Raw genomic sequence first — 114,144 nt, 5'->3', positions numbered from 1 at the left:
ATCTGGCGCTCTTCCTCAGCAGTGACGTGGTCATAGCCCAACAGGTGCAGCACACCATGCACGGTGAGCAGCACCAGCTCGTGGCTCAGAGGGTGGCCTGCGCGCTCAGCCTGGCCCGCAGCGAACTCGGGGCACAACACGATGTCGCCAAGCATGGCAGGTCCTGGGCTGGCAGCATCGGGGCGACCAGAGCCGGGAGTGAGCTCATCCATCGGGAAGCTCATCACATCCGTCGGCCCCGGCAGGTCCAGCCAGCGCACATGGAGGTCTTCGATTGTCTTCAAGTCGACAATGTGAATGCTCAGCTCGGCTGCCGGATGCACGTCCAGGCGGCCCAGCGCATAACGGGCAACGTCGATAAGCGACTCTTCATTGACGCCCTGACCGGACTCGTTGAAAACTTCAATGCTCATGTAATTTCAGCGTCCTTTATCGTTTTGTGGCGGACTGTCGCTTTTGTGGGGACTCGGCGCCCTGTTCAATACCTTCGTTATAGGCATCGTAGTCATCGTAGGCCTCGACAATTGCGGTTACCAGCGGGTTGCGCACCACATCCGCAGCCGCCAGCGCCGGAAAAGCGATTCCCGGCACACCGCGCAGCACCTCACGGGCGACAGCTAGACCGGACTTCTGCCCTCGAGGCAGGTCGACCTGGCTGGCGTCACCGGTGATGACCATCTTCGAACCGAAGCCCAGGCGGGTGAGGAACATTTTCATCTGCTCCGGAGTAGTGTTCTGTGCTTCGTCGAGAATAATGAACGCATTGTTCAAGGTACGACCGCGCATGTACGCCAGCGGTGCGACCTCCACTACCCCAGTTTCCATCAGCTTTGGAATCAGCTCCGGCTCAAGCATTTCGCGCATCGCATCGTGCAATGGGCGCAGGTAGGGGTCAATCTTCTCATGCAGAGTACCCGGCAGGAAGCCCAGGTTTTCACCGGCCTCCACTGCGGGGCGAGTCAGAATAATGCGTTCGACCTGCTTATTCTTCAGCGCAGCAACAGCCTTGGCCATGGCCAGGAAGGTCTTGCCCGTACCGGCGGGGCCGATACCGAAAACAACGTTATAGCGGTCGATGGCATCGACGTAGTTCTTCTGCCCCTCGGTCTTGGGCCGCACGGTCTTGCCACGATGTGTCACGATGCCGCCACCGAGCACCTCGCTGGCGGACTTCTCCCCGCGATCCACAATGCCCACCGCGTGCCGCACCGACTCCGGGGAGAGCTCATGCCCACGACGGGCCATTGCCTCTAGCTCCTTGAAAGCGCGGACAGCCAACGAAACATCCGCCGGAGCACCCTTGATTGTCACAACTCCGCCGCGGACATGAATATCCGCTGCCAGCAGAGATTCCAGCAGACGTAGGTTCTGATCCGCATGACCGACCACAATCGGCGCGAGATTGTCATCGAGCTCGACGACGGCGGTGGTACGAGCAGTTACTGAATACTTTGTCATTATGCGTCTATCCTACTGACCACGCGTGGGTGCGCCGCCCCAGCGCTTTGTCAACGGGCCCAGTGCGCAAAGAGCAGCAGCTCCCGCGAGGGCGCTGCGGAGAACTGTCGGGCCGAGTACTACCGAGCTCGCACCTGCGGCACGGAAGGCCTCGAGTTCCCCAGGGCTCACTCCCCCTTCTGGGCCGACGATGAAAAGAACCTTGTCAGCGTTTGCTGCCTGCGCGGCGAAGTCCACGAACGGAGCTGTTTCCTCCTCGTGCAAAACTGCTGCCACACCACCTGCTGATGTGGTTTCCCGGATGAGTTGCTCAATATCGGCGGAGCTATGCAGGTCCGCGACCGGCGGAATCCATGCACGACGAGCCTGCTTGGCTGCCTCGCGCGCAGTCGACTGCCACTTGGTGCGGGCCTTAGTGACCTTCGCGGTACCCTGCCATCGGGCTACACAATTCACGGCCGCCCAGGGGATAATCTCATCGACCCCGGCCTCGGTCATCAAATCGACCGCAAGCTCAGCACGATCCGACTTCGGCAGCGCCTGCACCACAGTGACGTGCGGGCGCGGACGTGGACGTTCCTCTGCGGCGACCACGCGAACGTGGACCTCACGAGGGTCTACGTGCATGAGCTGTGCTCGCACCACCTTGTCCGCACCATTGGCAAGAAGAATCTCCGAGCCCTCCTTCAGCCTGCGAACGCTGATGTGCTTTGCCTCCGACCCGAGGATCCGAATGATTTCTTCCGGGCGCGGCAGCTCGGTGAACTCACCGAGGAATACGGGCAAACTCATGTGTGCTTCACACTCACTGGAGGGGCTTTGGGGGATGGCGTGTTCTAACGGCGGCGGAAACGGGAGAAGAAACCGTTGCGCTCACTCGAGTCTGACACCTTGGCATCATCATCGCGGTGCTCGCGTAGCTTCTCCAGCAGCTCGCGGGACTTGCGGTCCAGCTTCGTCGGCACCGTGACATCGACGTGTGCGACCACGTCGCCGTTGCCCTCGCCGCGCAGATGCGGCATGCCCTTACCCGACAGACGAATCTGCTCTGCCGGCTGGGTGCCCGAATCAACCTTGATGGTCATTGGCTCGCCGAGCAGGTCGTCGACCTCAAACTCGGTACCAAGTGCGGCATCAGCCATGGGCACCTGCACGTTAAAGTGCAAATCATCGCCCTCACGCTCGAATACCGGGTGCGGGTCCATGGCAACTTCCACGTAGAGGTCACCCGCCGGGCCGCCGCCCGGGCCGACCTCGCCCTGCCCTGCCATGCGAATACGCATGCCATCAGAGATACCTGCCGGAACGTTGACCGTCAGATCACGGCGAGCACGGACGCGGCCATCGCCACCGCAGTTGTTACACGGATCGGGGATAATTTCGCCGGTGCCCTCACAAGTCGGGCACGGCCGCGAGGTCATCACATTGCCCAGGAAGGAACGCTGGACCTGCTGAATCTCGCCAGTACCATCACAGCTGGTACACATCTTCGGCTTGGACTTGGACTTCGAGCCAGTTCCCTCGCACTGCTCACACAGCACCGCGGTGTCCACCGTGATGGGCTTGCGGACACCGGTGAATGCCTCATCGAGGCCCAGCGAAATACGCAGCAGCGCATCTGCACCTGGCTGCACACGCGAGCGGCGCTGGCGAGTACCGCCGGCACCGCCGAAGAATGCCTCGAAGATATCGCCGACTCCGCCGCCACCGAAACCGCCGAAGCCACCGCCTGGCATACCGCCCTGCGGATTGAGAGGATCTCCTCCCATATCCACAATCCGGCGCTTTTCAGGATCCAGCAGGACCTCGTTCGCCTCAGAGGCCTCACGGAACTTCTCCGCAGCTTCTTCATCACCCGGATTACGGTCTGGGTGGTACTTGAGCGCCAGCTTTCGGTACGCCTTCTTAATCTCAGCGTCCGTAGCGTCCTTCTCCACTCCGAGGATGCCGTAATAGTCGCGTGCCAACTTTAGCTACTTCCTTTCAATACCCGGCCAACGTACTGTGCAACAGCAGCAACCGAGGAAATTGTTCCCGGATAATCCATAAATGTGGGGCCAACTACGCCCATGCCACCCAAAATTTCGGTGCCGGTTCCATAGCCAGTTGAAACAACTGAGGTAGCGCGCAGCTCCTCGTCCTCGTTTTCCTCACCGATGGAAACGCGAACGTGGTGCAAATCCTGCGCGGCCGACAGCAGTTTCAGCACGACCACCTGTTCTTCGAGAGCTTCAAGAACCATGGGCAACGTAGAAGGTAAGCGACCGGCCATATTACCACGGGTCAAATTCGATGCCCCGGCCAGGATGAGTCTGTCATTCGGCTTCTCAATCAACGACTCCACCAGCACCGTCGAGCAGCGAATAAGCACATCCCGCAAATCACGCGGGGCGTTAGCCGCAAGATCGGAGATCGCAATCGACGCGTCGGCAAGCGTGTGCCCCGACATTGCGCGGTTGAAATGCTCACGCAAGAGCGGCACGAGATCGGGATCCATCGGTGCTGGCAGCTCAACATTGCGCTGCTCCACGCGCCCGGTGTCAGTGATGACTACCAGCAACAATCGCGCGTCGGCGAGCTGTACGACCTCGCAGTGCCGGACGCGGGAGACCTCCAGCGTCGGCACCTGCACCACTGCGACCTGACGAGTTAGCTGGGCCAGCAGCTGCACACTGCGGCGCAGCACGTCCTCCAGATCGACGCCGCCTTCGAGGAACTCGAGGATAGCTCGGCGCTCGGCCCGGGACAGCGGCTTAATCTGCGAAAGATTGTCCACAAAAAGGCGGTAGCCCTTCTCAGTCGGGATACGCCCGGACGATGCATGTTCCTGCTGGATATAACCTTCAGCCTCCAGCACCGCCATGTCATTTCTGATGGTCGCCGAGGACACACCCAGATTGTGGCGCTCCACCAGAGCCTTCGAGCCAACGGGCTCCTGGGAAGCTACGTAATCCGAGACAATTGCCCGAAGAACTTCCTGCCTGCGCTTATCCGTCTGAGATGACATGCGGATAGTTTAACTAAGGATGTCAACAATTATGGCGTCGGCCAGCAAACGACCGCGATTGGTCAGCTGAATCCGCTGGCCGCCATCGACGGAAACAAACTCCACCATGCCCGCTTCCGCTTGCCGACGTGCCTTGCCCAGCTCATCCTCACCGAGCAGATTGGCATCGATACCCTCGGCCAAGCGGAGGCCCAGCATAATCTTCTCAGTGTGCCGATCCTCGGCCGTTAGCCCTTCTGAATCCTTAATCGGCAATTCTCCGCCAGAAATGGTCGCCGCGTAGCGAGCCGGATGCTTGACGTTGTAAAACCTCGTGCCATCCAGGTGCGAATGTGCACCGGGGCCCGCACCCCACCAATTTCCATCGCGCCAGTAGAGCATATTGTGACGACATTGGCCGCCCGGTTTTGCCCAGTTGGACACCTCGTACCAGGAAAAACCGGCTTGACTCAGTGCGGCATCGATGCGCTCGTAGCGGTCGGCGAGATCGTCGTCGTCAGGCATCGGCAGCTCACCACGACGGACCTTACGCGCCATCGCGGTACCCGGCTCGACGATCAGTGAGTACGCCGAAACATGATCGACGTCCGTGGCCAGGACTGCCTCCAACGTCGTATCGAGGTTCGCCATCGACTCCCCTGGCGTGCCATAGATAACGTCGAGGTTGATGTGCTCAAAGCCGGCCGCGCGTGCCTCCGCCACTGCCGCCGCAGGACGCCCCGGCGTGTGCGTACGATCCAGAGTGGCCAGCACATGCGGCACAGCCGACTGCATGCCCAGACTCACCCGGGTAAACCCTGCCTCGGCCAAGCCTTCGAAAAACTCCGGGGAGGTCGACTCGGGATTCGACTCGGTGGTGACCTCGGCGTCGTCGGCAAGCCCAAAGCTGTTGCGCACACCGTCGAGCAGGCGACGAAGACCACTCGCCCCCAACATCGACGGCGTACCACCGCCGACGAATACGGTATCGGCGCCACGCGCTAGTTCGGGGTGCTTTACGACGGCCATCTCGAGCTCAGCCACGATGGCATCGAGGTAGTCTCCCTGCGTTGCGCCACTGCCCAGCTGACCTGGCGTGTACGTGTTGAAATCACAGTAGCCACAACGGGTGGCACAGAATGGGACGTGTAAGTAGACACCGAAGGAATCGGTGTGTGCGGAGGCTTCGCTCACGCATGCTCCTTGGCTCGACGTTGCTTGACGCGGCGGACAATTTCATCGATGCGGGCACGTTCCATCAGGAACTCCGGAGGCCTACGGCCGCGCAGCGCATTGGCAACTGCCGGATGAGTCTCGGGAACAGCAACACACCAAGCGGCGGCAGCGGACAGTGCACGGCGGCCAGACTGTGCGTAAAGCTGCGGAAGCACCACACTACCGAGCTTTTCCACGCCTCGGATGTTTTCGGCGGAAACCCAGTCGGCGAGTTCCTCCAGGTAAGAAGCCACGGCATCGGAGCGAGCAATCATTGCCTGCGTGACCGTAGGGACTGCAACCGGATGCTTCAAAGGAGCCGGAATGAGCGACAGTGACTGCACATCCGGCGACTTCGGTGCCGGATGTGGGTGTCGCCGCGGTGTCGAAGCGGAGGAAAGAGTACCGATGCGCCCCGAGCGAATGCCGGAGGTAAACGCTTGGCGTAGACCATCAAGCTCACCAATCAGAGGGCGGCAGTCCTCAACGGCCTCGTCGACGATGTCAGCGAGCTCGAGGACACATTCGTCCACCAGCTCACGATCTACATCAGCAACCGCCTGAGCAAGGTGCTCGATGTGTTCGGCAACTTCGTCACCAATGTCGTAGAGCTCTTGGGTCACTTCGCGCAGGCGTAGCCGAGCATCGAAGTGGTTAATCATTGCCCGCCCTCCCACGACATCTTCGGCGCCGGTGACATCATTGCAGTCTTCCGCTTTCGAATATCGACGAACATTGACGAATGCCGACTTTCGAAAACTGAAAACTCCTTAAAAATTTCTAGCGCCCCTCACCTTAATGGGGTGAGGGGCGCTAGCGCGGTAACAACACGCTGCCGTTTTCTATCGGCAGCGGGTAGACCGTGAATTAACGCTGGTAGAGAGCCTCAATGTCACGCGAGTAGTTGTCCATGACAATGTTGCGCTTGACCTTCATGGTCGGGGTCAGCTCGCCGCTTTCCTCGGTGAAGTCACTGTCCAGAATATGGAACTTCTTAATGGCCTCTGCGTGAGAAACCAGCTCGTTAGCGGAGTTGACGGCGTCCTGAATCTCGGCGCGCAAAACTGCGCTGGAGGCAGCGAGTTCACGGATCGAGGTGTGCTCGGGGACGGAGTGCTCAATCTTCCACTTCTCCAGTGCCTCCTCATCGAGAGTGACCAACACGGAGACGAACGGACGACCATCGCCGATGACGACTGCCTGGGACACCAGCGGGTGCGCACGCATGCGGTCTTCCATCGGGCCCGGCGCGACATTCTTACCACCAGCGGTGACAATGAGGTCCTTCTTGCGGCCGGTGATCTTCAGGTGGCCTTCTTCGGTCAGCTCACCGAGGTCACCAGTCTTAAACCATTCGCCGTCGATGAAGGCTTCCTTGGTTGCCTCTTCGTTCTTCCAGTAGCGGTCGAACACAACCGGACCACGGAGCAGAACTTCGCCGTCATCAGCGATAGCGGCGGAGCAACCACCGACCGGACGACCAACGGTACCAATAATCTGCTCGCTCGGGTTGTTCACGGTGACGGCAGCCGTGGACTCAGTCAGACCGTAGCCTTCGTAGACAGGCACACCGAGACCACGGAAGAAGTGCCCGAGGTCAGAGGACAGAGCCGAACCACCGGAAATGGTGTACTGCACGGCCTCACCCATAGCTGCGCGAATTTTCGAGAACAGCAGGCGATCGTAGAGCTGGCGACGCAGCTTCAAGACACGCGACGGACCTGCCGGAGTATCCAGTGCCTTGGAGTACTCGATGGCGGTGGCCTCAGCACGCTCGAACATGGCCAGGCCGAATGCGCCCTTCTCCTTAGCGGAGGCGTAGGCGGAGTCACGAACCTTCTCGAACACGCGCGGCACACCGAGAATCATGTGCGGACGGGAACGCTGGAACTCCAGGGTGACGGTCTTGGTATCAGCCCAGTGAGACTGGGTAGCACCGGAAATCATCGAAGCCAGGGACACTGCGTGAGCCAACACGTGCGCCAACGGCAGGAAGGTCAGAATGCGGTTCCCCGGACGGGCAATCAGGCCAATCTCGTTGGTGAGGATGGCGCGGGCCTCCGCCAGCCAGTTGCTGTGCAGGAGCACGCAGCCCTTCGGACGACCAGTGGTACCGGAGGTGTAAATCACGGTTGCCAGGTCGTCGGCCTTGGTGTCCTTGATGCGGCGCTCGACCTCGTCGCCGTCAATGTCACGGCCTTCGTAGCTAATGGTGTCAGTAGCGGAAGCGTTAATCTCCAGTACACGACGCAGCTGAGACTCGCCCTCCGGGTTCTCGGTGCCCTTTTCGACCAGCAGAGGCTTCATGCGGTCGGTGTGCTCACGCGACTCGGTAAATGCGAAAACAGCACCGGAGTTTTCAATAATCCAACGAATCTGGCCAGACGAAGAAGAGCCGTAAATCGGGACAACAGCAGCGCCTGCCATCCAGATAGCGGTATTGATCAGGTTCCACTCGTAGCGAGTCTCACTGAGCAGCGCTACGCGGTCGCCCGGCTGAACACCGTTGGCAATTAGCCCCTTAGCGACGCCCTTTGCCTCGTCATAGAACTCCTGAGCAGTGACATTTACCCACTCAAAGTTCTTGGGGCGAGTGAAAAGCACCAGCTTCGGGCGCTTCTGCACCAGCTCCTGCAGCGAGGTAATAATCGTTTCGTCCTCGCCGATGACGTATTTCGCCTCGGTAGTATATTCACGCATCGAGTTACAAACCCCTACTTTCGGTAGTTCTGTCCGTCGTTGGTTTCGTTAGGAATCAACTTAGAACATCAAACCCTGCGCCGTTGTGATTTCAGTAAATATTTCGATAACGAAGTGATTTACCTTACTACTGGCAAAGTTTTTCTAAACTGGCATGATGGAAAGGGTGACACAGGCAGCTTCCAATCCTCCCCTTTCCTCTCCACTCGCCGACCTCGCTAAAGATGTCGGAGTTGGGGTTTCCTACTACTCCACCGAGGGCCAACTCGTGCACGTCTCTCGTGAGACAGTGCTAAAAACTCTCGCTGCTCTCGACATCGATCTGGGCCCAGATCCCAGCGATGCCGACATCAACGACGCCCGTCGTGAGTGGGCAGACACGCAGTGGTCTCGCCTTCTCCCGCCCGTGGTAGTTACCCGCCAGGGCATCTTCCACCGAGTTCTGGTTCACGTACCGCACGGCAGCAATGTCAGCGTGACTGTGAAACTGGAGGACGGCGCAGAATGGCCCTGCGCTCAGGTGCACCACTTGGTACCGCCACGCCAGGTCGGCGATGTGTTGATGGGTGAAGCCGCCTTCGCAATTCCAGAGGATCTGCCACTTGGTTGGCATCGCTTGCGCGCAGTCAACGATGACAACGTCGCTGAGTGCGATGTGGCCGTAACCCCCAACCGTCTCGCCACTGCCGACAAGTACGTGCAGAATCCTGCGCATGGTGTCATGGCACAGCTGTACTCGGTACGCTCCAGCCGCAGCTGGGGTATTGGCGATTTCGCTACCCTCGGCGACTTGGCACAGGTCAGTGCAGAGCACGCGGGCTCTGATTTCGTCCTCATCAATCCGTTGCACGCCGCAGAGCCACTGCCTCCGGTAGAAGACTCGCCGTACCTGCCCACCACGCGCCGCTATGTCAATCCGCTGTACGCGCGCCCAGAGCTTATCGACGAGTTCGGGTACCTGGACAAGGACGAGGCCGATGAAGCCCGTGCGCTAGCGAACTCTTTCCACCAGCTCAATCACAGCCCTGATGAGATTGACCGCAACCCCATCTACGCTGCAAAGCTCAAGGTATTGCGGGCAATTCACAAGATCCCCCTGTCCAGCGCACGCCAGGCGGAATTTGACCGTTGGCTGGAGGCCGAGGGCCGTGGCATATACGACTACGCGTCGTGGTGCACCGAGCGCGAGCTCGCGGATCGCGCTGCTGCCCGCGATGCTGCACGCGCTGCCACTTCCGATTCTGGTGCCGTAACCGAGAACGATATCGAGTTGGTTCCACCGTTGGGTAACCACGCCAGTGTCGAATCTCTGCGGGAGGAAATCTTCCAGTTCCACCTCTGGGTGCAGTGGATTCTCGATCAGCAGCTCGGCCAGGCACAAGAGGCAGCCCTGGATGCGGGTATGCGCATCGGCATCATGGCCGACCTTGCCGTCGGCGTGCACCCTGGCGGCGCGGATGCCGAGAACCTTGCGGATTGGCTCGCTCCTGCTATCTCTGTTGGCGCACCGCCAGACGGTTTTAACCAGCGCGGCCAAGACTGGTCGCAGCCGCCGTGGAACCCGCACAAGCTAGCCGAGGCCGGCTACCGCCCCTGGCGCGACATGCTGCGCACAATCCTTCGCCACGCAGGTGGCATTCGTGTTGACCACGTGCTGGGTATGTTCCGCCTCTGGGTCATGCCGCGAATGGAGTCCCCCGTCAATGGCACCTACCTGTACTTCGACCACGAGGCCATGGTCGGCATTCTCGCACTTGAGGCCGAGCTCGCTGGGGCCCTCGTCGTAGGTGAAGACCTGGGCACTTTCGAGCCGTGGGTGCAGGACTACCTGGCCTCGCGGGGCATCATGGGCACCTCAATCGTGTGGTTTGAATCCGAGGGCGACCAGCCGAAACCACCGAGCGCTTACCGCAGCCTGTGCCTGTCCTCCGTCACCACGCACGATTTGCCGCCGACGGCAGGCTACCTCGCAGGCGAGCACATCAAGCTGCGGGAACGCCTGGGGCTATTGCTTTCCGACGTCGCGGAGGAAGACCGCCGGGACTTCGAGTGGATTCGAAAGGTTCTGGGCGCTGCCAAGGAAGCTGGCTGCTTTGGTGACACGGCTGCGGCGGACATGGATGTTCATTCCCTTACCCGCGATAATCTGCCACCAATTGACGCACTGGTCACGGGGCTGCACCGCTTCCTCGACCAGACACCATCCGCGCTGAAGTGTGAGGCCTTGGTGGACATGGTCGGCGATCGTCGTACCCAGAACCAGCCGGGCACGAGCCACGACCAATACCCGAACTGGTGCATTCCGCTAACCGATGCCGAGGGCAAGGCCGTGCTTGTCGAGGACCTGCCTCGCTTCCCCGGATTTAAGCGTTAATTGGTTCGAGAACGCTTAGTCCCTCATTTTTGCTGTTCACCGATCTTTCAAGTTATGTGCCCGGCACTAAAACCGAGGCTAAAACTGGAAATCGGTGACTGCACCAGCGATGAGGATGAGAAGAAGCAAAACGATTAGGGCAAGTAGGACCTTCGAGTGCCTCGACCGATGCATGCTAACTCAGCTCCCTACTGCGAAATATTTGCGAACTACCCAACTCTAGCCTGTTGGGCAAATTTCCTAATACTTTAAGACATACCTTAGGGCAGCGATAGCGACCCAACACTTAAAGGGGGCTTGTCCCAGCTCAATTCATCGGGACTCCCGGTGAGCTATCTACAGGCCACTACCTCATCGGCTACTAGCTCTCGCTGCCCGCTCCTCGACGCTCCTGCGAACGCTCCCGCCAGCGCACTGACCTCTGCCACAGGCGACCGCTGACAACATCGATTGCGCCAACGAGAACGAAAGCAACAAACCCTCCGACTACCAGCAGAACCACGCATAGCACGCTGACCTGCGCAAGCAGTGGCAATTGGATAAGCCACTGCCCTACTCTGTCGAATACTTCTGCCATGAGTGTCAACCTACCCTGCCGGTGACCGGAATAACCAGTGGGCGGCGGTCGCGGCGCTCGTCGTAAAGCGTGAAGCTAGGCATCAGTGCCCGACAGCCCGCGGCGTTCGAGGAGCGGCTGGATGTCCTTGTCGCGGCCTCGGAAAGCGCGGTAGGCGGCCATAAAATCGATGGCGCCACCACGGGAGAGAATCTCCTCGCGGAAGTGGCTGCCGCCGCTGATTGTGGCACCGCCGTTGTCGGTGAACCAACCGAAACCGTCCGCGTCGAGAACCTCTGCCCACAGGTAGGAGTAATAGCCCGCCGAGTAACCACCGGCGAAGATGTGGTTGAAGTAGCGGGAGCGGTAACGCGGAGCCAGGTGGGGAACGTCGAGGCCGAGTTCGGCAAGTGCTTCCGCTTCGAAGGCATCAACATCAGTGACCTGAGCTGCTTCCTCCTCGGTGAGGCTGTGCCAGGCCAGATCGATGGCGCACGCGGCGAGGTACTCAACCGTGGCGAATCCCTCACCAGCGGTGCGGGCCTTCTTCACCGACTCGACTAGCTCGGCCGGGATCGGCTCACCGGTACGAACGTGGACGGCGTAATTGGCCAGAATGGACGGTTCAAGCGCCCAGTTCTCGTTGATCTGGGAGGGGAATTCCACGAAGTCGCGCGGGACGTTAGTGCCCGAGAAGGTCGGGTATGTGACGTCGGAAAGCAGACCGTGGAGGGCGTGCCCGAACTCGTGGAAAGCAGTGGTGACCTCGTCGAGCGTCAGTAGCACCGGGGTGCCCGGTTCGGTTTCGGCGATGTTCATCACGTTGACCACGACTGGCAGGCGCCCCAGCAGACGGGACTGGTCCCTAAACGAGCTCATCCACGCACCACCGCGCTTGGTCGGACGCGAGAAGTAGTCCGTAATAATCAGGCCGATGGTCTCGCCTCCGCCCTGGCGTACCTCCCACACGGTCGTGCCCGGCGCGTATCCCTGCAGGTCCTCGCGCTTGACTACCTCGATGCCATAGAGCTTGCGGGCAGCGTAGAACACGCCGTCTTCGATAACACGGTGGAGCTCGAAGTAGTTCTTGAGTTCCTCCGTGTCGACTGCGAATTCTTCCGCTTTACGACGGCGCTCCCAATACGGCCAGTCAGCGCCCGTGACCGTCTCATCGCCAGCCAGATCAGCGACCCGCTTGTACTCGCCTTCAGCATTCGCAATGGCAGCTGGCGCCAGGTCTGCAATGAGCTTCCGAGCAGCTTCTGCGGTGGTTGCCGTCTCCTTGGCAATGACGTAATCCGCATGCGTGTCGTAGCCGAGCAGCTTGGCACGGCGGGCACGCAGGCGCGCCATTTCCAGCACAATGTCGGAGTTGTCGAACGTGCCGGAGGCAGCACCCGCACGCCCCAGTGAGGCTTCGTAGAGCTTGGCGCGAGTAGCCGGATTATCCAGGTCAGCCAGCTGTGCCGGAGTTGACGGTAGGTCCAGCGGAATCAGCCACGGCGCATCGGTGTCGGCCTTTTTCGCGTAGGCGGCGAAGGACGCAATGGCGTCGTCGGAAAGCCCGGCGAGCTCCTCGCGGTCGTAGATTTCCACGGCGCGCGCAACGGTGTCCTTCAGCAGGTTTTCGCCGAAAGCCGTGGAAAGCTCAGAGAGGCGGGAATTGATGCGGCTGAGCTCGGCTTTGTCCTCGTCGCTGAGGTCCGCACCGGCGCGCTGGAAGTCTTCGCGGACTTTCTTCAGCAGCAGCTTCGCCTCTTCCGGGGTGGCGGCATCGTCAACGCTGTCAATGGCATTGATGCGCTGCCACAGGTCACTGCGCATGCGAATCTGATCCAGGTGTGCTGTGAGCTGCGGGGCGATCTCGGCTTCAATTTCCATGCGGACGTCGGTGGCGTCCGTCCCGGCAACGTTGAAGAAATAAGCAGCGACGCGGTCCAGATCTTGGCCCGCCTTCTCCATTGCCTCGATGGTGTTAACGAAGGTCGGAGCCTCCGACGACGTGGCGATGGCGTCAATCTCGCGCGCATGGCTGCGCATTGCTTCGCTAAAAGCCTCGCGGACGTGGCTGTCATCGATTGCCGCAAAATCTGGCAATTCGCAGAACAATTCCGACGGTGTCAACAGTGGATTTCGTGCATCATTGGTCATAGTGAATTCAACTGTAGCGTGCTCGAAAAACCAGAGTGCGCCTACCGTCTGAAACAGACTCCCCGCCCTTCTGGCAGGACCAACCGTGACGAGGAGGCGTTTTCCGCCATGACAGAGACGACTATTTCCGCTCCCTGCGGGCAACTGACCGGCCGGATTCACGATGGCGCAATACAAGTTTTCAATATCGATTACGCAGATGCTGCTCCGTTTGCCGCGTCGGCACCGGTGGCCGACGGCCCACAGTCAGGCACTCGGCGCTGTGAGCCCGAGCGCGAGTTAGTTCTCACCGTCACCGCACCGGCTGGGCCCGCGGACGCTTCCTACCCCGTATTGCTGTGGATTCACGGTGGTAGCTACGAGTTTGGGCATCCCTCCGAACCCTGGACGGACGCGACGGCCTTCGCACAGGCGGGCATCGTCACCGTTTCGCTTGGATACCGCAAGGGCCTCGAGGGCTTCTGGCGTGACAGTGAAACAGAGACCTACCGGGCCATTGATGACCTGTATCTGGGGCTGCAGTGGGCTCGTCGTAACGCGCCTGCCTTCGGCGGCGATATCGACAACATCACTATCTCGGGGCAATCGGCGGGTGCGGCGCTGGCGCTCACTCTGGCTGCCGACGATCGCACGCGCGGCCAGATCCAACGCACCATTGCCATGTCGCCGGCCTTCTCGCTGCTGTCGGGCTCGCGCCTCCGCCGCACGTTGGCCGGCATCGGCGTGGGACGTGTGCCGTCCACCGACATCTTTTCGCGTGCCGACGAACGCAGGGTCGCTCGGGCCCAGAAATTGGTGTCGGCATCCTCGCCTTCGGATCCGGCAATTGGGCCTCGCTTCGACAGCTTTGCTCCCACACTGCCGACGATGGTGACCGCCACCAGCGAAGAGTTCTTCTCAGAACCGCCGGTTGTGGCGATGGACAAGTTGCCCATGCGAGAGTGGATGGCTCGGCGCTACGCCAAGGGGCATCGCGGCCACGGCGAATTTCCGGCCACCGCCTATGCCGAGCGTCCGATGGGGAATGTCATTTCTGACTCAGCGATTCGCTCATACGCTGTTAAAGTCGCCGAACGGTCCGTGGCGGCTGAGCTGGATGTGTGGGCGGCACAGTTCGAACCGGGAGAGGGGTTGGGCTATGCACCTGCTGGCCGCACCAGTGGCGCTCCGCACTGCATCGACATTGCACGCTTCTTCGGTATGAAAGAGCCCAACCATCCATTCCACCAAGTGGCGGTCGAGTTCATCCGCGAAGGCACCTCACACATGCCCAGCTACAACGACGACCGCAAGGTGACTACCTTTGCCGGCGCTGACGCCCAGGCAGTCGAGGGCATCGCCATCGATGCGTGGGCGGCTCCGCGCCAGCTCTTTGGCGCATAAGGCATAAGGCGGGTGAGGCTCGCCATTGGCCGCGCTGGTTAGCGCAGCAACTTAGGCCGGCAGAGTCTGCATGTACCGATAAATCTCTACGCAGACCAAAATGGTGATCAGCGTGATGAGTACTGCTATGAGTTTCCTGCGATCCATAGCCACCGTTCTTACCGAAGCACCAGGCCAGACGCAAGCTTTACCCTCTGTGTTTAACTGTCAACTATGGAGCCTCTTGATTTATTAGTCCCCGAGAATTCCGCGCTACAACCGGTCGACCCCGCGCTGGCTAAGGTGAAGCGAATCGCGCACGCCGCTCCCCTGCTAGTTATCACGATTGCAGCCGTCGTCGCCGCTGTGATGTGGACTCCGTGGATGTGGTTGGGCGTCCTCGCCTGCGTGCTCTACTTCGCATATATCTACTGGCTCATCGGTCGACGAGTTCGTGCCCACCGATACCTCGAAGAGGACAACGACTTCATTGTTGCGTCCGGACGCTGGTGGCGCTCGGTCACTGTCGTCCCTTACGGACGAATCCAGTTCATCGACATCGATGAAGGACCTCTCCTTCGACTATTCGGACTGGCAACGCTGAAGCTCAACACAGCATCGGCGAGCTCGGATGCAGCCGTCCACGGTTTGCCACGTGAAGAAGCGCTCGCCCTGCGCGCTCGTCTATCTCAGCGCGCCCACGACCGGATGGCGGGTCTCTAAATGAGGCATAGAGTTCATCCCCTATCTCCGCTGCTCAAAAGCTTTGCCACAATCGCTGCGGTGACTGCATTCGCAGTCGCGAATCAGTGGCAGTTGGCCGTTGCGGTCGTGACTCAGCTCTACGACTGGGCATGGCTCGGTCTCCTTGTCGGTACCGGTGCGGTCGCCATAATTATTGGTCTGATTGCATTTTTCTCGTGGCTGTCCTGGCGGTATACGTTCTACGAGCTCACCGACGATGAGGTTCGCTACGGCTCCGGATGGCTACTGCGTTCTCGACGCGCGGCACGGCTCGACCGCGTGCAGGCGGTGGATATCAACCAACCATTGTTGGCGCGCATTTTCGGGCTCGCCGAAATTGTCATTGAAACAGCCGGCGGCTCCGATTCACACTTCACAATCAAATACCTCACTCCCCCGCAGTGCGAACAGTTCCGCGCCGACGTGCTGGGTGAGGTAGAAAAGCTGGACACCGAACTGGCGCATTCGCTTTACGACGGTGACAGCTCCACCGCGCCCCTCGACTCCGGCGCTCACATGTCCTCTCGCATGCCCGAAGCGAAGACCATCTTTGGCCCGGTCGATGTCGGACGGCTGATTGCATCCGTGGCCATTGGACCCGGTCTTTTCGTCGGCATAGCTCTCATCCTCCTCGCCGTTGTCTCTGCGCTGTTTACCGACCTCATCGTAGAAATCCTCAGCGGAGTAACCATCACTACTCTGATTGTGATTGGCAGTTTCGCTGTCGGCCTTTTCGGGGTACTAAATCAGTCGTGGGATTTCACGCTGAAGGTATCGTCGGAAAGCAGGCGTCTGGCGATTACCGCCGGACTGTTGTCGACGCGCGCTCAGACCATTCCGATCGATCGCATTCATGGCTTTAAAGTGGTGCAACCGCTCTGGTGGCGTCCGTGGAGGTGGTCCCGTGCGGATGTCTCCGTGGCGGGCTATGGCCTGGACAGTGCACAGTCGAACAACACACTGGTGCCAGTGGCGCCGGCGGCGGAGACCGATACGATTGTCGATTACCTGATGACTGAGATTGCGGGACCGGCCTCTACCGATGACCTGCTGGGCTCCTGGCAGACTCCACGCACGGCATGGTGGCTCAGCCCAATTGACTGGAAATTTCAAAAGGTGCAGGCCACGAAGCGGGGGCTGTTAGTGACCAAGGGTCGGTTCTGGCATACGCGGTTCATGGTCTCCTGGCAGCGCATCCAGGGGCATACACTAACCATTTCTCCGCTGAAGAAAGCGGCGGGAGTGGCGAACGTGCGGATCGACATGGTGCCGGGAGCGGTCACTCCGGTGGCAACGGAGTTGAAGTTGGATGATGCGTACCAGCTCGCTGCGTTAATTCAGGAACACAAGGCTGTTTAGAATGCTGTTTAATGAGGTCTCCCAGGACGGCCATCTCGCGCGGTCTTGTGGGATCTCGCAGGAAAACTCTCTCTGCAGGCTAGTGGCATAGTCATTACGCTGGGATGCATGACTATCGCCAAGGAAGATTACGAGTGGTACCGCAGCGCGGTGTTCTATGAGGTGCTCGTCCGGGCCTTCTTCGACTCCGACAACAACGGCTCCGGCGACCTCAAAGGGCTGACGGAGAAGCTCGATTATCTGCAATGGCTGGGCGTTGACTGCCTCTGGCTGCCGCCTTTCTACGACTCCCCGCTGCGCGACGGCGGTTACGATATCCGCGACTTCCGCGCCGTGCTCGACGAGTTTGGCACGGTCGAGGATTTTAAGGTGCTTCTCGACGAGGCCCATGCGCGCGGTATCCGCGTTATTACTGACCTGGTGATGAACCACACCTCCGATAGCCATGAGTGGTTCCAGCAGTCGCGCACTGACCCCGATGGCCCCTACGGCGATTTTTATGTCTGGACTGACGACCCGGACACCTACTCGGGCGCACGCATTATCTTCGTCGATACCGAGGACTCCAACTGGACCTATGACCCGGTGCGTGGCCAGTACTACTGGCACCGCTTCTTCTCCCACCAGCCGGATTTGAACTATGACAATCCGGCGGTGCAGGAAGCGATGCTCGATGTGCTGCGCTTCTGGTCCGATCTCGGCATCGATGGCTTCCGCCTCGACGCTGTGCCCTACCTCTTCGAGCGCGAAGGCACTAACTGCGAGAACCTGCCCGAGACCCACGCTTTTCTGAAGCGCTGCCGCAAGGTCATGGATGAGGAATACCCGGGTCGCGTCCTGCTGGCGGAGGCCAACCAGTGGCCCTCCGATGTGGTGGAATACTTCGGCGACCCGGAGGTCGGCGGCGACGAATGCCACATGGCTTTCCACTTCCCGCTCATGCCACGCATTTTCATGGCGGTGCGAAAGCAGTCCCGCTTCCCCATCTCGGAGATCCTGGAGTCTACGCCAGAGATTCCGTCTTCGGCTCAGTGGGGAATCTTCCTGCGCAACCACGATGAGCTGACGCTGGAAATGGTCACCGATGCCGAGCGCGACTACATGTACGCCGAGTATGCGCACGATCCGCGAATGAAGGCCAACATCGGCATTCGCCGTCGTCTAGCGCCACTGCTGCAAAATGACCGCACACAGCTCGAGCTTTTCAATGCCCTGCTACTCTCCCTGCCGGGTTCGCCGGTGCTCTACTACGGGGACGAAATTGGTATGGGCGACAACATTTGGCTCGGCGACCGCGATGGCGTGCGCACACCGATGCAGTGGTCGCCCGACCGCAACGCCGGGTTCTCCAAGGCCGACCCCGGTCGGCTCTATCTGCCGACCATTCAGGATGCGACCTACGGTTACCAGGCGGTCAATGTCGAGAACCAAGCGAGCTACTCCAATTCGCTGTTGAATTGGGTGCGTCGACTGATTCAGGTCCGCAAGCGCTATGAGGCTTTTGGCCTCGGTGACTTCCGCGAGCTGAATAGCGACACCGCCTCTGTTCTGACCTATCTGCGCACATACGGCGACGAAGTGCTGCTGTGCGTCAACAACCTGTCCTCTTACCCCGCGGCCGTCTCGCTGGATCTGTCCGAGTTCGCCGGCGCCACCCCGGTAGAGCTCACGGGTTCGGTTCCCTTCCCCACAATTGGCACTGATCCCTACCAGATCACGCTTCCTGGTCACGGTTTCTACTGGTTCGAAATCCAGTTGCCGCCAGAGACAAACCTCGAATCGAGCGCCTCCATGTCGGCGCCGACAATCCCGGTTGCGCAGGCGATATCGGACGCGCCGGTGACGTCATCACGCGAGCACTCAGGCACCGCCGCCGATGCCGCAGCCGATGCCGTCACAAACGCCGATAATAAAGAGTGATCTTTTAAGTCCCGAAAGGCGAACGAACTGAAATGACTATTCCCACCGCCGATTTCATTGCCGAAGAGCTGGCAGACACACTGGTCAAGATGCGCTTTTTCGCTGACAAGGTCTCTGACATCGACCACGTCGAGATCCTCGCGCTTGACCCCGTACTGCGCGACAATCCCGACAGCCCCGATGTCGATATCGCATTGGTGAGGGTGCACACCGCGCATTCCGCACCGACCTATCAGCTGCCCATCGCTTGGGCGGAGGACGTCCCCGATGGCCACGAGCAGTCCCTGTTGGTTCGCGCCGAGGGCATCGTCGGCTACGACGCTCTGATTGATTCGGATGCCATCACAGCACTCGGACAGAAGCTTTCCGACGAAGGCAAGCTCGGCGGCATGGAACTTCGTCGTGTGCCGGGCTCTGAGCAGCTCCGACCGGAATCCGGCCGCCCCATGGGAGTCGAGCAGTCGAACACCTCGGTCATTTTCGACGACCGCGTGATGTGCAAGTTCTTCCGTCGCCTCTACCCCGGTACTAATGCCGATGTGGAGCTGCTGGCCGCACTGGCCCAGGCGGATTGCAAGTTCGTCCCCGAGCTCTACTCCTGGGTAGAGACCACCATTGGCGAAGACACCTACACCACCGCCATGCTGCAGGAATTCGCACCGAACTCGGTGGATGGCTGGGAGCTGGCTCTTGGCGCAGTCCGCGATGCCATCCGCGACAGTCAGACCCCGCTGGAAGATTTGGGCACCGACTTTACATCCGAAGCGCGTGCGCTCGGCGCAGCAGTGGCCTCGGTACACAGCAGCCTCGCTGCCGCTGTCGCGGTAAAGAAGCGTCTGACCGGTGCGGAGCTGGTAGCCCCACTGCGAGCTCGCCTGGACTTCGTCGCTGGTGTGGTGCCACAAATTGCTGAGGTCAAGGATAAAGCGCAGGCTATCTTCGATCGCGCGGAGGCTGCGGTTCCGGAAGGTGGCGCCGTCGTCCAGCGAATCCACGGTGATCTGCACTTGGGGCAGGTATTGCGCACGCCGAGCTCTTGGCGCTTGATTGACTTCGAAGGCGAGCCGTCGCGCCCGTGGGAGGAGCGCCGGCTGCCGGATCACCGCCTACGCGATATCGCCGGCATGATTCGCTCCTTCGATTACGCCGCTCACTACCCGCTGCTGACCGGACGTGAAGACACCGAGGCGGCTACCGAGCGTGTTGAGCAGTGGGCTCGCCGCAATATCGATGCCTTCCTGGAAGGCTATGGCGACGCCAGCGACCCGGCACTACTGGAGGCTTTTGTACTGGATAAGGCCATCTACGAGTGCCTTTACGAAGCGCAGAACCGCCCCAACTGGCTGCCGCTGCCGCTTGGTGCTGTGCGTTCGCTGTTAGGATAGGGCTTTTGTCGCAGTAATTTCATAGCGGGAGTGATCCTCCCGCAAGATAGAGGTCTTTCGTGCGTCTGCTCAGCAGAATCCTGTCCACTACACGAGTGCTCTGGCCTTTCTATATCGGGGTCATCATCTGTTCGCTGGCCACCGCCGCCGCGTCGTTGATTAGCCCCTTCCTCATCCGCGATGCCACCGACGCCATCGTCGGCGCGGTGTCCAGCGATGAAGGCTTGAGCCAGGCGGCGATGTCCGATACCACTCGCACGGTAATCTGGCTGGTCATCGGGCTGCTAATCGCAGATCTGACGCAAACCATCGTGCATAACATCGGTGGTTACCTGGGCGATGTGATGACTGCGCGCATGCGCGAGATTCTGTCGACCCGCTACTATGCAAAGCTGCTGTCGCTGCCGCAACGCTATTTCGACAGTCAGGTCACCGGCACAATTATCTCCCGCCTGGAACGCTCGATTACCAATATCACGCAGTTCCTCCAGGCGTTTTCCAACAACTTCTTCCCAATGCTGTTGACCGTCGGCGCGGTACTGGGCATCACCGCCTGGCACTACTGGCCACTGGCGGTGCTGTTGATTATCGTTTTCCCGGTCTACACCCTGCTGACCGCGCTGACCTCGAAGCGCTGGCAGAAGATTGAAGCGAAAAAGAACGAACAAATCGATATCGCCGGTGGCCGTTTTGCCGAGGTCATCGGCCAAGTCAAGGTTGTCCGCTCCTTCACTGCAGAGCTGCGCGAAATCGCTTTCTTTGGTTCCCGCTTCCGCCGCACCATCTCCCTGACCCGCGATCAGTCAACGTGGTGGCACCGCATGGATGCCCTTCGCGGGGGCATTTTGAACATCATCTTCGCAGGCATTTACCTGCTGCTTTTCCTGCGTACGCTGTCGGGAGAATTCTCCATCGGCACCATGGTCATGCTCATTCAGCTGATTAACATGGCGCGCCAACCAGTGACCATGATGAGCTTCCTGGTCGACGCTGCCCAACGCGCAGTCGCCGGTTCGCGCGATTACTTCAAGGTCATGGAGCTTACTCCAGAGACTCGCACGCAGCCGGAGCTGCTCAGTGCAGCGACCGCGAATAACGGCGACTTCGACTCCGCGTCCGTTAGTTCCACCGCAGACGCAGAGTCCGTCGACAGCGCCCACCGTTCCTCCCTGGAACGCGCAGCCGAACAGGAGGCAATTGGCGCTCCCATTGTCGACTTCGACGCAGTGGATTTTGCCTACGAAGAGGACAAGACGGTGCTCTCCAATGTCAGCTTCCAGGCGTACTCGGGCCAGAAAATCGCCCTGGTCGGCGAGTCGGGTGGCGGCAAGTCCACCATCGTCAACTTGCTGCTCGGCTTCTACGCCCCGACCGCAGGCCGCTTGAGCGTGCTGGGGTCGGATGTCTCCGAGGTTTCCGGTTCCACTCTGCGTGCTGGCTCTGCCGTCGTGTTCCAGGACTCGTCACTATTCTCCGGCACGATTCGGGAAAACATCGCCTACGGCAAACCCAACGCCACCGACGAAGAAATCATTGCCGCCGCGAAGAAGGCCAACGCCGACGACTTCATCCGCAGCTTCGCCGAAGGCTACGACACCACTATCGGCGAGCGAGGTCTGAAGCTCTCGGGTGGCCAGAAGCAGCGCATCGCCATCGCGCGCGCTATTTTGAAGGACGCTCCCCTGCTCATCCTGGACGAAGCCACTTCGGCGCTAGACACCAAGGCCGAACGCGAAGTTCAGCGAGGCTTGGACAAGCTGATGGAGGGACGCACAACGGTTATCATCGCCCACCGCCTGTCCACAATTTCCGATGTGGACACCATCGTGACGCTGCGTGACGGTCACGTCGACGAGGTGGGCGCACCCGCAGAATTGGCGCAGACTGACGGTATCTACGCCGAGTTGCTACGCCTGACGGCTTCGGCCTCGGCGGCGGATCGTCTGCGCCTGAAGAAATACGGCATCAAGGGGTAACGCGCCGTCGTCAAGCATGCAGGAAACGCTTGACGACGGGCACTCCTGCGCCCTTTTACGGACGGGGAACGATGTAGCGGCCAGCGCCCGGAACAATTTCGACGGTGACCGGCATCGGGAACATGAGGTCGCCGTCAGCGTAGGCGTTCATCTGGCGTGGCGGGCCGATGTATTCCACGTAAGCCTTCTTGGCGCGGTAGGTGCTGACCTCCCCGATTTTTTCAACGGTGCCGTCGAACACGGACTTGAAGGCCAGGGCGGCCTTGATGCGCCCGGCCTTGCCGATGACAGTGATATCCATCAGTCCGTCGGAGTGGTCTGCGGACGGGCAAATCTTCATACCACCGCCATAAGAACGGGTGTTACCGAAGGCGGCCAGCGTGATTGGATCTTCGAGAACCCGATTGTCATCGAGCGTGATGCGGAATGGCAGCGAGTGGAAAGCCAAGAACTCGCGGACGATGGCCAGGTTGTAGCGGTTACGGCCATGCGGCCAGGTCATCTGATTGACGCGGTCGGAGACAATCGAGTCGAAGCCGGCACACATGATAGTGCCGAACCAGCGCTGCTCCCCTGCCTCATTGGTGATGCGGCCGAGGTCAGTGGTCGTCCAGAAGCCATCGGCGATAACGTGAGCGGCATCGCGAGCATTGCCACGCGGCAGATTGTATTCGCGACCGTGGTCGTTTCCGGTGCCGGCCGGGATAATACCGAGGGGGATGCCGGTCTGTGCCTGCTCCTGCAGTGCGAGGTTAATCATGCCGTCGCCACCACAGACTGCCAGGGCATCAATTCGGCCGTCGGCGATGACCTCACGAATGAGCTTGCGGGCGTCGTCGGGGTTAGCACCTTGGAGAGCGATGACATCGATGCCGCGATCCGCGAACACCCGGCTCGCCCGGGCGGACGCAATCTGCGAGGCGCCATGACCCGCGTGGGGGTTAGTGACCAGAGCAAGGGTACGAATCTCAGTTGTTCCCAGCGGGTAGTTGAGATCCTTGTCGTTAGCGTTCATCGAAGAAATACCTACTTTTACGTGGGCTTTTGACCGGTCAATACTGGCCTTTATGGGAGTGCGTTAATGCATCTAACTAAAGCTTACCAAGATTGATTGACATTTTTTGAGAAAACGTAACGTAATACCGCTATAATAAAAGATGTAAAGATGTGCTTCCGCGCAAGTTACATATAATTCCGCAGTTCAGACTCGCAGCACCGATGCCCAAGGAGAAGCTCAGGATGTCTAACAAGCTCACGATTCCGTACCGCATGCGCTGGTGGGGCTGGGGTGTTGACGGCAACGACAAGCCAATCACCACGGCCAGCGAGAAGCTACTGCAGCGCGAAATCGGTATGTCGTTGGACGCAAACAACCCGCCGCGCAACATCGCCGACGTCACCATCCCCAATAGTCGCCTCAGCGCCGAGGATATCGAAGCCCTGGGCGCTGTTGTCGGCGCGGATGCCGTCGCCACCGACCACGACACCCGCGTCAAGCACGCGGTCGGACGCTCCTACCCCGACCTGGTTCGCCTTCGCGCAGCCAAGCTCGATGTCGCCCCAGATGCTGTAGTGCTACCGAAAACTGAAAAGCACATCGAAGACCTGTTCAAGGTATGCGCTGAGCGCAAGATTGCAGTCGTCCCCTTCGGTGGTGGCACCTCGGTCGTCGGCGGCGTGGAGGCTGTTGACGGAGGCATGGGTAAGGCCATCGCAGTGTCCATGACCGCCTTTAACAAGATCATCGACATCGACAAAGTCGCTGGCACTGTCACCGCCCAGACCGGCGTTTTCGGCCCCGACCTAGAAAAGGAGCTGTCCAAGGCCGGCTTCACCGCTGGTCACTTCCCGCAGTCCTTCGAGTACTCCACTGTCGGCGGTTGGGTTTCCTGCCGCTCGGCAGGCCAAGAATCCTCTGGTTACGGTCGTATCGACCGCAACGTGATTGGCATGCGCGTCGTCACGCCAGCCGGCACCATGGAATTCCGCGACATGCCGTCGTCGGCATCCGGCCCGAACCCGCGTGAGCTTTTCCTGGGTTCGGAGGGCACCCTGGGCATCATCACGCATGTGACGATTGCCCTGAATCAGCGTCCACAAAAGGAGATGCTCTTCGACACCTACTTCTTCAACTCCTTTGAGGAAGCCGCCGAGGAGCTGCGCAAACTGGAGCAGAGCGGCAATATCCCGCACCTAGCACGCATCTCCGACGAGAAGGAGACGCTGTTCGGCCTCACTCAGCTGGGCTCCGCCAGCATGTCCGAGAAGGTCACAAAGTACCTGAAGCTGCGTGGCATCGACACCCCGTGCATGGTGATTTTTGGCTTTGCGCAGACGGATCCGGTCGGCGCCCGCGTCACCCGTGAGCGCCTGGCCGCTCGCCTGCTGGCCAAGAAGTGCGTCCGCATGGGCTCCATCCCGGGCATGGCTTGGGTTAACCACCGCTTCTCCTCGCCGTACCTGCGCGATGTCATGATGACTCGCCGCGTCGGCGTCGACACCCTGGAAACCGCCACCACCTGGGATAACGCCGCTACACTGCGCCGCGAAATCGCCTCCGCAATGGAAGCCGCTGGCGAGAAGCACGGCACCCCGGTGTACGTCTTCTGCCACATCTCGCACATGTACGAATCCGGCTGCTCGCTGTACTTCACGTACTTCTTCCGCGAGACCGAGGGCGAGATCCTCCAGCAGTGGATGGACATCAAGACCGCGGCGTCGGAGGCCATGATGAACTTTGGCGGCACCATCACGCACCACCATGGCATTGGCCAGGATCACAGCCCGCAGTACTACGAGGAGAACACCGAGTTGTTCGCCAAGGTCATGCGTGCAATTAAGGACGAACTCGACCCTGCTGGCATCCTCAACCCGGGCAAGTTGGCTACCGGTCCGCACTCCTTGGAAGAGCGTTACGACGGCAACATGATTTAACCCTGTTGCCGCCAGCCTCCGCTAGCGAGCTAGACTGACCAGTTCGCTGGCGTAGATTGCCGGTGACGTTGGGCCGTCATAAATAAACAGTGAAACGTAATCGTCAAGGGTAAAAGATTCAAGTGCTGCGGTCATTGTCGCTGTCGCTTCTTCCTGGGATTCCAAGCGAAGATGCCCGGATAGTGGGATGGTCGGCTCAATCGGTGCGATTTCGTCCGTGCGACCGCAAACAGCGTGGCGTTTTAAATACCTAAGCGCGTCTTTTTAGTTACGACCTGTCTGGGGCGGCACGGACTGGAGACAGCAGCAACACATCTGCAGCGATGGTGCAGTAGCGGCGAAAGCTCGGTTCATGGACTCAGAGCGGTTGGACGCTGGGTGCATAGCCATCGAGGTGTCTCCTTCCTTGTAATCCCCGGGAAATGATTCGCAACTAAGAAAGATTTCTTGAATCAATATCCGTGCCGGTCGTTGATAATGAACAACTTAGTCTATTTCTAATTGCCTTGCAATGGGTTACGCCCCGAAATAGTTCACGCTCACTACGCACTCCACAACTTCATCACGTACGCCAGATCGTTTCATCACTATTACCGTCTTCGGGAAAGTCGAGGAAGAAAGACTATGACTGCCACGCACGCTCCTCAGCGCGATCGCTCAGCTGCGGTTTTGAACAAGGCTCGTCGGCAAGCGGACTTGAATCGTCTGCGCGAAGAAACCGCTAAGGGCAACATCCCCGATCTGCTGGTCATCGGCGCCGGTATCACTGGTGTCGGCATCGCTTTAGATGCAGCATCGAGGGGTTTGAATACCGTTCTCGTCGAATCGAAGGATCTAGCTTTCGGTACCTCTCGTTGGTCGTCGAAGCTCGCCCACGGCGGCCTGCGCTACCTTGCCAGCGGCAATGTCGGTATCGCTCGCCGCTCAGCTATTGAACGTGGTGCGCTGCTCGACGTCACCGCTCCGCACCTGGTGCATAACCTGCCGCAGGTCGTACCGGTGATGGATAAGTTTGCACCGCTGACCCGAATTTTGCCACGGTTAGGCTTTTTGGCCGGTGACTTTTTGCGCATTATCGCTGGTACCGCCGCCACTACCCTGCCGCTGTCCCGCACTGTCGGTTCCCGCCGAGTCAGCCAGCTTTCGCCGACCGTACGTAAGCGCGAGGTGAGATTCGGCTACGTCAACTACGACGGTCAGCTGCGTGACGACGCACGCTTGGTCACCGCTATCGCTCGAACTGCCGCTAGCTACGGTGCAACTATTCTGACCCGAGTGCGCTGCGAGACTGCCTCTGGCACGAGCGCCACACTAGTCGACGAGCTCACTGGCGATCCCTTCGAGCTGCCGGCTCACGCAGTGGTCAATGCCACTGGTGTGTGGGCAGCCGAACTGGCGACGAACATCAAGATTCGTCCATCTCGCGGCACACACCTGGTTCTCGACGCCGCGAAGCTAGGCAACCCTAGCGGCTCTCTCACGGTACCGGTGCCCGGTCACACCAACCGTTTCTGTTTTGTCCTGCCCGCAGAGCACAACCGCGTCTACATCGGCCTGACAGATGAGGATGCACCGGGCCCGATCCCGGATGTTCCGGAAGTACCGGAGGATGACATCGTTTTTCTGCTCGATGTCATCAACCAAGCACTTGAGGTTCCGCTCACTCGCGACGATGTCATCGGCGCTTTCGCCGGCCTGCGTCCACTCATCGACGCCGGCGAGGCACACACCGCTGACCTCTCTCGCGAACACGCCTTGTTGGAGGCCCCGAACGGCCTGATTTCCATTACTGGTGGCAAGCTCACCGAGTACCGTCTTATGGCTGAGCAAACCGTGGACAAGGTCGAAGAGAAGCTCGGTGTTTCGCTTGCCCCGTGCTCCACCCGCACGATCCCTGTGCTGGGCTCCGAGCCGGAGGAGCTCGACCGCGCTCGCACCGCTGCCGCTGCAGGCCGTATCCCGATGCCGCTGTTTAATCGCTACGGTGCCGAATCCTTCGAGGTCATCGAATCCTGTCCGCTCGACCGACCGCTCGCCCCGGTAGCGGAGGGCCTCGATGTCACCCGCGCCGAGTTTGCCTGGCATGTGACGCACGAGGGAGCTCTCAGTGTCGACGATATTCTCGATCGCCGCACACGCCTGGGGCTGGTCAAGGCTGATTGCGAAGCTGCCCTGCCAGCTGCTGAGGAGGCACTGAGGCTGGCCTAGCGCTGGTCATTGCTGTGGCTGCTTCTGATGCGGCCGTAGCTACTGGATAAAACGGGGAGTCTTCGGACTTCCCGCTTTTTCTGTATACACGGAAACTATGAGTGTAAATAACGCTGTCACATTCCCCTCCCTCGATAAGCTCCGCTCCCGCGGGACAGTCAAATGGACCGCATATCCCCCGGACGTGCTGCCGCTGTGGGTCGCCGAATCCGATGCCACCACCTGCCCTGCGGTCAGCGCCGCAATCGACGAGGCATGTCAGCGCGAACAGTTCGGATACCTCTCGCAAGACATCACCGCGCTTACGACCGCAACCGCGGACTTTTCCGCAGCACGCTACGGATGGCGCCCGAACCCCGACAATATCTTTGCAGTCGCCGACGTCGTCCGCGGTGTCACGCTCGCGGTTGAACGCTTCACCCGCCCCGATTCCGCAATTGTCGTCCCCACTCCCGCTTATATGCCGTTCTTCCAGGTAGGTCCCGCGCTGGGACGTGAGACAGTGTGCATCCCCACGCTTGCCGACGGCCCGGATCTCAGCGCCCTCGAACGCGCCTTCGCCGACGGTGCCGGTTGCCTGATCTTATGTAACCCGAATAACCCTCTCGGCTTTACCTACTCCCCCGAAAAACTGCGTGAGATTACCGATTTAGCCGCTCGCTTTGGTGCGCGAATTATCTCAGACGAGATTCACGGCCCAGTAGTTCTAAATGGCACTCACACTCCAACCGCGTCGGTGTCGGATACTGCGGCGGCCGTGACTATCACAGTGACTGCTACCTCGAAGGGCTGGAATACCGCTGGCCTCAAGTGTGCGCAGATTATCTTTAACGACGAAGATGCCAAAACTTGGCTTGAGCTGCCCTTCATTGTGCGCGAAGGCGCCTCTATTCTTGGTGTCGCCGCTGCCACCGCCGCCTACCGCGATGGTGTGCCCTGGTTGGACAACTTTGTCAATGTCCTGCGCACCAACCGTGAGACTTTGCGAACACGTTTGTCCACTATTGCGCCGCAGGCTCGCTTTACCCCGCCGCAGGCATCATTCTTGGCGTGGTTGGACTTGGGTGACGTGCCTGGTGTTGACAGTGATGACCCAGCTGCGTGGTTGGTTGAAAACGCCAAAATAGCACTCACCCCCGGCTTCGCATTCGGCGAAGCCGGGCCTGGGCATGTGCGGCTTAACTTTGCGACCTCCCCGGAAATCCTCAGTGAGGCCCTGGACCGTCTCGACGCGGCCCTGCGCTTGTAGTTGACGTTTTAGTTGGTGACAGTGACGCTGCCATCGGCGTTGACAACAACGTTGGCGGCCAGAGCGCGAGCCAGGTTCATGCGAACGTGCTGCCCCTCACCGTCAGTGCGGTCGAGCGGGTAACCGGATGGGATTGCAGTCTGAGCAAGGATGGAGTTGCGCTGTTCCTCAGTCAGCTGCGGGAAGCGAGTCTCCAGCAACCCTGCGTAACGCTTCGGAACTACAACTGGCTCATTAGCCGGGCCAACCTGCTTGAAGTCGTAGGTCATGCGCTCGGTGTACTGCTGAACGGCAGCTGCGGTGCTCATGTACGGGGTGTCCTTGGCAACGCAGTTGGCGATGGTGTCGCCACAGCGGTACTCGAGCTCCGTACGCAGCTCATCCATTGCTTCTTCGATGAGTGGGCGGAACTCTGGGTCTGCCCAACGGTCAGCTGCGGCCTGGTTGCCCATCATGCGGCCGCCCATAACGTCCAGAGGGTAGTGGACGCCCATGACAAGGCGAGAATGACCGGCCTCGGACGCACGCGCCTGAATCTGTGGTGCAACCTCCGGCAGCATCAGGGCCAGCAGGGTTGAAGTCCATGCAGCCTTGTTGGTGTGACCCGACGGGTAGGACGGCGTGGTCGAGTACGGGTCATCCTGGCCTTCGCGGTAGTAGCGCTCGATGCGCTCCGGTGCCACCACAAACGGGCGATCGTAGCCGTAGACGTACTTCTCGAAGAAGGTCGAGCTGACCAGACCGCCGCCGCGAGCAAGGTTGCCGGACAGCAGGGCCTTCACCTTCGGCAGGCGATCCTCGTCGTAGGCATCACGGAAGTGCTGACCCAGGTTTGCACCGAAAGCAGTGGAAATATTGGCCAGTGGGTCTAGGTAGTCGTCATCAAGAGCGAGTTCCTGTGCCTGCGGGTCATTCTTGGCAGCGTTGTTAATGCGGACGACCGTTTCGAGGTTCTGGTCCATGACCTCTGGGTGGCTCTTCTCCAGCTCCACGAAAGGATGCACAACGTAGAAGTAGAACCAGTTATCGGTGGCGGCATCCGATGGGTACGCGCGCGCAATCTGGTCCGGGCGGTACGAGGTTGGCTTCGGCGCATTCGGGTCGGTGTTTTCCCCGGAAGATGATGGCAGCGAAATGGAATCCGGGACCTCCAAGCCACCGCCGGGCAGCTTAATTCCCTCTGGAGCGGCCACATTAGCTGGGAGATCAGAAACAGAGTCCAGGCGGTTGCCCAGCTCGGCCAACGGGTTGACCGGAGCTGCCACGGCCGTTGCCGGCGCAAGCCCCATTACAACTGCCACTGCTGCGGTAGCAGCGCCGACGCGAGTACGAGTTGCAATGCGCTTGTGCGGCTTCAAAGAAGACACTGAAACATTCCTTTCCAGATTGCTGCGTGGGAGGCACCAGTTGTGAAGTGCTCTATAATCCAAGGTCTGACAAAATCTTCACTTATGTTAAGCGCACTGTGAGGTTTCGGCTCGTTGAAAAGAAACAAGTTTTCAAGATACTAGCGCCAATCGTGGGAACTTTGCCCCTCAGACGCCGGGTTTTCACTGATAAATGCATAAAAGAAACCGGTTGGCGGGATAAACGCCCGTCAACCGGTAAGAATTCAATACTCGCCCCAAACGGGGCTAAAAGCGTGGACTACTTGGAGTAGTCGTAGAAGCCACGGCCGGACTTGCGGCCGAAGTGACCCGCCTCAACCATGCGCTTGAGCAGCGGAGGTGCCGCGTATGTCGGCTCCTTGTACTCATCGAACATGGCATCGGCAATGAACTTGATGGTATCCAGACCAACCATGTCGGCCAGAGTCAGCGGACCCATCGGGTGCGCACAGCCATTGACCATGCCGGCATCGATGTCCTCTGCGGTAGCGATGCCGTCCTGCAGCATGCGGATAGCGCCGAGGATGTACGGAACCAACAGAGCGTTAACAATGAAGCCCGAGCGGTCCTTAGCGCGAATGACGGTCTTGCCCAGCGCCTCGGAAGCGTACTCGTACGCACGCTCCGACTGAACATCACCGGTCGTCAGAGTAACGACATGCTCTACCAGAGGCAGAACCGGAACCGGATTGAAGAAGTGCAGGCCCATGACACGATCCGGGCGCTTGGTGGCTGCAGCAATGGACTGAATTGGCAGCGAGGAGGTGTTGGAAGCCAGGATGGCATCGTCCGACTCAACAATCTCATCGAGCTGCGAGAAGACGCTGGCCTTTACTTCCGGGTTCTCCACGATGGCCTCGATGACCAGCTCACGGTCAGCGAAGTCTTCCAGCTTGGTGGTGAAGCTAATACGCCCCAGAATCTCATCACGTGCAGACTGCTCTAGCTTGCCACGGGAAACGGCCTTATCCAGCGACTTTTCAATACGGGCGCGACCGGACTCAAGGAACTCTTCCTTGGCCTCCCAGACCTTGACATCGCTACCGGCCTTCGCACAGACCTCAATAATTCCGGAGCCCATCTGACCGGCGCCGACGATACCTACTCGCGAGATGCTATTTGCCATTGGCGTATTTTCCTACCTTCTACTCTGGGTTATTAGTCAGCATTGCGCTTCATCCGAGTGCACATTCGCTTGACGACGATCACAGCGCACTGGCTTTATTTACACGCTACTCACTTCCCCGGTTCCCCGGGCACGCTTTGCAGGACTTTTTACTTGAATTTTCCCCACGAGGTTTAGGCAGCGGCTAGTACTGCATACGTTTTTCCAGCGCCTGCTGAATATCTTCCAGCTGCTGCTGAGAAGAGCGTGCCAATTCTTGCAGGTCGTTTCCGCCATGCTTTTCCAGTTCTTCCCACTGGCCGAGCATCTTATCCAGGCTGCCTTCCATCAACGTCAGATAAGCCATATCTGCGTGTGGCCCCTCCTCGTTTTCGAGGCGAGTCATGGTGGAGGTGTCGAGCTTGGTCTCAGACGGATCGACATCGACGCCGAGAGTCTTGACTAGCTGCGATTCCTCTTCAGCAAAGATTGGCTCCGCCTGCTGCGCAATCTTTCGGGTCTCTTCCGAGACCGTTTCCTTCGCAATCAGCGTCTGCGATGCTTTCTTCAGCGCCGCAGTATCCGCCGCCAGCTGAGCCAAGTTATCCCGAATAGCGGCGGTGGAGGCAACAGCACTCGGCGCCTGGCTTGACTGATGTTGGCTGCCCTCCAAAGCTGCCTCATCGCTGTCCCCACAGGCACTGAGACCAACGACGAGAGCAGAGGCCAGCACAGCAGAGCCAATACGCAGGCCGCGTCCAATCAGAGAATAGGTGTCGCTGCTGGAAGTGGCTGCGCCATCGCGAATGGTGTCTGAGGACATTAGTCGACCTGCAGCTCGCCCATGCGATCCCAGTCCTGCTTATCTGGCAGTACCTGCGAGACAATCTTCGGGGTCTCAGCGAGCAGCGGCTTCATCGCCTCCAGTCCCTTGGCGAAGTGCTCGGAATTGACGTGGGCTTCACCAGCGTCATCATCGAATGCCTCGACGAGAATGTACTGGTTGGGGTCTTCTACGCTGCGGGACCATTCAAACCACTTGTTGCCAGCCTCTGCGCGGGTGGCAGCGGTGAACTCAGCGACGTGGTCCATCCATTCGCCGGCAAACTCCGGCTTAACTTGGTAATTCACAACGATAAAAATCATGTCGCCCACTGTATGCGCGTCCAAGCAGAATTGCACCCTTCGACGAATAGAGTTTCGCTGAGAATTTTTCTTACGCTGACCTCAGGTGACAGTTATATTGGTTTGTATGATGAACACTCCGCTCATTCTCACGTACCAAGATAAGACCCCACGCATTCATTCCAGCGCCTGGATTGCGCCCGGCGCGGTCATTATCGGTGATGTCGAAATCGGTGCGGATAGCTCCGTGTTCTACGGTTCTGTTCTCCGAGGTGACGTCGCACCGATCCGCATTGGCCAGCGCACCAATATTCAGGACAACTCCACAGTCCATGTCGACCGGGGCGTGCCCACGATTCTCGGCGATGATGTCACCGTCGGACACATGGCCTTGGTCCACGGCACCACGGTTGAAAATGGTTGCCTCATCGGCATGAAGTCCACCCTGCTTTCGCGTTCCCGTATCGGCGCTGGCAGCCTCATTGCTGCAGGTGCCGTGGTGTTGGAAGATCAGATTATCGACCCCAGGTCGCTGGCTGCAGGCGTTCCCGCCAAGGTGCGTCGTGAACTCTCCGCCGAGGAAGCAGAGGGCTTCATCGCCCATGCAGGGCGTTATGTGGAAACAGCGTCCAACCACCGCCACCTCCGCGAGGTCGACCTGGATATGGTGACTTTTAACTAGGCGGCTGCCGAGGCGCCTAGCTAAGCGGCTAGGCGGATTGTTTGACGGTCAGCGTCGCAGCACTACACCACTGTCGCGCCCGCCGCGGCCAATTCCGCTAGTGCAGCCTTGCCGCGCTCCGGGTCCACCGCCGCGACCTGATTGCTCAGAACACGAACGGAAAAGCCCTCCTTGAGGCCATCGAGCACTGTGGCGCGGACGCAGTGGTCAGTCGCAACTCCCACCACATCGATTTCTTCGATGTCAGAGGCGCGGAGAGCGTCGGCAAGCGAAACGCCAGCCTCCGTTGTTCCCTCGAAACCGGAGTAGGCGGCGGCGTACTCCCCTTTTGTGACATCGATACGCACAGCAGCGGGGTTGAGCTGCTCAAAAAACGCGATGGCGCGCTGCATGCCGGGGTGAATCTCTGCGCCAGGGGTACCTGCAACACAGTGTTTCGGCCAGGTATCGACGAAATCCGGGGTTTCAGAGAAGTGCGTGCCTGGGTCGATGTGATTGTCACGGGTGGTCGCAAGAACCGAGTACTTGTTAGCTGTGCCCGCAACATGCAGATATGTAGCGGTGTACGCTGCCTCAGCACCGTCGACGGCAAGTGCGCCACCCGCGGAAAAATCATTCTGAGCGTCGACGACTACCAGTGCCATGCGGGGACGCGCCGGGCGCTGCTGTTCCTCGGAGTGGGCGTCATTGCTGGTGTCTGCCTCGGTGCCAGCGTTGTCCGAGTTGTCCGCATTGACCTGTCGGTAGATTTCGGAGAAGGAAGCGTTCATGGCCTATATCTTGCCACGTGCCCACGTTCAGAGGAGCACGTGAACTATCGACCGGACATCGACGCCCTACCGACAACACAGAGTCAATCCGGGAAAGCGGTTAAAATTGCTCCGGTAATTCTTTGGTACGACGACGGCTCCTGGTCGCGTCCTCCAATACGGGAGGTTTTTATGGCAGGCGGACTTGTCGCGCTGCTTGACGACGTTGCCACGATTGCACGTGCTGCAGCGGCAACAACAGACGATATTGCGGCTGCGGCCGGCAAAGCTAGCGCTAAAGCCGCCGGTGTTGTGGTTGACGACGCTGCGGTAACGCCTAAATTCGTCGAGGGTGTCTCGCCGAAACGCGAGCTGCCGATTATTTGGCGTATCGCCAAGGGCTCCTTGGTCAATAAAATTGTCATTATTCTGCCGATTGCATTGCTGCTAAGTCAGTTTCTGCCCTGGGCGCTGACGCCGATTTTGATGCTCGGTGGCTCCTACCTGTGCTTTGAGGGCATGGAAAAGGTCTGGGAGAAGATTAAGCACCGAATCTCTCCCGATCAGACTGAGCAGGAGCGGATAGAGGCGGCGACCAACCGCACACCACAGAATGAAGATTCGCTGGTGAAGTCTGCAATTTTCACAGACTTGATTCTCTCTGCGGAAATCATGGTGATTTCTCTCAATGAGGTCGCTGATCAGCCGCTGCTCAATCGCGCGCTGATTCTTATTGTGGTCGCACTCATCATCACGCTTGCGGTCTACGGCGTGGTGGGCCTCTTGGTCAAGATTGATGACATTGGCCTGCACCTGCAGTCCAAGAAGTCAGCCGGTATCAGCAAGTTTGGTACGGCACTGGTCAAAGCCATGCCAATCGTTCTGAACACGATCGGCATTATCGGCACGTTTGCCATGTTGTGGGTCGGTGGCCACATCATGGTGGTCGGCCTCGACGAGCTGGGCTGGCATCTCCCCTACCAGCTGGTCCACAACCTTGAGCAGCTGTTTACCGGCGGCTTCCTCGGCTGGTTGGCCAATACCACCGGCTCACTGATTTTCGGCACCATCTGGGGTGCAATCATTGTGGCGATTGTCGCCGTGCTGCCATTCGGCCACGGCAAGCACAACAAGTCTGATGCTTAGGAGTACGTGACCTCGCCGTCGACGTAGACCCAACGTCGCGCACGCCGAACAAAACGGGAACGCTCGTGCATCGTACCGACACCGTCATGGTCATGAAAAGCCGCTTCAAATTCCACGATGCCTTCGCGGTCATCCTCGCCGCCATCGACAGCGTTGATGATGGTGAGTCCTTCCCATTCCACACCGTCATCGACATTGATAACTTCCGGGCGGTAGCGCGGATGCCACGTCCGCCAGATGTAATCCGCCTCGTGGGCAGCGTAAGCGCTGTACCTCGCTGCCATCAGCTCAGCTGCGGTCACCGCCTCCCGCTCACCGCGGTGCAGCGGGCCACAGCACTGCCCGTAGAGTCCCCCACCACACGGGCACAAATCGGAATCAGTAACGCGGGCGCGGGCGAAAAATGCGTTCCCGCTTCCTGCTCTAGCACCGTTTCCTGCTACCAGTCCAGACTCCGTTACAGCACTGTTTTCTCTTACCTGCCGACCCATAATCGCCAGCCCCTCCCCAATCTTGCACGTGGTACTAAACACGTCCTAGCAACGTCTTTACATACCTACCAATTGGCCCGCAGCACCGCTAGTCGGCTTAGCCCCGAGAGGCTTGACGACGGCTACCGCGTCGCCCTCGGCATTCCTTCCGCAAAGCCCGCAGCGGATTGAATTCCCACCACTGCCCGCTCAGCGAACTGCTCGATGGTGGCCGAACCCGCGTATGTGAACGAAGAACGTACGCCCGAGATAATGCGATCGATCTGGTCCTCCACGCCTTCGCGGCCTGGCTCCAGGTAGATTTTCGCAGTCGAGATGCCCTCTTCGAACATCTCGCGCCGGGCCTTCTCAAAGGCCTCTACCTGTGCATTTCGGCTCTCCACCGCACGGTGTGAAGCCATGCCAAAGGACTCCTTGAACATGCGCCCGTCGACGTCCTTTTGGACATCCCCTGGGGACTCGAAAGTACCGGCAAACCACGAGCCAATCATCACGTTGGACGCACCCGCAGCCAACGCAAGCGCAACATCGCGAGGATCCTTCACTCCACCATCAGCCCAGACATGCACGCCGCATTCACGGGCAGCTGCAGCGCATTCGAGCACGGCAGAAAACTGTGGACGCCCAACTCCGGTCTGCATTCGGGTTGTGCACATCGCACCCGGACCGACGCCGACCTTAATAATGTCGGCTCCCGCCTCCGCTAGGTCGCGAACACCATTGGCGGTCACGACATTGCCAGCGGCAATTGGCACAGGTGGGTTGAGCGCGCGGACTCGTCGTAAAGCACGGAGCATCGATTCCTGATGACCGTGGGCGGTATCGACAACGAGCACGTCGGCACCTGCGTCGAGCAGTGTCTTCGCGCGCCCTTCAACATCACCGTTGATGCCAAGCGCCGCACCGACGCGCAGCTTGCCCTCCGCGTCGACAGCCGGCTTGTAAAGCGTCGCCCGCAGCGCGCCTTTACGCGTGAGGATACCCACCAGCGCGCCATCGGCATCCACCACCGGAGCGAGTTTGCGCCCGGATGCGGTGAGCTGGTCGAAAGCGTCACGGGGCTCAATATCGGCCGGAAGCGTAAATAGCGAAGTGGACATGAGCGTCCCCACCTGCGCAAAGTTGTCAACGCCCGCCAGATCACGGCCGGTAATCAGACCAACCGGTTTGTTGTCTTCCACCACCACTGCCGCACCGTGCGCGCGCTTCGGCAGAAGATGGCGCGCATACCCCGCGGTGTGGTGAGGCTTGACGACGATTGGAGTGTCGAAAACCAGCCCAGCGGACTTGACCTTGCGGATGGTCTCAGCAGCAATGTCAGCTGGGACGTCCTGCGGCAGGATGGCAATTCCGCCTCGGCGAGCGGTGGTTTCGGCCATCCGGCGACCGGAGATGGCCGTCATATTGGAGACCACAATCGGAATGGTTGTGCCGGTGCCATCATTGGTGGCCAAATCGACACCCATGCGAGAGCCGACGGATGACTTTGACGGCACCATGAAGACATCGCTGTAGGTCAACTCGTAGGGCGCGGACTGATCGTTGAGGAATTTCACACACCCCAGGATATGCCGATTTTTCCGGCGCGCACGGTGAGAGTGCACAGAGGTGAGCATCAGTGGCTGACCTCGCCTGGTGTAGGTTCGAACGGGACTCCATTGACTCAACCGGGATTTTTCAGCCCAGGAAAGATGCTTAGCAGAATCTGATGAAAACGCCGATCAAAGATTACTTGTCCGAAATCGTCGAATCCGTCCGCCCCGATGAGTCTGGCGAGGTAGCGGACTATATTCCCACCCTTGCCCAAGCTAATCCCGACCGCCTGGCACTTGCTATGACCACCGTGTCAGGTCGCACCTACGCCACGGGCGACACCGATACTGAATTCACCATTCAGTCGATGTCCAAGCCCTTCGCTTATGCCGCAGCCATCACCGAGCACGGCACAGACAAAATCGACAGCATTGTGGGCACCGAACCTTCCGGTGAGGCTTTCAACGAGCTGTCGCTGGAGCAGGGCACGCACCGACCAAAGAATCCGATGATTAATGTCGGTGCACTGACCATCAACCAGTTCGTATGCCAGCCAGGTGCCAACTGGAAGACTCGCACCAAGCACATGGTGGAGCTTCTCTCAACTTTGGCTGGCCGTAAGCTCCGCGTTGACTACGATGCCTATGAATGCGAAATGGACACTGCCCATCGAAACATGTCCATCGCACATATGCTGGCAGCTTACGGTTTCATCGAAACCACGCCCCACGATGCTGTCCGCGGCTACACCGCACAGTGCTCCGTGCTGGTCAACACTCGCGATGTCGCCATGATGACCGCAGTGTTGGCCAACGGTGGCGTTAACCCGGTCACCAATCAGACTGTGCTCGGCCGCTCGGTTGTTCGCAGAGTCTTGTCCGTGATGGCTATTGCCGGCATGTATGACGAGGCCGGTGAATGGTTTACCGAGGTCGGGATTCCCGCCAAGAGCGGTGTCGCCGGCGGCTTGCTGGGAGCGCTGCCTGGACAGGCGGGTCTTGCAGCCTTTTCGCCGCGATTGAACGACCACGGCAACAGCGTCCGCAGCATTGCCATCTTCCGGAAGCTCTCCGAAGATTTGGGTCTTCATCTCATGGATGCCGATGCGATTGGTTCGCGTGCGCTGCGCGGTACGCGCGTCAGCAATGGCCGCTCGATCATCGAGATTCAGGGCCCAGTCAACTTCACTGCGGCCGAGATCATTCTCAACAGGTTGGCGACTTCCACACCGTCGGAAAGCGAAGTTGTCTTCGACGTCAGCCGCGTTGGCATTGTCAACCCGGTGGGACGCACGTTGATTCTGGAAGCGATGCGACGTCTGAGCCATGACGGCAAGGAGATCTTGTTCTACGACCCGGAGGGCGTACTGCCGAACCCAGATATGGGCGAGGGGCTGCTGCCAGTCATCCTCCAGGATGCGCCGTAAACTGCGCTAACCGAAATCCAATATGGTGACGTTCGGGTAGTCTTGAACGATCGTAACGCCCGAAAGGCAGCAGCGCGAGAACAACCGGAGGGATGTAAATGCAGGTCAGCGATGTGGCATTAGTCTTCGAGGGCGGAGGGACTCGCAATAGTTACACGGCACCTTTCGTCGAGCGGCTACTTCGCGAGAGCATCGATGTCGGCTGGGTCGGTGGCGTAAGCGCCGGCGCCTCTCACGTGGTCAATTACCTTTCCCGGGATATCCAGCGCTCTATAAATAGCTTCACTGACTTCATCGCGCAGCCGGACAGCAGTGGCTGGCGCCCAATGTTGCGCGGACGCGGCTATTTCGATGCCGAGTACATCTATGAAGACGCGGGACTTCCCGACGGCGCCATGCCCCTGGATTACGAGACTTTTAAGAACAATCCAACTCCCTACCGGATTTCTGCTGTCCGAGCGGATACGGGCGAGACCATCAACTGGGGGCCGGACGATATCCCAGATCTACCTACGCTGATGAAGTACACTCGCGCCAGTTCGACGATTCCGGGTGTCATGCGTATGCCCTATATTGATGGCGTTCCGTTCGTCGACGGTGCACTGGGATCATCAGGTGGCATTCCCATTAATGCCGCCGAAGCAGATGGTTTCAAGAAGTTCCTCATCGTCCTGACTCGCCCGAAAGGATTCCGTCGCACCGCCCCTAAGCGCCCACAGCTACTGCGCCAGATTTTCCGCAGTAACCCGGTGGTGGCTGAGCTGCTTATCACTAGACACGAGCGCTACAACGCTTCTCTCGATTGGGCCGCTGAGCTTGAACGAAAAGGCCAAGCATATGTTTTCTACGCCAATAACATGAGCATCACAAAGGCGGAGCGGAGGCGGTCGAAGCTGCTGCACAACTACGAGCTCGGCCGGGCGCAAGCTGATGCCGAATGGCCAGCAATTCGAGAGTTCATGAGCTTATAGCTTCCGCCACCTTTAGGAAGCTTTTCGTTCATTCCTCTTTACTGTGTACGTAACCTTGTGTTAACCTTTGCGTAGCGAACAACCTCGTTAGGTAAGGCTCCTATATCCACATAGGCCGCTGCCCTGCACTTCATCGAGAGTTTCGAAAGCCTCTCGAAGCAAGGTTCCATCTCAAGTGGCCACCTTTAGTTACGGCATTACATTGCCAACACTTTTAGGCGGGGAGCCATAATTTTTCAATCAACAGTAATTCCCTCCTAGCAAAGGAGCTGGGATACCTGGAAAAGGATCCACAATGACACAGACACAGAACACCATCGCCAACTTCTTCAAGCCGAAGTCTTCAATCAGCCCGTACAGCCTCCTGCCTGACACCGTAAGCATGCACATGACGGATTCTTACGTTGCGCTGCCGGAGGACATCACGGTCGGTGAGGCACTGAGCACCTACGCAGCCGAATTTGCTGGTCTCGATGACGATACCTGTGTCTTCCTCGTCGACGATGAAGGCTACCTGACCAGCGATATTACGCTGAAGGAACTCCGTGAGTACGCCGACCGCGATGCCTACATGAACACCGTCGGCGCCCCGGTGAAGGTCTTTGTCAAGCCCGAGGATCCAGCTGCAATCAGGGCTCGCCAGCTTATTGACGGGCCCCTCAGCGAGCTGCCCGTCGTCCGCAGCGGCAAGCTGGTAGGTGTCCTCACCGACCGCATCTCTGAGCGCATTCTTGGCAGGACAAAGGCAGCTAAGAAGTCAAAGAAGTCCAAGGGATTCTTCTCGCCGATTACCGCGTTCTTCGGCGCCGCCAATAACTAGGGCGACTAACTTGGGTAGACGACCCGAGTGACTCAATAGGCCAGCTAGCGTTTGTTAGCTGGCCTATTGTTGTTACCACACTGTTCTATCCCCACAGATGAGAGCCCTCAGGAGGCAACCGTGATACGAGACTGGATTCGGGTAGCCCTGGGCATGTTCGCGGTTGCGTTTGGAGCCAACCTCTTCGCACCACTCTTGCCCGCGTATCGAATAACCGATGCTCTCAACCAGTCCCAGGTCACCTTTCTCTTCGCCATCTACGTCGCAGGGCTCATCCCCGCACTACTCATCTGCGGCCCACTTTCCGACCGGCTCGGCCGTCGCGCCATCATCCGGCCTGCACTCATAACCTCTGCCGTTGGCTCAGCCGTCCTACTCACCGGCATCTGGTTCCACTTCCCATCACTTCTGGTAGGACGTCTTATCATCGGCATTTCGATGGGCATGGTAATGGCCGCCGGTGCCTCGTGGATCAAAGAAATTGCGCCCGTCGCACCTCAAATTTCTGCCCGGCGCGCAACCGTTGCACTCTCCGCCGGATTCTCCCTCGGCCCCCTGGCTTCCGGGTTGGTCGCAGAATTCACCCCGCGCCCTGATGTCATCCCCTACCTCGTTCATCTCGCACTGCTGCTTTTTATCGCACCACTAACATGGAACGCCTCCGGCGGATTACCGGCGGCAGGGCACAGCGACTCTCCGCAACGGTTCTTCTCCTCTGCCACTCTAAGCCCGAGGTTCCTGTGGGCAGTCGCCGCTTGGGCACCGTGGGTCTTCGGTGCTGCGTGCACATCCTTCGTCGTCCTGCCAACAATCGCCGAATCCCGCTACCCCATCGCCTTCGCCGGGCTCATCGCCTGTATCACGATGGGCACCGGCGTTTTGGTGCAACCACTGGTCACTCGCATCAGTTCCAGCAGCTTTATCCCACCAGCTATTTTCGGTCTTGGCTTAACGACGGTCGGAATGCTGCTCAGCCTCATCGTCGTACTCACCCAGAATGTGTGGAGCGTTTTCCCCGCTGCTCTGGCCCTCGGTGCTGCGTACGGCGTAATGATGGTCTCCGGCCTCCGCGAAGTGCAAATTATCGCACCGCCTGCTGAGCTGGGTGCTGCCACTGCTATCTACTATTCGCTGACCTATGTTGGTTTCTTCGCTCCTTTTGTTATTTCTTTCGCGGCACCGAAATTCGGTTTCGTGCCCGTTTTCATCTTCGGTGCGATTATTGCGTTGGTATCCACGTACCCCGTGGCAAAGGTTGCACAGTCTGCGGTGAGGTCCGACGGAGCGTCGTGAAGCAGACGCGACTGAAATTCTTGATATTGGGAAGCGTGCTGAGGCGAGCTCTTGTATTCTTTCTTTCACAAAAGATTGGCTCCGGCTCAGGACATCTGATCAGGTTGCATAGGTTGTTGAAATTCAGCTCGATGGAATGAGGAATCATGAAGCAGCGCAGCTCTGGAATGTGGAAGAAAATTGCGACAACCGTCGTCGCAGGTTGTACAAGCGCCGCCCTGCTCACCGCATGCGGCTCGGGAGAAGAAAGCAACAATGCCGGTGGCGAGGCAGGCAAAGAGTCGACCAGCAAGATGACAAAGGCAGACGGGTCAGCTCCAGCTGCAGCCGAAGATCAGCTCCTGCTCACTAATGAAGTTCAAGGTGTGGACTTCTCCAACAACAGGATTAATGGGTACAAGGACGCAATGGAGATGTTTTCGGAGGATTCTTTAGATATAGAGCCGGCCGAATGTGCCACTTTCATCAAGCCAACGGAAGAATTGGAGCGAGCTGTCAGTTCTTTCGCTAACTTGGACGCAGAAAAGGTCACCATCGCTGTCTCAGTATTGAAGAACCCTCAGACCTACCAGGAGTACACAGATGTTCTTAACAAGTGCTCTGAGGTGACCGCTTCGATGGATGCTTCCGACCTCGTAAACGAATCCATGGAAGGCCAGGAACTTCCTCCTGAGGCGCAGGAGATGCTCAATGACATGGATATGACAACCACCATGAAAATGCACCGGGAAAAGTGGGAGCCGGATCTTTCCGTCAAGCCAGATGAGCTCACTGCACACGCGACAGTTGTGGACATTAGCTCCGGTGGCACTAATACTGATGCCACCAGCTACGACATTGTCGGCGTTGTCAATGGCGTGATGGTGATGGTGTCCGCTGCCCCGATTCCAGACGTTCCATCAACCGGCGCGGAAAATGCGACACAACCAATGGAACTTGCACAGGCGACCCCAGAGTCCAAGGAAGCGGCAAAGAAGCGCGCCTTGGAGGTCTTCGATGCCCAGGCAAAGAAGATTATGGACGCCGCTTAGTGGCCGCTTGGCTGCGCTGCTTTTGAAAAGTTGCGGCGTGCGGCGCGCTAAAACTCCGTTAATTCCTGCACTTTGGGACTCCAGAACGCAGCGCGTGGTGCACTAAGAGTTTTGAAGTGCGGGCTTGTTAGTTCATCAAGAGCCTGGACGTAACCGAGAACCATATCCCGCGGGATTCGCAGCCCCATAGTCAGGTGCGGAATCCAGCGGGAGCCGCGACCTTCAGGGTTAAGACGACTGATCTCACGAGCGGCTTCTTCCAGCTCATCGCTTGTTTCTAATAACCATGCGACAGTCTGTTTACTCTTTGTGCCGAAAACTACCGTTCCTACCCTGCGGAATTCCGCAGGCATCAGCGGTGGGAGAATTTCGGCTGCTCGTTGGATTACCTCCGGGCTCATGGTCGGTGCGAAGGTGACAGTGATGTGGGGCTTTTGATTCTGCTGCGGGAATCCACGCTCTGCCAGTTGCACAAATATCTCTTTAACCTGCGCCTCTTGCTCAGGCAGAAGGTACATCAGGATGTTGTCGGGTGACACCATGTGACGTTTACTCCTCCCCTATTGCTGTCGGTCGACACGTTTGAGGCGCTACCCAAGGGCGCCGTTACTAGAGCTCCTAACCTAAGACACTTAGGACCTTGCACCCCAGAGCATAGCGTAGGGATTTTCCACAATTTATAACCTACCTATAGAAATTTCTAGCCTCTTGTTATTTAGCCCGGTAAAAACCACTTTTTATTGGGATAATGGGGATAGACAGGCTTCCTGAAAGCTTTCTAGACCATCTTCAAAGACAGTGTGGAGTGACGGCCGATTCTCCACACTGCACAAATACCTACACGGCTGGAAAGGTAAGTGAGGACATGGCACCGAAACCTAAAAAAAATTACACCCCCGAAGAATCAAAAGCTGGTGAAGAGCAAGGCAAGCTTCAGCCGCGATGAGCTCGCGGATTTGCTGGAGACGCTGGCAGCTCGCATCCGCGCCGGGGAAATGACTCTCGGCACTGGTGAGTCCACGGTGACGATGACCATGCCGACATCGTTTAATACCACGATGGAAGTCGTCGATTCCCGAAAGCGTGCTGGCATCGAGCGCGAGCTGGAGCTGGAAATTGACTGGATGGTCGACGAGGCTGGCGAGCCCGTCGAAAAGCCAGGACCAGCATCTGGCTTCGCAATCTCCTAGCAGGCTTGTTGCTGTCCGGTTTGGTCCGCGCAGTGTTGACTAAGCAAAGGGCGACTTCGGAATTGTCTTCCGAAGTCGCCCTTTGTCTTGGCTCTTAATTCTGCAGGCCTTACGCCTTAAGCACGTATCGCAGAATCTCTACAACCTGGTCGGTCGTCGTACACCACGCCGAATACACCCGTCAGGCACCCACGCCTCCCCACATCGCATGAGGTGACGCTAACCTAATTCAGGAAAATTCGCGACGAAGGGAACGCGCATGGCCAAGGGCAAGAAAGGCGACAAGGGCAAGAAGAAGGACGCCGCCAAAGCCAAGAAGAAGGCTGCGGCAACGACCTCGCTACGCCTGCCCGAATACTCGAAGGCCGAGGCCAAAGCCGCGAAAAAGCTCGCCGGCAAGGACCCCTTTAAACTGGCTGCGATGACGCCGAAGAAGAAGTGCTGCAAATCCGGCATCCGCTGCCTGCGCTGCCCCGTGGTGCTACACAAGCTCAATCGCGAGATCAAAAACGGCGAAGTCGACCATGCCGCCCTGCTGCTCGTCGCCGCGAAAGCCCGAATCCGGTAGCCGGTCCTCGCCCCCCCCCCAGCCCGCCGTCGGGCCCGTCCTATGAGCAGTGGTGTCGCGCACTGTATGGCACTGGTACCGATTCTCCCGGGCTGTCTGCTCTTCGGACACCGGCTCACACGCGTCACTCCAAGCACCGCGACAACGCTCCAGCGAACTCCCGCCAGGTCAGGAAGTTTTATTCCGTCGACATGAGGCCTCGGCCAGAACCGGGAATGCGGCCGTCGGAGGATGATACCTTGTGTATCCTTTGAGTGTCATTGAGCCCTGAAGGAGCAAGAAAGTAGCATGACCCGCCCCTCCTCCGCCGCCTCTACGGTGGGCTTCCAATCTCGTGCCCTGCGTTTCGCACCGCGCCGCTCGGACTGGTCCCGCGCGACGATTGGGCGCGACCTCTCGGCAGGCCTCATGGTGGCCCTCGTCGCACTCCCTCTCGCGCTCGGCTTCGGCGTTGCGTCCGGTGTCGGCGCGGCGGCCGGAATTACGACGGCCATCGTTGCGGGTATCCTGGCCGCGATCTTCGGCGGTAGTAACGTCCAAGTAAGCGGCCCGACCGGCGCAATGACCGTCGTGTTAATCCCCATCGTGGCCAACCATGGTGCCGATGGGGTTCTCGTCGTCGGCGTGCTGGCAGGGCTCATGCTGCTCGTACTGGCGTTCACCGGCGCTGGCCGCGCGATGAAGTACATGCCACTACCTGTCGTCGAAGGTTTCACCGCCGGTATTGCGTTAATCATCGGCTTACAACAGCTGCCTGCAGCACTTGGTGTTGACGTGGAGGGCGAGAAAGTCCTCGGGTTGGCGTGGGGCTCAATCAATGCTTGGTTAGATACTCCGGCATGGCAGGCGCCCGTGATGACCCTTGCAGTAGCGGCTGGAATCGTGCTTGCTGCGCGCGTCCGTAGTGGCTTCCCCGCGGCGCTAGTGTTGGTAGCTGCAGCAACGGCCATCAACATGCTGGCAGACAGCGGCCTGAAGACAATCGGCTACATCCCGTCGACATTGCCTGCTCCGCGCTGGCCAGAGATTCCGTGGGAGCACCTGGATTCCTTGCTGTTTGCAGCGGTCGCCGTCGCAGCTCTCGGTGCGCTGGAATCGTTGCTGTCTGCGACGGTTGCCGACGCAATGACTGTCGGCGACCGGCACGATCCCGACCGCGAACTCTTCGGGCAGGGCGTGGCCAACGTCGTCGCGCCCCTGTTCGGCGGGATTCCCGCAACCGCCGCGATTGCCCGAACTGCCGTCAACGTGCGTGCAGGCGCAGGCACACGCCTGGCAGCGGTGTTCCATTCGCTGCTCCTGCTCGTGGCCGTGCTCGTCGCGGCCCGGTGGGTGGGCGAGATTCCTCTCGCCGCGCTCGCCGGCGTGCTCATCGCCACTGCGATTCAGATGATCCACCCGCGGAACCTCCGCTCGGTGATACGCGCCACCAAGGGCGACGGGGCGACCCTGCTCATCACAGCTGCCGCCACCGTCGTGTTCGACCTTGTCGTCGCCGTACTCATCGGCCTTGTAATGGCGGGCTTCTTCGCACTGCGCGAGACCGCCCGCACTGCGGTGTTGGAAGCCGCCCCACTAGACGAGGGAGACCACCGCGACAAGGAACGCGAGCTCCTCGACGAGCACATCGCCGCCTTCCGTATGGAAGGCCCTCTCTTCTTTGGCGCAGCGCACGATTTCCTCCTCGAGCTCGCTGATGCCTCGTCGGTCAAGGTTGTCGTACTCCGCATGCGCTACGTCACGACGATCGATGCCACCGGCGCCCAGATGCTCGCCGACACAATCGGGCGCCTCGAACGCCGCGGTACCAGAGTCCTGCTCGCAGCCACGAAGCCCGAACATTTTCCGGTGTTGCGCGAACTCGGCGTATTCGACCAGCTTGCACACGAGAATCACGTCTTCGACAACACCCCTGACGCCATCGCCCACGCCCGACTGCATGCCTCACGCATTCAGCACGAAGAGTCTGATGGCACATCCGCAGCATCGCAGAGTCAATAGCTTGGCTGAGCCAGACAATGGTCACTCCGTCGCAGTCGACCCTGCAATCGTGGGTCCACGTCCCCATCGCGCGATGCTTGAAAGACCTTTACACGTTGCACTTAAACTCCACGACGTGTCGTTGCAAAGTCACCTTCTCATTCGTGAAGCCGATGTGGGTGTAACCGCTTGGCGCGTAGCATTGGCGACATGCGCATTTTCACCGTGGGCCACTCCAACCTCGAGTTCGAGGACTTCGCTGAAATGATCAAAGCTGCCGGTGTGGCATCCATCGTGGATGTGCGCAAGCTGCCCGGATCCAGGAAGTACCCGTGGTTCAACGGCGACTACCTTGCCGAACACCTTCCTACATGTGGCATCACTTACAGCAGAAGCGAGGGCCTCACCGGGCGGCGCAACGTGTCCCACTCGGTGCCGTTTGAGGTTAACGGCAACTGGCGTAACCGCAGCTTCCACAATTACGCCGACCATGCGCTGGGCGAGGAGTTCTCCGACGCAATCTCGCAGCTACGGGCGAACGCCGCGGAAACCCCCACCGCAATCATGTGCGCCGAGGCGGTGTGGTGGCGCTGCCACCGGCGTATCATCGCCGACCACCTCATCGCCCACGGTGACGAGGTTGGCCACATTATGGGTCTGGGTGCAGCCGGGGCGAAGGTGAGCGAGGCAACGCTCAACGACGGCGCAGTCATCGGCAACGATCTCCTCGTGCGCTACCCCGAGCGGGGCTAGCGCGTACACCAGAGGCCAGTGGGTGCGGAAACTCGGACTACGACCCAGTGAGCCACGGCATCCTCCTCGGCCTGACCTAAGGCGCGACTTACGCCTTGTATTCATGGAGCGCCCACCACCTTATGAGCAGCAGCATCGGAGGCACACCAGCGGATAGCACGCTCAAACGAGCTTTAGGTTAGGAAATCTGAACCGCGCAATCTAAGAAGAGCACCGGCAACCCCGGTAGTGTGCCCCAAAGCGTCGAATCGAAAAACGTACTACCGACTTGCCACGGCCCTAGACGTCGAGCTTGAACTCCACGGCATCTCGTTGCAAAGTTACCCCCTCTCGTTAACACCATCAAAAGGAGTGTTATCCAATGAAAGCGTTCGGCTTCTTAAGCTTCGGGCATTACGCCTTCGGCAGCTAGCGCGGGCCATCTGCAGAAAAGATCGCCAAGACTCATCTGGAGATCACCCAGGCTGCGGACGAAATCGGCGTGAACAACGCGTCCTTTCGTGTCCACCACTTCGCGCCGCAGGCCTCCGCCCCGATGCCGCTGCTGGGTGCTGTCGCGGCCACTACCAAACACATCGAGGTGGGCACCGGTGTCATCGACATGCGCTATGAAAACCCGCTCTACCTCGCCGAAGAGGCCGCGTCGCTGTACCAAATTTCCGGTGGCCGCGTGGCCCTGGGCATCTCGCGCGGCGCCCCCGAGGTGGCTGACCGCGGCTGGGAGGCCTTCGGCTACTGGGGTAAAGCGCCCAACGGCGCGGACGTGGCGCGAGCCCACCTCGAGGCGTTCATGGCTGCAGTGGACGGCAACGGATTCGCCACCGCCGCACCGCTGGACCGGCAGTACCCCAACATATTCCAACCCGGCTCCGCCCTGCCGGTCTTCCCCATGGCGCCCGAGCTGCGTAAGCATATTTTCTACGGCTCCGGCACCCACGCTTCTGCCGAGCAAACCGCCAAGGACGGGCTCAACCTGATGTCCTCCACCCTGGTCTCCGAGACCACCGCCGAGACTCTGGGCGAAATCCAGGCGGATCAGATCAGCCGCTATCGCGCCGCGTGGAAGAAGGCGGGCCACGATTGGACGCCGCGCGTGTCGGTGTCCCGCTCTATCTTCCCCATCGTCGACGGCGCGGACATGCAGTTGTTCGGCATGCAGGCCTCCGGCTCCGATCAGGTGGGCATGCTTCCCGACGTCGGCGCCTCCACCTTCGGCCGCACCTATGCCGCCGAGCCGGACAAACTCATTGAGCAGCTCAAAGCCGACGCCGCCGTCATGTCCGCCGACACCCTGCTCATCACCATCCCCACCGGGATGGCGTCGACGTCAACGTGAAGATCTTGGACAACTTCGCCACGCATGTCGCCCCCGCGTTGGGTTGGCAGCCGAATCACGAAGGCCCAGTTACCGGCTATCTCATCGACTAATTCCTGCAGTTCGCAAGCTCTTCGCTTCAATGTCAGTTCAGTGCGTGTTGAATAGTTCAGTAATTGCTGTATAGTTCAGTATATGCTGACTATTGCTTCACGCCTCGACGTCATGAACCGGCTCGGCCGGGCCATGGCGGATCCGACGCGCTCCAGAATCCTGATCACCCTACTCGACGGCCCGAGCTACCCGGCCGTGCTTTCGCGCGACCTGGACCTGACCCGCTCGAACGTCTCGAACCACCTGACCTGCTTGCGTGACTGCGGCATCGTCGTCGCCGAGCCGGAGGGCCGCAAGACACGCTACGAAATCGCCGATCCGCACCTCGCGACAGCGCTCAACGCACTAGTGAACGCGACGTTGGCTGTCGACGAAAACGCCCCGTGCATCGACCCTGAGTGCTCGGTGCCCGGCTGCGACGGAAAAGGAGCGGACGCATGAGTTCAGCATGTGGATGCGAACACGAACCAGCCACGGAGATCGAAGATCTCGATCGGCCATGGTGGAAGGACCCCGAGTTGCTACTGCCGATCTTCTCCGGCGTAGCCCTCTGCATAGGTCTGGCGCTGGACTGGTCCGGACTAGAGACACCCGCGACAGTTCTGTTCTGGATCGGCCTGCTGCTAGGGGCGTATACGTTCACGCCCGGCGCTATCCGGAACCTTGCCACGAAGCGCAAGCTCGGCATTGGTTTGCTGATGACGATCAGCGCGGTCGGCGCGGTAATCCTCGGTTACGTCGGAGAGGCGGCGGCGCTAGCGTTCCTGTACTCGATCGCCGAGGCACTGGAAGACAAGGCGATGGACCGGGCCCAGGGCGGACTGCGGGCACTGTTGAAATTGGTACCGCAGACCGCGACGGTGCTGCGCGACGGTACGACGGTCGAGGTCGCAGCGAAGGATCTCGTGGCTGGCGAGCTGATGCTCGTGCGCCCCGGAGAGCGGATCGCCACGGACGGCATCATTCGGTCTGGGCGCTCCAGCCTTGACACCTCAGCGATCCCCGGAGAATCCATTCCGGAGGAGGTTGCGCCCGGCGACGAGGTGCCCGCGGGAGCAATCAACTCCGCCGGCGTGCTGGAGGTCGAGACGACCGCAGCTGGAACGGACAACTCGCTGACCACACTCGTGGACCTGGTCGAGCAGGCGCAGGCGGAAAAGGGCGACCGCGCCCGGATCGCCGACCGGATTGCCCAACCCCTAGTGCCCGGGGTGATGATCCTGGCGGTGCTGGTCGGCGTGATTGGCTCGCTGCTGGGCGACCCCGAGACGTGGATCACCCGCGCGTTGGTGGTCCTGGTCGCAGCATCGCCGTGTGCGCTGGCAATCTCGGTGCCGCTGACGGTCGTGGCCGCGATCGGCGCGGCCAGCCAGTTCGGCGTGGTCATCAAATCCGGCGCGGCGTTCGAGCGACTCGGCGGCATCCGCCACCTGGCGGTGGACAAGACCGGAACCCTTACCCGCAACCAGCCCGAGGTTACCGACGTGGTCCCGGCAGACGGATTCGATCGGGCTCAGGTGCTTGCTTTCGCGGCGGCAGTTGAGCAGCAATCGACGCACCCCCTCGCCGCTGCGATCGCGGCAGCGGGGCCCGAAGCGCCCGCTGCCTTGGACATCAGCGAGGAAGCCGGGCATGGCATCGGCGGCACCGTCGAAGGTCGACGGGTACTTGTGGGCAGTCCCCGGTGGATCGACGCCGGGCCACTGAAGGCAGACGTTGAGCGCATGGAGTCCGAGGGCCAGACCTGCGTCCTTGTCACCGTCGATGACGCTCTCGCCGGGGCGATCGGGGTCCGCGACGAGCTGCGGCCCGAGGTACCCGAAGCTGTGCAGACCCTGCACGCCAACGGCGTGGAAGTGAGCATGCTCACCGGCGATAACGCTCGCACCGCCCGGGCTCTGGCTGAAATCGCCCGAATCGACGATGTGCGCGCTGAGCTGCGCCCGGAGGACAAGGCAAGCATCGTCGCCGAGCTCTCCTCCAAGACGCCGACGGCGATGATTGGCGACGGCATCAACGACGCTCCTGCGCTGGCGGGCGCGACGGTGGGCATAGCAATGGGAGCGACCGGCTCTGATGCCGCAATCGAGTCCGCTGACGTCGCCTTCACCGGCCACGACCTCCGGTTGATCCCGCAGGCGCTGCAGCACGCCCGTCGAGGCAGCAGGATTATTAACCAGAACATCGTGCTGTCTCTGGCCATCATCATCGTGTTGATGCCGCTGGCGATCAGCGGCGTGCTGGGTCTGGCCGCCGTCGTATTGGTTCACGAGGTCGCTGAAGTTATCGTGATCTTGAACGGCCTGCGGGCTGCGCGAGCGAAGCGCTGAGGCGCACCTTCGCCCAGCGCGCTGGCTCTCCAGCGCGGATCTTTGAAGGATCGAGCTGCTCAGGGACCAAGCGTCGTCTCAAAACTTTTGATGCCGCGCTTCATCGACACGACCCGCGACTACCTAGGCAGCGTATTTAGCAAAAGGACCCGACACCTATCAGGGTTGCCGAACCGTCGCCGGTCCAGTTGCCGTAACCAACTAGATGGAGATTCTTCACCGCGGTTTCGCGGTCGCGCATGAGGTGGCGGAATGGGCCGAGGGCCGGACGGAAACCAGTGCACCAGATCAGATGGTCGTGGTCGAGCTCGCTCAAACTATCGAAGATGGGGGCAGCGGTGAGCTGGCCGGAATCGCGGAGCTCACGTAGATGAGGAAGCGCGAGAATGTCCCCGAGGTTCGGGCCGGAATCGCCACCGAGAATCCGGCGGCGGCTGCCCGCGTTAAACGTTGAATTTGAACTCGACCGAGTTTCAGTCGAAAGCTACCTGCCTTTTCGCACCATCAAGCGTGGTAAAATCCTCACCATGGAGCGCACGTATAAGTGGGAGCATGTCAAGACTCCCCTCATCCGGAACGAGGCCGCAGTTCATTTTTTAGGAGCCGGTTTGACCGCTTCCGGAGTGCAATACGGCGATGGATACAAGGCCACGTGGGAGCTGCGCGCCGCGGAGAACTGGGTGACCGAACGTGTGTCGGTGAACGTTGAAGGCGACGGATGGGGGCGAAGCCTCGAGCTGTTTAGGTCCGAGCAAGGCGTGTGGTCGGCGGAAACCAATGAAGAGGGCGCCCAGCCTGAAGATCTGCCCTCCCCCGGTATCGTCCAGTCAGCCGACCTGAAAGCCGCACTCGATTGCGATCTCGGTCTGTGCCCTCTCACCAACACAATGCCTATTCGTCGCTTGACGCTGCTTGAGACTCAGGTCCCGAAAACGCAGCTGATCATGGCTTGGATTGATATACCGTCCCTCCAGGTGATCGCATCAGACCAGTACTACAGCTCCGTCGATGCTGAAACTGTCCGATACAAAAGCGGAACACGGGGAGTCGACGTCGAGTTGGAGGTCGACGGTGACGGCGTGGTCGTACACTACCCTGATCTCGCACGGCGGGTCTGATCCGGAAACAACTCTAACTAAGCTGGGCGGTATGAACGACCTGACCATCGCGCCTGGCCCAGGGATCCCCGGGGGTCTGGTCATCGTCGCCGCCGACCTGACGGAGCGGTTCGCGAAGTCGTCGGGACCAGGCGGCCAAGGCGTCAATACTACGGACAGCAAAGTGCAGCTTTCCGTCGATATCGCTACGTGCTCATCGCTTTCCGACGCCCAGCGTCGCCGCGTCCTCCACAACCACGAGCACCGCCTAGACGGCACCGTCCTTACCGTTACCGCATCGACCCAGCGATTGCAGGTACGCAACCGCGCCGAGGCACGCGAACGCATGGCCGCCCTCTTGCGCGAGGCGCTCGCTCCGCCTCCTCCCCCGCGGCGCAGGACCAAGCCGACGCGGAGCTCGGTGCGACGCCGTCTCGAAGCGAAAAAGCGGCGCTCGGAACTCAAGTCCACGCGACGGCGGCCCCAAATTCCCTAGTTCGAACCATCCGCATGCATATCCTCACGCTGACGGACCTGGTTCGGGTAACCGCTACGCTGAGACAGCTTGGACCGGTTGAATCCGCTCGATTTCCGAGAGGATCTTGTCTTCCGCAACGTCCAAGTCATATTGAGTCTGTAACCCGAGCCAGAACTGGGGGCTCATTCCGAAGAACTTAGCCAAGCGAAGAGCAGTGTCCGCGGTTACAGCCCGCTTACCGTGAACAATTTCGTTGATCCGGCGGGGCGGAACGCCGATGGAGACTGCGAGCTTGTGCTGGGTGATCCCCATTTCCTTGAGAAAGTCCTCCATGAGAATCTCACCGGGGTGAACCGGAGGGAGCTTGTCAGTGGTAGTCAACGATCTCAACCTCCTCTGGCCCCGCGGCGGACCAACGAAAACAGATCCGCCACTGGTCGTTGATTCGAATGCTGAACTGACCCCGCCGATCACCTTTCAACGCCTCGAGCCGGTTTCCCGGGGGAATCCGTAACTCATCAAGAGTCTGCGTGTACCCAAGCTGGCGAAGCTTGCGCAGCGCTACTAAGTGAATGCGGGAATCGATCGAGCGAACTCGCTCTCGATTCCACAAACGCTCAGTGTCCTTGTCAGCGAACGACTGGATCATGCTTCACCCTATCCCCCATAACGCGAAGCGTCAATAACGCTACACGTTAAATTTGAACTCCACGGAGTGTCGGCGATAAATAACCATTTTATTCGCAAGTGCGGAAGTAGCAACGAAATACCGCTAAAACGGACAACATGGGGGTGCACAGAAATACATATAGGTTCTGCGGAAAACCTATAGGGATCGTCGCTATAAACCGCTGTGCGTGGAAAACATAAAGGGTTTACGGACCCGGTCCCAGCCCCCTCAATACTCTGAGCCGGGAGAATGGAAAATGGAAGTCGATGTATCCCCACTATTCATTTTTCCGTTCTTCGGAGTACACCGGGAGCTACTCCTTCGGACCAGCTCCGTGTGAACTAGATGAGAAAGCGCAGCAGCGAATCATCGACGCTGGACAGTTGGTACTGCGGGCCCGCGAGCGGCACCCCGAGGGGTCACTCGCGGAGCACTACAACCCGTTAGCGATGGACCAAACTCTGCTCAAGGCTCACGACGAAATGGACCGAGAAGTAAATAAAGCTTTCGGTGTGGCACGCAAACTCACCAACGAGCGCCAGCGCCAGGAGCTACTGTTCGCCAGCTACGGGGAGTTGTCGAGGGGCTAATCTCCTCGCTTCCATCAAAATCGAAACCACCAGCAGGGTCGTTCCCCGTGCGGGTAATTTTGATCGGCCCCGCTGCTGGGTATAGAACCCTGTCGCCGGCAACGCCGGGAACTATGACTGTGCCCGACGAGAACACGTCACTGTCATAACCCGGCTCACGGTAGACCAGCACTGGTCGTCCACTACTACTGGTGGATTTCGGTTTGGGTGGCGGGGAGATTAACGCCGCCGGCCTCGTTTTTTGCGTTGAGGAGGGCGTTGACTACTTCCCGATTGTGAAATTGGCCGATGGTGCGATGGAGAGGAACCAGTCACCTGAAAGAGATCGATCCAGTCGCTGGTGCGCAATCTGGGGGGTAGGGTTGCGGGGTCGATTCCTCGCGAGCGCAACCATGATTGTGTATCTGAACGTGATGAAAACAACCCTGCCCTTCGGAGAATTTCCCCTATCCCGCGTCCCCGGGCGGTGAAAACGGTGTGCACCATAGCCTGAAAGGCTTTGCGTTGCTCTATCGGGATCTTCGGGTCACCCACCCGGCGGATCACTAAGATCCCCCCGTCAACGTTAGGCTGTGGACGGAAAGCAGACCTTGGTACTCGGGAACCAAGGTGAAACGTGAACCATGGGGACCACTGAGCCGTCATCATCGTGCTTGCGCCTACCCCGGCCCGGCGGCGAGCGACTTCCCACTGCATGAGGAGTACAGCGTCAGTCCATGCCGGCGCATGCAACAACTTTCGAAGAATGGCAGTGGTGAGGTGAAAGGGAATGTTTCCCACAATGACGCAGGGAGTGGCGGGTAACGGGAAGTTAAGGAAATCATCATGGACCACTTCGACCGACGCCGAGGCGGTCTTTTTTGTGAGTTTGGCAGCTAGTTTTGCGTCTACCTCAACTGCCGTTATTGCCCTCCCCAAGCGGGATATCGGGTGAGTGAGGGCACCGCTTCCCGGCCCGATCTCGATGATGGGGCCGGTGGTTTGTTTTACAAGATCGACGATGGTGTTGATGATCTTTTGGTCTGTGAGAAAATTTTGGCCATGTTCGTGACGGCCGTATCCGTATGTAGACATCAGGTGTGCTCCGTGGAGTTGAAACGGAGCCGGGCATGGCAAATGGCCGCCCGGCTAAAGGACCGGAGCGGTTTTTGACCCGCGGGAGGGAGAAAACCGCCTTAGCGGTTGGTGAGCGGCCGCATGAAAACGGAACCTGAAATCAACATGGTTCTATCGTATCCAATTAATTTCGCAGGGTGCAATACGGTGAGAAAGAAGACAACCGCACCGCAACAGTGCAAGACCTCTCTGGATTGGAATTTGTCCTACCTTCGGGGCGTCATACAGACGCCACTGGCGTATTTTGTCTCTGGGCAACGAGGGGGAGTTACCCCCACCTCCGAATGTTTTTAAGGTGCACCCCTGATTACGCTGGGGTGCGGGAGTAATTCTGTCCGACCGATCGGACTGTCCAGCGAGGTCCCAGCAGATGATCGCGTCGATTTCGCCGCGTTCGAGGGATGCCACCATGGCGTCGTAGTTGGGGCGAGCCACATTCTTCTTTGACGCGGAAATGGACTGATCGACGTCGTTATGTCCTATGTCCAACGTGCAAGCCACGCTGCTTTGCAATGACTTCACAGTCCTGAGGCTGCAGGTCGATGGTGCGGCCATCCACGTCAGCGTCTCGTGAGATACGACGGCAAATAGGAGCGCGTGTTGTCAAACGCTATTAATAAGGCCTAGCTACACATTGAACTTAAATTCAACCACGTCGCCGTCGTGCATGATGTAGTCCTTGCCCTCCTGGCGGACCTTCCCCTTAGCCTTTGCCTCGGCAATCGAACCGGCCTCGACCAGATCACTGAAGGACACAATTTCAGCCTTAATGAAGCCACGCTCAAAGTCAGTGTGAATCACGCCGGCAGCCTGCGGGGCCGTAGCACCCTTCGGAATGGTCCAGGCGCGAGACTCCTTCGGGCCAGCGGTCAGGTAAGTCTGCAGACCAAGAGTGCGGAAACCAGCGCGAGCAAGCGAATGCAGACCCGGCTCGGTCTGGCCAATTTCAGCCAGGAGCTCATTGCGGGATTCCTCATCCAGCTCCAGAAGGTCCGACTCAGCCTTGGCGTCGAGGAACACACAGTCTGCCGGTTCCACAGCAGCGGCTAGATCCGCGCGGCGGTCCTCGTCGGCAAGCACTTCCTCGTCAGCATTGAAGACGTAGAGGAACGGCTTTGCGGTGAGCAAGTGCAGCTCGCGCAGAGCGGAGAGCTTCACATCATCGGAAGCAGCGAAGAGAGTGCGCCCCTCTTCCAGCACGGCCAGAGCCTGCTTGACGGCTTCAACCTCACCGACCTTTTCCTTATCCTTCTTGGCTTCCTTTTCCAGACGCGGCAGCGCCTTCTCAATAGTCTGGATATCAGCCAGGATGAGCTCGGTTTCAATCACACCGATGTCAGAGGCCGGGTCAACCTTGCCGTCGACATGCACGACATCATCATCATTGAAGACACGGACGACCTGACAGATAGCGTCAGCCTCGCGGATGTTGGCGAGGAACTTGTTACCTAGACCTTCGCCCTCCGATGCACCCTTGACGATGCCGGCGATGTCCACAAACGACACCGTAGCCGGAAGAATACGCTCGGAGCCGTAAATTTCGGCGAGCTTATTCAAACGGGGATCGGGAAGCTCCACAACGCCGACGTTCGGCTCGATGGTGGCGAACGGATAATTCGCAGCCAGCACATCGTTGCGTGTCAAGGCGTTAAACAGGGTTGACTTTCCGACATTGGGCAGACCGACGATTCCAAGTGTAAGACTCACATTGCTCATCTTACGGGCTCGGGGAGAAAGATTTGAACTCGCCCTAACTTCGTGAAGTTGCCCCCTATCCCCTCCGAACCCCCATAATGAATACGTGAGCAATAAACCCAATGAAGGCGAAGAGTGGACTGCGCAGTCCGAAAAAGACGCTATCGATCACGTAATGGGATCGGAGCCTCTGCGTATAGAACAGTCTCTGTCTATCCCCTCCGACGCCCATAAGTCAGCGGCAACGCAACCGGATCTGCCGGAAGATGCTGAAAACCTCGATGAGCTTATGAGCGAAAATGACTCCGAGTCCATCGACCGCGCCGACGTCATTGGCGAGGGCGCCCGATGGTTCGCAGGTTGGTGCCTGCGTTTCCTCATCACCGCAGCGGCGCTGTATGTCAGCGCTATGATTCTGGGAAAGATTTGGGCTGGCGTTCTGCCGATTCTGCTGGCTCTGATTGTCTCCACGGTGCTGGCTCCGCCCGCCGTGTTCCTGATGAAACACCGCTGGCCCCGCGCACTCTCCGCACTGACGGTCATCCTAGGCGCGCTGGCGCTGCTTGGCGGCGTCGTCGCGTTCCTCGCACCGACTGTGCAGTCGCAGTTCCCAGAATTGCGTCGCCAGTTCACCGACGGCATTCAAGAAGTCCAGAACATCATTCAGGCACCGCCATTTAACGTCAAGGATGAACAAATCCTCGACGCTCTGGACCAGGGTTCCCAATGGCTCCAGGAGCGCTCCGGCGATATCGCCAACACAGTCTTCCAAGGCATCTCGGTGGTCTCTTCGGTCGCCGTAACCTTGATGGCAATGCTGGTGCTGACGTTCTTCTTCATCAAGGACGGCCAGGACTTCCTGCCATGGCTCCGCCGCCTGACCGGACGTCGCCTCGGCTGGCATCTCACGGAGGTACTCACCCGCTCCTGGAACACGCTGTCGGGCTACATCCGCACGCAGGCTATCGTTTCGCTTATCGACGCGGTCTTCATCGGTGCCGGTCTTGCGATTTTGAATGTGCCGCTGGCAATGGTCCTGGCCGTGGTGACTTTCTTCGCTGGCTTCATTCCTATTGTCGGCGCGTTCACCGCCGGCTTCATTGCGGTGGTTGTCGCACTTGTTGCCAACGGCCTGACCACAGCAATCTTTGTCTTGCTCATCATCATTGCCGTCCAGCAGATTGAGGGCAACATCCTCTCGCCGATTCTGCAGTCCAAGGCTATGGACCTGCACGCCGCAATCGTCCTGCTGGTTGTCCTACTCGGTGGCGGTATCTTCGGCATCATCGGCGCCTTCCTGGCGGTGCCGGTCACTGCAGTCGTCGCGGTCTGGTTCCGCTACCTCGGCGACCTCACTGATTTGCGTACGGGCGACAAGACTGCAAAGGATATCGAGTTCGCCACGGACGCCGGATCAATCTCCGGCATTCAGATTGAAGCTGCCGGCCGTGCGATGCGCGACCGACTGGCTTCGTTCCGTCTGGGCAGTGATGACTCCGACAGCTCCGCGGAGAGCGCTGTGAAGGCAGATGCTCGCACCGCCGGTAAGGTTTCCCCCGATGCTGGTCCGACCAAGCAGGAAGAGGGAACGATGACCAAGGCCTTCCACAAGGTCACTGAAGTCGTCTCCGGGCCTTTCTCTAAGAAAAACAAGTAGGGCGAGATTCCAAGACACGGGCAGGCTCTTATACCGGGCTTGCCCGTTTTTATCACTAATAACCGGTAGGATACGCATTCGTGTCGAACAGATCAGCAATAACCCGTAAAGGCAGTGGGAACAAACCCCTGCTTCCACGCGTGCCAATGTTTGTGCCGCCGTTGCTGATGCTTCTGGCCGGAGTTTTTGGTTTGCTCTTTTCTGTTCCCAACGGTTCGCTTGGCAAGCCCTACTTCATTGCTTTTGCCGTGGCTGCTGTCGCCGGAACACTGTTGGTGGTTCCTCGCGGCCTGGTAGTTACCGTCGCTCAAATCCCCATTTTGTTCGCGCTTGTCACGTTTTTCACAGCGTGGTTTACCGGTTCTCTCGCCGATCCCGAAAATGGTGGCGCGACCGCGACGACCTCTAAACGCGCTCGCCTGGTGACCTCGGCATATCCCATCATCCAGCAGTTCCCGTGGCTGCTGATCTTGATGATCATCTGTGTCATCATCGCAGTATGGCGTTACCTCGAAATCACCCGCACCCAGGAGAAATCCCTCAACACCCAGCGCAAGGCCGCTAAACAGCGCCAGCATCGTGACGAAGCCGCTGTCGAATCCAGCTCTCAGGTGCGCCGTCGTCTCGCCGAATCTGATCGCCGCGTAGCTTCTCGCTCTCAGGAACGCCCTGCTTCACGACGTCCCGCTGCGGACATTATCCGAGATGCCGAAGCTCGCCGCCAGGCGCGCCAGCAGGCTGCACGCTCTCGGCAGGAGACTTCTCGTTCTGGTGCCCGACCGGCAGCGAGCGCCAGCTCGGCATCGCGCAACGCCGAGCAACTGCGTGAGCGACCAGTTGACCGCTCTGGGGAGCGCGCCCAGCAGCGCTCGAATTTCGCCCAGCGGGCCCAGCAGCCAACATCCCGTTGGCAGTCTCGCCCGCATCCGGGCCAGGCGCAGTTCACTCAGGATTCCACTTCGCCGAACTCGACTAGACAGCAGCCTCGTCGTCCGATTGAACGGCCAAACGCACCGCAGCGGCCAACGCAGGAGTTTCCCCGTCGTCAAGCGGCAGGAACGGCACGGATGTGGGGAGAACAGTCTTCGCCGGAGTCTCGGTCCGAAAAGCCTCAACAGAGTCCCGCACGCCCGGGGAGCAACCACCGTCGCACCGAGGAGTGGCCACCGCGACAGCAGCGCCCTCGCCAGGAACGCATAACCGGGCGCGATAGCAGGTCTCGTTACCGCAAGTAGCTCGGGCTTGCACTTTTACCGTCACAGTTGCCCACAGGCAGATTTAGCCTGTGGGCAACGTGCGTTTATTAGCAGGGCGATCCGCACCATCGTGTAAGTGTTGATGTATGTCGAAATTGGAAACGTCGGCCGAGAAACCGGTTCAGGTTCGACGCCTGAACCAGTTAGTCAAGGACTACATTGAGCGCCTTGGACAGATTTGGGTAGAGGGGGAAATCGCCCAGGTCAACTCCAAGCCGAGCTGGAAGCTCTCTTACATCACTCTGCGTGACACCTCCGCGGAGTTTTCGGTGTCGGTGACTTGTTCTACGGCGGCTCTGCGCAATAATCCGTTGCGCAACGGCGACCGCGTAGTGGTTTTGGGCAAGCCTGCGTTTTATGCCGGGCGGGGGCAGTTTTCCCTGTGGGCTACGGAGTGGAGGCCCGTGGGGTTGGGGCAACTATTGGCGCGGCTGGAACAGCTGCGCCAGGCGCTAGCGGCGGAAGGACTTTTTGATCCACGGCTGAAACGCCCTCTGCCCTACCTCCCCAACAAGATCGGGTTGATTACTGGTCGCGGTTCGGCGGCTGAACGCGATGTGCTTTCGGTCGCGGGTGCCCGCTGGCCCGAAGTGGATTTCCGGGTAATCAACACAATTGTGCAGGGCGCCAAGGCTGTTCCGGAGATTATTGAGGCGCTTGCACAGCTCGACGCCGATCCGGAGGTTGATGTCATCATCGTCGCCCGTGGCGGTGGCAGTGTCGAAGATTTGCTGCCTTTTTCAGATGAGGCTCTGATTCGTGCGGTGAGTAAGGCGACAACACCGATGGTTTCTGCAATCGGGCACGAGCCGGATACTCCGCTGTTGGATTACGTCGCTGATTTACGTGCTGCCACACCGACGGATGCAGCAAAGAAAACAGTGCCCGATGCTGCTGAGGAACGACGCCTAATTGCACAGCTTCGTGAGCGCTCCTCGGCATCCCTGCGGCGATGGGTTGACCGTGAAGTAGCTACTCTGAGGGATTTAACGTCGCGGCCGGTACTGCGCGATCCGCTCACTCCCATCCGCGTGCGTGAAGAGTTTGTCACGGCGCAAGTGGATCGGCTGCGTTTTCTCATCCACCGCAGTCTGGAACGCGAGGAGGCAGTGGTATCGGGATTGCGCGGCAAGGTTTCAGCACTTGGCCCCTCTGCCACACTCGCTCGCGGCTATGCCATCGTGCAGGCACAATCGGCTACTCAGCCGGAACCACAGATTGTGACCTCTATTGCAGATGCTCCGATGGGTTCCCAACTGCGAATTCGCGTCAGTGACGGCTCCATCTCTGCAGCGACGCTAGCTACGAAGCCGGCGAATTAGTAAGCAATGACTTTTCCAACCTTGAAGCTTTAACTACTAAATGTGAAGGACGTATTCGCTAATGAATGACAATGTTTTCGGCGCGGGTCAGGCTCCCTCTTCGGAGGAACAGGTACCGGTGGAGAACCTGAGCTACGAGCAGGCTCGAGATGCGCTGGTCGAGACCGTCAAGCTCCTAGAACTCGGACAGATGAGCCTGGATGAATCCCTGGCGCTGTGGGAGCGAGGCGAGGCGCTGGCCCGCCGCTGCGAGGAGCATTTGGCTGGCGCCCGGGCAAAGGTTGAAGCCGCCTTGGCCAGCAAGAATCAGGATGTCTCGGCTTCTGCCGAGAATGTGGGCGATGAGGACTAAAAAGAGACGAGAAACGATCGTCGGTTCATATCGTTTCTCGTCTCTTCGCTGATAGCTGAGTTCAGCTATTTTATGGCTCTAGTCGGGATTACCACTCCAGGTGAGTGCTCAACTCGGCCTACTTTGCTGGTGCCGACGGCATCTCGGACGCAGTCGGCTGCGGCTGTGACGAATCCGGCATTGTCGCGTCCGGATCGATTGGCTCGGCCTTCTGCATAGCCGCCGCCAACTGTGTGAACTCCTCGTCGTTGGCAGTGCCCTCGATAATTGCGCGGGAGTCACCGAGGTCCCCAACCCATACGCGACGCACGTTGTCCTCAGCCGGCTCATACTTAGTCCAGGTTGTACCTTCCACGTCAGTAGTACCGTCCCGGAGACGGTTCTTACCATCATCCGGCAGCTGACCTGCTTCCGCATCTGTTTGCGTGACCTGAATGAATGCTCCGCTAGCGGTGACATAGCCAATAATGGTCGTCTGCTTCCCCGCCGCCATACCCGCGCGGGTCGAGTTTGAAGTCCAGCCCTCAGGCACCTTCGGCAGGCGAACTGGATAGTCCACGCGCCGAGCCTCCACGTTCACGAATGGGGCAGCATCGACTTCGTGCACCGGACCGTTTTCCGGCTTCCCGGGGTTAAAACTGCACAGGCCGGTAAAGCCAATGGTGACAGCCACCGCAAGAAACATCACCACGAGGGTGAGAATCATGTCTCGACTGTCCTGCAAAATCCTAGGTTTCTCATTCGCCACGCGCTCAAGTATGCCAAAGGCCCCGCAACGAACCTAGTCATCAGTCGTACCCGCACAGCTGCAGCTAGCAATACTTGATGACGGACGCTGTCGACGTCGTCAAGCGAACTGACGCCGGAACAAACTTTTGATAACCGCGTGATGTGGGGGTTTAGCCCTGAAACTCCCCCCACTTTGGCGCTGCGTCCACCCCCGAACACCAAAAAGGTGGAACACTAGTAACAGATGCAAAGGCGCTAAAACCGATGCGCCAAACATCAATCAATAGAAATTGTTGCAGCGCTAAACCCCAGTTTCCTGGCGTGGCGTCTCCCAGCACATTCTCAAACCTCAAAAGAGTTCTAAAAAACCACGGAAGGGCCAGAAGTCAATGAACGCCTCGAATCCTGAAGCACCAGATCGCAACCTTGCGATGGAGCTCGTCCGAGTTACTGAGTCCGCTGCACTGGCAGCTGGTCAGTGGGTCGGTCGTGGTCAGAAGGAAAAGGGCGACGGCGCTGCCGTCGATGCCATGCGTCAGCTCATCAACACCGTGGCTATGAACGGTGTCGTTGTTATTGGCGAGGGCGAAAAGGACGAAGCCCCGATGCTGTTCAACGGCGAAAAGGTCGGCAACGGCCAAGGTCCGGCCGTTGACATCGCGGTTGACCCGATTGACGGCACGACTCTGATGGCAGAGGGCCGCCCGAACTCTATCGCTGTTCTTGCTGCTGCAGACCGCGGCTCCATGTACGACCCGTCGGCTGTGTTCTACATGGATAAGATTGCTGTTGGCCCGGAGGCTGCCGGCAAGATTGACATCGAGGCTCCAGTTGAGCACAACATCAAGGTCGTTGCTAAGGCCAAGGGGCTGCGTCCGGAAGATGTCACTGTTGTCGTGCTGGATCGCCCGCGCCACGCTGACATGATTCGTGACATCCGCGAAGCTGGCGCCAAGGTTCGACTGATTGGCGATGGTGACGTTGCTGGCGCTGTTGCCGCAGCTCAGAACACGAACTCGGTCGATATCATGATGGGCGTCGGCGGCACCCCAGAAGGTGTCATCACCGCATGCGCCATGAAGTGTATGGGCGGCGAGATCCAGGGCAAACTGCACCCGCGCGATGAGGCTGAAATTAAGAAGGCTCTCGACGCTGGGCACGATCTTTCTCGTGTTCTGACCACCGATGACCTGGTCGCATCCGACAACTGCTACTTCGTTGCCACTGGTGTCACCAACGGCGACATGCTGCGCGGTGTCGCTTACCGCGGTAACGGCGCGTGGACCCGCTCGCTGGTTATGCGCTCCAAGTCCGGCACCATCCGCCGCATCGAGGCTTTCCACTCCCTGGAGAAGCTGCGCAAGTACGCCAGCATCGACTACGGCAAGGGCGAGATGCCTGACATCGATCTGTAAGTAACTACCCCTTTAGTGGTGCCCTCAGGGCACCACTTTTTTAACAAACTGATTCATACTTGAAGATGAATGCGCTAACGGTTCTGCATCGCATGAAAATTGCATGCGCAATGAGGGGCCGTTCTGCGCGCACTCAAGTTCCCCTAACTGAAAGAGGCAACGAATGACAGAGCAGCAGTTCCGCATCGAGCACGACACCATGGGCGAGGTTAAGGTTCCGGTTAACGCCCTGTGGCGCGCACAGACTCAGCGTGCAGTTGAGAACTTCCCGATTTCCGGCCGTCCGCTGGAGTCTGCACAGATTCGCGCTATGGGTCTGCTGAAGGCAGCTTGCGCCATCGTCAACAAGGAGCGCGGCCTGCTGTCTGCTGAGCAGGCAGATGCCATCGTCGCCGCTGCCAAGGAAATTGCCGAAGGCAAGCACGATGCTGAGTTCCCGATTGACGTCTTCCAGACCGGTTCGGGCACTTCTTCCAACATGAACACCAACGAAGTCATTGCGTCCATCGCAAAGGCCAACGGCGTTGAGGTTCACCCGAATGACCACGTCAACATGGGTCAGTCTTCCAACGACACCTTCCCGACTGCCACTCACGTCGCAGCAACCGAGGCAGCTGTCAAGGACCTCGTCCCGGGACTGAAGGTTCTGCAGGAGTCCCTGGCTAAGAAGGCCAAGGAATGGGAGACCGTTGTTAAGTCCGGCCGCACTCACCTGATGGACGCTGTCCCGGTGACCCTGGGTCAGGAGTTCTCCGGTTACGCCCGCCAGATTGAGGCTGGCATTGAGCGCATCGAGGCCACCCTGCCGCGTCTGGGCGAGCTGCCAATCGGTGGTACCGCTGTTGGCACCGGCCTGAACACCCCGGCGGACTTCGGTGCCAAGGTCACCGCTGAGCTCGTCGAACTGACCGGCATCAAGGAGCTGCGCGAGGCTCAGAACCACTTCGAGGCTCAGGCTAACCGCGATGCCCTGGTCGAATTCTCCGGCGCTATGCGCACCGTCGCAGTCTCCCTGAACAAGATCGCTAACGACATTCGCTGGATGGGCTCCGGCCCGCTGACCGGCCTTGCTGAGATTCACCTGCCGGATCTGCAGCCGGGTTCCTCCATCATGCCGGGTAAGGTCAACCCGGTTCTGTGCGAGACTGCCACCCAGGTCGCAGCGCAGGTTCTGGGCAACGACACCGCTGTTGAGTTTGCTGGCGCTAACGGCGCATTCGAGCTGAACGTCTTCATCCCGGTCATGGCACGTAACGTGCTGGAGTCCGCTAAGCTGCTGGCGAACACCGCACGCGTCTTCGCCGAGAAGCTGGTGGACGGCATCGAGCCGAACGTTGAGCGTATGAAGACTCTGGCTGAGTCCTCCCCGTCGATTGTGACCCCGCTGAACTCCGCCATCGGCTACGAGAACGCAGCTAAGGTCGCTAAGACTGCTCTGAAGGAAGGTAAGACCATCCGTCAGACTGTTATCGACATGGGCTTCGTCGACGGCGAGAAGCTGACCGAGGAAGAGCTGGACAAGCGCCTCGACGTGCTGGCAATGGCCAACACTGATCGTGACTAGTTCTTTCTGAACTCGAAGGTGTGAGAGCACCTTACGCATAAGACCCCGTAGTCTCACTTCGCTGAAAGACTTCGGGGTCTACTATTTTTCCTTAACGTCGGACAAGTTTCAGAGAGTGACTAACTATTCCCACCTATCGCCACACCATCGCATTTCCTCGCCGTTGCGTCGCCGAGTGGTTCTCCCGCCCAGGCGCTGTCACCCGCCTAACACCGGGGCTTCTCCCGATGTCACCGAAATCCGAATCCGCCAACCTCGCCGACGGCACGACCGTATTCTCCATGCCGGCTGGCCTCAAATGGATTGCACGTCACGACCCGGCCGGTTTCCTCCCCGGCCAGAGATTCATTGACGAAGTCACCAGCGAGCCCTTTCGCCGCATCACGGGGTGGAAGCACACCCACGTTCTCTCCGATACTCCGCTTGACGACGGCAGCGCTGGCACGGTTTTAGAGGACACCGTTGACACCAAGGTTCCGGTACCCGGGTTGGATTCGATGTTCGCCTACCGTGCTACGAAGGTTGCTGGCGACCTTGCGGCCGTCGATAGGCTTTCGGAGTATTTGGGGCATGTGCCGGAGCCGCTGACAGTGGCGATCAGTGGAGCTACGGGGACCGTCGGAACGCAGCTGCGCGCGCTACTGACCACGGCCGGACATGAGGTGATTTTGCTGGTGCGCTCACGTGAACAGACGGGTGTGGACAAGCGATATTGGGATACTGCGGCACCCGCAGCTGACTTGCTGGAGGGAGTCGACGCGGTCATCCATCTGGCCGGCGCACCGATTGCGGGGCGCTTCACGGAGGCGCATCTTCGAAAGGTTCGCCATTCCCGTGTCGAACCAACGCGAGCTCTGGCAAAGCTCGTTGCATCTACTGACAGCGTGAAGGTCGCGGTTGGAGCGTCGGCGGTGGGGTTCTACGGTGCGGATCGTGGCCCAGAGGTGCTCACCGAGGACGCTGGCCCTGGCGCGGAAGCGCAGCGTTACGACGGCAGCGCCGCCGCGGACAGTCTCTCGGCTATCGTGCGCGATTGGGAAAATGCATGGGATCCCGCTCGCGATGCAGGCAAGCGGGTCGTAAACGTCCGTACTGGTCTCGTGCTTGCTGGTGGCGGCGGACTCTTGCCGCTACTAGCGGGCGTGGTGTTCACCGGACTTGGAGGAAGATTGGGGTCGGGCGAGCAGTGGTTCCCGTGGATTGCTTTGGACGACCTGTTGGACATCTATCACCGGTCGTTGGCAGATTCCGCACTTGCCGGACCTGTCAATGCGGTGGTGCCACTGGCTTCCGGAGTGAATAATGCGGAGTTCACGAGGGTATTGGGAGAGGTCTTGCACCGCCCGACGGCGGTTCCGATTCCTTCACTGGGGCCTGCAGTACTGCTGGGCAAACGCGGTGCTGCGGAGTTGGCTCTCGCGAATCAGAGAGTAGAGGCAGCAGCGCTGCAAAAGGCGGGGCACAGGTTCCGCTTCACTTCGCTTAACGACGCCCTGCGCCACGAGCTATTGAAGGAGACGTAGCCTTCCACCGTGCCTACACAAAACACGAAGGTTGTGTAATTGAATGGCGCGTTGCGACTATCAACAACCCGACCCCTGCGCCTGAGTCCACGGCATCCTGAACAACCCAAAGATGCTCTCTGCATAGGTACTCAAACACCTGTTGACTCATCAACTTGCCATCACATTGCACTCGGTGTAACTTTGCACCTCGTGCAAATTGATGAGAATACCTATCACAGATTGGACCCGGGCCAACACCCCGAGTGCGGTCTCCGGGAGCTCAAAAGGTTTCAAACACACTGCGCTTTGGCCGATGCCGCGACCGCCCTTGTATTGGATCGCGGATACGACCAAGTCAACATCGAAGACATCTGTCAGCGGGTCAATATCAGTCGACGCACATTCTTCAATTACTTCGACTCCAAGGATCAAGCCATCTTCGGCAACGGCATCATGTCATTCGATGCTGACGATGAAGAGGTATTCCTCGCCCAAATTCACCAAGACCCCATCGCGGACATGCTCGATTTCATCGAGAAAAAGCAGCAATCCCAGCTACTCCGATATAAAGAGCTGGGGGCAACCGAAGAGTTTCACCGTCTGCTCAAGGAGCGTATCCGCGAGATTTTGCGCAATGAGCCAAAGCTATCGACGGTTGTCATTTCGAATTTTGGCAACTCAATGCGCCGCGTCCGTTCTGCCTTTGAGCGCTATTTCGAGATGAATCCACAGTCGCGCACGCACCCCGAGCTGCCCGTCGGGCACGAGGTAGCACTGTCGGTCGGTTTCGTCCGCGAATGCGTGCTGTACTCATCGGCTCATCGGGACGAATTCACAACAGATACACCGCTTCACGACGCCGCCGACGTCGTTAAAAATTTCTGGAGGAGGAATAGTGACAGCTAGCAACACCACTGCTCAAGATCAAACCGACACCACGGTTTCTGACAACAAGTCCCACTTGGGAATCATTTTCTTCGCGCTCATTCTCACTATGCTGATGAGCTCGCTGGGGCAGATGATTTTCGCCACCGCCCTGCCGACCATCGTCGGCGAGCTCGGCGGAGTTGACCACATGTCGTGGGTTATTTCTGCATTCCTGTTGGCACAGACTGTGGCAATGCCGATTGTCGGCAAGCTCGGTGACATGATTGGGCGCAAGGGCCTGTTCATGATGGGCATCGCGCTGTTCATGGTCGGTTCCGTCATGGGTGCAATCACCAACTCCATGAGCCTGCTCATCGCCGCCCGCGCTTTTCAGGGATTTGCTGGCGGTACATTGATGGTTTCCTCACAGGCCATCCTGGCCGAGGTTATTCCCGCACGCCAGCGCGGTAAGTACATGGGCATCATGGGTGCTGTGTTCGGTCTGAGTTCCGTGCTGGGACCAGTGCTGGGAGGCTGGTTCACCGACGGCCCGGGCTGGCGCTGGGGCCTGTGGATCAACGTCCCGATGGGCGTGGTTGCACTATCGGCAGCTGCGGCCTTCCTGAAGCTGCCCCGACGCCAGAGTGAAGGAAACTTCGACTACATCGGCACGATGTTCTTGACTGCCGCTGCCTCGACGCTAATTCTCACCACCACGTGGGGCGGTACACAGTACGACTGGAACTCCGGGGTCATCATCTCGCTTATCGTTGCCTCTGTCGTTTCCTGGGTGCTGTTCTTCCTCACCGAGACTCGCGTTTCCAACCCACTGATTCCGACGCACTTGTTTAATAACCGGAACTTCGTGCTCACGACTGTGTCGGGTCTCATTCTGGGTATCGCGATGTTCGGCACTATGGCCTATATTCCGACCTACCTGCAGATGGTGCACTCAATGTCACCGACCGCTGCAGGTTTGATGATGACGCCGATGATGGTCGGCATGCTGCTCACCTCAATTGGCGTTGGCCAGATTATTTCGCGGACTGGTAAGTATCGCTTCTACCCCTTCGTCGGCCTGATGATTATGGCTGTCTCCCTCTACTTGCTGTCCACGCTGGAGACCACCACCCCGCTGTGGCAGGTTGGTGTGTACCTGTTCATCATGGGCTTCGGCCTGGGCACCGGCATGCAGGTTCTGGTTCTCATCGTGCAGAACTCCTTCCCGGTCGCCATGGTCGGTACCGCTACCGCTGCGAATAACTTCTTCCGCCAGATTGGTGGTGCGGTCGGTTCCTCCATTGTGGGTTCGATTTTCATCCACCGCATGAAGGACCTGGCAGGCGAACGCGTTCCGGCTGCTGTCGAACAAATCAAGGCCGCATCACCGGAGGCTGCAGCAGAGTTCGCAAAGCAGATGGGCCCGGAGGGCTTTTCCTCTAAGTCGATCGGTTCACTGACGCCGCACGTACTAGATAGCATGCCGGCGCCAATCCATGAAGCGCTGATCTCCAGCTACAACGATGGTTTGACGCCGATCTTCTTGGTACTAATGCCAGTGATTATTCTGGCAGCAATCATTGTGTTCTTTGTTCGCGAGGATCCGTTGAAGGAAACCGTCGAATAATTAATTCGCGGGAGCCGCGGCTCCCGGCAGCTATGCCCCCACCTGGCCGTCGGCGCGGTCGAGCTTGTCCAGAATCGGACGGTTCGGCTCACCGGCGGCTTCTGCTTCTTCCTGGACGCGCTTCAGTGCGCGCTCCTCTGGCTTTTCCAGGAGCTTTTCCAAAATAATGACATCGCGCCACTGCCCCGCCATTGGGCCGTAGGTCATCTTTGCCATGTGGTGGTAAATCCCCACTTCACGGAAGCCGAGCTTTCGATGCAGCTTTAACGATCCCACATTCTCCGGGAAGACCCACGAGTGAATCGACCAGCAGTCGAGCTCCGTGGCATCGTCGATAAGCTTCTGCAGCAGCGTCGCCGCCAGCCCCATGCCCTGCCCGTCAGGATGGACGTAGATGGAGTCTTCGATGACGCCATTGAAAATCGGGCGCTTGGATACCGGCGCTGCCGATGCCCAAGCCAGAATCTTGTCCGGGTTTTCTGCGTCGACGGCGACGTAACACAAATCCACTCGTTTGAGTGCGATGAATTCGTCCCACTCGGGAGCGGAGTGCTCCCAGGACGCGTGCCCCGTATCCAGGCCAATCTCGTAGATCTCTTGGATCTGTGGATAGTCCTCTTCACGCATCATTCGAATCGTGAAATCGCGCTTCTTTTCAGCCATAACTACAAGTGTGGCTAATTTTTCCGCGCACGTCGAACGAAACGGCAAAAATATTGTAAAAAGATTACTTTCGCCTGCGCGGTCGCCCGTTTCCGCCGCTGCTTCGACGTCCACCACGACCACTGCGCGCATGCTTTACGACGGTCCCAGCGCGCTGCCGGCGGGCTTGCTTAGCAAGCGTCTTTTCTCGGGCCGACAACTTCTTCGGCTGCTCGTCAGCCTTCTTGCGCCCCAACTGCGTGCGTGTCGAGCCCTCCCTGCGCCCCTGGACAATGCCGACGAACTCCTGCCGGAGCTCGTCGTCCTCTACTTTCGGCCACACCAACCAAATAGCTGTCCGGGACAGCGGATCTGTGGCACCTTCCTCGGCCACCAAGTTCGATGAGGCCACCGCCTTCTTCGATAGCGCCTTCAAAATCGTGCGAGGTCCCACCACGACACCTGCACCAGTGGCCGCAACGGGCAGCATCTGTCGCAGCTCATCCGCATCCACGGAGGTCAGCAGCACAGTTTCGTCCGCCAACAGCTCCTCCGGCACGGACTCTGTGAGGGAGAACACGTGCTCTTTCTCGAAGGCCACGCCCCAGGCTTCGTCGTAAAGCCGGATGCGATGGAGCGACTCGGGCAGCGAGCTTTCGGACTCTAACCGAACCAGCGCCATGTCAGCGGCACCGCCGACCAGGTCGGACATCGGATCGTCGGCGGCGTGGGTGTGCAGTGTTGCCGGAATTCGATCCCTAAAGCGGCGAAACCACTTCTCGGGACTGGTGCCGGTAGCGAACACGATGCGCAGGACGGCGGGTTCAGGAGTCGACATACTCCGCAAGGTTACTCGAATGGGTGCTAGCGTTGAACCCATGAAACCCTTAACCGCAGCCAAGAAACTTGGCATTTTCCTCCCGGCCACACCCGAGGAATTTCGCACTGGTGAGATTTCGCACGCGCAGTTTGCCGAACTGCAATCCAATCCGCCGGAATGGCTCGCTGAGCTACGCCGCAACGGACCGCACCCGCGTCCAGAAGTTGCCCGCAAGCTGGGCATCACTATCACGGCGTTGAAGAAGAACGACATGGACAAGCCGCTGACAACGGCGGAGATTAAGGATTTGCTCGAGCAGATGCCGGAGTGGCTGGAGGCCGCTCGTGAGTCCATGGCGAAGCAGCGCGTGGAAGCCGCTGAGGCAGAGGCCAAGAAGGACGACGGCCCTGGTCGGGCTGCCGCTGAAGCTGCTCGCAACGCCGAGAATTAGCAGACACAGCTGGCACAGCTGACACAGCCAACACCTTCAAGGAGGATCTCGTGGCCATCGACTACACCGCACATGCAATCAACCACAAGGACAACGGTACGGTTGTCCTGATTGGCTCGCTGGGCACCACACAGGAGATGTGGGAGCCCCAGGTAGCCGCTTTGAGCGAAAAGTACCAGGTCATCACGCCAGATGTCCGCGGCCATGGCGATTCCCCTATCCCCGAGGGTGAGTGGGACATGAGCCACTTGGCCGCCGACATCATCGAGGTCCTCGATGAGGAGGATGTTGACCGTGCACATTTTGTGGGACTATCTCTCGGCGGCGCTATCGCCCAGACCATCGCACTAGAACACGCCGATCGCGTGGTCAGTCTGACACTGTCGTCGACGGCGCCGAAATTCGGCACACCCGAGGCCTGGCAGGAAAAGGCCCAGCTCGTGCGTGACAAGGGCACAGGCGCGCTCGCGGACACTGTCGTCCGCAACTGGTTTACCGACGAGTGCTTCGACACTACCCCTGAGCTCCCCGCCCGCTTCCGCGACATGATCGCAGATTGCCCCGATGACGGCTACATCGGCGCCTGCGGAGCACTCTCTCGCTTCGACACCCGCGAGCGCCTCGCCGAGATCACCGCTCCGACGCTGGTCATCGCCGGTAAGCAGGACACCTCTACGTCTCTCGACGTCGTCACTTCGCTTCACGACGGCATCGCGGGCTCGACCATGGTCGTCATTTCGCCGGCCAAGCACCTGCTCAACCAGGAAACCCCGGAGTACTACAACTCGGCCCTGCTGGCGCACATTGATGGGATTGCCGACTAGCGCCTAATCGCAGCAATAAAAAATAAAAATAACGCGACCTGCTCGCTGTCCATTCCACGGGGACGGCGCACAGGTCGCGTCATTTTTTCGAGTGCAATTGGAGGTTGCTATGACTGCAGTGGAAGAAGCTCGGATAATCAAGGGAACCGGTCTCCACCTGATGCTCATACTAACTACCACCAGCACTAATGGGAATAAGAAAACGAGAATGTTTCGTTAATCACCCCCATGATGACCATCCAAAACGCCTACCCTATCGACCCCAAAGCCCCAGGGTCCCGCCTGTCAGATATGACAAAAATAGCCATTCACCTGGCTTTGTAGGTTAGCATTACCTAACATTGCCGACTGTCGGGGATAGTCTGGATTCAATAGCAACCCCCAACCGCAACGGGGGTAGTTTTCCGGGAAGGCTGGGCGCAATATCCGTCGTCAAGCGATTTCACGTCATCAATCGGGAAAAAACTTTTAAAAAAACAAGTGTCTCTCATCACACTCATGCATAATGGGGTACAACAGTCATAGCCACTATGACGATGAACCGAGGCCATCGCGTTTATCTGCAGCGTTTATCTGCGACGTACGAAAAGGCCTTAAGACAAAAATTCCACGACAATATTTCTAGGAGCATGTCATGAAGGACTTTCTGCCCCGTACTCACTTCGAAGAAGAGCACAACATGTTCCGCGACATGGTTCGCGGCTTCGTCGAGAAGGAAATCACCCCGAACGTAGAGCGCTGGCACAAGGAAGGTCAGCCGGACCGCGAGATTTTCAAGAAGGCCGGTGAGCTGGGCCTGATTGGTATGTCCACTCCGGAGGCATACGGCGGCGGCGGAGAGATGGACTTCCGCTACAACCAGGTCCTGAACGAGGAGCTCTCCAACGCTGACTGTGGTTCCATCGTCGTTTCCTTCGGCGTTCTCAACGACCTGGTCGCTCCATACCTGGCCAAGTTCGGTAACGAAGAGCAGAAGCAGAAGTACCTGGCTTCCATGAACGCCGGCGACACCATCGGCTGCCTCGCTATGACCGAGCCGGGCGCCGGTTCTGACCTGGCAGGTATGCGCACCTTCGCCAAGAAGGACGGCGACCACTACGTCCTCAACGGCACCAAGATCTTCATCTCCAACGGCATGATGGCCGACTTCGCTCTCGTCGCAGCTATCACCGACCCATCCAAGGGCCGCGCTGGCGTCTCCATGTTCATCGTCGACGCTGACCTCGAGGGCTTCACCAAGGCTGGCCCGCTGCAGAAGGTCGGCCTGAAGGCTCAGGACACCGCTGAGCTCAACTTCGATAACGTCCGCGTTCCGGCTGAGAACCTGCTCGGCGAAGAGGGCGCTGCCTTCGGCTACCTGCGCACCAACCTCGCTCACGAGCGCCTGACCCTGGCTTGCGGCTCTGTCGCAACTTCCCGCCGCGCCTGGACCCTGGCTTACAAGTACGCCCAGGAGCGCGAGGCATTCGGTCGCCCGATCATCCAGCACCAGGTCCACGGCCACTACCTGGCTGACATCGCCACCCGCGTCACCGCCCTGCAGGCTTTCGTTGACCAGGCCGTTATGGCCCACAACGCTGGTCAGCTGGACGAGACCGGTGCTTCCATGGCCAAGTACTGGACCACCGAGGAGCAGCAGGACATCGTTACCCGCTGCCTGCAGATGTTCGGTGGCTACGGCTTCATGCTCGAGTACCCAATCTCCACTCACTACCTCGACTCCAAGGTCCAGACCATTTACGGTGGCACCAACGAGATCATGAAGGAGATCATCTTCCGTCGTATCGCCAAGGGCGGCGCAGAGTAAACAGCGCACGTCGGCCTAGCCGATTCGCCCCCAAACCCCGTCAGGTCTTCCTGGCGGGGTTTTTGCATACCTCAAAGTAGGTGGCTGGCGATTATTTACGAGGCTTGATTAGAGCTCCCTTCCCCCGTGCCACACCCCTCACCAAAAAACATTACCCCCTACAAAACCGAAACTATACAATGAGACACCCATCTCATATACTAAGATTCTGTTAGGTAATGGTGATGCACTTCACCAAATTCCCTCCTAGGCCGCGCGAGCGCGTGACCGGAGATGAAGGATTGGAGTTCCAGAGGTATGAGCACAACCAACTCGACCGCTACCCCTCAGCGAAGGGAGGTGTTTTCCACCCGAGCAGCCTTCATTTTCGCCGCTATCGGCTCGGCAGTCGGGCTTGGAAACATCTGGCGTTTCCCCTATGTCGCGTATGACTCCGGCGGTGGCGCTTTCCTTATCCCCTACCTGGTCGCACTTCTGACCGCAGGTATCCCACTGCTCTTCCTCGACTTCGCCATCGGACACCGCTTCCGCGGGTCCGCACCGAAGTCGATGCGTCGCATCAAGCCCTGGGCTGAGCCAATTGGCTGGATTCAGGTCGGTATCGCCTTCTTCATTACCGTCTACTACGCCGTTATTATCGCGTGGTCCTTCATCTACGCCTGGAAGTCCATCCGCAAGAGCTGGGGCCCAGATGCCGAGACCCACTTCATGAAGGACTTCCTCCAAGTAGACACCGAGAGCGTCTTCTCTCTGGACTTCGTCCCCTCGATTTCCATCGTCCTGCTCATTGTCTGGGTACTCGTCATCGGCATTCTGGCCGCTGGTGTGGACAAGGGCATCGGCAAGGTCTCGATTATCTTCATCCCACTGTTGACCGTCCTCTTCGTCGCAGTGGTCATCTACTCCCTGACGCTCGACGGCGCTGCAAAGGGCCTGGATGCATTCTTCACCCCAGACTGGTCCGCACTGACTGACTCCAGCGTATGGATTGCCGCCTACGGCCAGATCTTCTTCTCCCTGTCCGTGGCCTTCGGCATTATGCTGACCTACGCCTCCTACCTGAAGCCACGCACGAACCTCACCGGCTCCGGCCTGGTCACCGCGTTCGCAAACTCCTCCTTCGAGGTTCTCGCCGGTATCGGTGTCTTCGCCACCCTGGGCTTCATGGCAGCGCAGTCGGGTGAGGCCGTTGACGAGGTCGCAACCTCCGGTATTGGTCTTGCCTTCATCGCATTCCCGACGGTCATCTCTGAGATGCCCAAGGTCATCGGTTCGGTCTTCGGGCTGCTGTTCTTCCTCTCCCTGGCAATCGCCGGTGTGACCTCCCTGATGTCGCTGCTCGAGGTCGTTGTCTCCGCAGTAAAGGACAAGCTGAACCTCGGCCGCGTCCAGGCCACCCTCACCGTCGGTGGCGCCATGGCCGTCATCTCGCTGCTGGCCTTCCCGACCACCTCAGGTCTGGTAACCCTCGACATTGTCGATAAGTTCACCAACAACGTCGGTATCGTCCTGGTTGCACTGCTGACCATCATCGCAATCGACTGGATCCTGCGCCGCACCAACGAGTTCGCCATGCACCTCAACGCCGTCTCTTCGTTCAAGGTCGGCACCATGTGGCAGATCTTCGTCGGAAACATCACGCCGGTCATTCTCGCCGTCATCCTGTTCCAGGAGCTCATTGGACTTTTCCAGGAAAACTACGAAGGCTACTCCGACACCCAAATCGACATCTTTGGCTGGGGTGTCATCGGCGTGATTCTCATCGGCGCTCTGATTATGGCCATCCTGCCTTGGCGCGGCCAACACCGTCTCGATGGCCCTCCGGGCTCGGACTTCGGTGTGACGCCAGATTTCAAGCGGTCCTCACACCTGCCACGCAAGCACACTCCGGAAACCGAGGAGGTTTAAGCCAAATGTCCGGTATCGCAATTGTCATGATGGCACTGTTCATCATCGTCATCTGGGGCGGTCTGGCGGTCTCGCTGGTCAACCTATCCAAGCACCCTGACGAGGTTTCCGGTGAGCTGGGAGATCACCCAGAGCTCACCAGTGAAGTACTAGGAGCACAGGAAGAGCAGTAGTTCTTCACTACTATCTCTCCCCTGCCACTCCAGGTATCTGCCTTACTCACCTACGAAATGCGGTGGTCGCTTCTCCAAGAACGCGGCCACCGCTTCCTTATGGTCGGCCGAGACCGCCAAACGAGCCTGCGCGTCCGCCTCCGCCGCAGCTGCAGCCAAGGTATCCCGGCGCAGCAGAGCCTTAATCTCCTTCAGCGCGGCCGTCGGCCCCGCCGCAAACTGGGCAGCCAACTCGCGTGCCCGAGTCGCTGGATTATCCACCACTTCAGTGACCAGGCCGAGGCTCAGGGCTTCGTCGGCAAGCACCTTCTTATCGAAGAGCAACAGCTCACGCGCCTTCGCGTCACTGACCATGCGCGGCAGCAGCGCCGACATGCCACAGTCCGTGGCCAGGCCAATCGACGGGAACGCCGCCTTGAACGACGCCTTCGGGCCAGCGATACGGAAATCACAGTGCAGCGCCAGCGACCAACCGGCACCCGCCGCAGCACCTTCGATGGCGGCAATAACCGGAACGTTAATCGCGGTCAGCTCCGCGACCATCGGGTTGTACTCCTCGACAACCTTGCCCATGCCGGCGCCCGACTGCAGGTCAGAGATGTGCTCCTTCAAATCCTGGCCCGTACAAAACGCCTTCGGCCCGCCGAGCAGGATAACAGCGCGCACGTCCGGCTCTTGCGCACGCTCAAAAGCGGCTTTTAGCTCCAAGCGGAGATTCTTATCCAGGGAGTTGTATGCATCCGGGCGGTCGATGGTGATGGCTAGAATGCCGTCGGAAAATTCTTGAGTAACGTTGCTCATAACCTCGCAGGTTATCGCAATCTCCCCCGCCTCGGACGCACTTTTGCACCAAATCACCCGCCGCGAGTAACAAGGGACACATGACGTTTCCACGCCCCGCCACGCCTGACGATGTCCACGAGATCGTCGACCTCATCAAAGACCTGGCGGCCTACGAAAAAGAACCCGATGCCGTCCGACTGACCCCCGAGCGCCTGCGCGAACAGCTCTTCAGGGACAATCCCGCGATTTTCTGCCACGTCGTCGACTCCACATCCGGAAATTTGGACGACGGCGCCGGTGGCGGTGATGGTGGCGATGGCGTTGGTGGCGGTGTTGAAGGCAGCCCGCGCCTCGACGGCATTGCCCTGTGGTTCCTCAACTACTCCACCTGGGAAGGCACCCACGGCATCTACCTCGAAGACCTCTACGTCCGCCCCGAGGCACGCGGCACGGGCAAGGGCAAAGCACTGCTGCAGAACCTCGCGCGAATTGCCGTGGAGCGAGGCTACTCACGTGTCGAGTGGTGCGTCCTGAAGTGGAATCAACCCTCCATCGATTTCTACCGCTCCCTCGGCGCCTTCCCCATGGACGAATGGGACACCTTCCGCCTCACCGGACAGCCGCTCGCTGACTTCGGGGCGTAACAGACGGCAGCGCGTGGTGCGGCGGTACGGCGGTGCAGCTGCGGTGCGTTTGCGCGGTGAAAAGTCCGGATGTGGATAACTGCTAAACCGGCTGACTTATCCACAGCCTGCCCTCGTAGGCGTTGTCCCCCTACATCCGGACTTTTACCTTCAAAGGCATGACAGTTCTTGGGACGCTCGCCGCACTGGCCTCGCGCGGAATGGACACGCTAGCGGAACTCCACGCCGCGCGTCCCGACGGCCACGACGCCACCTCCCACTTGGCGGCAACCCTCGGCCTTGACCCGGCGCGCCTCCGGCTTTTGCTACGCGTCGCCGCCCACTATCTCCAACCCGCTGACACCGAGGAAAACACCAAAGCCCGCGAAGACGCCACCGCCCTTGCGCGCCAGCTCGGCCTCAGCCTGGACACCTGCGTGCTTATCGACAAGCGCAGCCGCCAAGCCAACAACGCCGAACTCCACGACAACCTCCGCCTCACATTCGTCGCTGCCGCCGAACGCCTCGGCTTCGAAGAACTCGATCTCTACATGCGGGAAACTCTCACCGAGCTCAACACCGAAGACGAGCCACCCCAGCACCTACGCGCCCGATTTTCCCGGAAGGTAGACATCCGGGGAATGAAGCACTTCCATATCTCCGGCCCCTCGGATATGCTCGACAATCTCCTGTCGCCGCTTACCATCCGTGCCGCAGAAATCCGGAAGTCCCATCCGGAGTTTTCCCACGACCGCTGCGTCGGCCAAGCGCTTGCCGAGCGCCTCGAGCATGCCGATGCCGCAACGCCCGTCGACAAGCTCGATGAAATGCGCTACCAACCCGCCATCATCATCACCGCACAAGACCTCATCGACTACAGCCCGCGATTCGCCGCCACCACCAACGGCTCTGCGCTCGCCCCCGACGTCTTCCTCAACGCCCTACTCGCCGACACCGGGTGGGCCGTGCTTTACGACGAACACAGCGCCATTACGGACTTATTTCCCATCGGCAACCCCCGCCTGGCGACTGAAGAGCAGCGCATCGCGATGCTCATCGACAACCCCATCTGCGCCTGGCCCGGCTGTGAACGCCCCGCCTATAGCGGACAAGCGCACCACCTAGTCGCCCACAAACACGGCGGCACAACCACGCTGGACAACCTCACCATGGTCTGCCGCGAACACAACGGGCTTAACGACGACGACCGGGAAGGACGCAACGGCCACCTCGAACGCATCCCCACATCCGGACATATTCGATGGCGCCCACCTGACAAGACTCGGCCGCCGCTGTTTAGCAACTCATTCGTGACATCAATGTCCGGGAGGTCCTACGCCGGATACCGGGCAGGCACGACGAAACAGCTCGGGCCGGAGCCACCACCTCCGGACTAAAACCCGGATGTACGGGAAAACCCGTCCTAGCGCACTGCTAGAACGGGTACTTGCGCTGCAAAAACGCAGAATTAGATGAGGTTCCAGTCCTCGATGCCGTCGTAAAGCGGGAATTCCTGAGCAATCTTCGAAACACGAGCACGCAGGGAGTCAACATCCGCATTCTTGCCGGCGGCGAGAGCAGTACCGATGACATCGGCGACCTCGGTGAAGGCCTTCTCGTCGAGACCACGGGTGGCCAGCGCCGGAGTACCGATACGAAGTCCGGATGTAACCATCGGAGGACGCGGGTCAAACGGAACAGCATTGCGGTTGACGGTAATGCCAACAGCGTGGAGCAGATCCTCGGCCTCCTGGCCGTTCATCTCAGAATTGCGCAGATCCGCCAGAACCAGGTGGACATCGGTGCCGCCAGTGAGAACATCGACGCCAGCCTCGGCGCAGTCGGCAGCGGTGAGACGCTCAGCCAGAATGCGGGCACCAGCCAGAGTGCGCTCCTGGCGCTCCTTGAACTCCTCGGTACCAGCAATCTTCAGCGCCACGGCCTTGCCGGCGATGGCGTGCATCAGCGGACCACCCTGCTGCCCCGGGAAAACAGCCGAGTTCAGCTTCTTGGCGTACTCCTGCTTAGCCAAAATCATGCCCGAACGAGGACCACCGAGGGTCTTGTGAACGGTAGTCGACACAACGTCAGAATGCGGAACCGGCGACGGGTGCAGACCGGCGGCAACCAGGCCTGCGAAGTGCGCCATGTCCGTCCACAGCTTCGCACCGACCTCATCGGCGATGGAACGGAAAGCTTCGAAGTCGAGGTGACGCGGGTACGCCGACCAACCTGCGATGAGAACATCCGGCTTTTCTGCGAGCGCCTGCTCACGCACCTTGTCCATATCGATCCGCATGGTGTCCTTGTCCACACCGTATGCGGCGACGTGGTAGAGCTTGCCGGAGAAGTTAAGCTTCATGCCGTGGGTCAGGTGACCGCCGTGTGCCAGGTCGAGGCCCATAATCTTGTCACCGGCGTTGATCAGCGCATGCAGAACGGCAGCGTTTGCCTGCGCACCTGCGTGTGGCTGAACGTTGGCGAACTCAGCGCCGAAGAGCTCCTTGGCGCGGTTGCGTGCCATGTCCTCGACGACGTCGACGTATTCGCAGCCGCCGTAGTAACGACGGCCCGGGTAGCCTTCGGCGTACTTGTTGGTCAGAACCGAGCCCTGAGCTTGCAGCACTGCACGTGGAACAAAGTTCTCACTAGCAATCATTTCGAGCATGTCACGCTGACGAGAGAGCTCCCCTGCCATTGCCTCTGCGAGGTCGGGATCGAGTTCACGCAGCGATTGGTAGCGGACATCGTTATTGTTAGACCCGGTCATGAGTAGGTTTTCGACCTTTCAATGAAACTTCAATGCCACAGGCCATGCTAGCCCTTTATGGGGCAAACCACGAAAGCAGCACCATTCAGGTATGCCCCCTTTATTGACTCGTTTTCCGGTTTTCGGCACCCCCTTGGCACAATTGGAAGTATGACGCGCGCAACATCCCCCAGCCCGTACGTCGAGTTCAAACGCGAGCAGTGGCGCGAAATGCGCAAGAATATGCCTCTGGTGCTGACGGAAGAGGAAGCTGAACGACTTTCCGGTATCGGTGAAAACATCGACCTGGACGAAGTCGCCGAGGTCTATCTTCCGCTTTCTCGTCTGATTCACATGCGTGTGGCGGCGCATCGGGAGCTGAACGCCGTAACGTCGAACTTTCTTGGGGAAAATCCTTCGAAGGGGGCGTCGGTGCCGTTTATTATCGGCGTCGCGGGTTCGGTGGCGGTCGGCAAGTCAACGACGGCGCGTTTGCTGCAGGTCCTGCTCGAGCGCTGGGAGACTAATCCGCGGGTGGACTTGGTTACTACTGATGGCTTCCTCTATCCTTCTGAGGAATTGAATCGCCGTGGGATTATGCAGCGCAAGGGGTATCCGGAGTCGTATGATCAGCGTGCGTTGATGCGGTTTGTCACGGCGGTGAAGTCGGGGGCGCGGCATGTGAAGGCGCCGGTGTATTCGCACACGCTCTATGACCGGGTGCCGGATGAGTTCGTCGATGTCGATCGTCCGGACATTCTCATTCTCGAGGGGCTCAACGTTTTGCAGACGGGCCCGACGCTGATGATTTCCGATCTTTTCGATTTCAGTGTCTACGTCGATGCCCCGCGCGCGGACATCGAACGCTGGTACATTAATCGTTTCCTCAGTCTCCGCCAGACGGCGTTTCGCGCTCCGGGCGCGCACTTCGCGGATTACGCCACGCTTGACGACGAAGCTGCGGCCGAGGTGGCCCGACGCATTTGGCAGCAGGTGAACTTGCCGAACCTGACGGAAAATATTTTGCCCACTCGAGTGCGGGCGTCATTAGTTCTTACGAAGTCTCGGGACCACAAGGTTTCGAGGGTCCGGATGCGCAAACTCTAACATCCGGAAATTTTTCCGGATGTAGGGAGGTTATTTGCCGAAGCGGCGTGAGCGCTGCGAAAAGTCTCGAAGTGCGCGGAGGAAGTCGATGCGGCGGAATTCGGGCCAGTAGGTATCGGTGAACCAAATCTCGGAGTAGGCGGTTTGCCAGAGGAGGAAGCCGCTGAGCCGCTGTTCTCCGGAAGTGCGGATGACTAGATCGGGGTCCGGTTGTCCGGATGTGTAGAGGCGGCGAGAAATGGCATCGGTGGTGATGCGCTCCTCAAGCTCGGAAGCATCGATTCCCTCGGCGACTGATTCCCGGATGATTCTGCGTACTGCGTCGACGATTTCCTGCCGGCCGCCGTAGCCAACGGCGATGTTGACCTGGATGCCGGTGTTGTTCGCGGTGACTTCTTCGTCGTGACGCAGCCGGGCGGTCATTCTTTCCGGAAGGAGCTCGAGGTGGCCGACCATGCGCAGGCGCACGTCGTTAGGCGATTGCGCCAATTCGTCGACGACGTCGGCGATGATGTCGAACAGTAATTCCAGCTCTTCGGGGTCTCGCCCGAGGTTTTCGGTGGAGAGCAGGTAGATGGTGACCAGCTCGATTTCCTGCTCGGCGCACCAGCCGACGAATTCTGCGATTTTGCGGGAGCCGACGCGGTGGCCGTGGCTGACGTCGGTGAATCCAGCCTCCCTCGCCCAGCGGCGGTTGCCATCGGCCATGATGGCAACGTGCTTGGGGCGAGGTTTTCCTTCTAGCTCTTGGGCTAGTTTGCGCTCGTAGAGCGGATAGGCGATCCGCCGGAGTGAGGACGGCTGGTTTTCTTTCACATATGTAACCCTACCCAATGGGCACGGCCACTTTGTGCTTAGTCGCGTGCCTGCCGACGCTTCCGAACTTCTGCCGCAAGCGTACGCAGCAGCCGGTCGGTGGTTTCCCAATCCATGCACGCATCGGTGACGGACTTGCCGTATACGAGGCCCTTACGACCATCGGTAATTTTTTGCGCGCCGGCTTCGAGGAAGGACTCCATCATGATGCCGGTGATGCGCTCGTCGCCGCCCCCGATGAGCTTGCCGAGCTCCTCAACGACCTCGGCCTGGCGCACCTCGGATTTTCCGGAATTGGCGTGGGAGGCATCCACCATGATGCTGACGGTTTGCTCGGCCTTGTTCAGGCGCGCTTCGGCGTCGTTAAGCGATTCTTCGTCCCAGTTCGGGCCGGAGGTGCCACCGCGGAGGATGATGTGGCAGTTGTGGTTGCCGGCGGTTTCGACGACGGCGGCGCGGCCCTGGTCGTTCATGCCGAAGAAGAAGTGCGGGTTTGCTGCAGAGACCAGCGAGTCCACGGCGACCTGGACGTTGCCGTCGGTGCCGTTTTTGAAGCCGATGGGCATGGAAAGTCCGGAAGCGAGCTGGCGGTGGACCTGCGACTCCGTGGTGCGCGCACCAATCGCACCCCAGGAGACGGCATCGGCGATGTATTGCGGGCTGTTGGGCTCGAGGAATTCAGCGCCGGCGGGCAGGCCGGTGCGCAGGACCTCGATGAGCACTTCGCGGGCCATGTGCAGGCCCTTGTTGATTTTGAAGGAGCTATCCAGGTCGGGGTCGTTGATGAGTCCCTTCCAGCCGACGGTGGTGCGCGGCTTTTCGAAGTAGACGCGCATGACGACCAGCAGGTCCTCGTCGAGCTCATCGGCGGTGGCCTTCAGGCGGCGGGCGTAGTCGATGGCGGCCTCAGGGTCGTGAATGGAGCACGGGCCGACAACGACCAGCAGACGATCGTCCTCGCGGGCGATGACGCGGGCGATGTCGAGTCGCGACTGCTCCACCTCGTTAACCAGGTTTGGGGTCAGTGGCTGTTTGGCCATGACCTCTTCTGGGGAGGGCAGGTCGTGGAAGGCTACGACGCGGCGGTTCGCGGTCGAGGCGGGGGCTTCGAGGGAAGTTGGAGGGGTCATCTGAGGTCTCTTTTCTCTGGGTGATTAGTTGCGCATTTTGGCTGTAGATACGACAAAAGGCAGCGCCCCGATTGGTTGGGGCTGCTGCCTTTGGCTCCGGTTGGTGGCGACGTGACGATTAGCCGCCGGCTGTGACTATGTCGTCACTGCCTCCGGAGCCTTCGAAAAATAAAATCGCCACATACGCATGTGCTTGACTGTAGCGCACTGCCTAGAATCCCGCAATTCGAACTCCAAATCCCGCCACACGGGAAACAATCAGGGGTGCGCGCAACTGCCCGTCGTCAAGCGACGCGCACACACCTTGACGCTGACTACTCCGCTTCACGACGCTGCTCTGCTGCAGCCATCGCCTTATCCACAGCCTCGGAATCGAAGGGATCCATGTCGTGCGCCTCGGCGAACTTCCGGCGAGCGGCCATGCGCTTCGCGCGCCGCGAGAGATCCCAGCCGAGAGCCAGGATGACGATGAGCAAAACGACAATGATGAGCAGGCCAACAGGAGAGGCCTTTCCGAAGTCAGCACCCCGCGGACCAGTGGGGTTCTGCGCCAGGAAAATTGTCGTGCGAGCCGCCAAGGCATCGAAGCTTTCAATCATGAGTTCCAGCTTAGCGTTAATTCCGGACTATTCCGCGTCGGGGTCGATACCGGCGAAGAGATCGGTCTCTGGCAGCTCGGTCTGCACTCGAGTGCGGGCAAGCTCAAACTCTTCGGTCGGCCAAACGCGCTGCTGAATGTCTACCGGCACGGCGAAGAATGGCCCGTTCGGATCGATCTGCGTAGCGTGCGCCAGCAGCGCCTGATCCCGCTGCTGGAAGTAATCGCCGCACTCAACCTGCGTGGTCACGCGGGTCATGATGTCGCCGGGAGTCTTAGTCCAACGGCGGAAGGACTCGGCCAGCGGGCTTTCCAAACCGTTGTCGCGATAGTAGTTGTCCAGCGCGATGAGACGCGCCTTGATGAAACCGTGGGTGTAGTAGAGCTTGGAAATTTCCCATGGTTCACCGAGCTCGGGGTACTTATCCGTTCCAGACTCCAGCCAAGCGCGCATGGACACGATATGGGTCATGATGTGGTCCGGGTGCGGGTAGCCACCGTTTTCGTCGTAAGTAATGACGACGTGCGGACGAAACTCGCGGATTGCCCGAATGAGAGGCTTGGTCGCATCCTCGACCGATTGGCGAGCAAACACACCGTGCGACAGCACCGGCACCGGGTTCCCCGCAGGCAGACCGGAGTCGGTAAAGCCGAGCCACTCATGTTCAACGCCGAGAGTCTCAGCGGCTGCAGCCATTTCGTGAACGCGCACTGCGGCGATATTCTCCCGCACCTCCGGCCGATCCATCGCAGGGTTGAGAATGCTACCGGCCTCACCGCCGGTGCAGGTCACCACTTTGACGCGATGCCCTTCCGCCGCATATCGGGCCATCGTTGCGGCGCCCTTGCTCGATTCGTCATCAGGATGAGCGTGAATTGCCATCAGACGAAGTGTCAATTGAAGTCACTCCCGCTACTATCTCAGTCCATGTTTTCTGGCCGAGGCCGGGGCCCTTCGACCGCAACGATGCTACTACAGCACCGTTTCAATACCGCCCCACTATAGCGCTGCACCATCATATGACCACGCAGCATCGCTACTCGGTGGAACAACATAGCAGCAGGACACTGCGCCACACCAGAAAGATTGTTTAACTGTCAACATTTTACCACGTCGACCAAGAACTCCGATAGGCTAAAAAACATGGCTGAAAGTTCGGAGCGAAACACCCGAAATACCGCAGCGCCGAAGCGACAGCGCGAGCGCTATGGGGATAATAATCGCACTCTCCCTGCGAAATTGGTTGTCATCGCTATTGTTGGCATGCTCGTCATCGCCGGCGCATACATCTTCGTTCAGATGAACCGCGTCTCCGCCCCGGATGTCTCTGCAACGCAAGCGGGCTGGAGCCGCACTCCAGGTAAGGAAGATGAGCAGTTCATCTTCACGCTGGACGTCACCCGCGAAAAGCCGGAGCTGGATAGCTACTGCATCATCTACGCGCTGAACTATGACGTGGCAGAGGTCGGCCGTCGCGACGTATTCATCCCGGGCGGCGGCCCCGCTACGGTGCGTATGGACGTCCCCATTGCCACCCGCGAGCTGGCCGTCGCAGGCGATGTCTACGGCTGCTCCACCGACATTCCGGAGTTCCTCGCACCTGCGAAGTAACCTCCTTTCGCAACTGAGGATTATGCGCTTCCACGGCACGTCGTAAAGCGTGCGCGACAACACTCCGACGCGCCTGTTATTGCCATGTGGCGTGACAGTGCTATCCTGTGACGCAGCCGACGGCCCCAAGCGGGGCCGCTTTTGTATTAAATAGCCAAAACACAGGAGGAACCATGACTGAGGCAAAGAACAATAGCCCATGGCTCACCCAGGAGTCCTACGACAAGCTCAAGGGCGAGCTTGAGGCGCTATATGAAAACCGCCCGGTCATCGCCGCCGAGATTAACGAGCGCCGCGAAGAGGGCGACTTGAAGGAAAACGCCGGCTACGATGCCGCTCGTGAGCAGCAGGGACAGGAAGAGGCACGCATCCGCTACCTCGAAGACCTGCTCCAGCGCGCCACCGTCGGCGAGATTCCGCAGGAGTCCGGTGTGGCTCTGGTCGGCACCGTGGTCCACGTCTACTACGACGGCGACGAAGACGACACCGAGACCTTCCTCATCGGTACCCGTGGCGCTGACTCCTCCAACCCGAACCTGGAGACCTACTCCACCGATTCCCCGCTGGGCAAGGCTCTGGTCGGCGCTAAGGAGGGCGAGACCCGCACTTACGCTTCCCCGAGCGGCGACGAAGTGTCTGTCACTGTGGTCAAGGCTGAGCCGTACGACCCGGAGATGGACGCCTAAGCGCTCCCGGCGTTAGACCGCCTCAACCCAGGCGGCAACTTCGGGCCAAAGTGCCCGATTCTTGGACCGATAGAAGCCCATATGGCCTATCGGTCCATTTTTTGTGCCCTCTCCCGCTTCAATAACGCGCTTTACGACGTCACACTGAACAGCCTGATCGGTCAATATGTCGACTGCCAACAACAAAGCGCCGGCCACCCGTAATAACGGGCTAACCGGCGCTTGTGCGTTAGTTAGTTTTCTAGCGTTTAGTCCCTGAAGTAGGACAGCAGACGCAGAATCTCGGTGTAGAGCCAGACCAGGGTCACAGCCAGGCCGAGGGCGACACCCCAGGCGTACTGAGCCGGAGCGCCAGCGCGGACCAGGCGGTCAGCCTGATCGAAGTCAATCAGGAAGCTGAAGGCTGCCAGGCCGATGCAGACCAGCGAGAAGATGATCGACAGCATGCCGCCGTCACGCAGCGGGAAGCCCAGGCCGAACAGGGAGAGCACCAGGTTGCCCAGCATGAGGACCAGGACACCAATCAGAGCCGCACTCATAAAACGGGTGAACTTCGGGGTCACGCGGATAGCGCCCGACTTGTAGACGAAGAGCATACCGATGAAGACACCCAGGGTGGCCAGCACTGCCTGCATAATCAGCGCACCTGCGGCAACGCCCTGAATTGGAGCGGTGAACATGAAGCTGATGCCACCGACGAAGAGCCCCTCGAAGGCCGCGTAGGTGAGGGTAACCGGCGCGGAGCCGTACTTCTTGCCGAAGGTGGACACCAAAACAGTAATCAGACCACCGATGGCGCCGACAATGGTCAGAATCATGGCCAGGCTGGTGGAGACACTGACGGCAATGAAGAAGTTGACTGCAGCCAGAACAATGATGGTTGCCAGCGTGATGCCGGTCTTGGAAACGACATCGTCGACCGTCATCGGACGGTAGTCGGCGGCAACCTGCGACTGGTACGGGTTATCCCCGTAGCCAGCGCCCATCTGACCTTGGCCGTAGTGATGTGCGCCCGCCTGTCCGCGGGCGACGGTCTTAGTAAGTGAACTGAATGCAGGATTGCTGCTTTCGCGCACGTCGTCCTTCTTTCTTTTCTCAGTTTTTCTTACGTTTTGTATTCAGGCACACGCGCGTACGTTTGCCTACACTTTCTACAACGGGCGATGTAAAGGTATTGTTCCCAACCCTGAAAAACAGTTAGTATCAAGGTAATTCCTCGCCTGCTGGCGGTGATTTTGTAATCGCGGAAACACTCACAGTCGCCAGGCGTGGGCACCACATGAGTGATTATGAAACAGGAGGTTGGTCAAGATGTCTGATGGCCTTGACTACGATCCGGATACCACTGGTGATTTCGACGAGACCACGCTCGATGGCTCGGAAGGGCTCGATGGCGACTTCCTCACCGGTGATGGCGAGAATTATGTAATGGATCCGCCGGACCGCTGGCGGGGCGCTTCTCCGCATGACACCCTCGGCAAGCGGTTGGCCGAGGAAAAGCCGGACATCGACGTCGACGACGATCTGGATGATGACCCGGAGATGCGCTACGGCGATGTCGACGGCCACGAACCGTTCGAGTTCGGCAACGATGGCCCGCGCGACCCGGACCGCAACCGTCGGATGGGCTGGACTACTTACTAAAGTTTTCTAAGTTTTTGTAGTTTTGCCAAATTTACTATCTCGGGGCGCCGCGCAACAGTAGTATCTGTGCCATGACAGCATCTACTGCTACGACAAACCGAACTACCATCCGCAATCCGCTTAACGACGAGCTCGTTGCCCGCCTTCTTCAGCGCGTCACGGTAGCTGATAAGTCGAAGACCGCCACTATCTCGGCACCATTTACCGGCCAGGAGCTGGCGCAGATTCCTGTCGGTACCCAGGCCGATGTCGACGAGGCCTTCAAGCGTGCCCGTGCCGCGCAGAAGAAGTGGGCCCGCATGGCGCCGGAAAAGCGCGGCGAAGTGCTGCACCACTTCCACGACCTGCTCTTTACCCACTGCGACCAGGTGCTGGACCTGCTGCAGGCCGAGACCGGTAAAAACCGCGCCAGTGCCCACGAGGAGCTCGTACACACCGCTATCACCGCCCGCTACTACGGCAATCAGGGCCCGAAACTGCTTGAGCCGAAGCGAGCGCACGGCGCGGTCCCGGTACTTTCCAAGACCACCGTCTACCACCACCCAAAGGGCGTCGTCGGTGTTATTGCTCCGTGGAACTACCCGCTGACCCTCGCGGTTTCCGATGCGCTGGCTGCACTGATGGCCGGTAACGCCATCGTGCTCAAGCCGGACAGCACCACTCCGTTTACCGCTCTCTTCGCTGTCGATTTGCTCTACCGCGCTGGCCTTCCGGAGGATCTCTTCCAGGTCATTCCAGGTCCCGGTCGCGTTGTCGGCCAGGGCATTGTCGGTCAGTGTGACTTCCTGATGTTCACCGGCTCTTCCGAGACCGGCCGCTCGCTGGCACAGCAGTGCGGCGAACGCCTGATCAGTTTCTCCGCGGAGCTCGGCGGCAAGAACCCGCTGATTGTCGCTGAAGATGCCAACATCAACCGCGCGGTCGAGGGCGCACGCATTGGCTGCTTCACCAACTCCGGTCACCTGTGCGTGTCCATTGAGCGAATCTATGTCGTGGACTCAGTCTGGGACGAGTTCGTCCCGGCATTCACCGACCGCGTGAAGGCAATGTCCATCGGCGCTGGCTACGAGTGGGAAACCGAGATGGGCTGCCTGCAGTCGCAGGGCCAGTTCGACACCGTCAAGTCCATGGTCGACGAGGCTATCGAGGCCGGCGCCACCGTGCTGGCCGGCGGTCGTCCTCGCCCGGATCTGGGACCGCTGTTCTACGAGCCGACCGTGCTTACCGACGTCCCGGAGGGCGTCGCCCTGCTGACCGAAGAGGTATTCGGCCCGGTGGTAGTCCTCCAGCGTGTCTCGGACGTCCATGAGGCTATCGCCAAGTCCAACGATTCCCGTTATGGCCTCAACGCTTCGCTGTGGACCTCCCCGCGTCGAGCAAAGGAGCTGGCTCCACAGCTTGAGGCCGGCACTGTCAATGTCAACGATGGTTTTGCTGCGGCCTTCGCGTCTGTCGATGCCCCGATGGGTGGTTTCAAGGATTCGGGTGTGGGCCGTCGTCAAGCAGCGGGCGGCTTGCTGAAGTACACCGACGAGCAGACGGTGACCGTGCAGCGCCTTTCCCCGGTGTCGATGCCGCAGATGCCGCGTGAGCTGTACTCGAAGGTGTTCAACACGGCACTTGTTCTCGGCAAGAAGTTCAACGTCCTGCCGTAATCCGCATGTAGCGCACACAGATAGCAAAAGGCCAGGTCAGAAAACTCTCTGACCTGGCCTTTTGGTGCCCCCAGTGGGACTCGAACCCACACTGAAAGGATTTTAAGTCCTCTGCCTCTGCCAATTGGGCTATAGGGGCCCCTAAGAAAGATTAATGGGCGATATGGGTGTCTACCAAACTCGCCACAATTCCGTCGAGGATATCCTTCTCGCTGATGTAGAAAAAGCGCTGCTCTTCCTTCGCTGCCTCGGAAAGCGGCAGCGCCTCAAACATGTCCATCAGACCGTCCACAATGATGGAACCGCCGGCGAAGACATCCGCGCGCTTCGGATGCATCACGGGATTGGCAGCGAGGGACTCCGCGTCGGTCTCAATCACGGACGCGGTCAGCGCACGCAACGCCGCAAAGCGCAGCTGCGACAGGTGGATTGCCTCCGGGTCGTAGGTTTCTAGCCCCTGTGCCAGCGCCGACAGCGTGGTGAAGGTCCCGGCGCAGCCGACGATGGTGCGAGCCTTGTCGACAGGCACCTTCGCAACAATCTCGTCGGCCAGCTCCGCAACATACGAACGCGCCTCCTGGACCTGTTCCGCCGTCGGTGGCGAGGCCTGCAGGAACCGTTCGGTCAAGCGCACACTGCCCATAGCCACGGAATCAGAACCGGCTACCGTACCATCGTGGTCACCGACAATAACCTCGGTGGAGCCACCGCCGACGTCAATGACGCAATACGGACCGAGCTCGGGCTCCAAGTCATCTACCGCCCCGCGGAAGGACAGCGCGGCTTCCTCGTCGCCGGAAATGACCTCGGCCTCTGCACCCCACGGAGCGAGAATCTCGCGGGTCATGGCGAAGAAATCGTCGCGGTTGCTTGCGTCGCGTGTCGCCGATGTCGCCACCATTCGGACTGCTTGCACTTTTTCGACCTGCATAAGCTCCGCATACTTCGTCAGAGCCTCCCGCACGCGCTCCAGCGCCTCTGGAGCCAGCATGCCAGTGGCATCCACGCCCTGGCCAAGGCGGACGATTTCCATCAGTCGGTGCAGTTCTGTGATTTCGAGAACTCCATCGACAACCTCGACCCGGCTGATAAGCAGGCGAAGCGAATTAGTGCCGCAGTCGACGGCAGCGAGGGTCGTCATTTATCCCTCCACCCCCGGATACGCAATACCGAGCTCGGCAATCGTGGGCCAATCTGCGGGAATCGCGGTGCCGCGCAGTTTCTCGTTCTCCGCCGCCAGCGCCACCGACTCAGTACCCAGTCGGAAGTGATCCGGCCCCTTGGCCAGCGCGTAGGCAATAAGAACGTGGAGGCACTTCACGCGCGTCGGCATTCCGCCACCGGAGAAGTCCGTGCCTAGGTCTTCCATCTCATTGCGCTCTGCCAGAAACGCCTCGTGCGCGCGCTGGTAATCGGCGGCGAGGTCTTCGTCGCTTTCCAGACGCGCGGTCATTTCTTTCATCACGCCGGTCGTCTCCAACCGGGAGGCCTCGGCGGTGAGTCGCGGATCAGTTAGGTAAAAGAGCGTGGGAAACGGAGTGCCATCGTCCAAGCGCGGCTTCGTCTTGACCACACCAGGAGTGCCGTCGGGGCTGCGGTAAGAGATGTCCACTACACCGCGCGGTTCACGTCCGAGCTGCTCCGCTATCACTTCCAAATCTGCGGTATCCACAGACATCGGTCACACTCCTTTTGCTTCCGTTTTACTGACACATAATCTCACAGTCGCCTTACAAGCGCGTTGTTTCGCTTTACGACGGCACACTCCGCCGCGCATGCAACCTCACCGAGAGGCTCAGGTAGCCGTATGGAGGTTTAGGACTCCGGTACCGTCGGCAAGCTCTCTGGCCTCGTTGCCTGATCGCGCCCCGGATTAGGGCGAGTCTCTTCGGGTTCGGGCGGGATGGAAATGGAATCCCACAGAGTCTCGTACCACTTCTTGGCCTGGTGCTGCGGAATTTCCTCCGGCTGCGTCACAGGCTGTTCGCCCACGGCCGGATCGAGGATACGGAATGGGGTCTCCCCCGGCTCTACCAGCCCCAGGCGCAGACGTGCCTGCTCCTTAACATAGGCAGGGTTGGAGTAAAGCTCCTTTTCATCCTCTAACTGCTTAATTCGCTGTTCCATGCGAGCAATATTGTCCTGCGTTGCGGCTACATCCGCCTGCTGTTGTGCAAAAGTCCGCAGCGGAATTGCGAGAACAGATACTAAGAAAAGCACCAGCAGACCAATGCCGATCTTCTGTGCTGTGCTCAGCGAGCGCATTCCCGATGCGATTGCCGCTGCCGAACGCTGCCCCGCCCCTGCAGGGCGCGACTGTGTTCCGCGGCGAGATCGGTCCGATGCACTCATGTCCCACACTCTACCCGACCGCCAGCCGATGAAATAACAAAAACCCGCCCACCACCACGTGCGTGGTGCGGACGGGCAGTGCTAGACGCAGCTTTCGCAGCGCCTCAGCTCTTTACTTAAAACGCGGGAATGCGCTGCGACCAGCGTAGACAGCAGCGTCACCCAGGTACTCCTCGATGCGCAGCAGCTGGTTGTACTTAGCAACGCGCTCGGAGCGAGCCGGAGCACCGGTCTTGATCTGGCCACAGTTCAGGCCGACGGCCAGGTCAGCGATGGTGGTGTCCTCAGTCTCACCGGAGCGGTGGGACATCATGGACTTGTAGCCGGCGTTGTGAGCCATTGCGACGGCTTCGAAGGTCTCGGACAGGGTACCGATCTGGTTGACCTTGACCAGCAGAGCGTTAGCGGCCTTCTTCTCAATGCCCTCTGCCAGACGCTTCGGGTTGGTGACGAAGAAGTCGTCGCCGACGATCTGGACCTTGTCACCAAGCTGAGCAGTCAGGGTGGTGTAGCCCTCCCAGTCATCCTCCTGCAGCGGATCCTCGATGGAGACGATGGCGTAGTTCTCAACCAGGTCAGCGTAGACAGCTGCCATCTCCTCAGCGGTGTGCTCGCCGCCCTCGAAGTGGTACTTGCCGTCCTTGAAGAACTCGGAAGAAGCAACGTCGAGAGCCAGAGCGACATCGTCGCCCAGTTTGTAGCCTGCAGCCTCAATTGCCTCAACAATCAGGTCAAGAGCAGCCTTGGTGGAGTCAACCGACGGAGCGAAGCCACCCTCATCGCCGAGGCCAGTGGACAGGCCCTTGTCCTTAATGACCTTCTTGAGTGCGTGGTAGACCTCAGCACCGACGCGCAGTGCTTCCTTGAAGGTCGGGGCGCCAATCGGAGCAATCATGAACTCCTGGACGTCAACGCCGGAGTCAGCGTGTGCGCCACCGTTGAGGATGTTCATCATCGGAACCGGCAGAACGTGACCGTTCGGGCCGCCGACGTAGCGGAACAGATCCAGGCCAGCGGACTCAGCAGCAGCCTTGGCAACAGCCATGGAAACACCCAGGATTGCGTTAGCACCCAGGCGGGACTTGTTGTCGGTGCCGTCCAGCTCAATCATGGTCTTGTCAACCAGACGCTGGTCCTCAGCCTCGAGGCCAATAATTGCGTCCTCAATCTCCTCGAGCACAGCGCGGACAGCCTTCTCGACACCCTTGCCCAGGTAACGGTCTCCGCCATCGCGGAGCTCGTGTGCCTCATGAACGCCGGTGGAGGCACCGGACGGAACCGCAGCGCGGCCCACAGCGCCGTCTTCCAACAGCACCTCAACCTCAACGGTCGGGTTACCACGGGAGTCCAGAATTTCGCGTGCGTTCAACTCGATGATTGCAGCCATAGGTCACCTTTCCGCCGGAACCGTTCCGGCACATGACTCCAATTGTGGCACGGTTTGCCGACCTTCGCCTTAAATCCTTTTCACCCTATGCGGGCTGATTCAGCGCATAGTTCGCCGCAGCGTCCCGAACATCGCGAAGGTACTGCTCAGACTGGTTATATGAGCGAATTGCAGATGCCCACCCTTCCGGGGTGGCGAGGTCGCGTTCCCCACTGCAGAGCATCCGTGCGGTGGTCGCAGTTGCGTCGTCGATGTTGTTGGGGTCGGCGACGCCATCACCAGAAGCATCCATCGCAAAACGATGCCAGGTCTCGGGAATAAACTGCATCGGCCCCACAGCGCGGTCATACTCTGTGTCACCGTCGAGTTCGCCGTTGTCAGTATCGAGAACCTCAGCAAACCCACTCGTGCCGTCCAGCGGCGGACCGATAATCGTCGGGCTGACTACCCCATCGGCGCCGATATGAGCCGGCTTGAGCCAATTGCCCGAGTACGTGCCGTGATTAGTCTCCACTTTGCCCAGTCCTGCAAGCGTGTTCCACTCCAGGTGGCAGTTCGGGAACTGTTCTGCCGCAATCACATATGCGTTGCCGTAGGCGCGGAGAGCGTCCTCAGAAATACCCGTCTTCGGGGAAATCTGCTGCGCCCACTGTCGGAGCTGTTCCGAGGTGCGCCCGGGCGCGTTGACATCAATCATCGGCGGTGGCTCAGCCGCAGCAGGCGGCACATTATCCGGAATCGGCTTCTTGGTCAACGACGGGATTACGGGTCCAGTGAACATAGCCAACGCCCCAACCGTGCCAATGATGATCAGCACCGCCAGGGAGGTTAGACCGAGGCAGCCACAGCCTCTCGAGGACTTCTTTTTCCCCTTACTGCGGCCACGCGGCTTCGCCCCGCGGGGTGCGGGGTGCGCGTATTCATCAAAGGGAGAATTAGAAGGCATGGGGAATTACTCTACGGGGTAGACCGTAAAAATCACTCAAACTCGAGGACAGAAATCACTTTTGCTGGAAACTAGCTGTCGCTTTCCGACGGGCCGAAGTCCTCAGCCTCTTCGTTATCTTCGCTGCCCGCTGCCCACTGCTCAGCACTGCCGGCCTGCTGATTCTCCATCTGGGCCAGCTCAGTCAGGAATGCGCGTGAAGCCTGTCGGGTCCGTTCTTCCGCACCGGACTCAGTCTCCAGCCCCGGGGTCGGGACCAGAATCTCCACTGGAATGTCTGCATCGGACAGTCCCAGTGCACGTGCGCGGCGGATGGCTTCCTCAGCCAAAGTCAGAGCTGGCAGCTGTGTGGCCGGGTTCGAGCGCGGACGTCCGCGGCCGTAAGCCCACAGTCGCTCCTGTTCTTCCTCCGACACCATCTCTCCCTCGGCCACAGTGCCGTCGAAGAGGTACGGCTGACGAGCGCGCATCTTCAAAATAAAGTCGGTCGCCACATCGTCGAAGTCGAAGTCCTCCGCGATTTCAGCGTGGAAGAGGATCTGCAGCAGCAGATCTGACAGCTCGCTACGAATGTCACCGCCCTCGTTGACTGCGTCGACAAACTCGTAGGTCTCTTCAATGAGATACGGCAGCAGGCTCTTGTGCGTCTGGCGAGCTTCCCACTGCCCCGTGCGCCGTGCTGCCGCCATGATGTCCACGGCCTCGACGACGTGGGGCAGACGAGCTGCGGCAAGCTGTTCCTGCGGAGTCAGCGGTTCTGCAACAGGCTCTGCCCCTGGCTCTGCAACCGGTTCTGACTCAGGTTCTTTCACCGAGTCCTGCTGGGGAGCCGCCGCAACCTGAGCTGCCGGAGCTGCTGGGTCCTGCGCATCATCCAGCTCGACCGAGTAGACCTTCTCGCCCGCATCGAGGCGATCGAGTACCTCGTCGTTTTCCATATCGGTGGTGACCAGAATCTCCGCCTGGGACACCGAGTGCCCACCGGCGTCGGCGATTGCCCAGCGCACACGGATCGGGACTTCTTCGGTGTAGCTGACTTCACCGGTCAGCAGGCTAGCGGCTTCCAGCGGAATCGCTGTTGGAAAGCGGCTATCGAGCTTGATGATAGTCATACGGTTTCTAGTCCTTTCCCATGTGCGAGATATCCATACGTGGAATTCCCGCCATCGATGTCAAGAAGTCTGCTACCCACTGCACCAATGCAATATCGCGGACAGGTTTTGCCCGCAACCCTCGCCCTTCCTTCGGCATTCCGACGGAAACCGTGCGCGTTGCCGCACGATAGGTCGCCTGTGGATACAGGCGCTTGAGACGCACCTGCTTGGAGTCAGCAAGCTCCATAGGGGTTATTCTAATGTGCGCACCCATGGCTTGAACTTCATGCACGCCGAATTCCCGGCAAATAATTCGAAGTCGTGAAATAACCGCCAGTCTCTCCACCTCAATGGGTGGGGTTCCGTAACGGTCAACAAGCTCTTCGAGCACTACGTCGATATCGTCCAGCGCACTGGCGGCAGCAAATTTGCGGTACGCCTCTAGACGTAGGCGTTCCGACGACACATATTCGGCCGGAATATTCGCATCGACCGGCAAATCGATCCGCACTTCCTTCGGTTCGTTATCGGAAGCATCCGGAGTTTCACCATCGGCCACTGCCTTCAGCGCGGCCACGGCCTCGCCAACCAGTCGGACGTACATATCGAAGCCGACACCGGCAATGTGACCGGACTGCTCCGCACCGAGGATATTTCCGGCACCGCGCATTTCCAGGTCCTTCATGGCCACAGCCATACCGGCACCCAAGTCATTGTTCTGCGCGATCGTGGACAGACGGTCGTAGGAAGTCTCCGTCAGCGTCTGATTTTCCGGGTAGAGGAAGTAGGCATAGGCGCGCTCACGGGAACGGCCCACACGACCACGCAGCTGGTGCAGCTGGGAAAGGCCCATATGGTGCGCGTTTTCCACAATCAACGTATTGGCGTTGGCAATATCCAGGCCGGTCTCCACGATGGTGGTACACACCAGCACGTCGTACTCGCGCTGCCAGAAGCCATCGACCGTGCGCTCCAGCTGCTCCTCCCCCATCTGACCGTGGGCCACTACCACGCGGGCCTCGGGCACCAAATTGCGGATAGTCTGGGCGACTTTGTCAATGGTTTCCACCTTATTATGCAGGTAGAACACCTGGCCGTCGCGAAGCAGCTCTCGCCTGATAGCAGCGGCGACCTGCTTGTCGGACTGCGCGCCGACGTATGTCAGCACCGGGTGACGGTCCTGCGGCGGGGTGAGAATCTGGCTCATCTCGCGGATGCCAGCAATCGACATTTCGAGCGTGCGCGGAATTGGCGTTGCGGACATGGTGAGTACGTCGACGTGGTGCCGTAGCGCCTTGATGTGTTCCTTGTGTTCGACGCCGAAACGCTGCTCCTCGTCAACGATGACCAGGCCGAGTTCTTTCCACTGCACGCCGGTCTGCAGGAGACGATGCGTGCCGATAACAATGTCGACCGTCCCGTTCTTCAACCCTTCGAGGACCTCCTTGGAGTCCTTCGGCGAGGTGAAGCGGGACAGTCCACGGATGGTGACCGGGAAGCCCTCCATACGTTGGGTGAAAGTGGTCAAGTGCTGCTGCGCCAGAAGTGTGGTCGGCACCAACACTGCCACCTGACGGCCATCTTGAACAGCCTTGAAGGCAGCACGCAGTGCCACCTCGGTCTTGCCGTAGCCGACATCGCCGATGAGCACGCGATCCATCGGCACCGGCTTTTCCATGTCGGACTTAATTTCGTCGATGGCCTGCAGTTGATCTTCGGTCTCGGTGAAGGGGAAGTTATCCTCCATCTCCTGCTGCCATGGCGTATCCGGCGCGAACGCGTGGCCCGGCGCGGCTTGGCGCTCGGCGTAGAGCTTGACCAGCTCTTCCGCAATCTCGCGGACAGCGCCACGGGCCTTGCGCTTGGTGGACTTCCAGTCCGAGCCGCCCATCTTCGACAGCGCGGGCTTTTCACCGCCGACATAGCGCGACAGCAAATCCAGGCTCTCCATCGGCACGTAGAGCTGGTCCGAGGGGCCTCCGCGCTTGCTCGGTGCGTACTCGAGCACCACGTACTCGCGGCGAGCCTGATCCTCGCCCGTGCCGATGGTGCGCTCAGTGAGCTTCACAAACCGACCAATGCCATGCGTGTCGTGCACGACATAGTCACCGGCCTTCAGCGCCAGCGGATCCACCTGACCACGGCGCTTCGCTGGCTTGCGGCGCCCACCAAGCGCGCCTTCCGCGATGCGGTTACCTGTGATGTCCTGCTCGGTAATCAGAGTCAGCGCGCCACCGGGGATTCGCGGGAACACCAGGCCACCGTGCAAAACACCCTGGTAGACCGTAATTCTTCCGGACTCGGGATACTCCGGGCCCGCCGCCATGCGCGTCGCAATTCCGGCTTCCCTAAACTTTTCCGCTTGCCGACGCGCCCCCGCGGGCGTCGCCGCCACGTACGCCACTCGCTCCCCCGCGACCGTGGCATCGCGCAGCTGCTTCATCAGGTGACCAATTTCCTTTAAGTCGCCGCGTGGCGCGGGCCCAGGCTCGAAGGTCAGTGGCAGCACATCATCTTCGGTGACTCCCGCCTCCAACATGCCGGGCGGGGAAATATGCCACGAAGTGGGCATCGGGATAGAGGCCAAGCTGCGGTACGCGCTGGGCTCCAGCCCATCCGTGGCGATTGGCGCCGAGCCACCCATCGCAGCAGTTTCCCACGCTGCGGCCATAAACTCCTCGCCTGCACTGATCAAGTCTTGTGCGCGGGAGCGAATGCGCTCCGGCCCGCACATGAGCACATGCGTTTTCTCCGGCATGACCTCGGTGAGCATCTTCATCGGATGCTGACTAATCAGCGGAATCAGCGATTCCATGCCCTCCACCCACTGGCCATCGCCGATGCGGGTGAGCATTTCTTGGACCTGACCCGAGCGCGTGGTGGCGAGTTTCTCCGCGGCGGCCTTCACGTCGTCGTCGATAAGCAGTGCACGACACGGGAAGATATCCAGCTGGTCGACCTCTACCTCAGAGATCGTGCGCTGGTCAGCGACGGAAAAGGCGCGCAGGTCGGTGACCTCGTCACCCCAGAGCTCGATACGTACCGGCAGCTCTTCGGTCGCAGGGAAAACATCGACGATGCCGCCACGCACGGCAAACTGGCCACGCCTGCCGACCATGTCCACATGCGAATAGCCGTGATGCACCAGCCGCTCAACCAGGTTCTCGCAGTCCCGGTCCAGTTGGACGTGAATGGGGGCGCTGGCTTCAGCCTCGAGGTCGTCCACAATCGGCTGCACCAACGAGCGCACCGCCGCAATCAGAACGTCGACTTTGCCCCGGCGAACGTCGTAAAGCGCCTTACGACGCTGCGCCACGGTATCCACCGCTGGCGAAAGCTTCTCATGCGGGAGCGTCTCCCACGAGGGGAACATAGCTACACGGTCGCCGATCATCGACTTGACCTCGGCAGTCAGGTCCTCCGCCTCACGGCCGGTAGCCGTGATGACCAGCACCGGCACCTTCGTAGACATGGCGTAAATAAGGTGCGAACGCACCGCGTCCGCACCCGTGAGCGCCAGCTCGTCTTCGCCGATGCGCCCGAGCACGCCGACAAATTGAGGATCCGTGACAACGAGGCTTTCCAGCCCCGACAGCGGGTTCGGCAGAATGCTGGGTGTGGCTTTCGCCGAGGAAGACGCAGAAGTTGGCATAGCCCCAATATAACCATGCACCCCGGATCCACCCTGCGTGCTGGTTAGCCGTTCTCCGCCACCTGCATCGGGTCTGCTGCGGCACCTGCGCCGAACTTCGCGCCCTCAGCGGCCGCTGGCACATCAGCGGAGCCATGCAGAGTCGGAGAACCCTCCATGCCGGCCAGCCCGTTCCAACACAGGTTCACGATGTGCGCCGCCACTGTCTCCTTATCCGGACTGCGCTTCTCCATCCACCAGCGAGCGGTCTGCGAAACCATACCGACCATGCAGTTTCCGTAGAGCACCGACATGGCCGGGTCGAAGCCGGCGCGTTTGAAAGCCTCGGCAAGGATAGGCGTAATCGACTCAGTGGCATTATTCAGCAGCGTCTCATAGCCACCCGCCACGCCGGGGTCGCGAGAAATAATGGAGAATCCCTCCGGGTTTTCCTCCACATAAGTCAGCAGTGCCAACACCGCCTGTTCGATGCGGTAACGCGAGCGTCCCAGGGACAACGCTTCCCTAATCGTGGCCTCCAGGGTCTTCATCTCCTGGTCGACGACTGCCTGGTAGAGCCGCTCTTTGGTACCGAAATGCTCGTAGACAACCGGCTTTGATACCCCAGCTGCGGCAGCGATCTCCTCCATTGAGGCGGCATCAAGCCCCTTGGCGGCAAAGATTCCACGGCTGACTTCTGTCAGCTGAGCTTTGCGCTGTGGACCGGTCATACGTCGTCTCGGAGAATTGGAGGCCATGCTTTTAGATTAGTGGCTAAAGTCTTGCTATCGTATATCGCAGGCGCAAGCGAGTTGGCTGAGTCGAATCAGCGTCGAATCAGCCATGCAATTTTTCGCGTTTGCCCCATTCTCCCATGGTGTAATGGCAACACTCCGGTTTTTGGTACCGGCATTCTAGGTTCGAGTCCTGGTGGGAGAGCAAGCGGGGGGCCGGCCCCTTAATTAAGAAGTGACTTTTCGCCCCGCCGTGACCGTGATGCACCCTGACCGAGGAGTAGCAAGTTTCATGTCAAACGGTTCGGCCACCGCTGTGGTCATTCTCGCCGCGGGTCAAGGCACCCGAATGAAATCCGATACGCCGAAAATGCTGCACGCTATCGGCGGTCGTACCATGTTGGAGCACGCGCTCTATGCCGCCAAGGGCATTAATCCGGATGAGATTGCTGTTGTCGTTGGCCACCAGCGCGAAAAGGTAATCGACGCCATCGGGACTTGGGCTTCGGATACCGAGCACTCCAACGGTGTCGTCATTGCCCACCAGGACGAGCAAAACGGTACCGGCCACGCTGTTCAGTGCGCGCTGGAGCACCCCGAGCTACAGAACTTCGATGGCACCATCCTGGTAACCACTTCCGATGTTCCGCTGCTGGATTCCGAAGCGCTCCAGGCACTGCTCGAAGAGCACAACCGCAAGCCACGCGCTGCCGTGACTGTGCTGACCTCCACTGCTGACAACCCGCACGGCTACGGCCGCATCGTTCGCAACGCCGACGGCGAAGTTCTGCGCATCGTGGAGGAAAAGGATGCCTCCGACGAGGAACGCGAGATTACCGAGGTCAACTCCGGTGTCTACGCATTTGATGCCGAGACCCTGGCAAACGCTCTCAAGCAGCTGGACACCAACAATGCCCAGGGCGAGCTCTACCTCACCGATGTCATCGGCATCGCCCGTGAGGCCGACCGCTCAGTACGCGGTCACCGCCTCGCCGATGCCACCGTCGTCGCCGGTGTCAATGACCGCGTCCAGCTGGCTACCCTTGGCCGCGAACTCAACCGTCGCACCTGCGAGGCAGCTATGCGCGGGGGCGCCACTATCGTCGACCCGGACACCACGTGGATTGACGTTGAGGTGGAAGTCGGCCGCGACGTCACGATTCTGCCGGGCACGCAGCTGCACGGCAAGACCGTGATTGGCGACGGGGCCACCGTGGGACCGGACACGACACTGACCAACATGGTCGTCGGCAAGCGCGCCAGCGTCGTACGTACACACGGTTCCGATTCGGAGATCGGCGAGGATGCGACGGTCGGACCGTTCACCTACATTCGCCCGAACACCAAACTCGGTGTCGGCGCGAAGCTCGGCGGCTTCGTAGAAGCGAAGAACGCGCAGATCGGAAACGGTTCGAAGGTTCCGCACCTGACCTACGTCGGCGATGCGGAGATTGGCGAGCACTCCAACATTGGTGCCTCCAGCGTGTTCGTGAACTACGACGGTGTCAACAAGCACCGCACTGTTATCGGCTCGCATGTTCGCACCGGCTCCGACACCATGTTCATCGCTCCGGTGACCGTGGGTGATGGTGCGTACTCAGGTGCAGGTACTGTTATTAAGGACGACGTTCCTCCGGGAGCATTGGCGGTCAGTGGTGGCCGTCAGCGCAACATCGAGGGATGGGTCGAGCGGAAGCGTCCAGGTACCGCTGCTGCTGAGGCAGCGCAGGCGGCGCAGGTAGCTGACAACGCTGACAACAACAAGGAAGACCAGGAAGGCTAGACGGCAGATGACCGGCCAGTGGATCGATAACCAAAAGAACCTCATGCTCTTCTCCGGAAGGGCACACCCGGAATTGGGCGAGGCAGTTGCCAAGGAGCTCGGCACAGAGCTGACTCCGATGACCGCTCGTGATTTTGCCAACGGCGAAATCTTCGTGCGCTACGAGGAATCCGTCCGCGGTTCCGATGCCTTCGTACTGCAGGCGCACCCGGCACCGCTGAACAAGTGGCTCATCGAGCAGCTGATTATGATTGACGCGCTCAAGCGCGGTTCAGCCAAGCGCATCACCGCTATCCTGCCGTTCTTCCCATACGCCCGCCAGGACAAGAAGCACCGTGGCCGTGAGCCGATTTCCGCTCGCCTGGTCGCTGATCTGCTCAAGACCGCAGGCGCTGACCGCATCGTCTCCGTGGATCTCCACACCGACCAGATTCAGGGCTTCTTCGACGGCCCGGTCGATCACATGCACGCCATGCCGATTCTGTCGGAGTACATCAAGAAGAACTACTCCCTGGACAACCTGGTCGTGGTCTCCCCTGACGCCGGCCGTGTGAAGGTTTCCGAGAAGTGGGCCAACACCCTGGGCGACGCCCCGCTGGCCTTCATTCACAAGACCCGTTCCGTCGATGTCGCAAACCAGGTTGTCGCCAACCGCGTGGTCGGCGAGGTCTCCGGTAAGACCTGTCTGCTCATCGACGACATGATTGACACCGGCGGCACCATCGCCGGCGCTGTCAAGGTGCTGCGTGAGGCTGGCGCTGAGGATGTCATCATCGCTACCACGCACGGCGTCTTCTCCGACCCAGCTCGCGAGCGCCTGTCGAAGTGCGGTGCCCGCGAGGTCATCACCACCGATACCTTGCCGCAGTCCACCGAGGGCTGGGACAACCTGACCGTCCTGCCAATCGCACCACTGCTGGCTAAGACGATCCACGAGATCTTCGAAAACGGTTCCGTCACCACCCTCTTCGAGGGTCAGGCATAAGTTCTTTCCGCTTGCCGACGGGCACCCCGCCGCGACCAGCAACCTAGTTTTGCTGGTGGTGGCGGGGTTTGCTGTTTGACCTGTTAGTCCACTACAATTTCTCCGGTAAGTCTCGGCGAGGGCGGCCACAGTAGGTGGTTGCCGTTATCGACGCGACGCTCGCAGCCCAACTTTTGCGCCCACGGTGGCATGGATGCGGCACGTGCTCGACTCGACGACTCAATATCGAATCGTTTAGGAGCCCATTTTCATGGCAAAGCCCAACATCATCAAGATTGATGCTCGTAACCGCACCGAGTTCGGCAAGGGTGCCGCTCGCCGTGCCCGCGTTGCTGGCGACATCCCGGTTGTCATCTACGGCGCTGACCTGGATGCCCCGAAGCACATCCTCGTTGACACTCTGGATTTCCACGCTGTCATCCGTAACCACGGTGTCAACGCTGTTCTGGACGTCAACATCGAGGGTGAGTCCCAGCTGTCCATGGTCAAGGCTGTTGACCAGAACCCGCTGACCCTCGACATCGACCACGCTGACCTGCTCGCCATTCACCGTGACGAGAAGGTTGAGGTTGAGGTTCCGGTCGTTCCGACTGGCGAGCTCGCTCCGGGCGCCCTGCTCATGCAGGATGCCGAGACCATTCTGGTCAACGCACCGGTTCTGGCTATTCCGGAAGAGATCGAGGTCTCCGTCGAGGGTGCAGAGGTCGGCACCATGGTTCACGCCGGCGACGTTACCCTGCCGGAGGGCCTGGTCCTCACCGACGACGCTGACCTTCTCATCTTCAACATTGTCGAGCCGGAGGAAGAGCCGGCTGGTGACGTCGATGCCGACATCGAGGGCATGGGCGAGGCTGAGACCCCGGATGAGCCAGCTGAGGAATCCGCTGAGTAATTATGAACTCGCAGGCCTAGCTACCACAGCTAAGTAAAAAAAGGGACGGACACTCTGGTCCGTCCCTTTTTTGTTCTTGAAACTCCCCGAAGCCAACAGACCGCGCGCTGTGTGCCAAGATTGAACTCATGAACGCCTCCACCACACCTTTGCTTGTCGTGGGGCTCGGCAACCCTGGGCCCAAATATGAACTCACCCGCCATAACGTCGGGCATCTGGTGCTAGATGAACTAGCCAGCCGCACTTCTCCGATGCCGTCGTCGTTTAGCGTGCACAAGAAGTCGAATGCTGAGATAGTCCAGACTCGGTTCAAGACTTCCGACGGTGGCGAGCGGCAGGTGATTCTGGCTAAGCCCCGGACGTACATGAACCTGTCGGGTGGACCGGTCGCGGCGCTGACAAAGTTCTTCAACGTCGCACCTACCGACGTCGTGGTAGTCCACGATGAGCTGGACCTGGACCCGGGCGTGGTGCGCCTCAAGCGCGGCGGGGGCGAGAATGGCCACAATGGCCTGCGCTCGACCACGAAGTCGTTGGGCACGAAGGACTACATGCGCGTGCGCATTGGCATTGGCCGTCCTCCGGGCCGCCAAGATCCGGCGGACTACGTGCTGCGTAACTTCAATGCTAAGGAACGCGAGGAGCTCGCTTTCACTCTGCCCACTGCGGCGGAGGCGGTGGAGCTAATCGCCAGCCACGGGCTGGAGATTGCGCAGAACCAGATTCACGGGCGGTAGCAGAAGCGGGAGGGGGGGGCTATTTTCACGTTCCCGGGAGCTTCAGTCTTTACAGCTCGTCGGTGTTCGTGCTGCTCGGCGTTTTCGTCGGCGTTTTCGCTCTGTCCACCGAGCGCCTGGCGGTGGGATTCGGGAAGCTGCGGCAGGGCGCCCGTGAGGGCATCGACCAGGTGATGAGGATCAGGCGCCCGAGGAGCTCCCCGTCCGGCACGCCCACGACTCGGCGTAGCGGCCGCCCTTCGCCAGCAATTCATCGTGCGTGCCCCGTTCTGCGACCGTCCCGTCCTCCGAAAGCACGACGATGAGGTCGGCATCGCGAACGGTGTGCAGGCGATGGGCGACGACAATCACGGTGCGATCGCCGCGCAACGCCTCCATCGTGCCGACGATCGCCCGCTCAGTGGCCGCATCCAGCGAGGACGTCGGCTCGTCGAGAAGCACCACCGGGGAATCCTTCAGAAGCGCCCGGGCGATGGCGAGGCGCTGCCGCTCGCCTCCCGACAGCAGCGTCCCCTCCTCCCCCACCGGGGTATCCCACCCGGAAGGCAGCAGCTCCACGATGCGGTCCACCCCGGAACGCCGGGCGGCCTCGCGCAAGCGATCCCCGTCACCGGGCTCGGAACCGAATCCGGGATCGGCGAAGACCACGTTGTCCCGCACGGACGCGTCGAAAAGGAACGTCTCCTGGAACACCGGGGTCACCAGCGAGTTCACGCCGTCGGTGCCAATCCGAGGCAAGGGTACCCCGCCGATGAGGACCTCCCCCGAGTCCGGATCATGAAAACGCGACAGCAGCCGCATGACCGTCGTCTTGCCCGCCCCCGACGGTCCCACTACGGCAACCAGCGCTCCCTGAGGGGCACGGAAGCTGACGCCGTCGAGAACCTTCTTATCCCCGTACCCGAAGCTCACGTCGCGGAACTCTACGTCATGCCCGTCGGGCAGCTCCGGTGCGGCAGGTTCGGGAAGGGCGGGGATTGCCCGCAGGTCACGCAACGCAGCCAACGTGTTGCGGCCCGCACCGAAACCGCCGGACAACGCTCCCGCCGTGGTGATCGGTCCGGTGAACTGGACGACCACGATGAGCATCGGCGCCAAATGCGCCGGCGCCATCCCGCCCGTCGCGGCGACTGCCACGGCGACTATCACCGCCGCCGTGAACACCGCATGGACGACCGAACCCAGCCGTCCGATGGCCGCCCCCTGCGTCGACGTCGCCTTCGCGAACGCATCGTGTTGGGCCCGGATTGCCTCATCCACCATCGCGTCCGCCGCCGAACCGTCGCCCGCGGCGCGAATCGCCTGCTGGCAGCGGGTGAACTCGATCAGCCTGCCGGAGACGGCAGCGACGGCGTCAGCATGCGCTTCGTCCGACTCCCCGCCGACGCGACCAATGGCCCGGTAGGCGAAGAAGATCACCGGCGCCGACGCGACGAGAACCAAACCGACGCGCCAATCCACCGCCAGAATTCCGAAGGCGATGACGGTCGGCGCAACCGCCGCGGCGATGACAGGCCGCAGGATCACGTGCGGCACGGACGCCGCGAACGCGATACCCGACGATGCCATCTCCGAAAAGCGGCCGGCCGTGGACTTGGTGACGTACCCGAGTGGCAACGTCAGCACGCGTTCGCCCAGAGAACGCAGTAGGGACGACAGCACCGCTGCGGAATTCGCCCTGCCGACCGTCCCCGCGGCGAGAGACAGCACCGCATGGGCGGCCGCGAGGCCGGCGATGACGCCGGTGAAACGCCACGCCGTCGCATCATCTCCCTCGGCCAGAGCCGACAGCAGCGGCAGCAGCGCGACGAACGCCGCTCCCTGAGCCAGCGCGGCAAGCGCGGCCAACGCAATGAGCCACGCCAGCGTCATTCTCGAGCGCCGATCCGTCATCGACCACAAGTCCCGAATCATCGGTTCCCCGCCTTTTCATCGTCTAATTCAGTGCCCCGCGGGGCGGATGGTTCGTCGTCGAGCGCGAACGCGCGCCACAAATCCCGGTAGCGGCCACCGCGCGCAAGCAACTCGTCGTGGGTACCCGCCTCCGCGACCGCTCCCCCGTCGAGAACGAGGATGCGGTCGGCGTTGCGGATCGTGCTCAACCTGTGCGCGATCACAATCACCGTCCGTGAACGGGCCAAACGCTCGATTGCGGACTGGATGAGGGCCTCGGAAGCCGGATCCGCGTAAGCGGTTGCCTCGTCGAAGATGAGCACCGGCGCGTCCGTGACGATCGACCTCGCGATGGCCACGCGCTGCGCCTCACCACCGGAAAAGGTCACGTCGACGTTGACCACCGAATCCAGGCCCTTCGGCAGCGCCGCGATGACCGCATCGAGGTTCGCGAGCTTCGCGGCCGCCATGATTTCGCCGTCGGTGGCGTCTCTCCTGGCCAGCCGGATGTTCTCCCGCAACGGCAGCGTGAGCAACTGCGGATCTTGGAACACCACCGACACCGAGCGGTGCACGTCACGCACGGCGATGTCGCGAAGATCGGCGCCGCCCAGCAGCACCGAGCCTTCAACGGGGTCGTAGAAACGCGCCAACAGCCGGGCGACGGTGGACTTTCCGGAACCGGAGGACCCCACCAGCGCAGTGAGGGTCCCCGGTTCGAACGTCGCGGACATCCCGTCGAGGACCCGCGGCCCATCGCCGTAGGAGAAGACCAGGTTCCGGGCCTCGAGCGCGCCTCCGCGCGCGGGCACCGGATCGGCGGGCTCGACGATCGGCGGCGTGCCCAGCACCTCCGCGATGGACTTCAGGGCAGCGATCCCCGCGATGATGGGTTCGGAGTTCATGGCCACCCGCACGATCGCCGCGGAGAGTCCAAGGCCGAGAACCAGCCCGGCGACGAGCCCCTCCGGTAGGCCGCCCGCGGCGTCCCTCAGAGCGAGGCCGGCCCCGCACACCACTGCGAGGACTGTGATCGGGGACGTCACCACGTCGATGACCCCGAGATAGATGTTCGACTGCCGGGACCAGGCAGACCACGCACGGACGAACGACAGCGCCGCGGCATCGTAGCGACCCGCGCCCTGGTTGGCGCGTCCGAAGGACTTCATCACTGAGATACCTCGCACCAACTCGATGACCGCGGCCGTCACTCCTTCGGAGGCTCGCTCGTAGTCGCGCTGAAGACCGGCTCCGCGCGAAATCATCACGCCCATCAGGGCGAAGGTGACCAGCACCGGGACGACCGCCACCGCCGCAATCCGCCAATCCACCGCAACGAGCGCGATGAGGGAAAGCATGGGAACCAGCACCGCCACCACGGTCTCACCGACGGTGTGGCCCATGAGCTGGTGGATAGCCGCGACGTCCTTCTCAACCGACCCGATGATTCCCGACGAGCGCCGGGCGTCCAGCCAGCCCAGCGGCAACTTCCGGATTTGGGCGACCAGCCGGCGCCGAAGGTGGAGCTGCAGGTCGTTATCCGCCCGGTGCGAGAGCATGCCGGCGGCGCCGTCCGCGGCCATGCGCACCGTTGCGGCGACGACGATGATAGCCACGGCCAACCACGTCCGATGCTCCGGGGCCTCCGGGTACGTCATCGCGATGTCGATGATGCCGACCAGAGAAGCGACGGTAGCCACCGACGACAGGACGGATAACGCGACCACCGCACGCATCCGTGTCCGGATCGGGGCGAGCAGTGACCACGGGCCTACAGTCCCGTCCACGGCGCTCACTTGCCCGCCTCCCCGATTGCGCTTTTCTTCGTGAGAGTACAGAAGTACACCATGCCGGCGTGTGAGGCTCCGCCCAGCTTCAGCCCGTTGGCTTCGGCGAGGTCCTCGAGCTCGCTGTCCCGGAACACCCGGTGGCCCATCTTCGCCATGATGGCCATGTCGACCCGCTCGTTCACGTCGGGATCCTCGGCGAACGTCTGCACGTAAGCGATGCCGTCGTCGGCGAGCAGCCCGGCGACCCTGCCGAGCGCGGCACCCGCATCCTTCATTTGGTGGAGCGCGCCGCACACCCAGATTTCATCGGCCCCGCCGGTCTCTCCCGCGAGCGGCGCGAGGACGTCGGCGACGTGGAATTCCGTCCGGGCCCCGAGCCCTTCGACGGCGGCGGCGTCCATCGGTTCACGCGCATAGCGGCTGAGGAACCTCGGCTGGACCTTGTCCTGGTAGGCCGCGAGGAGTCTGCGGTTGTTCTGGACGATCTGGGCAATCGACTTCATCTGGTTCTGTCTCCGGGGTGTGTGGGCCGCGTCCACGCGGCGGTTTCGGGTTAGGTGCTCGGGTTCGCGGGCCGTCGTCGGCGGCGATGCCCCCGTGGACGTGCCCGTCATGCAGACTCCCCCGGCCTCGTTTTCACGGCGATGCCCCACGCCGCGAGCACGGCGATGCCTAAGAACCAGGCCGCGCAGACCACCAGACCCGCAGCCCCGGTGCCGTTGACGGCCTCGCCGGCCGCGGATACGGGGGTGTGCCCGGCGATTCCGCGCAGGAGAGGACGGAAGTGGTCGGCGGGCATGAGCACCGTGTTGACGAACATCGCAACGATGATTAACGGGATGAGGGCCACGGAGCCCTGGGGGCTGGTGATGGAGAACGCGATGTACGTGCCGGTGCATGCGGCCGCCGCGGCAACCATCGCGCCGGTCATCGCGATCCTCCACCACCAGGACGCCTCAGGGGGGCTGTCGGAAAGCAAGGCGGCCACCGCCACGACGACGGCCGTCATCGCCATGATCCGGATAAACTCGGCGATGATCCGTGCGGCCGGCACGGCCGCGTACGGCGCCGGCATGGTGATCAACCGCTCGTGGAGGCCATTGCTGCGTTCAACGAACACGGTGGACGATCCCGTGATGGCCAGGATGAATGCCCACGCCGTCACGACCAGGATGACCGCGTTCGGGAGTTCGAACTCTCCGGTGAGCTGCCTGACCAGGCCACCGAACATGCGGTTGACGATGAACAGGTACACGAGCGGAGCAATGAACGTCATGAACCAGAAGTCGGGGCGCCGCAGCCAAATGTGGGCAATGCGCCGCAGATGCACGAAGATGGGGCCGATCATGATTCGCTCCTCGAGGTGAACCGGCGGATGAACAGGACGATTCCGGCGACCGCCGCGACACCGAGCCACAGGGCGGCCTCTTCCCCGGCGCGATCCGGGAAGGCGTCCGGGGACGCCGCCCTAATCACCTCGATCACCGGCGAAAAAGGCATGTGGCGCACGACGTCGCGAAGGGAGCCGTCCAAAGCGGTCGCCGGAATGAACGCGGTGGAGAACATGAGCAGCAGCATTTCCAGCGCCTGGATCGATGAGGCCGTCGACACCGGGGCGGGCACCATCAGGATCACCCCGTCCGTGACCAGGGACAGGACCGCCGCGGCGAGCAGCGACCACAGGACAGTCCACGCGACGTCACCGATAGCCATGTCGAGGCCGCAGGACCACGCGACGACCAGCAGCGCCGCGATCGACGCGGACATCCGCAGCACATCGGTGGCGAGCCTGCCGGCGACATAGCCGCCTGTGGCCCCGGGCAACACGCGCACGCGGTCAACGAGCCCGGACTCGACGTCCTGTCCCACCGCCATCGCCGACGCCGCGGCGGTGAACATCGCCGCCTGGAACAGGCAGCCGCCGAGCACGAAACGCAGGTACCCGAAGCCGGATTGCCCCGCCGAGTACCCAAACACCGCGTACAGGCACAGCAGGAAGAGCGGCGGAACTACGAACATGGAGATCAGCGACGCGGTGTTGCGTCGCAACAGCAGCAGATCCCGACGGAGAAACGCCGCGACCGACGTCGCACTCATCGCGCCGCACCCCCTGCGTTCATCGATATGAACACCTCGTTGAGGGTGGGCGGCGACACGCTCAGCGAATCCGGCGACGCTTCCGAGGCCTCCATCGCCTGCGCCACCGCCTCGAGGACCCGCGGTCCGGGGTCGACGTCGAGGGACACCGACTTCCCCGCGACGCGGGCGCCGTCCAGGCACGTTCCCCCGAGGCAGCGGGCGAACGCCTCCGCCTCGGCGGCGGTGGCAAAGGACACGCGGAGCACGTGCGACCCGAAGTCGCGGCGCAATTCCTCCGGCGTTCCGCTGGCGACGATGCGGCGATCCTTGAGCAGATGGACGTGGTCTGCCAGCGCCTCCGCCTCTTCCAGGTACTGGGTGGTCAGCACCAGGGTCATTCCGTCGTCCCGCAGTTGCCGGATGAAGCCCCACAGCTCTTCGCGGCTGACCGGGTCCAGCCCCGTCGTGGGTTCGTCGAGGAACAGCAGCCTGGGCACGACGCACAGCGACGCGGCGATGTCGAGGCGGCGCCGCATGCCACCCGAATAGGCCGACGCCAGCGTCGAGGCACTGTCCGCGAGCGAGAATTGCGCGAGCAGTTCCGTCGCGCGGGCGGCCGCGGCGGCGCGGTCGAGTCCGCGCAGCCGCCCGAAGAACTCCAGGTTCTCCCGGCCGGTGAGGTTCTCGTCGATCGCCGCGAATTGGCCGGTGGTGGCAATGTCAGCGCGCACGCCCGCCGGGTCCTCTTTCACATCGCGCGAGAAGATGCTCACCTCGCCGGAGTCGGCGGTGATGAGCGTCGACAGGATTCGGATGAGGGTGGTCTTGCCTGCACCGTTGTGGCCGAGGAACGACACGATCGCCCCGGTGGGCACGGTGAAACTCACGCCGTCGAGCACATGCTTGCGCATCCGGGCACCGCGCTTTCCCTTGCGGCCGCCGGCCGGCGGGGCACCTGCCCCGCCTTCGGGCGGGGTGCCCGCTTTGCCCGCAATCGGGTAGCTCTTCGTGAGGTCGCGGACGACAATCGCCGCACCTCGTTCAGCTTGATCCGTCATCGTTTCCCCTTTCCTTTGGTATCGCAGTGGGCCGCTGTCGGCAGCGGCCCCGTGGTCGGGTTGTCATGCGGCACCTCGATATGGATGCCAGCATCGCGGGCGAAGGCGAGGACCGGTTCGAGGAGCCGGGGGTGGCCGACGAGATCCCGGCACCCCGGCGCGACCGGCTTCCCCGCGACCGCCACAACGGTGGCGGCAGCAATCGCCGCGGTCATTTTGTAGGAACCCGGGCCGGTCGCCCGGACGACGGTCGTTTCGGCCGGTGCCTGGTCACGGCCTCGAACCACCTCGGGGGATCGGCGACCACCTCGGAAACCGGCAGCAACACCTGGTCGTAACCACAAAAAAGGGCGTAGACGTGGAAGCCGATCAGCGAAAGGTTGTGGGTCAAAGGTAGCCACGTGAGCATCTTGTTCTCGTACCGGTGTGCGTGGCGTGGGATCGTCGCGCGCAGACCGTTCAGCACGGACTCGTTGGTTACGATGACGCCCTTTGGCGATCCCGTGGAGCCGGACGAAAACTGGATAAGGGCTTCGCCGGCCGTCCCACCTCGCACCGGGAACGCGGGGACCGCCCCGGAGCCATCCCCGGAATCCACGTCCCCCGCCTGAGAGAAGTCCGATTCAGCATCACCCGGCATCGCCGCACCCGGTTCCGCGGCAGCGTCATTGACGATGGACACGTCGAGCAGCCGGTCCTCGCCCACGACCACGGCACCGTTTGCGCCGGTGAGCAGCGTGTGACTGCGTTCGTCGACCAGGATCGGGGCCCCGGGCATCATGTCCGAGAGCGTCCGCACCCTGTCGACGTCAACCGGGCCCGCCACCGCCTCCGCATGGACCCGGCCATACGGGACGAAGACGTCCCGCCGATTCTCGACGAAGGTGATCCCCTTTTTCGTCTCATCGGCCTTGTCCCGAAGCACGTCGCTGATGGTCCGGATCGTGTTCATTGGTACCTCTTTCGGTTGTCGGCGCCATGCCGGTGCCGGGCGGACCGGGCCGCATGGCGTGACCCGGCGGATGTGTCTGAAGGGTTGAAAGGGTGACGAAACTGGGTGGGGCGCGTCTCCGCACAAGCTCGGAAACGCTCGCGGGCCCGGGACCCGCCGGTTCCGGGTGCCCGTCAAGTCACTGCGGACACCAGGGCGGCGACGAAGGCCGCGGCGGACGCTGCGGCCACGAACCCGTCACGCACTCGCCAGGGGTAATCGGTGCGGAAGGTGCGCCGCGGATGGCGGCCGAAGTTGCGCATCGCCAGGGTCAGGGACAGCTTTTCGGCGCAGCGCACGGCGCTGACGAACAGGGGAAAGGCGATGCGCGCGGGCGTCGTCGCGCGGATGAAGCCGGAGCGGAAAGACTGCCCCGGTCGCATTGAGCGCAATCTAATCGCCCATGTCAGATGGGGGATTTCGCTGCGCAGGAACGCCGCGATGCTCACCCCGGAAATCGCTATGGTGCACCATGTGTAGGGCACCCGGAGGCGTTGCACCATGGCGTCGAAAAGCTCCTCGACGCGCATGCACGCGGAGACCAGGACCGTCCCCGCGAACACGGCCGTCAGCAGCAGTCCGTGATGGATGCCGTGGCGGACGGCCTCCGCCGCATCCCCACCTCCGTAGAACTCGGAGCGCCACCCGAGCAGGCCGAAGAACACCCCGATTAACAGGACGAGAAGGACCTTCCCCGCCGTCGCCCGAACGTCGCGTTCCGCGATCGCAGCGAGTGCGAGGAACGCGACCACCGTCAGGGCGAGAACGGCGTCTCCGCCGTAGAGCAGCCCGGCGACGAGGACGAGCATCACCGCCGCGACAATCGTGATGGCGTTCAACCCCGCGCGCCTTCGAGCGGCGGATCCACTGGTCCAGGGGCTTTCGTCCAAGGACGTCCGTGCGCCGGCCGCGGGCAGTGCACGATCCCGCCGGGACGACTCCGGGGAAGCCGGCACGTCGGCTGCGGGACCGGACCAGGCGACCTTCCCTTCGGCGACGATGCTCGCCCGATCCGCCCACGTTCGCGCGGCACGGCGGTCGTGGCACGTGAACACAACGGTTCCGCCGGCCCCGGCGTATTCCGCTAGGGCATCCAGTACGATGCGCGAGCTCGGCGAATCCAGGTGCGCCAACGGCTCGTCGAGAAGCAGCAAACGGCGATTGGCCGCCACCGCCAGGAAGATGCCCAACCGTCTTTTCTGTCCGCCCGACAGGACGAACGGCGAGACGGGGTCAAGTGCCCGGGGGCACAGGGCTTCCCGCAGTTTCCGCAGCTCATCGGCGCCGAGTGGTCCGTGCGGGTCCGTGCCGGCCAGCGCGGAGTCGATTTCCGCGGCGACGGTCGCGCGGGTGAACTGGTGCTCGGGGTTCTGGAACGCCAACGACGCGAAGGCGTCGGGCACGCGCCGGGCGGACGCGCCGTCAATCCGGAGGTCCGCTCCCGCCGTCATCTGGCCCGACAGCACCGCCAGCAAGGTGGACTTACCGGCTCCGTTGGCACCGACTAGGGCATGAATCTCGCCCCGTTCCAGTGTCAGATCGGCCCCGTTCAGGATCCTCTCCCCGCCTCGGGCCACGTGGGTTCCGGTCAAGGCCAGCAGTGGAACGGCATCCGCCTCCGATTCCGGATCGGGACGGTCCGGCGCCCCCGTGCCCGGCGTACTGGCGTCCGGCGTTCCGGCGGTCGCGGCCGTCGTCGCAATGCCCTTCACCGCGATGCCATCCGGCGCTCCGTGGGCGGCGACGCTCCCGTCCGCATCGAGGACCGTCACCGTGTCGACCCACCCGTCGAACGGGCGGAGGTCGTGCTCGATGAGCAGGATAACGCGCCCCGGGGCCCGCAAATCACGGATGGCGGCGAACAGCGACCGGCGACCGTCCTCGTCGACGTGGGCCGCGGGCTCGTCGAAGATCATGACCTCCGGCGCCCTGGCCACCGCACCGGCGATGGCCATCCGCTGGCGTTGCCCGCCCGACAAAGCCCACGGATCCTTCTCCGCGAGCTCTGACAGCCCGACCTCCGATAGAGCCTCGGCTGATCGCTTGGCGACGATACCGGCTTCCACGAGGGAAAACTCGAGGGCCATGGCCACGTCATCGACGACTCGGAGCGTGAGCACCTGCGTCGCCGGGTCTTGCCCGACGAAGGTGACCCGGTCCCCGTCCACGGGGCGTTCGGTGCCGTCGGCATCGATGATGTGCACGAATCCGGCATGGTCGATGGGGATGTGCGAGGGGATCAGTCCAGCGATGAGGTGGGCCAGGCTCGTCTTTCCGCATCCCACGGGTCCCGTGATGGCGTTGATCGTGCCGAAATCGAAGGAGAGATCCACCATGTCGGGTGCCCATCGCCCATCGGCGTGCCGCACACCTGCACCACTAACCCGTAACCGGGCCGGGGCCGTCCCGCGTGTCGCACCGGCGCACGCGGGTGCTCCGCCGGTCACCGGGTGACCCCGCGGCTGCGAAGCCCCTTTGCGACGGCAAAGCCCAGGACCAAAAACACCAAGCTCGATGCCAAGGCTACGGCGAAGCTGATCAGGGTCATGGGCGTGGTCGGCGAGTCGACGCCGACTGCGCGCGGGGCCATCGTTCCCATCAGCGCGGAGAACAACATCGCCGAGGCCACGAACTGGGGACGCGTCCACCGCCGGTACAGGGTGACCATGAACGGAAGCTCGATGAGCAATCCTTCCATAATCAGCGCCCCGATTGCGGCGACGCCGAACGGGGTGGTCGCCGCGGACACGACGCCCATGGCAAGGCACGCGATGAGGCTCGCGCCAAGCTTGCGGACGACGATGAGGGGAACAACGCACTGCAGGAACCACAACCCGAGCGTCGCCGCGACGAGATAAACGTGGGCGATGCCGGCGAACACCTGCAGGTAGGTCAGGGGCACGATGATGAGAGACCCCGCAACGCCGATCGCGGCGGCGACGAGCATGTCGCGGGTGGATGGTCGGCCACCCGCTGCGACCGGTGCGACGTGCACCAACCGCCCGTCATCCGTCTGCGACGCCACCGCGTCCCCGACTCCCTCTCCGGAGAGGGGCTCTCCGGTCGATCCACGTTTTCCGTTCATCGTCGCCGCCTCGCTTCCGTTGCCGGTTCCCGATCGGGAACACCACCTAAAACAGCCTTAGGTTAGGCAATGCTTATCGCCTTACGCAAGGCTAAATTCACTGAAATTACCCCCTCCCCCGTTACCGTGATGGTGCCCCCTCACGGGGCGCG

Annotated in this window: 103 protein-coding genes, 2 tRNA genes and 1 pseudogene (1 of these 106 only partly in view); 54 read left to right on the top strand and 52 right to left on the bottom strand. The window is 60.3% G+C overall.

The features are described from left to right. The 8 genes from ybeY to HMPREF2681_RS03790 all read right to left on the bottom strand — a co-directional run. On the bottom strand, positions 1-413 hold the 5' portion of the coding sequence (gene ybeY / locus HMPREF2681_RS03825; protein WP_005511056.1) for an rRNA maturation RNase YbeY. It extends 121 nt beyond the left edge of the window; the window shows 413 of its 534 coding nt (coding positions 1-413); it begins with the start codon at positions 411-413; its stop codon lies beyond the left edge, outside the window. Between the two features lie 16 nt (positions 414-429). Continuing rightward, entirely contained in the window at positions 430-1,458 is a 1,029-nt protein-coding gene (locus HMPREF2681_RS03820) for a PhoH family protein (RefSeq protein ID WP_070546110.1), read from the bottom strand. Positions 1,459-1,470: 12 nt separating this feature from the next. Beyond that, on the bottom strand, positions 1,471-2,250 hold the full coding sequence (locus HMPREF2681_RS03815) for a 16S rRNA (uracil(1498)-N(3))-methyltransferase (protein ID WP_070429160.1): 780 nt from the start codon (positions 2,248-2,250) through the stop codon (positions 1,471-1,473). 44 nt (positions 2,251-2,294) lie between these two features. Beyond that, the gene (dnaJ, locus tag HMPREF2681_RS03810; protein ID WP_070429161.1) at positions 2,295-3,425 is read right to left on the bottom strand and encodes a molecular chaperone DnaJ; all 1,131 of its coding nucleotides are present in this window, start codon (positions 3,423-3,425) and stop codon (positions 2,295-2,297) included. A gap of 2 nt (positions 3,426-3,427) precedes the next feature. Further along, positions 3,428-4,465, bottom strand: coding sequence for a heat-inducible transcriptional repressor HrcA (hrcA, locus tag HMPREF2681_RS03805; protein ID WP_016423119.1), 1,038 nt, complete (start codon positions 4,463-4,465; stop codon positions 3,428-3,430). Between the two features lie 9 nt (positions 4,466-4,474). Then, positions 4,475-5,638: a radical SAM family heme chaperone HemW gene (gene hemW / locus HMPREF2681_RS03800; RefSeq protein ID WP_049170714.1), complete on the bottom strand. Its 1,164-nt coding sequence runs from the start codon at positions 5,636-5,638 to the stop codon at positions 4,475-4,477. Further along, positions 5,635-6,321, bottom strand: coding sequence for a hypothetical protein (locus tag HMPREF2681_RS03795; RefSeq protein WP_016423121.1), 687 nt, complete (start codon positions 6,319-6,321; stop codon positions 5,635-5,637). Before HMPREF2681_RS03795 ends, hemW begins: the two co-directional genes overlap by 4 nt. A 205-nt stretch (positions 6,322-6,526) precedes the next feature. Continuing rightward, positions 6,527-8,359 carry an AMP-dependent synthetase/ligase gene (locus HMPREF2681_RS03790; protein WP_016423122.1) on the bottom strand — a complete coding sequence of 611 codons (1,833 nt, stop codon included), beginning with the start codon at positions 8,357-8,359 and terminating at the stop codon, positions 6,527-6,529. A gap of 154 nt (positions 8,360-8,513) precedes the next feature. On the opposite strand from HMPREF2681_RS03790, the gene malQ reads away from it, so the two are divergent. Beyond that, the gene (malQ, locus tag HMPREF2681_RS03785; protein ID WP_070546108.1) at positions 8,514-10,733 is read left to right on the top strand and encodes a 4-alpha-glucanotransferase; all 2,220 of its coding nucleotides are present in this window, start codon (positions 8,514-8,516) and stop codon (positions 10,731-10,733) included. A 361-nt stretch (positions 10,734-11,094) separates the two neighbouring features. Here malQ and HMPREF2681_RS11020 read toward each other — a convergent pair whose 3' ends face one another. Both HMPREF2681_RS11020 and HMPREF2681_RS03780 read right to left on the bottom strand, forming a co-directional pair. Further along, a complete protein-coding gene (locus HMPREF2681_RS11020) occupies positions 11,095-11,310 on the bottom strand; it encodes a hypothetical protein (RefSeq protein ID WP_070866660.1) in 216 nt (71 codons plus the stop codon). Positions 11,311-11,385: 75 nt separating this feature from the next. After that, positions 11,386-13,440: a M3 family metallopeptidase gene (locus HMPREF2681_RS03780; protein ID WP_070546106.1), complete on the bottom strand. Its 2,055-nt coding sequence runs from the start codon at positions 13,438-13,440 to the stop codon at positions 11,386-11,388. A 108-nt stretch (positions 13,441-13,548) separates the two neighbouring features. On the opposite strand from HMPREF2681_RS03780, the gene HMPREF2681_RS03775 reads away from it, so the two are divergent. The 6 genes from HMPREF2681_RS03775 (at position 13,549) to HMPREF2681_RS03750 (ending at position 22,186) form a co-directional block, all read left to right on the top strand. After that, positions 13,549-14,823 carry a carboxylesterase family protein gene (locus tag HMPREF2681_RS03775; RefSeq protein ID WP_070546104.1) on the top strand — a complete coding sequence of 425 codons (1,275 nt, stop codon included), beginning with the start codon at positions 13,549-13,551 and terminating at the stop codon, positions 14,821-14,823. A gap of 213 nt (positions 14,824-15,036) precedes the next feature. Then, on the top strand, positions 15,037-15,525 hold the full coding sequence (locus tag HMPREF2681_RS03770; protein ID WP_049192868.1) for a PH domain-containing protein: 489 nt from the start codon (positions 15,037-15,039) through the stop codon (positions 15,523-15,525). Between the two features lie 60 nt (positions 15,526-15,585). Beyond that, the gene (locus tag HMPREF2681_RS03765) at positions 15,586-16,905 is read left to right on the top strand and encodes a PH domain-containing protein (protein ID WP_070546102.1); all 1,320 of its coding nucleotides are present in this window, start codon (positions 15,586-15,588) and stop codon (positions 16,903-16,905) included. Positions 16,906-17,013: 108 nt separating this feature from the next. Beyond that, on the top strand, positions 17,014-18,825 hold the full coding sequence (gene treS, locus HMPREF2681_RS03760) for a maltose alpha-D-glucosyltransferase (protein ID WP_049192866.1): 1,812 nt from the start codon (positions 17,014-17,016) through the stop codon (positions 18,823-18,825). A 32-nt stretch (positions 18,826-18,857) separates the two neighbouring features. Beyond that, the gene (locus tag HMPREF2681_RS03755; protein WP_070546100.1) at positions 18,858-20,210 is read left to right on the top strand and encodes a maltokinase N-terminal cap-like domain-containing protein; all 1,353 of its coding nucleotides are present in this window, start codon (positions 18,858-18,860) and stop codon (positions 20,208-20,210) included. Between the two features lie 59 nt (positions 20,211-20,269). Beyond that, the gene (locus HMPREF2681_RS03750) at positions 20,270-22,186 is read left to right on the top strand and encodes an ABC transporter ATP-binding protein (protein WP_070546098.1); all 1,917 of its coding nucleotides are present in this window, start codon (positions 20,270-20,272) and stop codon (positions 22,184-22,186) included. Between the two features lie 55 nt (positions 22,187-22,241). Here HMPREF2681_RS03750 and HMPREF2681_RS03745 read toward each other — a convergent pair whose 3' ends face one another. Further along, positions 22,242-23,201, bottom strand: coding sequence for a diacylglycerol kinase (locus tag HMPREF2681_RS03745; RefSeq protein ID WP_049170694.1), 960 nt, complete (start codon positions 23,199-23,201; stop codon positions 22,242-22,244). Positions 23,202-23,425: 224 nt separating this feature from the next. Between HMPREF2681_RS03745 and HMPREF2681_RS03740 the strand changes: the two genes are divergently transcribed. The 3 genes from HMPREF2681_RS03740 (at position 23,426) to HMPREF2681_RS03730 (ending at position 28,577) form a co-directional block, all read left to right on the top strand. Continuing rightward, positions 23,426-25,120 (top strand): FAD-binding oxidoreductase, encoded by a 1,695-nt coding sequence (locus HMPREF2681_RS03740; RefSeq protein ID WP_049192862.1) that lies wholly within the window; start codon positions 23,426-23,428, stop codon positions 25,118-25,120. Positions 25,121-25,744: 624 nt separating this feature from the next. Next, entirely contained in the window at positions 25,745-27,328 is a 1,584-nt protein-coding gene (locus tag HMPREF2681_RS03735; protein WP_070546096.1) for a glycerol-3-phosphate dehydrogenase/oxidase, read from the top strand. 97 nt (positions 27,329-27,425) lie between these two features. After that, positions 27,426-28,577 (top strand): MalY/PatB family protein, encoded by a 1,152-nt coding sequence (locus HMPREF2681_RS03730; protein ID WP_070546094.1) that lies wholly within the window; start codon positions 27,426-27,428, stop codon positions 28,575-28,577. 8 nt (positions 28,578-28,585) lie between these two features. Here the strand turns inward: HMPREF2681_RS03730 and HMPREF2681_RS03725 are convergent, their stop codons facing one another. From HMPREF2681_RS03725 to HMPREF2681_RS03710, 4 genes are all read right to left on the bottom strand, one after another. Beyond that, positions 28,586-29,944: an acid phosphatase gene (locus HMPREF2681_RS03725; protein ID WP_070546092.1), complete on the bottom strand. Its 1,359-nt coding sequence runs from the start codon at positions 29,942-29,944 to the stop codon at positions 28,586-28,588. 280 nt (positions 29,945-30,224) lie between these two features. Next, positions 30,225-31,091, bottom strand: coding sequence for a 3-hydroxybutyryl-CoA dehydrogenase (locus HMPREF2681_RS03720; RefSeq protein ID WP_070546090.1), 867 nt, complete (start codon positions 31,089-31,091; stop codon positions 30,225-30,227). 184 nt (positions 31,092-31,275) lie between these two features. Next, positions 31,276-31,893, bottom strand: a complete 618-nt coding sequence (locus HMPREF2681_RS03715; RefSeq protein WP_070546088.1) for a hypothetical protein — start codon at positions 31,891-31,893, stop codon at positions 31,276-31,278. Continuing rightward, on the bottom strand, positions 31,893-32,216 hold the full coding sequence (locus tag HMPREF2681_RS03710; protein WP_070546114.1) for a putative quinol monooxygenase: 324 nt from the start codon (positions 32,214-32,216) through the stop codon (positions 31,893-31,895). The genes HMPREF2681_RS03715 and HMPREF2681_RS03710 overlap by 1 nt, the downstream gene beginning before the upstream one ends. Positions 32,217-32,322: 106 nt before the next feature. Here HMPREF2681_RS03710 and HMPREF2681_RS03705 point away from each other — a divergent pair, with 106 nt between their 5' ends. Beyond that, positions 32,323-32,877 carry a gamma carbonic anhydrase family protein gene (locus HMPREF2681_RS03705; protein WP_005510604.1) on the top strand — a complete coding sequence of 185 codons (555 nt, stop codon included), beginning with the start codon at positions 32,323-32,325 and terminating at the stop codon, positions 32,875-32,877. Between the two features lie 62 nt (positions 32,878-32,939). On the opposite strand, the gene HMPREF2681_RS03700 is transcribed toward HMPREF2681_RS03705, so the two are convergent. Then, complete coding sequence (locus tag HMPREF2681_RS03700; RefSeq protein ID WP_016423140.1) at positions 32,940-33,647, bottom strand: isochorismatase family protein; 708 nt, start codon at positions 33,645-33,647, stop codon at positions 32,940-32,942. Positions 33,648-33,818: 171 nt separating this feature from the next. On the opposite strand from HMPREF2681_RS03700, the gene HMPREF2681_RS03695 reads away from it, so the two are divergent. Beyond that, positions 33,819-34,772 (top strand): DUF808 domain-containing protein, encoded by a 954-nt coding sequence (locus tag HMPREF2681_RS03695; protein WP_069359251.1) that lies wholly within the window; start codon positions 33,819-33,821, stop codon positions 34,770-34,772. Here HMPREF2681_RS03695 and HMPREF2681_RS03690 read toward each other — a convergent pair. Both HMPREF2681_RS03690 and HMPREF2681_RS03685 read right to left on the bottom strand, forming a co-directional pair. Then, the gene (locus tag HMPREF2681_RS03690; RefSeq protein ID WP_172954619.1) at positions 34,769-35,305 is read right to left on the bottom strand and encodes a YchJ family protein; all 537 of its coding nucleotides are present in this window, start codon (positions 35,303-35,305) and stop codon (positions 34,769-34,771) included. The genes HMPREF2681_RS03695 and HMPREF2681_RS03690 overlap by 4 nt on opposite strands. An 80-nt stretch (positions 35,306-35,385) precedes the next feature. Continuing rightward, positions 35,386-36,819 (bottom strand): GuaB1 family IMP dehydrogenase-related protein, encoded by a 1,434-nt coding sequence (locus HMPREF2681_RS03685; protein WP_070546086.1) that lies wholly within the window; start codon positions 36,817-36,819, stop codon positions 35,386-35,388. Between the two features lie 152 nt (positions 36,820-36,971). Here HMPREF2681_RS03685 and HMPREF2681_RS03680 point away from each other — a divergent pair, with 152 nt between their 5' ends. The 5 genes from HMPREF2681_RS03680 to HMPREF2681_RS03660 all read left to right on the top strand — a co-directional run bounded on the left by HMPREF2681_RS03680 (position 36,972) and on the right by HMPREF2681_RS03660 (position 42,337). Next, the gene (locus tag HMPREF2681_RS03680) at positions 36,972-38,222 is read left to right on the top strand and encodes a glutaminase (RefSeq protein WP_049189376.1); all 1,251 of its coding nucleotides are present in this window, start codon (positions 36,972-36,974) and stop codon (positions 38,220-38,222) included. Positions 38,223-38,320: 98 nt separating this feature from the next. Then, the gene (locus HMPREF2681_RS03675) at positions 38,321-39,193 is read left to right on the top strand and encodes a patatin-like phospholipase family protein (protein WP_070546084.1); all 873 of its coding nucleotides are present in this window, start codon (positions 38,321-38,323) and stop codon (positions 39,191-39,193) included. 295 nt (positions 39,194-39,488) lie between these two features. Continuing rightward, complete coding sequence (locus tag HMPREF2681_RS03670) at positions 39,489-40,013, top strand: CBS domain-containing protein (protein WP_005510587.1); 525 nt, start codon at positions 39,489-39,491, stop codon at positions 40,011-40,013. A gap of 51 nt (positions 40,014-40,064) precedes the next feature. After that, positions 40,065-41,306: an MFS transporter gene (locus tag HMPREF2681_RS03665; RefSeq protein WP_070429175.1), complete on the top strand. Its 1,242-nt coding sequence runs from the start codon at positions 40,065-40,067 to the stop codon at positions 41,304-41,306. A gap of 146 nt (positions 41,307-41,452) precedes the next feature. Beyond that, the gene (locus HMPREF2681_RS03660) at positions 41,453-42,337 is read left to right on the top strand and encodes a hypothetical protein (protein ID WP_070429176.1); all 885 of its coding nucleotides are present in this window, start codon (positions 41,453-41,455) and stop codon (positions 42,335-42,337) included. Positions 42,338-42,384: 47 nt separating this feature from the next. Here the strand turns inward: HMPREF2681_RS03660 and HMPREF2681_RS03655 are convergent, their stop codons facing one another. Then, positions 42,385-42,879 carry a 2'-5' RNA ligase family protein gene (locus HMPREF2681_RS03655; RefSeq protein ID WP_070429177.1) on the bottom strand — a complete coding sequence of 165 codons (495 nt, stop codon included), beginning with the start codon at positions 42,877-42,879 and terminating at the stop codon, positions 42,385-42,387. A gap of 372 nt (positions 42,880-43,251) precedes the next feature. Here HMPREF2681_RS03655 and HMPREF2681_RS03650 point away from each other — a divergent pair, with 372 nt between their 5' ends. From HMPREF2681_RS03650 to arfB, 10 genes and pseudogenes are all read left to right on the top strand, one after another. Further along, the gene (locus HMPREF2681_RS03650) at positions 43,252-43,527 is read left to right on the top strand and encodes an amphi-Trp domain-containing protein (RefSeq protein WP_049170663.1); all 276 of its coding nucleotides are present in this window, start codon (positions 43,252-43,254) and stop codon (positions 43,525-43,527) included. Between the two features lie 259 nt (positions 43,528-43,786). Continuing rightward, positions 43,787-44,095, top strand: a complete 309-nt coding sequence (locus HMPREF2681_RS03645; RefSeq protein WP_005510705.1) for a hypothetical protein — start codon at positions 43,787-43,789, stop codon at positions 44,093-44,095. A 288-nt stretch (positions 44,096-44,383) separates the two neighbouring features. Then, positions 44,384-46,096 (top strand): SulP family inorganic anion transporter, encoded by a 1,713-nt coding sequence (locus HMPREF2681_RS03640; protein WP_049189369.1) that lies wholly within the window; start codon positions 44,384-44,386, stop codon positions 46,094-46,096. Positions 46,097-46,285: 189 nt separating this feature from the next. Beyond that, positions 46,286-46,828 (top strand): DUF488 domain-containing protein, encoded by a 543-nt coding sequence (locus tag HMPREF2681_RS03635; protein WP_049171224.1) that lies wholly within the window; start codon positions 46,286-46,288, stop codon positions 46,826-46,828. Between the two features lie 361 nt (positions 46,829-47,189). After that, a pseudogene (locus tag HMPREF2681_RS03630) lies at positions 47,190-48,256 on the top strand (LLM class flavin-dependent oxidoreductase). Between the two features lie 82 nt (positions 48,257-48,338). Then, complete coding sequence (locus HMPREF2681_RS03625) at positions 48,339-48,698, top strand: Cd(II)/Pb(II)-sensing metalloregulatory transcriptional regulator CmtR (RefSeq protein WP_012359887.1); 360 nt, start codon at positions 48,339-48,341, stop codon at positions 48,696-48,698. Next, positions 48,695-50,587 (top strand): heavy metal translocating P-type ATPase, encoded by a 1,893-nt coding sequence (locus HMPREF2681_RS03620; protein WP_070546082.1) that lies wholly within the window; start codon positions 48,695-48,697, stop codon positions 50,585-50,587. The genes HMPREF2681_RS03625 and HMPREF2681_RS03620 overlap by 4 nt, the downstream gene beginning before the upstream one ends. A 205-nt stretch (positions 50,588-50,792) precedes the next feature. Continuing rightward, positions 50,793-50,957, top strand: a complete 165-nt coding sequence (locus tag HMPREF2681_RS11110; protein WP_160310014.1) for a hypothetical protein — start codon at positions 50,793-50,795, stop codon at positions 50,955-50,957. 157 nt (positions 50,958-51,114) lie between these two features. Beyond that, positions 51,115-51,705: a putative glycolipid-binding domain-containing protein gene (locus tag HMPREF2681_RS03615; RefSeq protein WP_180950653.1), complete on the top strand. Its 591-nt coding sequence runs from the start codon at positions 51,115-51,117 to the stop codon at positions 51,703-51,705. A gap of 31 nt (positions 51,706-51,736) precedes the next feature. Continuing rightward, the gene (gene arfB, locus HMPREF2681_RS03610; protein ID WP_010187974.1) at positions 51,737-52,180 is read left to right on the top strand and encodes an alternative ribosome rescue aminoacyl-tRNA hydrolase ArfB; all 444 of its coding nucleotides are present in this window, start codon (positions 51,737-51,739) and stop codon (positions 52,178-52,180) included. 54 nt (positions 52,181-52,234) lie between these two features. On the opposite strand, the gene HMPREF2681_RS03605 is transcribed toward arfB, so the two are convergent. After that, a complete protein-coding gene (locus HMPREF2681_RS03605) occupies positions 52,235-52,495 on the bottom strand; it encodes a HigA family addiction module antitoxin (protein WP_049189394.1) in 261 nt (86 codons plus the stop codon). A 34-nt stretch (positions 52,496-52,529) separates the two neighbouring features. Further along, entirely contained in the window at positions 52,530-52,811 is a 282-nt protein-coding gene (locus tag HMPREF2681_RS03600) for a type II toxin-antitoxin system RelE/ParE family toxin (RefSeq protein ID WP_070546080.1), read from the bottom strand. Between the two features lie 287 nt (positions 52,812-53,098). On the opposite strand from HMPREF2681_RS03600, the gene HMPREF2681_RS11180 reads away from it, so the two are divergent. Then, positions 53,099-53,422, top strand: a complete 324-nt coding sequence (locus HMPREF2681_RS11180) for a type IIL restriction-modification enzyme MmeI (RefSeq protein ID WP_049189366.1) — start codon at positions 53,099-53,101, stop codon at positions 53,420-53,422. A 219-nt stretch (positions 53,423-53,641) separates the two neighbouring features. On the opposite strand, the gene erm is transcribed toward HMPREF2681_RS11180, so the two are convergent. The 3 genes from erm to ychF form a co-directional block, all read right to left on the bottom strand. After that, the gene (gene erm, locus HMPREF2681_RS03590) at positions 53,642-54,496 is read right to left on the bottom strand and encodes a 23S ribosomal RNA methyltransferase Erm (protein ID WP_070429178.1); all 855 of its coding nucleotides are present in this window, start codon (positions 54,494-54,496) and stop codon (positions 53,642-53,644) included. A gap of 153 nt (positions 54,497-54,649) precedes the next feature. Then, on the bottom strand, positions 54,650-55,093 hold the full coding sequence (locus HMPREF2681_RS11220; RefSeq protein ID WP_223845690.1) for a recombinase family protein: 444 nt from the start codon (positions 55,091-55,093) through the stop codon (positions 54,650-54,652). A gap of 72 nt (positions 55,094-55,165) precedes the next feature. Continuing rightward, positions 55,166-56,245 carry a redox-regulated ATPase YchF gene (gene ychF / locus HMPREF2681_RS03585; protein ID WP_049189393.1) on the bottom strand — a complete coding sequence of 360 codons (1,080 nt, stop codon included), beginning with the start codon at positions 56,243-56,245 and terminating at the stop codon, positions 55,166-55,168. 94 nt (positions 56,246-56,339) lie between these two features. Here ychF and HMPREF2681_RS03580 point away from each other — a divergent pair, with 94 nt between their 5' ends. The 4 genes from HMPREF2681_RS03580 (at position 56,340) to HMPREF2681_RS03565 (ending at position 60,820) form a co-directional block, all read left to right on the top strand. Next, complete coding sequence (locus HMPREF2681_RS03580; protein WP_069359260.1) at positions 56,340-57,890, top strand: AI-2E family transporter; 1,551 nt, start codon at positions 56,340-56,342, stop codon at positions 57,888-57,890. A gap of 146 nt (positions 57,891-58,036) precedes the next feature. Then, a complete protein-coding gene (locus tag HMPREF2681_RS03575) occupies positions 58,037-59,125 on the top strand; it encodes a DUF6542 domain-containing protein (protein WP_042388835.1) in 1,089 nt (362 codons plus the stop codon). Positions 59,126-59,232: 107 nt separating this feature from the next. Next, complete coding sequence (xseA, locus tag HMPREF2681_RS03570) at positions 59,233-60,468, top strand: exodeoxyribonuclease VII large subunit (RefSeq protein WP_005510622.1); 1,236 nt, start codon at positions 59,233-59,235, stop codon at positions 60,466-60,468. 61 nt (positions 60,469-60,529) lie between these two features. Beyond that, complete coding sequence (locus tag HMPREF2681_RS03565) at positions 60,530-60,820, top strand: exodeoxyribonuclease VII small subunit (RefSeq protein ID WP_005510689.1); 291 nt, start codon at positions 60,530-60,532, stop codon at positions 60,818-60,820. A 118-nt stretch (positions 60,821-60,938) separates the two neighbouring features. On the opposite strand, the gene HMPREF2681_RS03560 is transcribed toward HMPREF2681_RS03565, so the two are convergent. After that, positions 60,939-61,568 carry a DUF4245 domain-containing protein gene (locus HMPREF2681_RS03560; protein WP_005510716.1) on the bottom strand — a complete coding sequence of 210 codons (630 nt, stop codon included), beginning with the start codon at positions 61,566-61,568 and terminating at the stop codon, positions 60,939-60,941. A gap of 370 nt (positions 61,569-61,938) precedes the next feature. Between HMPREF2681_RS03560 and glpX the strand changes: the two genes are divergently transcribed. From glpX to HMPREF2681_RS03535, 5 genes are all read left to right on the top strand, one after another. Next, complete coding sequence (glpX, locus tag HMPREF2681_RS03555; protein ID WP_005510610.1) at positions 61,939-62,964, top strand: class II fructose-bisphosphatase; 1,026 nt, start codon at positions 61,939-61,941, stop codon at positions 62,962-62,964. Between the two features lie 163 nt (positions 62,965-63,127). Then, positions 63,128-64,528: a class II fumarate hydratase gene (locus HMPREF2681_RS03550; protein ID WP_016423173.1), complete on the top strand. Its 1,401-nt coding sequence runs from the start codon at positions 63,128-63,130 to the stop codon at positions 64,526-64,528. Between the two features lie 227 nt (positions 64,529-64,755). Further along, the gene (locus HMPREF2681_RS03545) at positions 64,756-66,051 is read left to right on the top strand and encodes a TIGR01777 family oxidoreductase (RefSeq protein WP_240593391.1); all 1,296 of its coding nucleotides are present in this window, start codon (positions 64,756-64,758) and stop codon (positions 66,049-66,051) included. Between the two features lie 192 nt (positions 66,052-66,243). Further along, complete coding sequence (locus HMPREF2681_RS03540) at positions 66,244-66,939, top strand: TetR/AcrR family transcriptional regulator (protein ID WP_049172273.1); 696 nt, start codon at positions 66,244-66,246, stop codon at positions 66,937-66,939. Further along, positions 66,929-68,527: an MDR family MFS transporter gene (locus HMPREF2681_RS03535; protein WP_049172271.1), complete on the top strand. Its 1,599-nt coding sequence runs from the start codon at positions 66,929-66,931 to the stop codon at positions 68,525-68,527. The genes HMPREF2681_RS03540 and HMPREF2681_RS03535 overlap by 11 nt, the downstream gene beginning before the upstream one ends. Before the next feature lie 30 nt (positions 68,528-68,557). Here the strand turns inward: HMPREF2681_RS03535 and HMPREF2681_RS03530 are convergent, their stop codons facing one another. Further along, the gene (locus HMPREF2681_RS03530; protein WP_016423177.1) at positions 68,558-69,190 is read right to left on the bottom strand and encodes a GNAT family N-acetyltransferase; all 633 of its coding nucleotides are present in this window, start codon (positions 69,188-69,190) and stop codon (positions 68,558-68,560) included. 64 nt (positions 69,191-69,254) lie between these two features. Continuing rightward, complete coding sequence (locus HMPREF2681_RS03525) at positions 69,255-70,007, bottom strand: type 2 periplasmic-binding domain-containing protein (RefSeq protein ID WP_070546078.1); 753 nt, start codon at positions 70,005-70,007, stop codon at positions 69,255-69,257. Between the two features lie 40 nt (positions 70,008-70,047). Here HMPREF2681_RS03525 and HMPREF2681_RS03520 point away from each other — a divergent pair, with 40 nt between their 5' ends. From HMPREF2681_RS03520 to metS, 5 genes are all read left to right on the top strand, one after another. After that, the gene (locus HMPREF2681_RS03520; RefSeq protein WP_042389451.1) at positions 70,048-70,440 is read left to right on the top strand and encodes a DUF5997 family protein; all 393 of its coding nucleotides are present in this window, start codon (positions 70,048-70,050) and stop codon (positions 70,438-70,440) included. A gap of 50 nt (positions 70,441-70,490) precedes the next feature. Then, positions 70,491-71,264, top strand: a complete 774-nt coding sequence (locus tag HMPREF2681_RS03515; protein WP_016423180.1) for an alpha/beta fold hydrolase — start codon at positions 70,491-70,493, stop codon at positions 71,262-71,264. Between the two features lie 634 nt (positions 71,265-71,898). Beyond that, on the top strand, positions 71,899-73,071 hold the full coding sequence (locus HMPREF2681_RS03510; RefSeq protein WP_005510658.1) for an acyl-CoA dehydrogenase family protein: 1,173 nt from the start codon (positions 71,899-71,901) through the stop codon (positions 73,069-73,071). A 297-nt stretch (positions 73,072-73,368) separates the two neighbouring features. Continuing rightward, the gene (locus HMPREF2681_RS03505) at positions 73,369-74,979 is read left to right on the top strand and encodes a sodium-dependent transporter (protein WP_070546076.1); all 1,611 of its coding nucleotides are present in this window, start codon (positions 73,369-73,371) and stop codon (positions 74,977-74,979) included. 5 nt (positions 74,980-74,984) lie between these two features. Further along, positions 74,985-75,152 carry a methionine/alanine import NSS transporter subunit MetS gene (metS, locus tag HMPREF2681_RS03500; RefSeq protein WP_070546075.1) on the top strand — a complete coding sequence of 56 codons (168 nt, stop codon included), beginning with the start codon at positions 74,985-74,987 and terminating at the stop codon, positions 75,150-75,152. A 42-nt stretch (positions 75,153-75,194) separates the two neighbouring features. Here metS and HMPREF2681_RS03495 read toward each other — a convergent pair whose 3' ends face one another. Further along, on the bottom strand, positions 75,195-75,953 hold the full coding sequence (locus HMPREF2681_RS03495; protein WP_070546073.1) for an enoyl-CoA hydratase-related protein: 759 nt from the start codon (positions 75,951-75,953) through the stop codon (positions 75,195-75,197). Positions 75,954-76,033: 80 nt separating this feature from the next. Here HMPREF2681_RS03495 and HMPREF2681_RS03490 point away from each other — a divergent pair, with 80 nt between their 5' ends. Both HMPREF2681_RS03490 and HMPREF2681_RS03485 read left to right on the top strand, forming a co-directional pair. Then, on the top strand, positions 76,034-76,579 hold the full coding sequence (locus HMPREF2681_RS03490) for a GNAT family N-acetyltransferase (RefSeq protein ID WP_070546071.1): 546 nt from the start codon (positions 76,034-76,036) through the stop codon (positions 76,577-76,579). 158 nt (positions 76,580-76,737) lie between these two features. Further along, positions 76,738-77,955, top strand: a complete 1,218-nt coding sequence (locus tag HMPREF2681_RS03485; RefSeq protein ID WP_246815947.1) for an HNH endonuclease signature motif containing protein — start codon at positions 76,738-76,740, stop codon at positions 77,953-77,955. Positions 77,956-78,026: 71 nt separating this feature from the next. Here the strand turns inward: HMPREF2681_RS03485 and glyA are convergent, their stop codons facing one another. Next, positions 78,027-79,328, bottom strand: a complete 1,302-nt coding sequence (gene glyA / locus HMPREF2681_RS03480) for a serine hydroxymethyltransferase (RefSeq protein ID WP_070546069.1) — start codon at positions 79,326-79,328, stop codon at positions 78,027-78,029. Between the two features lie 150 nt (positions 79,329-79,478). Between glyA and coaA the strand changes: the two genes are divergently transcribed. Then, positions 79,479-80,414 (top strand): type I pantothenate kinase, encoded by a 936-nt coding sequence (coaA, locus tag HMPREF2681_RS03475; RefSeq protein WP_038626177.1) that lies wholly within the window; start codon positions 79,479-79,481, stop codon positions 80,412-80,414. 30 nt (positions 80,415-80,444) lie between these two features. Here the strand turns inward: coaA and HMPREF2681_RS03470 are convergent, their stop codons facing one another. The 4 genes from HMPREF2681_RS03470 to mca form a co-directional block, all read right to left on the bottom strand. Continuing rightward, positions 80,445-81,230, bottom strand: a complete 786-nt coding sequence (locus HMPREF2681_RS03470) for an isoprenyl transferase (protein WP_016423188.1) — start codon at positions 81,228-81,230, stop codon at positions 80,445-80,447. Positions 81,231-81,268: 38 nt separating this feature from the next. Beyond that, positions 81,269-82,360, bottom strand: coding sequence for a 3-deoxy-7-phosphoheptulonate synthase (locus HMPREF2681_RS03465; RefSeq protein ID WP_070546067.1), 1,092 nt, complete (start codon positions 82,358-82,360; stop codon positions 81,269-81,271). Positions 82,361-82,674: 314 nt separating this feature from the next. Then, positions 82,675-82,959, bottom strand: a complete 285-nt coding sequence (locus HMPREF2681_RS03460; RefSeq protein ID WP_016423190.1) for a hypothetical protein — start codon at positions 82,957-82,959, stop codon at positions 82,675-82,677. A 27-nt stretch (positions 82,960-82,986) separates the two neighbouring features. Then, positions 82,987-83,841, bottom strand: a complete 855-nt coding sequence (gene mca / locus HMPREF2681_RS03455; protein ID WP_070546065.1) for a mycothiol conjugate amidase Mca — start codon at positions 83,839-83,841, stop codon at positions 82,987-82,989. Between the two features lie 261 nt (positions 83,842-84,102). Here mca and HMPREF2681_RS03450 point away from each other — a divergent pair, with 261 nt between their 5' ends. Both HMPREF2681_RS03450 and greA read left to right on the top strand, forming a co-directional pair. After that, positions 84,103-84,570, top strand: a complete 468-nt coding sequence (locus HMPREF2681_RS03450; RefSeq protein WP_049192848.1) for a DUF4307 domain-containing protein — start codon at positions 84,103-84,105, stop codon at positions 84,568-84,570. A 173-nt stretch (positions 84,571-84,743) separates the two neighbouring features. Continuing rightward, the gene (gene greA / locus HMPREF2681_RS03445; RefSeq protein WP_049192847.1) at positions 84,744-85,256 is read left to right on the top strand and encodes a transcription elongation factor GreA; all 513 of its coding nucleotides are present in this window, start codon (positions 84,744-84,746) and stop codon (positions 85,254-85,256) included. A gap of 248 nt (positions 85,257-85,504) precedes the next feature. Here the strand turns inward: greA and HMPREF2681_RS03440 are convergent, their stop codons facing one another. Further along, positions 85,505-86,332 (bottom strand): Bax inhibitor-1/YccA family protein, encoded by an 828-nt coding sequence (locus tag HMPREF2681_RS03440; RefSeq protein ID WP_048733966.1) that lies wholly within the window; start codon positions 86,330-86,332, stop codon positions 85,505-85,507. Between the two features lie 235 nt (positions 86,333-86,567). On the opposite strand from HMPREF2681_RS03440, the gene HMPREF2681_RS03435 reads away from it, so the two are divergent. After that, entirely contained in the window at positions 86,568-86,900 is a 333-nt protein-coding gene (locus tag HMPREF2681_RS03435) for a hypothetical protein (protein ID WP_048733964.1), read from the top strand. 71 nt (positions 86,901-86,971) lie between these two features. Then, positions 86,972-88,555 (top strand): succinic semialdehyde dehydrogenase, encoded by a 1,584-nt coding sequence (locus HMPREF2681_RS03430; RefSeq protein WP_049172253.1) that lies wholly within the window; start codon positions 86,972-86,974, stop codon positions 88,553-88,555. Between the two features lie 62 nt (positions 88,556-88,617). Here HMPREF2681_RS03430 and HMPREF2681_RS03425 read toward each other — a convergent pair. From HMPREF2681_RS03425 to HMPREF2681_RS03385, 9 genes are all read right to left on the bottom strand, one after another. Continuing rightward, positions 88,618-88,694, bottom strand: a tRNA-Leu gene (locus tag HMPREF2681_RS03425). Between the two features lie 12 nt (positions 88,695-88,706). After that, on the bottom strand, positions 88,707-89,696 hold the full coding sequence (locus HMPREF2681_RS03420; RefSeq protein ID WP_049172251.1) for a Ppx/GppA phosphatase family protein: 990 nt from the start codon (positions 89,694-89,696) through the stop codon (positions 88,707-88,709). Continuing rightward, complete coding sequence (locus tag HMPREF2681_RS03415) at positions 89,697-90,233, bottom strand: DUF501 domain-containing protein (RefSeq protein ID WP_069359271.1); 537 nt, start codon at positions 90,231-90,233, stop codon at positions 89,697-89,699. It lies immediately after the preceding gene. Between the two features lie 137 nt (positions 90,234-90,370). After that, positions 90,371-90,907, bottom strand: a complete 537-nt coding sequence (locus tag HMPREF2681_RS03410; protein WP_048733957.1) for an FtsB family cell division protein — start codon at positions 90,905-90,907, stop codon at positions 90,371-90,373. Between the two features lie 112 nt (positions 90,908-91,019). Further along, positions 91,020-92,294 (bottom strand): phosphopyruvate hydratase, encoded by a 1,275-nt coding sequence (gene eno / locus HMPREF2681_RS03405; protein WP_048733955.1) that lies wholly within the window; start codon positions 92,292-92,294, stop codon positions 91,020-91,022. Positions 92,295-92,379: 85 nt separating this feature from the next. Beyond that, positions 92,380-93,240 carry a lytic transglycosylase domain-containing protein gene (locus HMPREF2681_RS03400; RefSeq protein ID WP_049172246.1) on the bottom strand — a complete coding sequence of 287 codons (861 nt, stop codon included), beginning with the start codon at positions 93,238-93,240 and terminating at the stop codon, positions 92,380-92,382. A 71-nt stretch (positions 93,241-93,311) separates the two neighbouring features. After that, positions 93,312-94,352: a MazG nucleotide pyrophosphohydrolase domain-containing protein gene (locus HMPREF2681_RS03395; RefSeq protein ID WP_049182369.1), complete on the bottom strand. Its 1,041-nt coding sequence runs from the start codon at positions 94,350-94,352 to the stop codon at positions 93,312-93,314. 7 nt (positions 94,353-94,359) lie between these two features. Beyond that, the gene (gene mfd / locus HMPREF2681_RS03390; protein WP_070438239.1) at positions 94,360-97,986 is read right to left on the bottom strand and encodes a transcription-repair coupling factor; all 3,627 of its coding nucleotides are present in this window, start codon (positions 97,984-97,986) and stop codon (positions 94,360-94,362) included. A gap of 44 nt (positions 97,987-98,030) precedes the next feature. Then, positions 98,031-98,723, bottom strand: coding sequence for a TetR/AcrR family transcriptional regulator (locus tag HMPREF2681_RS03385; RefSeq protein WP_101687444.1), 693 nt, complete (start codon positions 98,721-98,723; stop codon positions 98,031-98,033). Between the two features lie 110 nt (positions 98,724-98,833). On the opposite strand from HMPREF2681_RS03385, the gene HMPREF2681_RS03380 reads away from it, so the two are divergent. The 5 genes from HMPREF2681_RS03380 to pth all read left to right on the top strand — a co-directional run bounded on the left by HMPREF2681_RS03380 (position 98,834) and on the right by pth (position 103,096). Further along, positions 98,834-98,904 (top strand) — tRNA-Gln (locus tag HMPREF2681_RS03380). 87 nt (positions 98,905-98,991) lie between these two features. Then, a complete protein-coding gene (gene glmU, locus HMPREF2681_RS03375) occupies positions 98,992-100,482 on the top strand; it encodes a bifunctional UDP-N-acetylglucosamine diphosphorylase/glucosamine-1-phosphate N-acetyltransferase GlmU (RefSeq protein WP_048733948.1) in 1,491 nt (496 codons plus the stop codon). A gap of 7 nt (positions 100,483-100,489) precedes the next feature. Beyond that, positions 100,490-101,467, top strand: coding sequence for a ribose-phosphate diphosphokinase (locus tag HMPREF2681_RS03370; protein ID WP_016423206.1), 978 nt, complete (start codon positions 100,490-100,492; stop codon positions 101,465-101,467). A 250-nt stretch (positions 101,468-101,717) separates the two neighbouring features. After that, a complete protein-coding gene (locus tag HMPREF2681_RS03365; protein WP_038626221.1) occupies positions 101,718-102,359 on the top strand; it encodes a 50S ribosomal protein L25/general stress protein Ctc in 642 nt (213 codons plus the stop codon). Positions 102,360-102,487: 128 nt separating this feature from the next. Next, positions 102,488-103,096, top strand: a complete 609-nt coding sequence (gene pth, locus HMPREF2681_RS03360) for an aminoacyl-tRNA hydrolase (RefSeq protein WP_049172234.1) — start codon at positions 102,488-102,490, stop codon at positions 103,094-103,096. Positions 103,097-103,276: 180 nt separating this feature from the next. Here the strand turns inward: pth and HMPREF2681_RS03355 are convergent, their stop codons facing one another. The 9 genes from HMPREF2681_RS03355 to HMPREF2681_RS03310 form a co-directional block, all read right to left on the bottom strand. After that, positions 103,277-105,010 (bottom strand): ABC transporter ATP-binding protein, encoded by a 1,734-nt coding sequence (locus tag HMPREF2681_RS03355; RefSeq protein WP_016423209.1) that lies wholly within the window; start codon positions 105,008-105,010, stop codon positions 103,277-103,279. Beyond that, positions 105,007-106,785 (bottom strand): ABC transporter ATP-binding protein, encoded by a 1,779-nt coding sequence (locus tag HMPREF2681_RS03350; protein WP_049172230.1) that lies wholly within the window; start codon positions 106,783-106,785, stop codon positions 105,007-105,009. The genes HMPREF2681_RS03355 and HMPREF2681_RS03350 overlap by 4 nt, the downstream gene beginning before the upstream one ends. Beyond that, complete coding sequence (locus HMPREF2681_RS03345; protein WP_246822700.1) at positions 106,782-107,393, bottom strand: class I SAM-dependent methyltransferase; 612 nt, start codon at positions 107,391-107,393, stop codon at positions 106,782-106,784. The genes HMPREF2681_RS03350 and HMPREF2681_RS03345 overlap by 4 nt, the downstream gene beginning before the upstream one ends. Continuing rightward, the gene (locus HMPREF2681_RS03340; protein ID WP_070438221.1) at positions 107,390-108,127 is read right to left on the bottom strand and encodes an ABC transporter permease; all 738 of its coding nucleotides are present in this window, start codon (positions 108,125-108,127) and stop codon (positions 107,390-107,392) included. Before HMPREF2681_RS03340 ends, HMPREF2681_RS03345 begins: the two co-directional genes overlap by 4 nt. Then, positions 108,124-108,876 carry an ABC transporter permease gene (locus HMPREF2681_RS03335; RefSeq protein ID WP_070438218.1) on the bottom strand — a complete coding sequence of 251 codons (753 nt, stop codon included), beginning with the start codon at positions 108,874-108,876 and terminating at the stop codon, positions 108,124-108,126. The genes HMPREF2681_RS03340 and HMPREF2681_RS03335 overlap by 4 nt, the downstream gene beginning before the upstream one ends. Further along, on the bottom strand, positions 108,873-109,916 hold the full coding sequence (locus HMPREF2681_RS03330; protein ID WP_070438215.1) for an ABC transporter ATP-binding protein: 1,044 nt from the start codon (positions 109,914-109,916) through the stop codon (positions 108,873-108,875). Before HMPREF2681_RS03330 ends, HMPREF2681_RS03335 begins: the two co-directional genes overlap by 4 nt. Before the next feature lie 211 nt (positions 109,917-110,127). Next, positions 110,128-110,868, bottom strand: coding sequence for an AMP-binding protein (locus HMPREF2681_RS03320; protein WP_070438210.1), 741 nt, complete (start codon positions 110,866-110,868; stop codon positions 110,128-110,130). A 173-nt stretch (positions 110,869-111,041) separates the two neighbouring features. Then, positions 111,042-113,243, bottom strand: coding sequence for an ATP-binding cassette domain-containing protein (locus tag HMPREF2681_RS03315; RefSeq protein ID WP_224783743.1), 2,202 nt, complete (start codon positions 113,241-113,243; stop codon positions 111,042-111,044). Positions 113,244-113,350: 107 nt separating this feature from the next. Beyond that, positions 113,351-113,932 carry an ECF transporter S component gene (locus tag HMPREF2681_RS03310; protein WP_224783742.1) on the bottom strand — a complete coding sequence of 194 codons (582 nt, stop codon included), beginning with the start codon at positions 113,930-113,932 and terminating at the stop codon, positions 113,351-113,353. Between the last annotated feature and the right edge of the window lie 212 nt (positions 113,933-114,144).

The sequence above is a fragment of the Corynebacterium sp. HMSC064H12 genome, from assembly GCF_001809925.1.
In the GTDB taxonomy this organism is placed as follows: Bacteria; Actinomycetota; Actinomycetes; order Mycobacteriales; family Mycobacteriaceae; genus Corynebacterium; species Corynebacterium jeikeium_D.
This window is presented reverse-complemented; position numbering and strand designations above follow the sequence as displayed.

What these genes read in the sequence shown, in the direction of transcription:
- HMPREF2681_RS03820 (WP_070546110.1), bottom strand. Translation starts at nt 1,458, where the DNA reads ATGACAAAGTATTCAGTAACTGCTCGTACCACCGCCGTCGTCGAGCTC.
- HMPREF2681_RS03815 (WP_070429160.1), bottom strand. Translation starts at nt 2,250, where the DNA reads ATGAGTTTGCCCGTATTCCTCGGTGAGTTCACCGAGCTGCCGCGCCCG.
- hrcA (WP_016423119.1), bottom strand. Translation starts at nt 4,465, where the DNA reads ATGTCATCTCAGACGGATAAGCGCAGGCAGGAAGTTCTTCGGGCAATT.
- HMPREF2681_RS03795 (WP_016423121.1), bottom strand. Translation starts at nt 6,321, where the DNA reads ATGATTAACCACTTCGATGCTCGGCTACGCCTGCGCGAAGTGACCCAA.
- HMPREF2681_RS03790 (WP_016423122.1), bottom strand. Translation starts at nt 8,359, where the DNA reads ATGCGTGAATATACTACCGAGGCGAAATACGTCATCGGCGAGGACGAA.
- malQ (WP_070546108.1), top strand. Translation starts at nt 8,514, where the DNA reads ATGATGGAAAGGGTGACACAGGCAGCTTCCAATCCTCCCCTTTCCTCT.
- HMPREF2681_RS11020 (WP_070866660.1), bottom strand. Translation starts at nt 11,310, where the DNA reads ATGGCAGAAGTATTCGACAGAGTAGGGCAGTGGCTTATCCAATTGCCA.
- HMPREF2681_RS03780 (WP_070546106.1), bottom strand. Translation starts at nt 13,440, where the DNA reads ATGACCAATGATGCACGAAATCCACTGTTGACACCGTCGGAATTGTTC.
- HMPREF2681_RS03775 (WP_070546104.1), top strand. Translation starts at nt 13,549, where the DNA reads ATGACAGAGACGACTATTTCCGCTCCCTGCGGGCAACTGACCGGCCGG.
- HMPREF2681_RS03770 (WP_049192868.1), top strand. Translation starts at nt 15,037, where the DNA reads ATGGAGCCTCTTGATTTATTAGTCCCCGAGAATTCCGCGCTACAACCG.
- treS (WP_049192866.1), top strand. Translation starts at nt 17,014, where the DNA reads ATGACTATCGCCAAGGAAGATTACGAGTGGTACCGCAGCGCGGTGTTC.
- HMPREF2681_RS03755 (WP_070546100.1), top strand. Translation starts at nt 18,858, where the DNA reads ATGACTATTCCCACCGCCGATTTCATTGCCGAAGAGCTGGCAGACACA.
- HMPREF2681_RS03745 (WP_049170694.1), bottom strand. Translation starts at nt 23,201, where the DNA reads ATGAACGCTAACGACAAGGATCTCAACTACCCGCTGGGAACAACTGAG.
- HMPREF2681_RS03740 (WP_049192862.1), top strand. Translation starts at nt 23,426, where the DNA reads ATGTCTAACAAGCTCACGATTCCGTACCGCATGCGCTGGTGGGGCTGG.
- HMPREF2681_RS03735 (WP_070546096.1), top strand. Translation starts at nt 25,745, where the DNA reads ATGACTGCCACGCACGCTCCTCAGCGCGATCGCTCAGCTGCGGTTTTG.
- HMPREF2681_RS03730 (WP_070546094.1), top strand. Translation starts at nt 27,426, where the DNA reads ATGAGTGTAAATAACGCTGTCACATTCCCCTCCCTCGATAAGCTCCGC.
- HMPREF2681_RS03720 (WP_070546090.1), bottom strand. Translation starts at nt 31,091, where the DNA reads ATGGCAAATAGCATCTCGCGAGTAGGTATCGTCGGCGCCGGTCAGATG.
- HMPREF2681_RS03715 (WP_070546088.1), bottom strand. Translation starts at nt 31,893, where the DNA reads ATGTCCTCAGACACCATTCGCGATGGCGCAGCCACTTCCAGCAGCGAC.
- HMPREF2681_RS03710 (WP_070546114.1), bottom strand. Translation starts at nt 32,216, where the DNA reads ATGATTTTTATCGTTGTGAATTACCAAGTTAAGCCGGAGTTTGCCGGC.
- HMPREF2681_RS03705 (WP_005510604.1), top strand. Translation starts at nt 32,323, where the DNA reads ATGATGAACACTCCGCTCATTCTCACGTACCAAGATAAGACCCCACGC.
- HMPREF2681_RS03700 (WP_016423140.1), bottom strand. Translation starts at nt 33,647, where the DNA reads ATGAACGCTTCCTTCTCCGAAATCTACCGACAGGTCAATGCGGACAAC.
- HMPREF2681_RS03695 (WP_069359251.1), top strand. Translation starts at nt 33,819, where the DNA reads ATGGCAGGCGGACTTGTCGCGCTGCTTGACGACGTTGCCACGATTGCA.
- HMPREF2681_RS03680 (WP_049189376.1), top strand. Translation starts at nt 36,972, where the DNA reads ATGAAAACGCCGATCAAAGATTACTTGTCCGAAATCGTCGAATCCGTC.
- HMPREF2681_RS03675 (WP_070546084.1), top strand. Translation starts at nt 38,321, where the DNA reads ATGCAGGTCAGCGATGTGGCATTAGTCTTCGAGGGCGGAGGGACTCGC.
- HMPREF2681_RS03670 (WP_005510587.1), top strand. Translation starts at nt 39,489, where the DNA reads ATGACACAGACACAGAACACCATCGCCAACTTCTTCAAGCCGAAGTCT.
- HMPREF2681_RS03660 (WP_070429176.1), top strand. Translation starts at nt 41,453, where the DNA reads ATGAAGCAGCGCAGCTCTGGAATGTGGAAGAAAATTGCGACAACCGTC.
- HMPREF2681_RS03655 (WP_070429177.1), bottom strand. Translation starts at nt 42,879, where the DNA reads ATGGTGTCACCCGACAACATCCTGATGTACCTTCTGCCTGAGCAAGAG.
- HMPREF2681_RS03645 (WP_005510705.1), top strand. Translation starts at nt 43,787, where the DNA reads ATGGCCAAGGGCAAGAAAGGCGACAAGGGCAAGAAGAAGGACGCCGCC.
- HMPREF2681_RS03640 (WP_049189369.1), top strand. Translation starts at nt 44,384, where the DNA reads ATGACCCGCCCCTCCTCCGCCGCCTCTACGGTGGGCTTCCAATCTCGT.
- HMPREF2681_RS03635 (WP_049171224.1), top strand. Translation starts at nt 46,286, where the DNA reads ATGCGCATTTTCACCGTGGGCCACTCCAACCTCGAGTTCGAGGACTTC.
- HMPREF2681_RS03625 (WP_012359887.1), top strand. Translation starts at nt 48,339, where the DNA reads ATGCTGACTATTGCTTCACGCCTCGACGTCATGAACCGGCTCGGCCGG.
- HMPREF2681_RS03620 (WP_070546082.1), top strand. Translation starts at nt 48,695, where the DNA reads ATGAGTTCAGCATGTGGATGCGAACACGAACCAGCCACGGAGATCGAA.
- HMPREF2681_RS11110 (WP_160310014.1), top strand. Translation starts at nt 50,793, where the DNA reads ATGGAGATTCTTCACCGCGGTTTCGCGGTCGCGCATGAGGTGGCGGAA.
- HMPREF2681_RS03615 (WP_180950653.1), top strand. Translation starts at nt 51,115, where the DNA reads ATGGAGCGCACGTATAAGTGGGAGCATGTCAAGACTCCCCTCATCCGG.
- arfB (WP_010187974.1), top strand. Translation starts at nt 51,737, where the DNA reads ATGAACGACCTGACCATCGCGCCTGGCCCAGGGATCCCCGGGGGTCTG.
- HMPREF2681_RS03605 (WP_049189394.1), bottom strand. Translation starts at nt 52,495, where the DNA reads ATGGAGGACTTTCTCAAGGAAATGGGGATCACCCAGCACAAGCTCGCA.
- HMPREF2681_RS03600 (WP_070546080.1), bottom strand. Translation starts at nt 52,811, where the DNA reads ATGATCCAGTCGTTCGCTGACAAGGACACTGAGCGTTTGTGGAATCGA.
- HMPREF2681_RS11180 (WP_049189366.1), top strand. Translation starts at nt 53,099, where the DNA reads ATGTATCCCCACTATTCATTTTTCCGTTCTTCGGAGTACACCGGGAGC.
- erm (WP_070429178.1), bottom strand. Translation starts at nt 54,496, where the DNA reads ATGTCTACATACGGATACGGCCGTCACGAACATGGCCAAAATTTTCTC.
- HMPREF2681_RS11220 (WP_223845690.1), bottom strand. Translation starts at nt 55,093, where the DNA reads ATGGCCGCACCATCGACCTGCAGCCTCAGGACTGTGAAGTCATTGCAA.
- HMPREF2681_RS03575 (WP_042388835.1), top strand. Translation starts at nt 58,037, where the DNA reads ATGTTTGTGCCGCCGTTGCTGATGCTTCTGGCCGGAGTTTTTGGTTTG.
- xseA (WP_005510622.1), top strand. Translation starts at nt 59,233, where the DNA reads ATGTCGAAATTGGAAACGTCGGCCGAGAAACCGGTTCAGGTTCGACGC.
- HMPREF2681_RS03565 (WP_005510689.1), top strand. Translation starts at nt 60,530, where the DNA reads ATGAATGACAATGTTTTCGGCGCGGGTCAGGCTCCCTCTTCGGAGGAA.
- glpX (WP_005510610.1), top strand. Translation starts at nt 61,939, where the DNA reads ATGAACGCCTCGAATCCTGAAGCACCAGATCGCAACCTTGCGATGGAG.
- HMPREF2681_RS03550 (WP_016423173.1), top strand. Translation starts at nt 63,128, where the DNA reads ATGACAGAGCAGCAGTTCCGCATCGAGCACGACACCATGGGCGAGGTT.
- HMPREF2681_RS03545 (WP_240593391.1), top strand. Translation starts at nt 64,756, where the DNA reads ATGTCACCGAAATCCGAATCCGCCAACCTCGCCGACGGCACGACCGTA.
- HMPREF2681_RS03530 (WP_016423177.1), bottom strand. Translation starts at nt 69,190, where the DNA reads ATGGCTGAAAAGAAGCGCGATTTCACGATTCGAATGATGCGTGAAGAG.
- HMPREF2681_RS03525 (WP_070546078.1), bottom strand. Translation starts at nt 70,007, where the DNA reads ATGTCGACTCCTGAACCCGCCGTCCTGCGCATCGTGTTCGCTACCGGC.
- HMPREF2681_RS03520 (WP_042389451.1), top strand. Translation starts at nt 70,048, where the DNA reads ATGAAACCCTTAACCGCAGCCAAGAAACTTGGCATTTTCCTCCCGGCC.
- HMPREF2681_RS03510 (WP_005510658.1), top strand. Translation starts at nt 71,899, where the DNA reads ATGAAGGACTTTCTGCCCCGTACTCACTTCGAAGAAGAGCACAACATG.
- HMPREF2681_RS03505 (WP_070546076.1), top strand. Translation starts at nt 73,369, where the DNA reads ATGAGCACAACCAACTCGACCGCTACCCCTCAGCGAAGGGAGGTGTTT.
- metS (WP_070546075.1), top strand. Translation starts at nt 74,985, where the DNA reads ATGTCCGGTATCGCAATTGTCATGATGGCACTGTTCATCATCGTCATC.
- HMPREF2681_RS03495 (WP_070546073.1), bottom strand. Translation starts at nt 75,953, where the DNA reads ATGAGCAACGTTACTCAAGAATTTTCCGACGGCATTCTAGCCATCACC.
- HMPREF2681_RS03490 (WP_070546071.1), top strand. Translation starts at nt 76,034, where the DNA reads ATGACGTTTCCACGCCCCGCCACGCCTGACGATGTCCACGAGATCGTC.
- HMPREF2681_RS03485 (WP_246815947.1), top strand. Translation starts at nt 76,738, where the DNA reads ATGACAGTTCTTGGGACGCTCGCCGCACTGGCCTCGCGCGGAATGGAC.
- glyA (WP_070546069.1), bottom strand. Translation starts at nt 79,328, where the DNA reads ATGACCGGGTCTAACAATAACGATGTCCGCTACCAATCGCTGCGTGAA.
- coaA (WP_038626177.1), top strand. Translation starts at nt 79,479, where the DNA reads ATGACGCGCGCAACATCCCCCAGCCCGTACGTCGAGTTCAAACGCGAG.
- HMPREF2681_RS03465 (WP_070546067.1), bottom strand. Translation starts at nt 82,360, where the DNA reads ATGACCCCTCCAACTTCCCTCGAAGCCCCCGCCTCGACCGCGAACCGC.
- HMPREF2681_RS03460 (WP_016423190.1), bottom strand. Translation starts at nt 82,959, where the DNA reads ATGATTGAAAGCTTCGATGCCTTGGCGGCTCGCACGACAATTTTCCTG.
- mca (WP_070546065.1), bottom strand. Translation starts at nt 83,841, where the DNA reads ATGGCAATTCACGCTCATCCTGATGACGAATCGAGCAAGGGCGCCGCA.
- HMPREF2681_RS03450 (WP_049192848.1), top strand. Translation starts at nt 84,103, where the DNA reads ATGGCTGAAAGTTCGGAGCGAAACACCCGAAATACCGCAGCGCCGAAG.
- greA (WP_049192847.1), top strand. Translation starts at nt 84,744, where the DNA reads ATGACTGAGGCAAAGAACAATAGCCCATGGCTCACCCAGGAGTCCTAC.
- HMPREF2681_RS03435 (WP_048733964.1), top strand. Translation starts at nt 86,568, where the DNA reads ATGTCTGATGGCCTTGACTACGATCCGGATACCACTGGTGATTTCGAC.
- HMPREF2681_RS03430 (WP_049172253.1), top strand. Translation starts at nt 86,972, where the DNA reads ATGACAGCATCTACTGCTACGACAAACCGAACTACCATCCGCAATCCG.
- HMPREF2681_RS03420 (WP_049172251.1), bottom strand. Translation starts at nt 89,696, where the DNA reads ATGACGACCCTCGCTGCCGTCGACTGCGGCACTAATTCGCTTCGCCTG.
- HMPREF2681_RS03415 (WP_069359271.1), bottom strand. Translation starts at nt 90,233, where the DNA reads ATGTCTGTGGATACCGCAGATTTGGAAGTGATAGCGGAGCAGCTCGGA.
- HMPREF2681_RS03410 (WP_048733957.1), bottom strand. Translation starts at nt 90,907, where the DNA reads ATGAGTGCATCGGACCGATCTCGCCGCGGAACACAGTCGCGCCCTGCA.
- eno (WP_048733955.1), bottom strand. Translation starts at nt 92,294, where the DNA reads ATGGCTGCAATCATCGAGTTGAACGCACGCGAAATTCTGGACTCCCGT.
- HMPREF2681_RS03400 (WP_049172246.1), bottom strand. Translation starts at nt 93,240, where the DNA reads ATGCCTTCTAATTCTCCCTTTGATGAATACGCGCACCCCGCACCCCGC.
- HMPREF2681_RS03395 (WP_049182369.1), bottom strand. Translation starts at nt 94,352, where the DNA reads ATGACTATCATCAAGCTCGATAGCCGCTTTCCAACAGCGATTCCGCTG.
- mfd (WP_070438239.1), bottom strand. Translation starts at nt 97,986, where the DNA reads ATGCCAACTTCTGCGTCTTCCTCGGCGAAAGCCACACCCAGCATTCTG.
- HMPREF2681_RS03385 (WP_101687444.1), bottom strand. Translation starts at nt 98,723, where the DNA reads ATGGCCTCCAATTCTCCGAGACGACGTATGACCGGTCCACAGCGCAAA.
- glmU (WP_048733948.1), top strand. Translation starts at nt 98,992, where the DNA reads ATGTCAAACGGTTCGGCCACCGCTGTGGTCATTCTCGCCGCGGGTCAA.
- HMPREF2681_RS03370 (WP_016423206.1), top strand. Translation starts at nt 100,490, where the DNA reads ATGACCGGCCAGTGGATCGATAACCAAAAGAACCTCATGCTCTTCTCC.
- HMPREF2681_RS03365 (WP_038626221.1), top strand. Translation starts at nt 101,718, where the DNA reads ATGGCAAAGCCCAACATCATCAAGATTGATGCTCGTAACCGCACCGAG.
- pth (WP_049172234.1), top strand. Translation starts at nt 102,488, where the DNA reads ATGAACGCCTCCACCACACCTTTGCTTGTCGTGGGGCTCGGCAACCCT.
- HMPREF2681_RS03355 (WP_016423209.1), bottom strand. Translation starts at nt 105,010, where the DNA reads ATGATTCGGGACTTGTGGTCGATGACGGATCGGCGCTCGAGAATGACG.
- HMPREF2681_RS03345 (WP_246822700.1), bottom strand. Translation starts at nt 107,393, where the DNA reads ATGACGGGCACGTCCACGGGGGCATCGCCGCCGACGACGGCCCGCGAA.
- HMPREF2681_RS03340 (WP_070438221.1), bottom strand. Translation starts at nt 108,127, where the DNA reads ATGATCGGCCCCATCTTCGTGCATCTGCGGCGCATTGCCCACATTTGG.
- HMPREF2681_RS03335 (WP_070438218.1), bottom strand. Translation starts at nt 108,876, where the DNA reads ATGAGTGCGACGTCGGTCGCGGCGTTTCTCCGTCGGGATCTGCTGCTG.
- HMPREF2681_RS03330 (WP_070438215.1), bottom strand. Translation starts at nt 109,916, where the DNA reads ATGACGGATCAAGCTGAACGAGGTGCGGCGATTGTCGTCCGCGACCTC.
- HMPREF2681_RS03320 (WP_070438210.1), bottom strand. Translation starts at nt 110,868, where the DNA reads ATGAACACGATCCGGACCATCAGCGACGTGCTTCGGGACAAGGCCGAT.
- HMPREF2681_RS03315 (WP_224783743.1), bottom strand. Translation starts at nt 113,243, where the DNA reads ATGGTGGATCTCTCCTTCGATTTCGGCACGATCAACGCCATCACGGGA.